The organism is Synechococcus sp. Minos11 (assembly GCF_014279855.1).
Classification (GTDB): Bacteria; Cyanobacteriota; Cyanobacteriia; order PCC-6307; family Cyanobiaceae; genus RCC307.
Genome location: NZ_CP047953.1, coordinates 1,458,534 through 1,567,423, shown reverse-complemented (window position 1 = coordinate 1,567,423; position 108,890 = coordinate 1,458,534). Strand labels below are relative to the sequence as shown.

The window sequence follows — 108,890 nt, the reverse complement described above, 5'->3', positions numbered from 1 at the left end:
CATCACCGCCCAGCACGATCGCCACATCCATGGCGGAGGTGAAGCCGGGCGGCACGCAGGCCGCATAGCCGAGCAGCCGCAAGCTCTGATCGGGGTTGGCAAAACCCACCATTCCGCCCGAGCTGCTGGCGCGCACCACATCCCAACCCGCCTCGCTGAGGCGTGCTTCGATCCGGTCGGCCGTTTCAATGGCCAGATCCTTGCCGTCGTTAACGATCAGTCCGGCACAGGGCACCGGTCACGAGCAAGTGGGTGCCTGAGTTTAGGCGGGCTTTCCCTGTTACTAGGACTTCGTTAAGTGCGTCCGCTGCGGCCGGAGCGCAGCAGCGAAACGATCAGCCACAGGCCAAACAGGGTGGCGCTGATGAAGAGGCCTTCACTGACGGTGCGCAGCAGCTCCTGCTGGGCCAAGGAAGCCATCAAGGTGGCGCTGAGCAGCAGTGAGGCCACCAGGATCGCCAGCGACACCCTTTGCGAGAGCCGCTCAAGGCTGGTGCGCAGGGCTTCCAGGCCTTCGAGTTGCAGCGAGAACACCAGCTCATCGCTGCTGAAGCGCCGCAGCAGCTGGCTGAGTTGGCGCGGGGCATCGATGCTGAAGCTGCGCAGATCCAGCCCGAACTGCATCATCCGCTCTTTGGGCAGCAGCATCGAATCGCTGAGCAGCTGTCCCACCAGCGGCTGCATTTCGGCGGTGAAGCTGAAGTTGGGATTCAGCGATCCCCCCACGCCTTCAAGGTTGGTGACCGACTTCACAAACAGGCCGATGGTGCCCGGCACCCTGAGCCCCACCTTGTTGGCCAGCTGCAGCAGCTCGGCCAGAAAGATGGCGAAATTGAGCTCCTGCAGCGGTTTGGAAAAGCTGCTGGCGATCAGTTGTTGCAGCTGACTTTGCAGCTGCCGCCGGTCCACCTTCACCCCCGCTGGCGGCGGGGCCAATTGCACCAATAGGTCGGTGGCGCGGGCTCCGTCTTGGTTGATCAGCGCCAGCACCAGATCCAACAGCGTGGTGCGGCTGCGGGGATCAAACATCCCCACCATCCCCTCATCGAGCAGGGTGATGACGCCATCGCCATCCACCTTGAGGTTGCCTGGGTGGGGATCGGCGTGGAAGAAGCCTTCCACAAAGTACTGCTCCACAAACGCCCCCAGCAGCGCCTTGGTGGCCGCATCGATGGTGGAGCCGTGCTGGGTGAGGGCTGCTTTGGCCTCCTCGCCAAGGATGTTGTGCCCATCAATCCACTCGAGCACCAGCACCCGCTGGCTGGAGAGGGCCGGCACCACATTGGGCACCTTGAGGCTGCCGTTGGGCACAAACTTCGAGCGCCCCAAGATCCCCTGCAACTTCAAGGTGTTGCCGGCCTCGACGCGGAAATCCAGCTCGCGGCCAATGGCCTGCAGCACCTGATCAGCCAGGCCTTCGAGGTCGTAGCTGGCGCCAAGAGCAGTTGCTGAGGCCAAGCTGGCGATCTTGCGCAGCAAGCGGCCGTCTTCTTGAACCAGCTGCTCGATGCCGGGCCGCAGCACCTTCACCGCCACCGGGGTGTTGTCGTGAAGGCTGGCCCGATACACCTGGCCGATGCTGCCGGCGGCGATCGGCTCGCGTTCGAACTGGCCAAAAGCTTGATCCACCTCTTGGCCCAGTGCCTCGCGCATCAACGGCTCGATCTGCGCCCAGGGCTCCACCGGCACATCGGCCTGCAGGTTGCTGAGGGCATCGATGTAGTCCTTCGCCAGCAGATCTGGGCGGGTGCTCAGCAGCTGGCCAAGCTTCACGTAGACCGGGCCCAGCTCGATCAGGATCTGGCAGAGCACCTGCGGCTGGGGCAGGCGCGTTTCAGCGGCATCGCCGCGGTTGAGGAGCTGTGAAAGGAACGACCACTCATAGCGGGTGACAACCCGCGCGATCTCCAGCGCGCGCGCGGAGCCATCGAACACCGAGAGCACGGACATGGCCGGCTGCCAAAGGCCTCTAGCCGGAAATTAAGCAGCCTCAGCTCGCTTGACTCAGAACTGTTCGAGAAAACGCAGATCGCTGGTGAATAGGCGGCGGATGTCGTCGATGCCGTGGCGCACCATGCAGAAGCGCTCAACGCCAAGGCCCGCGGCAAAGCCGCTCCAGCGTTCGGGGTCGAGCCCCATGCCCTCCAGCACGGCGGGGTCGACCATGCCGCAGCCCATCACCTCCAGCCAGCGGCCACGCCACTGCACATCCACCTCGGCGCTGGGTTCGGTGAAGGGGAAGTAGCTGGCGCGGAAGCGCACCGGCAGATCACCAAAGAAGGCTTTGAGGAAGTGGCTCACCGTGCCGCGCAGGTGGCTGAAGTCGAGCCCTTCATCAATGGCCAACACCTCCACCTGGTGGAACACCGGTGAGTGGGTGGCATCAACGGCATCACGGCGGTAGACGCGGCCCGGGGCGATCACGCGCACCGGCGGGGGGTTGGATTCGAGATGGCGAATCTGCACCGGTGAGGTGTGGGTGCGCAGCAGGCGATCACCCGGCAAGTAGAAGGTGTCCTGCATGTCCCGGGCGGGATGCTCCTCGGGGATGTTGAGGGCCGAGAAGTTGTAGTAGTCGCTCTCGATGTCGGGGCCTTCCACCACCCGATAGCCGAGGCCGCAGAAGATGTCGACGATCGCGTCGGTGGTGCTCAGCAGCGGATGGCGATGGCCCGCGGGTGTGTACACCGGCGGCAGGGTGACATCAATCGTTTCGCTGGCGATGCGGGCTTCTAGCGCCGCTGCTTTGAGGGCGCTTTGGCGCTCCTGCAGCAGCGATTGCACCTGAGTTTTCAGCACATTGGCCCGCTGGCCCACCACCGGGCGCTGATCGCCGGGCAGCTTGCCCATGGCGCCCAGCACGCCGGAAAGCTTGCCTTTTTTGCCTAAAAGATCGATCCGCAGCTGCTCGAGGGCTGCGGCATCGGGGGCTTCAGCGATCGCGGCAGCGGCCTCCGCCTCCAGGGCCTCCAACGCGCTGGTGATCTCCTCCAGGGTGGGAGCGCTGCTCAAGGGAGTCGGCCTAACGTGCGTGGGGCAGTATCGCCTTTCGATGGCTTCCCCCCTCAAGATCCTGATCAGCAATGACGACGGGGTCTTCGCCGAAGGCATCAAAGCGCTGGCCCATGAGGCCGCCCGCCGGGGCCACAGCGTCACGGTGGTGTGCCCCGATCAAGAGCGCTCCGCCACGGGCCACGGGCTGACCCTGCAAAGCCCCATTCGCGCTGAACAGGCCGATGGCCTGTTTGCTGATGGCATCCGCGCTTGGGCCTGCACCGGCACCCCATCGGACTGCGTCAAGTTGGCCCTGGGCAAGCTGCTGGAGGCCCCGCCGGATCTGGTGCTCAGCGGCATCAACCATGGCCCGAATCTGGGCTCCGATGTGATCTATTCCGGCACCGTGGCGGCCGCCATGGAGGGCACCTTGGAGGGGCTGCCGGCTCTGGCGGTGAGCAGCGCTTGTTTTGACTGGCGCCAGTTCGATGGGGCCGCGGTTCAGGCCATGGATGTGGCCGAAAGCGCCCTCGCTGGCGGCTGGCCGGAGGGGCTGCTGCTCAACCTCAACGTGCCGGCGGTGCCGCCTGATCGCATTGGCCCGGTGCGCTGGTGCCGCCCAGGAGTGCGCCGCTACGTGGATCAATTTGATGAGCGCTTTGACCCGCGCGGGCGCAGCTACTACTGGCTGGCCGGAGAGGTGGTGAACGATTTTGAGGCCGCGGGCACAGGGCCCAAGGACTGGCCCACCGATGTGGCCCAGGTGCAAGGCGGCGGGGTGGCGCTGACGCCGCTGCAGCCCGAACTGTTTTGGCGTGGGGCGCTGCCGCCTTTGCCGATTGCTGGGGTTAGCGCCGCGCCAGACGCTGCAGCAGCCAGAGGCTGACCCACAGGCCAATCAAATGGCCGGTGAGCGCTTGGGTGTTGGCCATCACCGAGAACATTTCCAGCGACGTGATGGCGTTGTTGCCAACGCTGGTGCCGGTGAGGCCAGGCTGCTGAATCGAGGCCTGGAAGGTGAGGCTGCCTGAGAGGGCTTGATAGCCAATGGCAGCAAAGGTGATGCCCACCAGGCTGGCCAGCAGATGGCGCTTCACCTGGGCGCGGGTTTCGGCTTTTGAGGGGATCGAGCTGCTGCCGCTGGATAGGGAACGGCTGATGCGCACCAGGCCCCAGTCCTGCCAGACGCCCCAGGCCAGGATCAATAGCGCCAGGGTGGTGAGCGAGAGGCCTGGGCCTAGGCCGATGGCCTTGTCGCGGTTGCTGACCAGTTCACTGCCAATGCTGTTGAAGGCCAGCACGCCAGCGCTTACCAGCGCCAGGGTGAGCTGACTCCAAAACGCTCCCCAGCCGACTACGCGGAAGGCTGAAGCGATGCGTTGCAGCTCAAGACGGTCGGCCATGGCCTTGTGTCACCGCCTCCAAGGTGCCATGGGAGCATGGCTCTGGCACGGCCTTGGGCCTTGATTGCGCTCCTTTCTCCTGAGCAAGCCTGCAGGCCAACCGCGTTAGCGCTCGGCAGTTTTGATGGCGTCCATGCCGGGCACCGCCATGTGATCGCGCGCGCCGTGGCCATGGCGGCCGGTCCGCCGGCTCTGGTGCCCACGGTGCTGTCTTTCTGGCCCCACCCGCGTGAGGTGCTGGCGGGCGAGCCGCGCCTGCGGCTGGATCTGCCCAACGAAAAGCTCAGCGTGCTGGGGCCTTTGGGCATCGAGCAGCTGGTGCTGGTGCCCTTTGATTTGCAGCTAGCAGCCCTCACGCCAGAGCAGTTTGTGCAGCAGGTGCTGCGCGATCAGCTGCAGGCCGGGGCGGTGGTGATCGGTGAAAACTTCCGCTTTGGCAACCGCCGCAGCGGCGGCCCGGAGGATCTGCAGCGGCTTGGCGGCTCCTGCGGCATGGCAGTGGACGTGCTGCCGTTGCTTGATGAAGGCGGCAGTCGCTACAGCAGCAGCCGCATCCGCCAGGCCTTAGCCGAGGCTGATCTGGTGGAGGCTGAGCGCTTGCTGCAGCGGCCCTATCGCTTCAGCGGCCAGGTGGTGCGCGGCCGCGGCTTGGGGCGCGGCTTGGGCTGGCCCACCGCCAATTTGCAAGTGGATGGCCGCAAATGCCTGCCCAAAGAAGGTGTTTATGCCGCCTGGGCCTGGCGCGGCGAGAGCCAGCAGGCGATGCCTGCGGTGATGAACCTGGGCCGCCAGCCCACCATCGATCCGGAGGCCCCCTCGGCGGTGGAGGTGCACCTGCTCGATGCCGAGGTGGATCTGGCCGGCGACAGCCTGCGGGTGCAGCCGCTGCAGTGGTTGCGCGGCCAGCAGGCCTTTGGCTCGCTTGATGAGCTCACCGGCCAAATCAGCCGTGATGCCGATCAGGCCAGGGCCCTACTGGCGGCCGCTCAGCTGCCGGGATAGGCGTGGGTGAGGCCCCAAGCAATGAAGGCTCCGATTCCGCCCAGCAAGGCGGCACCCCAGATCAGGGTCAGCATCGGGCTGTCGGTGTTGCTGACCGGGGGCGCCGGCTTGGTTTCGTTGGCCACTGGGGTTGCCATAAGCCCGCTCAGGCTAAATAGAAGACAGCACTGGCCCCAGTGGCTTGACCATTTCTTCTGAAGGCGTTGATCCGGCGGTGCTGCGGCTGCTGGACGCCAACCTTGATCGTGCCCGCGAGGGCCTGCGGGTCGCCGAAGACTGGGCCCGTTTTGGCCTGGATCGCCGCGATCTGGTGGAGGGCCTCAAGGATCTGCGTCAGCAGTTGGGCCGCTGCCATTTGCCCCGCTACCGCCAGGCCCGCCACACCGCCACCGATAGCGCCGCCGGCTTGGCGCATCCGGCCCAGCAGCAGCGCAGCGACGCCACCGTGGTGGCCGCCAATTGCGCCCGCGCCCAGGAGGCGCTGCGGGTGCTGGAGGAATTTGGCCGCAGCTGTGATCCGGAGCTGGCGCGGGTGGCCGAGCACTGCCGCTACCGGCTCTACGACTTGGAAACCCGCTTGCTGGCGGATCAAAGCCGGCGCCAGCGGCTTGCCGCCGAGCGGCTGTATCTGATCACCAGCCCGGTGCCCCAGTTGCTCGCTGTGGTGGAGCAGGCCCTGCAGGCGGGCGTGAAGTTGGTGCAGCACCGCAGCAAGCTCACAGACGACTTGCCCCGATACCAAGAAGCGGTGGCGCTGCGGGATCTCTGCGCGGCTCACGGCGCCCTGTTCATCGTGAATGACCGGGTGGATTTGGCCTTGGCGGTGGAGGCTGATGGGGTGCATTTAGGCCAGGGGGATCTGCCGCCGGCTCAAGCGCGGCGTTTGCTGGGCCCTGATCGCTTGATCGGCCGCAGCACCCATGCCCCAGCGCAGTTGCAGCAGGCCATGGCCGATGGCTGCGATTACGCCGGCGTTGGCCCCCTGCAGGCCACACCCACCAAGCCGGGCCGTGAGCCGGTGGGGCTCGACTACCTGCGCCAAGCAGCCCAGATCGCCACCATCCCCCACTACGCCATTGGCGGGGTGGATGTGCAGCTGCTGCCGGCCTTGCTGGAGGCAGGAGGCCCCCACTGCCGGGTGGCGGTGGTGCGGGCTGTGATGGAAGCGGCGGATCCGGCCGCGGCAGCGCGGCAGTTGTTGGAGCTGTTGGCTGATGGCTGAGCCGATTGCGCTGCAGGTGAATGGCGAAAGCCGCCAGGCCACCGCTGGGCTGAGCCTCCAGCAGCTGCTGGTGGAGCTGGGCTATGAGCCGCGGCTGGTGGTGGTGGAGTTCAACGGCGCGATCGTGCCGCGGGCGCAATGGCCCGATCAGCCGGTGGCGGCGGGTGATCGGCTGGAAGTGGTGACGATCGTGGGCGGGGGCTAAGGCGCCAGGGCGGTGCTCCGCACTTCACTGCCTAGACGGGCTTTCTAGAGTTCACCCAACTCCGGCCTGTCATGCGTCGTTTGAAGCGCCTGCTTTCGTTCTGCCTGTTGCCGCTGCTGGCAGCGGGGCTGTTCAGCTTTGGCTGGGCTCAGCCCGCTGATGCAGCCCGCGGCGGCCGCATTGGTGGAGGCAGCTTCCGCTCAGCGCCGATCCGCTCAGCGCCGATGCGCGGGGGCTATGGCGGCGGCTACCGGGGCGGCTATGGCGGCGGGATTGGCTTTCCCTTCCTGATTCCGTTCTTCGGTTTTGGCGGCGGCGGCCTATTTGGATTTTTGATCCTGATGGCCCTGATCGGTGTGGTGGTCAATGGCCTGCGTGGTGCCACCGGCGGTGGCGGCATGGCGGCCCCCTCGCTGCCCACCCAGCGCGCTGATGGCCCAGTCACCCTGGCCCAGTTGCAACTGGGCCTGCTGGCCAGCGCCCGCAGCCTGCAGGACGACCTGCGCCGCTATGCCCGCACGGCCGACACCAGCAACAGCACCGGTCTGCAGCAGGTGCTGCAAGACGCCACCTTGGCGCTGCTGCGCCACCCCGATCAGTGGGTGTACGCCAACTGCGAATTGGGCCAAGTGCCCTTCAACACTGCTGAGGCCACCTTCAACCGCCTCTCGATGCAGGAGCGCAGCAAGCTCAGCAGCGAACTCACCAGCAACGTCGATGGCCGCCGCCTGGCGGAAGAGGTCACGGCGATCGCCCAGAGCGGTGATGCCGATGCCACCAGCGAATACATCGCGGTGACCCTGCTGGTGGCCAGCCGCAACAAGATCGCCATGAAGGGCGTGGATTCAGCTGATCAGCTGCGCACGGCCCTCAGTGCCCTGGGAGCCGTGCCAGCCAGTGAGCTGTTGGCCTTGGAGGTGATCTGGCAGCCCGATGGCGCCGGCGATGTGCTCAGCGCTGATGAGCTGATCACCGCCTACCCCCAGCTCAAGCACCTCTAGGGCTAGTTGCCGCCGCCAGCGGCTTCCATCTTCTTCTTGGCGTCGCCCAAGCCATCTTTGGTGGCGTCTTTGACCTTCTCGACGCTCTCTTTGAGCACTTTCTCGGCCTCTTTTTTGGGGCTCTGCTGCTGGTTGTTGATGCCGATGGCGGCAATGATCACGCCCACCACGATCACCACCACGACCACAGCGCCGACGTTGACGCCGGACTTGCCTCCGCCGCTTTCGCTCATGAGTTGATTGCAGGAATCCTCGGCTTAGCTACGGCCCCGCAGAACCCGCAACGCGGCCATCGCTGCGCCGTAGCCGTTGTCGATGTTGACCACCGTGAGCCCAGGCGCGCAGCTGGCGAGCATGCCGCTGAGGGCTGCTTGGCCGCCGGCGCTGACGCCATAACCCACGCTCACCGGCACGCCGATGATCGGCTGCGGTACCAGGCCGGCCAGCACCGTGGGCAGGGCGCCTTCCATGCCGGCAAAGGCGATCAGTAGCTGCAGCTCATTGAGCTCAGGGATCACCTTGAGCAGCCGGTGCAGCCCGGCCACGCCCACATCGGCAAAGCGCTGGCTGGCGATGCCATGGCAGCGCAATGCCAGCTCGGCTTCAGCGAGCACAGGCAGATCACTGCTGCCGCCACATAGCAAGCCCACCGCTGGCTGGGAGGGGTTGGGCAGCTCGCCCAGGGTGAGGCAGCGCGCTTGGCTGTGGTGCACCAGCTCCGGGATTGAGTTCTGGATGGCGGCGGCTTTGGCCTCATCAACGCGGGTGACCAGGGCCAGTTCACCGGCGCTTTGGAAGTCGCGGGCGATGGCGATGATCTGCGCGGCGCTTTTGTGCTCACCCCAAATCGCTTCCACCAGCCCGAGGCGCTGGCGCCGCTCAAGATCCAGGCGGTGCTCACTCATGGCCGTTCCCAGATCTGCTCCACCAGCGTTGGCGTCATCCACAGCATGGCGCTGGCTTGCTCGGCCTCCAGCCGCTGCTGCTGCTGGTCGCTCCACAGGCCAAGTTGTTGCAGCTGCTGCGGATAGCTGGAGAGAAAGTCCTGCAGCCACAGGGCTTTGGCTTCGCTGCTGGTGGAGCAATCCAGCAGGCTGCGGCAGCTCACCAGCCGCCAGCCGCGCTGACTGAGCAGCTCCGGCAGCCGGCTGGCCACATCGGGATCGCCGCCTTGATTGCGCCAGTGGCGGATGCAAGTGGCAACGAACTCCGCCAGGGCGCTGCCGCCAGGGCGCAGCGAAAAGCTGTCCCAGCGGATGTATTCCTGCAGCACCAGCCGCCCGCCGGGGCGCAGCGCTGAGCCGAGGCCATCGAGCAGGGGCTCCAGCCTTGGCAAAAACATCCAGAGCCAGCGGCACCAGGCCCCATCCCAGTGGCCAGCCTCCGGCAGCTGTTGTGGCTGGGCCAGATCGGTGGCGATGCCGCGCAGTTGGCTCAAGTTCTGCTGATGGGCCAGCTGCTGGAGATGCTCGATGTAGTTCGGCGAAAGATCCAGGCCCAGCACCTGGCCGCTTGGGCCCACCAGCTCAGCGAGTTCAAGGCTGCAAAATCCCGGCCCGCAGCCGAGATCCAAGAGCCGATCGCCAGGGCCAAAGCCAGCGCGCTGCAACCCGCTGCGGCATTCCTGGCGCCAAAAGCGGTGCTGGCGGCCGAGCCGCTGGAGCTCAGCGCTATGGGTGCCGAGCACATAGGTCATGGCTGCAGCGGCTTGAGCGCTCCAGTTCGCTGCAGCGGCAGAGGTGCCTCGGCGTTGACGCCGAGGCAATCGCGCAGTTGGGCGTTGAACGCCTCCTCGGTGGAGCCAATGCTGCTCGCGGGGATGGCATCCCATTGCTGTTGCGACTGCCAGCCCACCAGCACCACCGCCTGTTGGCGCTCCGGATCCCAGAGCAGCTCGCGGCCGCGGTAGCCATCTTGCTGCTCCAGCCAGGGTTCCCAGTGGGCCTCCTCGGCCTGGCGCCAGCATTGGCGCTGCCCAGCGCTCACTGGCATCTGCAGCACCTCCACCACACCAGCGGCTGGATCGAGGGGGCGCACCGCCCAGGCTGGGGCGGCCCACAGCAGCAGGCTCAGCAGCAGCGCGGGCAGCCAGCTCATGGCTTGGAGAGCAGGGCCACGGCCTGGCAGGAGATGCCTTCTTCCCTGCCTTCAGCTCCCAGCTTTTCGTTGGTGGTGGCCTTCACGCCCACCTGCTCAGGATCCAGGCCCATGCGCTCTGCAATCGCTGCGCGCATTGCCTCGATGTGGGGCTTGAGCTTGGGCCGCTCGGCGATCACCACCGAATCCACATTCACCACGCTCCAGCCGCGCTCACGCACCAGGCCCATCACCTGCTCCAGCAGCACCAGGCTGTCGGCCCCTTTCCATTTGGGATCGGTGGGCGGGAAGTATTTGCCGATATCGCCTAGCGAGAGGGCGCCGAGCAAGGCATCCATGATCGCGTGCACCAGCACATCAGCATCGCTGTGGCCATCGAGGCCCAGGCCACCTGGGTGCTCGAGGGTTTGGCCGCCCAGGATCAGTGGGCGGCCCGGCACCAGCCGGTGGATGTCGTAGCCGTTGCCAACGCGGATGTTCATGGCTCGACCTTAGAAGCCAGCACCTGCAGCCTGGTGCCCTCGCGCCCCATCACCACCACCACAGCGCCTGGGGCCAGCAGCTGCTCCGGTTCGAGATTGTCGGCCGCCCAGCTCTGGCCCTGCCAGCGCACCCGGCCGCTGCTCGCTTGATCAAAACCGCCGATCACCGTGGCCCGCTCTGCTGCTGGGCTTTGGGCAATGGTGCGCTCTTTTTGACTCTTTGACCAGCGCCGGATCGCCAGCAACAGGCCGCCGGTGAGCACACCAAACAGCAGCAGCTGCGGCCAAAGCGCCAGAGGCAGCACGGCCGTGAGTACTGAGATCAGCAGGGCCGCCACCGCTGCTGGCAGCAGCCCATCGAAGCTGGCGCCAAGCCATTCACTGGCCAGCAGGGCCAAACCAATCAACAACCAGGTGATGGCCTCCATCGGCGATGCCCACTGCAGCCTGTTGCTTTCATGCTGCCTAGCGTTGGGCGGTCTGCACCAGCTGCTGTGGAAGCATTTTTTGGGATCCCGGCGCTCGTGGTGATCGCCTGGCTGGGGGGCAGCAGCGTCAAGATCACCAGCGGCGGCCAGTCGCGTTTGGTGGAGCGGCTCGGCAAGTACGACCGCCAGCTCACTCCGGGGATGTCGTTTGTGATGCCGGTGGTGGAGCGGGTGGTGAGCCTGGAATCGCTGAAAGAGCGGGTGCTCGATATTCCGCCGCAGCAGTGCTTCACCCGCGACAACGTCTCGATTGAGGTGGATGCAGTGGTCTATTGGCAGCTGTTGGAGCATCCGCGCGCCCATTACGCCGTCGACAACCTGCAGGCGGCGATGGTGAATTTGGTGCTCACGCAAATTCGCGCCGAGATGGGCAAGCTCGATCTCGATCAAACCTTCACCACCCGCCAGGAGGTGAATGAGGTGTTGCTGCGCGATCTCGATCAGGCCACCGACCCCTGGGGCGTGAAGGTGACCCGCGTTGAACTGCGCGACATCCATCCCTCCAAAGGGGTGCAGCAGGCGATGGAGCAGCAGATGACGGCTGAGCGCGAAAAGCGGGCGGCGATTTTGCGTTCAGAAGGGGAGCGGGAGGCCCAGGTGAATGAAGCCCGCGGGCGGGCTGAATCACTGGTGCTCGATGCCAAGGCCCGCAAGGAAGCTTTGGTTTTAGAAGCCGAGGCCGAAGCGCAGCAACAGCAGCTCATTGCCCAGGCCAAAGCTCTGGCTGCTGGCGAATTGGCCCAGGCACTGCAGACCAATCCCCAAGCCGCGGAAGCCATGCGCCTGCTGCTGGCCAGTGAGTGGATGGGCATGGGCGAGCAGATGGCCCAGGCCAAAGGCGGCAGCGTGTTGATGGTGGATCCCCAGAGCCCTGCGGCCCTGCTCACGGCACTCAAGAACCTGCAGCAGCAGGGCTGATCAGCCCTCGTCGCCGGGGTGTTCGGCCTGCCATTGGGCCCAAAGATCAGGGCGGCGCAGTTGGGTGCGTGCCTTTTGCTGCTCGGCGCGCCAGCGGGCGATGGCGCCATGGTCGCCGCTGCGCAGCACTGCCGGCACCTCCATCTCGCGGAAGGTGGCGGGGCGCGTGTAGTGGGGGTGCTCCAGCAGCCCTGCGCTGTGGCTTTCCTCCACCAAGGAATCGGCGGTGCCCACGGTGCCGGGCCGCAGCCGCACGGTGCCATTGATGATCGTCATCGCCGGCAGCTCGCCTCCGGTGAGCACGAAATCACCGAGCGACACCTCTTCATCCGCCAGGCTGCGGATGCGCTCATCGAAGCCTTCGTAGTGGCCGCAGAGCAGCACCAGTTGCTCGTAATCACTGGCCCAGCGGCGTAGGTCGGCCTGCTGTAGCGGCTTGCCCTGGGGTGTCATCAGCAGCACCCGCCGGCGCGGCTGCAGCGGGATCGCTTCAAAGGCGGCAAACACCGGTTCGGGCTTGAGCACCATGCCCGCACCGCCGCCATAGGGCTCATCGTCAACCTTGCGGTAGCGATCGGTGGCGTAATCGCGAGGGTTGTGGGTGTGCAGCTCGGCGATGCCGGCACTAAAGGCGCGGCCGATCACCCCCAGGCCGCGGAGGCTATCGAACACCTCCGGCACCAGGCTCACCACATCCAGCCGGAAGCTGCTCACGACGCGGGCTTGCTGACGCGGCGGATTTCCGAGCAGAACTGGGAACCCTGCAGCTGCTCGCCTTTCCAGATCAAGAGGTTGCGCAGGCGCAGGTTGGGCTTGGTGAAGCTGATCGATTCCTCGATGCGCAGCTCGCCATCGCGATGGATCAACACCAGACGACTGCCCACCTGCAACTCCCAGCGGCCCTTTTGGCCGCCGCTGCCTTCCAGGCGCCCATCAGCCCAAAACGTCAAAACTGTGGATTGCCCCGATGGCGGGGTGGCCGCCAAGCGGCCCAGTTCATCGGTGTTCTCTGAGGCGGTCCAGCTCAGCTTGAGCTCGCCTTTTTCGCTGGTGTGCCAGCCCTCATCGGTATCGGCCGGTTGCAGCTGAGACCGCAGGCTCATCCAGGCGCCATCGCAGAGAGCGAGCACCTCAGCAGCACTGGTGGGGGGGAAGGCGTCAGTCACAACAGCAGCAGGCCAACAACCATCCTGCCGCGGGAGGGTTCAGAACCTGCGGGGAATCGCCCCTCGTTGGCTAATCAGCTGCTGCCTGAGCTGCTGTTCGGCTTGATCGGTGGGCTCCTCAATGGGCAAGAGCAGGCGACTGATGCCCTGGCAGGGCAGCCCTTGCTGAACCATTTCATCCCAGCTGATCACCCAGGTGAGGCCATCGATGGCGCGGTTTTTACTGCTTACTCGCCCCGGTAACCCAGTTCCGCCAAGCGGCCTGGTTTCTGGCGCCAATGGGGCACCACCTTCACAAACAGCTCCAAATACACCGGCCCATCAATCAGCTTTTGCATCTGCAGCCGCGCGCCTGATCCGATCTCTTTGAGCATCGAGCCTTTGCGGCCGATCAAGATCCCTTTCTGGCTGCTGCGCTCCACCATCACCGTGGCCAGAATCGCCGTGCGCGGGCCGTCTTCCACCACCCGCTCGATCTGCACCGCCACCGAGTGGGGTACTTCTTCTCTGGTGTGGTGCAGCACCTGCTCGCGGATGAGTTCACCCAGCAGCAGGTTTTCCGGTTGATCGCTCACCGTGTCTTTCGGGTACAGCATCGGCCCTTCCGGTAGCCGTTCGCCCAGGGCTTCTACTAAGGCGCTGCAGCCATCACCGGTGAGTGCGCTAAACGGCAGGAGCGGTGCCTCGGGCAATGCCTCGCTGTAGGAGGCGATCAGCTCCTCACGTTGTTCTTCGGCGATCATGTCTTGCTTGTTGAGGCCAATCACCACCGGCTGGCGGATCGATTGCAGCAGATCCAGCACGAATTGATCACCGCGGCCCATCGGTTCGCTGCCATCCATCAGCGCCAGCACCACATCCACTTCGCCGATGCTGTTGCGCGCGGTTTTCACCAGCCGCTCGCCGAGCAGGTGATGGGGTTTGTGGATGCCGGGGGTGTCCACCAGCACCAGCTGGGAGCACTCAGTGGTGAGGATGGCCCGCAAACGGTTGCGGGTCGTTTGCGCCACCGGCGAGGTGATCGCCACCTTCTCCCCCACCAGCTGATTGAGCAGCGTGGATTTGCCCACGTTGGGGCGCCCCACCAGGGCCACAAACCCCGAGCGAAAGCCCGCCGGGGTGGGGCTCAGTATTGAGTCCAGGGGGATTTCAACCATCGCTTCAGTCTGCGCTGCCGTGGCCTCCGTCTTTGGGCTTGCTTTCAGCGGTGTGCAGCGCGGCGGCGATGTCGCCGCTGAGGTCAGCTTCGAGGAATTCCTTGGTTTGCGGCAGGGCCAGCCGCAGGTTGGATTGCAGATCCAGCTCCACCTGCAGCTCAGCGGCTTGAACGTCCAACACATGGCCGCCACTGCTGTGGTCATCAGCCAGGAAATGGAAGTGGTAGCCGGGGATATTGAGGCTGGTGGTGTGCTCTGGGCTCCAAAAGCCCGCCAGGGTGCCGCGGATGTTGTTGCGGCGCACCATCGTTTGATCCTGGGAGGCTTCCAGCAAGCCCACGCCCTTGGGCACCTTGGAGACGGAGCGCATCAGCACCTCGTCGAATAGGCCTCTGATGCGGATCGCCACAAACAAATTGGCGCCGGGGCGTTTGGGATCGAGCTGGGCGCCAAGGGCTTCGATGCTGTTGATGGCGCTGAGGCTGAAGTTTTGCTGGGCCTCGAAGTGGGTGGCCACCCAAAAGGGAATGCCCTCATCAGCAGGCGCGCGGCAGACGCTGCCATCGGCGCGCGCTTGCCAGCAGATCCCATCGAGCAGGATCCCTTCGCCATCGAGCTGCTCAAAGGTGCCGATGCCGAAGTCGCCGTGGTCAGCGAGATCCTTCACCTGCAGGCTGCCGCCAAACACGCCCTCCACCACAGCCGTTGAGGTGGAGAGTTGCCACAGGGTGTGGTGTTCGAGATCGAGGTAATCGGCCAAGGCTTTGCGCAGCACCGCGCTATGGCTCTCTCCGCTTTGAAGGCAATGGCGCTCGAGCGCTTGCCAGTGGCCTTGCGGTAGCCGCAGGTGCAGGTCGTGTCCGGCTTGGCGTTCCACAGAAGCGTTGTGGTGGCCCTTTGATCTTGGCGTGGACGCCTGGCGATTTCTCTCTAGCGTTTTTTTATCGCTCAGCGTTTGCAGATGCTGGATCCCTCCCTGCTGGCCTCCCCGATCGTGCAGGCCTTTGGCGGCCTCGGCTTGGTGCTCTGGATTGCCCAGCTGCTGTTCACCACCTCCATTGCTCAAGCCAAAGGCCTGAACTGGTTTTTCTGGGGCCTGGGCGCGCTGCTGTTCCCGCTGCTGGCCTTTTTGGCGGTGCTCGGCATGCCCGATCGCAAGCAGCGCCTGCTGATGCGCCAGCTCGGTGAGCAGCTGATGAGCATCAAGGAAACCGGCGTGCGCCTGCACGACCGCAGCTCCCATCCCAAGTTTGCGCGCACCCCAGCAGCGGACTCGGCTGCTGAGCCCGCAGGTGCTAGCTGACATCCAGCGCCTGATGTCACCAAGGGTGTTGTCGAGTGCCTGCACAAACCCCAATGGTCTGCTTGGCTTAGCTCCCGAGTTTGTTGACTCTCCAAAGCCTCCCGAAAATGGCTTGCCATCGTTCTTTTAAGCACATGCGCGCGTTCGTTCTCAGCTGTGCCGTTGTGTGCGGCGGTGTTCAGGGCGTTGCCGTTCCAGCTGCAGTCGCCCACTCCGGCCATGGTGATGAGTTCGTCCAGAACGGTGAGGTTGATCAGCTGAAGGCATCGCCTGATCAGGATCAGCTCCTTGGAATCACCACGGCTGCTCCCCAGAGCGGGCCTGATGGTCAATAGACGGTGCCGAGCGTTGCCGTTGTCGATGCTGCAGGGAAACCTCTGCTGTTTGTCCGCACCGGCACCACATACGACCCAGTCTTTGTGCGACTTGGGGCGGTAGCAAACGACCGCACGGTCGTTCTAGAGGGCTTGAGTGCCGATGAACAGGTGGTTGTTTCAGGAGCTCTTTCGCTTTATGCCGAGTCTCAGAAAAAGGAGCGTGCTCTGGCTGAAACCAGCCCAACAAGCACGGCAATGGCTGACTCAGGCCGGGTTGAAGTTGATCCTGCACAAACCAGCACCCCCGCATGGCTACTGCCCGGAGGCATCACGGTTGCTGTGTTTGTCATTCTCGGTGGGGTGATGGCAGTTCGCCGCCGTGGTCCTGGATCAAAGCAAGGTTGATATGTCGCATCGATGTTGACCAGGCTGCTGAACGCCATCCTGCGTGGTTCGATTGCACGCCGTTGGTTTGTCGTTGTCTGCTCGATTCTGATCAGTGTTTGGGGCGTTCTGAACGTTGTTCAGATGCCTCTAGATGTATTCCCCCCCTTTGCGCCACCACAGGTGGAGATTCAAACGGCTGCTCCTGGTCTTGCGCCGGAGCAGGTTGAGCGCCAGATCAGTGCGCCCATTGAGGCGGCTGTGAATGGTTTGCCGGGTGTTGAGGTGGTGCGTTCGGCGTCCAAGCCTGGCCTCTCGATGGTGCAGGTGGTGTTCCGCAATGCATCGCAGTTGCAGAACGCTCGCCAGTTGGTGTCGGAACGTTTGCAGCAGCTCCGCACCCAGTTGCCAGCGTCGGCCGATTCGCCGGAAATTTCCCCACCCCTTTCGCCCCTCGGCACCGTTCTCCAATACGCCTTCACGCTGCCTGATTCGGCGACGGCAGATGAGCAATTGCGATTGCGCTCGTTGGTTCAAACCACCTATGAAAATGCGCTGCTCGCCATCCCTGGCGTCGCCCAGGTGACGATCTACGGCGGTGACCTGCCGCAGACACAAGTGCAGCTGAATCTTCAGGCTCTGCAGCAGCGCAATCTTGCTCTCTCTGATGTCGTTGAGGCAGCTCGCGCATCACAGTTCAACGGCCGCGGTGGTGTTCAGATTGCTGGCGGGCAAGAACGTTTAATCCTTCCTCCCGCCTTCAGCACGGCCAGTGCTGATCTGGAACGGGTGCCGTTGCGTTCAGCGACCGATCAGATCATTGCTTTGGGCGATGTCGCTGAGATCCGCCCCAGTGCTGCCTTGCGGCGTGGCGAAGCCACATTCAATGCCAAGCCAGCGGTGGTGTTGATGATCAACAAGCAACCCGATGTGGACACCCCACAGCTGACGAAAGCTGTGGAACAACGGGTTGAACAGCTGAATGCCTCCCTGCCGAAGGATGTGGTGGTGAGCCAGACGTTCCGTCAGGCCCAGTTCATCGACACTGCGATCCGCAATGTGAGCGAATCACTGCTGCTGGGCGTTGTGATTGTGGCGGCTGTGCTTGTGCTGTTTCTGATGAACTGGCGCACCGCTGTGATCACCCTCAGTGCCATCCCGTTGTCGTTGTTGGTTGGTTTGTTGTTGATGCGGGGGCTTGGGCTTCAGCTCAACACCATGACCCTTGGTGGTTTGGTGGTGGCCATCGGATCGGTGGTCGACGACGCCATCGTTGACATGGAGAACTGCTACCGGGGGCTGCGCCGCAATCGGCAGTTGCCGTCGCCCCAAGATCCCTTGGAGGTGGTGTTTCGCACCTCGGTGGAGGTGCGTCAGCCGGTGCTGTTTTCCACCTTGATCATCGTTGTGGTGTTCGCTCCAATCTTCACGCTCACAGGCGTGGAAGGGCGCATTTTTATGCCGATGGGCATCGCCTACGTGATGTCGATCCTGGCATCGACGCTTGTAGCACTCACCCTTTCACCGGCCCTCTGCGCTCTATTGCTGAGTCGGGCGCCACTGCCGGCTGAAAGCTCCTGGGTTGAGCGGACTGCCGTGCGGCTCTACAGCCCCATTTTGAATCTTGCTTTGATCACTCCGCGCCGCGTCTTGGCGCTTGCCCTGGCAACGGTTGTGGCGGCTGTGTTGATTCTTCCAGGGCTGGGACGGGTGTTCTTGCCGGAGTTTCGCGAGCAGTCGCTGGTGAATTCGATGGTTCTCTACCCCGGTGTGTCTCTTGAGATGACGAGCCGCGCAGGCACAGTTCTCTCGGAACGTCTCCAGTCCAGCGATGACGTGGATTGGATTCAGGTGCGCGCCGGGCGTGCCCCAGGGGATGCCGATGGCGCGGGAGTGAATATCGCTCACGTCGATCTGGAATTAAGTGATCAGGCCATGGCTGATCGCCCCGCTGCCATCGCTCGTATCCGTGAGGCCTTTCTCGCCCTGCCTGGTGTGGCCCCCAACATCGGTGGGTTCATCTCCCATCGGATGGATGAAGTGCTCTCTGGCGTACGCAGTGCCATCGCCATCAAGATTTCTGGCCCTGATCTCAATGAACTGCGCCGTCTTGGTGAGCAGGTTCGTGATGCGGTGGGTGAGGTGCCCGGTGTGGTGGATCTTCAGCTTGAGCCTTTGCTGCCAGTGCCCCAGATCCAACTGACGATTGATCATGACCGGGCGCTTCAGGACGGGGTGGGGGTTGGAACGCTGGCAGAAGCTATCGATGTCGCCCTGCATGGTGCACTCATTAGCCCAGCTGAGCCCGCCAGTGGCCGTGATCCCTTGATCGTGACGCTGCAACCGGAACAGCGCAGTGACTTAGATGCGTTGCGTCGCGTGCCGGTTCGAACCGCTTCTGGAGTGCTCAAACCGTTGGGCGACTTTGTGTTGCTCACCTCGACCCGTGGCCCGAACGAGATCAACCGTGAGGATGTGGCTCGCCGGATTGTGGTGTCAGCCAATGTTTCCGGTCGCCCTTTGGGCCCGGTGGTGAATGACATTCGCAGCCAGGTGGAGACGTTGGTCCGTCTGCCTGTTGGCTACAGCATCCGCTACGGAGGCCAATTCGAATCAGAGCAACGGGCAACCCGTTCCTTGGTTCTCTACAGCCTCTTGGCCGCTGTGGTGATCGCTGGTTTGATGCTGGTGGCGCTGCGCTCCTGGCCAGCCACAGTGGCGATCCTGATCAATTTGCCCCTGGCCCTGGTGGGCGGTCTGGTGGCTGTTCTGATCAGTGGTGGGGTGCTGTCGGTGGCGTCATTGATCGGTTTTATCACCTTGTTTGGAGTCGCCATTCGCAATGGCCTGTTGCTGGTGGACAACTTCAACCGGCGCAATCAAAGCGGTGAGCCGCTGATGGAGTTGATCCGAAACGGCAGCCTGGAGAGGCTCAACGCGATCTTGATGACGGCGCTGACGTCGTCGCTTGGCATGTTGCCGTTGGCTCTTGCTTTTGGCGCCGGTAATGAAATCCTTCAACCCCTGGCCATTGTCGTGCTCGGAGGGCTCATCACCTCCACCCTGCTCACACTGGTGGTGATTCCCGCCTTGTATGCCCGCTATGGGCGTTGGCTTCTCCCTGCCGCTGCTGGCTGAAGCATCAGGTCAGCTCTGCCTCGATTGTGGTGGCTCGAGCTGCCGTGAATCCTGTTGTTCAAGGTTCGATGTCCTGGCCTTTGGTGCCAACTGATTCCTAGCCTGCAGGCAGCTTTGAACCTGCGTCGCCATGAGTGAGGCCGCTGCTCCGAATTTCCAGCAGGCCATGGAGATCACGGCCCAGTGGTTGAACCTCTGGGAAGCCGGTGAACTCAGTGATGAGGTCTTGGCCGATCGCGTGGCCGAACTGGTGGCCAGTCGTGATGGCGCCCGCGGCTTTTTCGTGATCAGCCTGGCTGGCGATAGCCCGCTGATGGACCGCCTGCCCGATCCTCTGCAGCTGCAGCTGCGCGCCGCCGGTGATGGCGTGGTGGATCTCACCGTGCGCAACCTGGCGATGAGCACCGCCATGGCTGTGCACCACCAGCGCACAGGTGATCACGAGCAGCAGGGCAAATCGGAGCGGGTCACCCAGCGCTGCAACGACCTGCTGCAGATGCTGGAACCAGAAGATGTGAAAAAGCGCCTGGAAACGCTGCTGGCCGCCACCAAAGGCGAAGGCGACGACGTCGAGTTCCTGGCGCGCTGGGGTTATGACGAGCAGCAAAAAGCCGCCATTGCGGCGGCTGTGTTGGCTGTTGCCCAGTGAGCTGAAAACTCAGTCGCGGCTTTGGATCGCGATGATGAAGCGCAGGATGAAGATGAACAGGTTGATGTAGGTCAGATACATCCCCAGGGCACCGGCCAGGTACTGCTCGTCCTGGTAGACGCGGGGCATTGTGTAGAAGTCGAGGAAGGCGGCGCCGATGAACAGCACGGTGCCGAAGCCCGCGATCATCAGCTCAAAGCCGCCGCCCAGGAACATCTGCGGGGCAAAGATGCCGCCGATCAGCTGCACCACCATGGCGATCACCAGGCCGATGATGCCCAGGGTCACCACGCCGCCAAGCGCTTGACCAACGCTGTCGCTCATGCGGCGGCCCATGATCGAGGCGATCACAAAGGTGATGCCTGTGGCGATCGCTGCGGTGCCCACCGAACCGATGCCGGCTACGCCGATGGCCATGGCCACCAAGCCGCTCAAGGTGAAGCCGGTGATCAGGCTGTAGATCGCCAGCAGCGGCAGGGCTGTGGCGTTGTTGCCCTTAAGGGCAATGTTTTGCGCCACAAAGAAGAGCACCAGGTTGCCGATCAAGGCCACCCAGAACAGGGGCATGAAGGCTGGGCTGGCGATCATCGACAGGCCGCCGAGGGTGCCGGCGGCGGTCAGCACCATGCCGCCACCCACGTAGGGCAGCGCCTTATTGACAACATTGGGTCCCACCAGCGCGCTGCTTTGCGCGTCGCGGATGACCTCGCGGAAATTACTGCTGGCCGGCATGGCGCATCAGAGTTTCAAACTTCACTAATCCTGCCAGTGATTCCAAGGGATCGCTGCCTGCAGGCGTGCGGATCACCTCACCGGCGCCCTTGGTTTTGCGCGTCGCGGCGCGCATAGGCCTGCACCAAGCGCTGCACCAAGGGGTGACGCACCACATCGGCGGCCGTGAGACGGCAGATGGCAATGCCTTCAACGCCATCGAGCACCTGGGCGGCTTCCACCAGGCCGCTGAGCTGGCTGCCTGGGAGATCGACCTGGCTGGGGTCGCCAGTGACCACCATGCGGGAGTTTTCGCCCAGGCGCGTTAACACCATGCGCATTTGCGCGGGGGTGGTGTTTTGGGCCTCATCGAGGATCACAAACGCCTCGGCCAGGGTGCGGCCGCGCATGTAGGCCAAAGGCGCCACTTCGATGATGTTTTTCTCGATCAAGGCCGCTGTGCGCTCCGGGCTCAGCAGGCTGTGCAGCGCGTCGTATAGCGGCCGCAAATAGGGGTCGACCTTTTGCTGCAGATCACCGGGCAGAAAGCCCAAACGCTCACCGGCCTCCACCGCCGGTCTGGTGAGGATGATCCGCTCCACCTTGCGCTCTTGCAGGCAGCGCACCGCCTGCACCACAGCCAAAAAGGTTTTGCCGGTGCCCGCTGGGCCCAGCGCCAAGGTGAGGTCGTGGCGCTCCATCGCCTCGACGTATTGCTTTTGCCGCAGGGTGCGCGGCCGCAGCAGCTTGCCGTTCTGGCTGCGGGCCAGCACCTGCTGGCTGAGGTCGCGATGTTCGTCGCTGCGGCCGGTATCGAGGGCCTGCAGGCTGGTTTGGATGTCCACCTGGGTGACGGCCTGGCCCTCACTCCAAAAGGGGCGCAACAGCTCCACCAATCCGGCAGCGCGCTCCATTTGGCTGGGGCGGCCTTCGATGAACAGCTGCAGTCCCCGCAGCACGAGGTTGGCGCCGGTCAGATCACTGAGCCGCCGCAACATGATTTCGCCCTGACCCGCGAGGGCCAGGGCGGCTTCCTGATCGGGAAGGTCAATGGTGAAGCGCTGGCGTTCGCGGCCCTCGCTGCTGGTCACGGTGAGGCTCAGGCCTCAGCGGGAGCCTCCTCAGCCGGAGCCTCCTCAGCAGCAGCAGCAGCAGCTTCGCTGGCTTTGGCTTCTGCTTCGGCCTTGGCAGCAGCCTTGGCGTCGGCAGCTTCTTTCTTACGGGCCTCTTCCTGCTTGAGCTTGCCGATCACCTCAGCGGGGCGCACGGATTTGGTCAGCAGACCGCCGCGCTCCAGCAGGGTGCGCACGGTGTCGGAGGGCTGAGCGCCTTGCTCGAGGCGAGCGCGCAGGGCGTCGGTGTCGAGGCGGGTTTCCTTGGTGCGGGGGTTGTAGAAGCCCAGCTCCTGCAGCGGGCGGCCATCGCGGCGGCTGGTGCTGTTGCAAGCCACGATCCGGAAGCTCGTTTCCCGCTTCTTACCGAAGCGCTTCAGGCGGAGCTTGATCATCGGGATCTCGAACGGTCGTGGACAGGAATCCACCACCATACCGCTTGACCCTTACAGCTCTCCGAAGCCCTTGCGCTTCTTGGCGGGCTTCATCTTTTTGCCGGGGCGGCCACCACCGCCGCCGCCCATGCCAGGCATCCCCGGCATACCGCCCATTCCAGGCATGCCGCCCATGCCGGGCATCCCGGGCATTCCCGGCATGCCGCCGCCGCGGCTCATCTGCTGCATGAAGCTCCGCATCTTCTGGAAGTCGGCCAGCATCTTGTCCACCTCAGCTGGTTGGTGGCCGCTGCCTTTGGCGATGCGGCGCCGCCGGGAGGGCTGGCTGGCGAGCAGGTCGGGGTTTTCCCGCTCTTGAACGGTCATTGAGCCGATCATCGCTTCGATGCGCTTGAGCTGGGCTTCGCCCTGCTTGAGCATCCCGTCGTCGATCTTGTTCATCCCCGGGATCATTTTCATCAGGCCCCCCAGCGAGCCCATGCGCTTGATCAGGCGCATCTGCTTGACGAAATCGGAGAAGTCGAAGCTGGCTTCCTGCAGCTTGCGCTGCATCTTCTCGACATCGGCGATCTCAACTTCCTTCTGGGCCTTCTCCACCAGGGTGAGCACATCACCCATGCCGAGAATGCGGCTGGCCATCCGCTCGGGGTGGAAGGGCTGCAGCGCCTCCACCTTCTCGCCGGTGCCGATGAATTTGATCGGTGCGCCGCTGACCTTGCGGATCGAAAGAGCCGCGCCACCCCTGGAGTCACCGTCCATCTTGGTGAGCACGGCCCCGGTGATGCCCACCTGCTCATGGAACGAGCGGGTGAGGTCAGCGGCCTCCTGGCCAATCATCGAATCCACCACCAGCAGCACCTCATCGGGTGCCACGGCGCTGCGGATCCGCACCATCTCCTCCATCATCGAGGTGTCGATCTGCAGGCGGCCGGCGGTGTCGACGATCACCGTGTCGAAGCCTTCTTCGCGGCCCTTGGCTAGGCCTGCTTCGGCAATGGCTTCGGGCTTGGCATCAGCGCCAAGGCTGAACACCTCCACATCAATCTGTTGGCCGAGCGTTTGCAGCTGATCGATGGCTGCTGGCCGGTAGGTGTCGGCGGCCACCAGCAGCGCTCTACGCCCCTGCTCTTTGAGGTGCAGTCCGAGCTTGGCGGTGGCGGTGGTTTTACCGGCGCCCTGCAGGCCGGCCATCAGCACCACGGTGGGGGATTGCTCGGCCTTGGCCAGGGGCGCATTGGCCCCGCCCATCACCTCAACAAGCTCCTCGTGGACAAGCTTGATGAATTGCTGATCGGGGCTGACGCCACGCACCACATCGGCGCCGAGGGCTTTCTCGCGCACCTCAGCGATGAAGCTTTTGACCACCGGCAGGCTGACGTCGGCGTCCAGCAGGGCGCGGCGCACGTCTTTTAGGGCGCTATCGACGTTGCCCTCGCTGATCGAGGCTTCGCCCTTGAGGCCGCGGACGGCATCCTCAAACCGTTGGGAGAGCTCTTCAAACATCAGCGCCGCCAATTCAGGGCTACAAGCCCTCCATCGTAGGAATCAGCTCAGCGCTAGATGCTGGGGCGGAAGTCGGTCAGCTGCCAGCTGTCGCCTTTTTTCTCGTACACATAGGTGTTTTTGATCTGCTTGGGCTCCACTTGGCCCAGCAGCTCACCGTCGTCGCTGAGCACCTTCTCCTCGTATTGGATCGTGGCTTTGGCCACACGCCGCTCTGGGGTTTCGCTGCTGAGCTCCAGCTCCTGAACCCGGGCATTCACCTTGCGGCGCTTGCCGCTGGAGGCATCGAGGGCCCGGCCGGCCTTGGCGTATTGCACCAGTTCGGCGCTTGCCAATGCCTGGAGCTGATCGGCTGAGGCGGTGCCATCAAGCAGCGTGGCTTTGGTGTCGAGCCACAGCTGCAGCAGCACTTCGGTTTCCTCCGCTGGTGTGGCGCTGTTGAGCTTTGCCAAGGGGCTATCGAGCTCCAGTGGAGCTTCTGGCAGCAGCAGGGCTTCGCGGGCCGGAATGCTGGGGCGCTGGCTGATGGCCACCCCAGCAATCAATGCAGCGGTGAGGCCGGCGGCTGAGGCCGCTGCAATCGAGCGCTGTTTGCCCGTGGTGGCTTGCAGGCGCTCTTGGAGTTCGCTCTGCCACTGCTGCAGTTGGGCTGCGGCCTGTTGGGCCTGCTCTTGCCACAGGCGCCAGACGGGTGTGGCGTCTTCTTCGCTGCTGCTCAGCGGCTCAAGGATCTCTTCGATCTCGCTGGGATCAGGGGTGGGCAGCACTTCAAAGCTGGTGATCGGCGCGCTGGGGCTGACGCCGGCGCGCTGACGGTTGCGGTCGCTGCTTTCGATGAACGCCTGCACATCGCGATCGGCGAAATAGGCCTCAAGATCGGGGTCGGCCTCTAGGTCGCGGTAGCAAGGCAGAACTTGGCGCTTGAGCCAGTCGCTGCAATACACGCACAGGCCGGCCAAGGGATCGCTGCCCTGTTCTTTGGCCCAGGCCTTGAGGGCCGCATCGCTGCCGCGCTCAAAGCAGACCGCTGCTTCATCGGTTTGGCCGAGAAGCAGATGCAGGCAGGCCATTTCGGCATCGACGCCCACATCGCGCATGGCTTGCAGCCGCTCGAGGGCCGAGCTGATCCGCTCGGGTTTGCGCTGGGCAAAGCCGGAGGCTGTCAGGGCATAGGCGCTGAGGAATTCAGCGGTCACCGAGCCGTTTTCACCCCACTGCAGGAACAGATCGATCTGCTCTTGCACGGTGAGGAAACCGCGGATCTGCTGGAAGAACGACTGGAACGATTCCTGCGGGAACTCGGGATCTTGATCGCCATCGAGACCGCCGCGTCGCTGCACCAATTGATCGAGCAGATCGCGGCCAAATTCGCGGCTACCGCTTTCAGCCAGATCGCGGCTGATCAGATCCAGGATCCGGTAGGGCAGCAGGGCATTGAGGTCGCTCTCGAGGCGCACCCGTTGCTCGTGCTGCTGGCCCATGCGCTGCAGCAGTTGGATGCCGTTGTGCAGGATCTGCGCGGCGCTTTCAAAGCGGCGATCGCGGCAGCGCTCTTGCCCGGCCTTTTGAGCCGAGATGGCCGCCAGCAGCGAGAGATCGGCTTCGCGGTTGCTGCCCAGGGCTGGGGCCTGGGGTGGTTGCAGCGCTTGGCGGGCGCCTTCAAAGGCTTCGGCGGCTTGGCCGGCTTCCATCAGGAGGATGAGGCCGCCCACTTCCTGGCTCGAGGGCACCTCCAACGCTGGCAGCGTGTCGGGGCCCTCGGCGTTGAGCTGGGTGAGGAGGCACTCGTATTCCTCACGGCGCTCGCTGTCGCAGAGCAGATCAGCGCTGCCCCGCAGTAGCTCAGCGCGGCACTCCAGGGCGTCTGTGGTGAAGCCGCCTTCAGGCGGCCGGTCCAGTCGCTGACTCAAGGTGCGCAGCACCAACTCCTCGGTGGCAACCGGGCTCACCCCCAACAGTCGGAAATGGTCGAGGGGGAGTTCCACCGCTACCTACTTAAAACAGGTGCGGAGTTTAAGGGGCTTCAGCGGTAAAGTCCGTTCCTGCAACGGGTCAAGTTTGATGACCACGGAGACCGCCGCCGCCGCCAGCTTTGCCACTGCGCAGGCGTGCCCCGATCTGACCCGAGAGGAGGCCCTCACCATCTACCGGGACATGGTCCTGGGGCGAAGGTTTGAGGACAAGTGCGCGGAGATGTACTACCGCGGCAAGATGTTTGGCTTCGTGCACCTCTACAACGGGCAGGAAGCGGTCTCCAGTGGCGTGATCAAGGCCATGAAGACCCAGCACGACTGGTTCTGCAGCACGTACCGCGACCACGTGCATGCCCTCAGCGCTGGCGTGCCCGCCCGCGAGGTGATGAGTGAGCTGTTCGGTAAAGAAACCGGTTGCTCCAAGGGCCGTGGTGGCTCGATGCACCTGTTCTCCAAAGAGCACCATCTGCTCGGTGGCTATGCCTTCATCGGGGAAGGCATTCCTGTGGCGTTGGGTGCAGCCTTCACCAGCCGCTACAAGCGCGATGCCCTCGGCGATAGCTCAAGCAATGCCGTGACCGCCGCGTTCTTTGGCGATGGCACCTGCAACATCGGCCAGTTCTACGAATGCTTGAACATGGCGCAGCTGTGGAAGCTGCCCATCCTTTTTGTGGTGGAGAACAACAAGTGGGCCATCGGCATGGCCCACGAGCGCGCCACCAGTGACACCGAGATCTGGCGCAAAGCAGCTGGCTTCGGCATGCACGGCGAAGAAGTTGATGGCATGGATGTGTTGGCGGTGCGTGATGCCGCCCAGCGCGCTGTGGCACGCGCCCGCGCCGGTGAAGGTCCCACCCTGTTGGAGTGCATGACCTACCGCTTCCGCGGTCATTCCCTGGCGGACCCCGATGAGTTGCGCGATCCCGAGGAGAAAGCCTTCTGGGCCGAGCGCGATCCGATCAAGGGCTTCCAGGCCACCATGCATGCCCGCGGTTTGCTGAGCGCTGAAGAGATGGAGGCGATCGATAAAGAGATCGATGCCGAAGTGCGCGAAGCCGTTGAGTTCGCCCTGGCGGCTCCCGAGCCCGATGCCAGTGAGCTCACCCGCTACATCTGGGCGGAAGACTGACCCTTAAAGCCCGTGCAAACGGGCTTGATCCGCGGCGGCCCGGAACACCAAGGCATGGCGCTCCACCAGCGCATCCATCGTGTCGTAACCGCCGCCAATCACGCTGGCCACAGGGATGTTGCGCCTGAGGCAGGCATCAAAGACCAAGTGATCGCGCTGCAACAGGCCCTGATCGCTGAGGGCCAACTTGCCGAGGCGATCGTCTCGGTGTGGATCGACGCCGGCGTTGTAGAGCACCAAATCCGGTTGCTGCTGATCGAGCAGCGCCGGCAGTACATCCCCAACGCTTTGTAGATAGGCCTGATCTTCGAGGCCATCGGCCAACGGCAGATCAAGATCGCTGCTTTGTTTGCGCGAGGGGAAGTTGCTGGCGGCGTGGGCCGAGAAGGTGAACACCCTCGGCTCGCCGGTAAAGATCGCTGCGGTGGCATCGCCTTGATGCACATCAAGATCCACCACCATGAGCTTGTTTACCAGGCCTTGCTGCAGCAAGACGCTGGCGGTTACGGCGATGTCATTGAAGATGCAAAAGCCGCTGCCGTAATCGGGAAAGGCGTGGTGGGTGCCGCCCGCCAGGTGGCAGGCCATGCCGTGTTCAAGAGCCAGTTGCGCCGTTCGCAGCGTCCCCCCCACCGAGAGCCAGGTGCGCTGCACCAGGGGTTGGGTGGCTGGCAAACCAATGCGCCGCTGGGCCTGACGATCTAACTCGCCGCGGGCAAAGGCCTGGTGATAGCGGCGCGGGTGCACCAGCTCAAGCCAGCGCCGCGGGCAGGACAGCGGCTGATGAACTTGCTGTTCTTGCGCGAGCCCCTTATCGGCCAGGCACTGGCGCAACTGCCGGAACTTCGCCATCGGGAAGCGATGGCTCGAGGGCAGTGGAGCGCTGTAGAGCGGGTGGTAAACGAGGGGAACCCGGATGCTCAGAGCTGGGTTGGAACGCGCCGGGGGAGGTTACGGAGTTTGCGCAGGGCTTTGAGTTCCACCTGACGCACCCGCTCGCGGGAGACCTCCATCAAGCGGCCGATCTCAGCGAGGGTGTGGCGCTGCTCGCCCCCCAGACCAAAGCGCATTTCCAGCACCTGCTTTTCTTGAGCGGTGAGGTAGCTGAGCCAGCGGCCCAGCTGCTCGTGGTGCATGCGCCGCTCCACCGCATCGAGGGGCTCCTCATTGCGGGGATCAGCGATCAGCTCACCCAGGAAGCTGCGGCCTTCCTCGCCGCTGATGGGGGCATCGAGGCTGGAGGTGGTCAGCGCTTGACGCAGCAGGCCATCGAGCTCTTCAAGGCCCATGCCCAGCTCGGTGGCGATCTCCCGGCGGCTGGGCATGGCGCCCAATTTGTGAGCCAAGTCCATCGTCGCTTTGCGCACCGTGGCCAAGCGCTCGCTGAGGTGAACCGGCAGGCGGATCGTGCGGGACTGGCAGGCGATCGCCCGGGTCATGCTCTGGCGGATCCACCAGAAGGCATAAGTCGAGAATTTGTAGCCACGGGTGGGGTCGAACTTCTCAACGGCCCGTTCCAGGCCCAAGGAACCCTCCTGGATCAGATCCAATAGCTCCAAACCTTTGCCTTGATATTTCTTGGCAACGCTCACCACCAGGCGCAGGTTGGCTTTCATCATGCGCTCCTTGGAGCGGCGGCCAACACGAATCAGTTTCTTTTCGCGGGCGGTGTAGGTGGCTTCCTCGCCTTGCTCCACCAGAGTCATCATGGTTTGAACCTGGTTCCCCAGCTCGATCTCCTCCGCAGGAGTCAGCAATGGAACCCGGCCGATACTCGAAAGGTACCAACTGACGGGGTCATTGCCCCGCTTGCGGCTGTTTTCAGCTGCTGTGAGAGGGCTTGCGGTCATGGGGAGGGATGGCTCCGGAAGTAGAGCCTCCTATGGGCTTTCTTGATTCAGTTGTGATTTCAGTAACCTTTTAGATTTAGGGGAGGAAATCAACACAATTGGCGAAAACCCTCTTAAGAGTTGATGCCGAATTGTGATCTCTGTTGATGGTCAACTCCTGATAAAAAACGGCCCTGGCTGTGGAAGCTGTGGAAAACTTTTGTGCTCGATGTAACTCAGTCGCACATCAGGTTGCTTTCAGCTTGTTCAAAACTCCCTGAATCTTGCACTTTTTGAAGCATTTGAGCGATGGCCAAAGGACTGGCGGCGCCCTCTCCAGCTTGGCTTTGCCGGATTCCAGCGCTGGCGTGGGCCAGCGCGGCTAGGGCTAACAGCCCATCGAAGCGATCGCCCATTGGATCCAGCCCTGCGGCCAATCCCATGGCTCCAAGGCCTGCGGCGTAACCGCTCAACACATCTCCCAGGCCGGCCCGTGCAGCGCGCGCCTCGCTCTGCAGCACTTGCCGCACTATTCCATCGGGTGAGGCGATCACGGTGCGGGCACCTTTGCGCAGCACCCAGCACTGGCTCTGCTGCGCGGCCTGGCTGGCGGCTTGATCGGGCGGCAAGTTGGCCAGCTCCGGGAACAACCGCTCGAATTCCGCCGCGTGGGGCGTCAGCCAGGTGGGGCCAGTGCGCTGCTGCAACCACAGCTGCACATGGCCTTGGGCGGCCAAGCGGTTGAGCCCATCGGCATCCAGCAGCAGCAAGCCAGGAAAATCCTGCAGCTCAGCTTTGAGCGCGCCGCCGCCCAGCCCCGGGCCATAGGCCACCGCATCAAGGCGCTCCAAGGGGGCCTCCGGGTTGGGCAACAGCACATGGGGCAGCACCTGCCACAGCTGCTCGGCCAAGGGCTGCGGCACCACCCCTTCCAGCCAACCAATGCCGCTGCTGCTGGCCGCTTCGAGGGCTAGCCGCGCGGCGCCGAGGTAGTCGCCGCAGCCCGCAAACACCCGCAGCCGGCCCCGACCATGCTTGGTGGCGGCCAAAGGCGGCTGCGGCCAAGGGGCACTGCTGCTGACCAGATCAGAGCTCCACAGCCCCAAGCTCGCCTCTTCTCCAAGGCTGGGTAATACAGAAGAGGGAAGGCTCAAGGGGATGCGCTGCTGCTGGCCCACCCAGGCCATGGCGCTGTCTTGCCAGAAGCCCCGCTTCCACAGCCCAACGATCAAGCTGCGCTGGCAGCAGGCGGTGCCATGGCCGGTGGGTTGGCCGCTGTCGCTATCGAGGCCGCTGGGGCCATCGATGCTCCAGATCAAGCCACCGCTGCGCTGGCGCTCTTGCAGCAACTGGCTGAGTTCAGGGCCAAGGGGCCGCCGCTGGCCCAGGCCAAAGAGGGCATCGAGCCAGAGGGCCGGATCGCGGGGATCCGGAGCTGTTTCCAATTGAGGGATGCCCAGCCACCGGGCGTAGCGAAGGTGCTCGGCTGTGAGTGGTTTATGGGCGTTAAACGGGCTCCAGATCCGCACGTCAATCCCGCGCAGATGCAGTTCACGGGCCACCACCAGGCCATCACCGCCGTTGTGGCCGGGCCCCACCAGCACCAGCAGCCCATGGCGCTTGAGATCTCGGTGCTGCAATACGGCTTGGGCTAATCCCAGGCCGGCCTGCTCCATCAACGCCGCCACCGGCAGCCCTTGGGCAAAAAGGGCCTCCTCCAGCTGCTGCATGGCGCGGCTGCTGAGCAGTAGATGCTGCGAGTCGGGGGCGGGCCAGGTCATGCCTTCAGGATGGAAGGCAGGATGAGGGAATGACCACGCTGTCTTCTCAAGCGGCTCCGGCGGTGACCGCCGTGATTGAGCGCCTGCAGGCCTGGCCTGGGGAGCATCGCGTTGCCGTGGGTCTCTCTGGCGGTGTGGATAGCTCGCTCACCGCGGCGTTGCTGCGCGATGCCAACTGGGAAGTGGAAGGGCTGACGCTCTGGTTGATGAGCGGCAAAGGGGCTTGCTGCGCGGAGGGGCTGGTGGATGCGGCCGGGCTTTGTGAGGAGCTTGAGATTCCGCACCATGTGGTGGATTCGCGCGACACCTTTCAGCAGGAGATCGTGCAGTTTTTGGTGCAGGGCTATGGCGATGGCATCACGCCGTTGCCTTGCTCGCGCTGCAACCGGGCGGTCAAATTTGGCCCGATGCTCGATTGGGCTGAGAAAGAACGGGGCATCACCCGAGTGGCCACCGGCCACTACGCCCGTTTGCGCCCTGATGCGGCAGGCGGCCGCACGCAGCTGCTGCGGGGCCTTGATGCGCGCAAAGACCAGAGCTATTTCCTCTACGACCTGCCCCAGGCGGTGCTGCAGCGGTTGATCTTTCCTTTAGGGGAGCTCACCAAGCCCGACACTCGCGCTGAAGCAGCGCGGCTGGGTTTGCGCACCGCCGAAAAACCAGAAAGCCAAGACCTTTGCCTGGCTGATCATCACGGCTCGATGAAGGCGTTCTTGGATGCCTACCTGCCGGAGCGGCCCGGTGAAATTGTGCTGGCTGATGGCCGCGTGGTGGGTCAACACGACGGCATTGAGCACTTCACCATCGGCCAGCGCAAAGGCTTGGGTGTGGCTTGGAGTGAGCCATTGCATGTGGTTCGCCTCGATGGGGCGATGAACCGGGTGGTGGTGGCTCCCCGCGCGGAAGCAGCCCGCGGTGATGCGGTGGTGGGCGCTGTGAATTGGGTGTCGATCGATCCACCAGCTGAACCAATGGATGTGGAGGTGCAGGTGCGTTACCGCAGCGCACCCGAGCGTGCTCGTTTAACCCCCTTGCCGCCGACCGACAGCGACCATCAGGCCGAACGCCCCCATCGCTGCCGCTTGGACTTTGCTGAAGAGCAGTTCTCGATCACCCCCGGTCAAGCGGCCGTCTTTTATGACGGCGAGGTGTGCCTCGGTGGCGGCTTGATTCAGCCCTGAGTCACCAATAGGGATCGCTGGCCAGTTCCACCTGCAGCAGCTCAGTGCTCTTCGGCACGTTGCTGATGCAGGCGCGCAACAGCTCGCCATTGACTTCGATTTCACATGCGCCGCAACTGCCGCCGAGGCAGCCGGTGGGGATGCTCACCCCGGCTGCTTGGGCCGCCTCCAGCCAGCTGCAGCCAGCGGCAGCGCCGCTGCTGCGTCCATCGGGCCATCGCAAGCGAACCGTGCTCATGTATGCAGTTGAATCAGCGGGCGCATTTGCAAAATCATGGCCAAGGGCTATTGGGTCTGCACCGGCACCATCCATACCCCCTTGGGCATGGTTTCGTACATCAGTGCCTTCAACAGTTGGCTGGAGGCCGTCGGCGCGCGGCTGCTGGTGCGCGATTTGTTCAGTGATGTGCGTGAGGGTGAACCGGGCACGGTCAACGTGATCGTGGAATTTGAATCTCGTGAGGCGGCTGTGGCGGCCTACGACTCAGCGGAGTACCAGAAGTTGATTGAACTGCGCACCCCCCATTCCGATCTGAGCGTCACCATCACCGAAGAGCTCACGGATCACTAAGCAGCGGCGTTAGATCAACGTTGGCTTCAAAGGCATCAGCAAGCCGATCGAGCAGAGCTTCCCGTTGCAGGGAGTGATGCCCTTGGTCTTCGGCGAGTTCGGGGAGCTGTTTGCGGCGCCTGAGTTGGTTGAGCCATTGACGCCGCCAGCGGCCGTTTTCCAGCAGGCCATGCAGGTAGCTGCCGGCCACTTGGCCTTGCACCCAGCCCAGCCCCTCTTCTTGGCACAGCGCTTGCAGGGGCTCAAGGGCGATGGTGCTGCCGCGATGCAGCTCGAAACCTTCGATTGGGCAGGGCTCAGCGGTTGGCCATTGGGCCACAGCGGTGCGTTGGCGCAGGGCTTTGCTGCCGCCAAAGCGGGTTTGCAGCGGCAGCAGATTCAGCCCCGCTGCACTAGCGCCTGCCGCTCCCTCCAGCCCATCAGGATCCAGCAGTTCCCTGCCGAGCATCTGCAGGCCGCCGCAAATGCCGAGCACAGCGCCGCCACCAGCGCTGAAGCGCTGCAGTTCACGAGCCAGGCCGCTGGCCTGCAGCGCCTTGAGATCCCGCAGGGTTTGTTTGCTGCCCGGCAGCACCACCGCATCGGGTTGGCCGAGGGCTTCGCCGGGTTGCACCCAGCGCAGTTGCACGCTGGGCTCGGCCTCTAGTGGATCGAGATCCGAGAAGTTGCTGAGGGAGGGCAGCCGCAACACGGCGATCTCCAGCTCAGCATTGGCTTTACGGCCGCGGCGCTCCAGCAGATCCAGGGAGTCTTCTGGCGGAAAGAGTTCATCAAGCCAGGGCATCACCCCAAGCACCGGCACGCCGGTGTTGTCTGAAAGCCAGCTGACGCCTGGATCAAACAGTTCCTGGCGGCCGCGGAAGCGATTGATCAATAGGCCCTTCACCAGGGGCCGCTCCACTGGCCGCAGCAATTGCAAGGTGCCCACCAGTTGGGCAAAGACGCCGCCCCGTTCGATATCAGCCACCAACAGGCAGCGGGCCCGCAGGTATTGGGCCAAGCGCAGATTGGTGAGGTCGCGGTGCTGCAGGTTCACCTCCACTGGGCTGCCGGCTCCTTCCAGCACCAGCCGGCCGTGGGGGTGTTGCTGTCGCAATTGCTCCAGTCCTTGGCGAATCGCGAGCCATCCCGACTTGAACCACTCCTGGTAGTAGGTCTCGGCCCGCGCCATGCCAACTGATTCACCGCCATGGATCACTTCACTGGTGCTGTTGCCCTGGGGTTTGAGCAGCACTGGGTTCATGGCGCAGTTCGGCTCCAGCCCAGCGGCCCAAGCCTGCAGCGCTTGGGAATAGGCCATCTCGCCGCCGCTTTGATCCACCCAGGCGTTGTTGCTCATGTTCTGCCCCTTAAAGGGCAGGGGCTGCTCGCCGCGGCGTTTGAGCACGCGGCATAGCGCCGCTGTCATCAGGGATTTGCCGGCACCACTGCTGGTGCCCAGCACCATCAAGGGGGTGGGCGGCGTCACAGCCGTGGCCAGCGCCGGCGGATGCCATGGCGCAGCCGCTGCCAGGGGCTGGCGGGGGGCCAGCCTTGCGGCCAGCGCTTGAGCAGTTGGTTGCCCATGGGGGTGAGCCTCACCCGCGAAGTCAGCCCTTGGCCATCCACTTCACGCCGCAGCACCCCCAAGCGAATCAGCCAGATGAAGCAGTTTTCGGTGGCATTGGCACTGAGCGGCCGGCAGCACCAAGCCTCGTTCCGGCTCACCTCCTCGCTGCTGAGGGGTTGCTGCAACACCGCGGCGTAGAAACTCGGCTGCAGCGGCAAGCAGGGCAGGGCCTCCGCTGCGCGTGCCAAGGAATGGGGATCGCAAGTCAGCATGGGGGAACCCTAGGAACCAGAGGCCATGACGTTGCTGTTGGCTTCAGCCTCACCGGCCCGTCGCCGCCTGTTAGAGCTGGCTGGGATTCCACACCGCGTGCAGGTGAGCGGCGTGGATGAAGAGGCCATCACTGATCCCAGTCCTGCCCAATTGGTGCAAAAGCTTGCGCAGGCCAAGGCCCAGGCTGTGGCTGAGCGGCTCAGCGCTGCAGAGAAGCCTGCTTGGGGCGTGTTGGGTTGTGATTCGGTGCTGGAGTTTGATGGCGAAATCTTTGGCAAGCCGGCTGATGCAGCAGAAGCCATTCGGCGTTGGCAGCGCATGGCTGGGCAGCACGGTGCCTTGCATACAGGCCACTGCCTACTGGCGGATCAACAGCATTTGGCGACTGTCACCACAACGGTGCATTTCGCCCCCCTGAGCCAAACGGAGATTGAGGCTTATGTGGCCTCAGGCGAACCGCTTCAGTGTGCTGGCGGCTTTGCCTTGGAGGGCCGCGGCGGTCTTGTGGTTGAGAGATTGGAGGGGTGTTACAGCAATGTGATTGGTTTGAGCCTTCCATTGCTCCGTAGCTGGCAAAATCAGTCGATAATCCAATTACTCGCATCCAAGTGATGGCTAAGAAAGCGGCTTCTTCGGGAATTGAGATCAACACTGCTGCTGACTCAACCTGGGCGAATCTGGCTGAATCTTTGCCTGATAATCTCACGATCAATGGTAAGGAATACAACACAGCTGATCTGAGTGCCAACACCAAGAAACTGCTGGCGATTTACTTATCAGATTTGCGGATTGTTGGGGAGCAAAAGGAAATGCTTGCACTTGCTGAGCTGGGACTGAAAGCCTTGGCTGCAGAAATTGCCAGCACTCTTCCCGATGGTTGAGGTGGTTTAAGGATGAAGTATTGGTCTTATTGAGGACGCTGAAGCTTTTGGAGCTCGCTCTTCAGAGTTAGCACCATGGCCTTGAGCTCAGAGATTTCTTTTTGCTGTGATTCGATGGTCTGAAGCACTTCTTGATTGATTGTTTCTGTTGTGCCTTTGCTCTTGTCTATTCGCCCTAACGGGAAAGAGAAGCCGAGGCGTCCTGCTACTGATGGTGTTGAACCAAAGTTGTAGTCAATGCTTGGGGCATAACTCACGGCACCGTTAAGGAAGAAGGATTCTGAAATTTTCACTGCACATCCCCCGGCGATGGCGTACTGACTGCCAAACCCACCAGTACCAAAGCCGCAACGTGCGGGTTCTCCGTTCAGCTGGGTCATGCTGGGAACAGCTGAGAATGCGGCAGCAATCGCAGCAGAGGTTTGTGTGGCTCGAGCGATATCACTGACGGACTGCTCCATCAGCTTTGGATTGAACGATGTTCCAAGGTTCCCCGAGCCATCCGTTGTCACAACGCGCGTCTGCCCTTGCTGAGATGAGCGACCAGCAAATTTGCCCGAAGCCCCAAGGCTTGGCACAACCAAGCTGCTTGAGGTTGTACCAAGAACCACTTGTCCAGGGGCCGTTGTGCGTGCACCAGCTCCGATTGCTGTTGAGCCGGTATGACTTGCCTGTGCTCCAGCACCGACCGCCGTGGCTCGTATGCCTGTAGCGGAAGAACCAGCACCCAAGGCTGTGACATCGGTGCCACTTGCGGTGGCTTGAGTTCCAATCGCTAAGCCATTGGTATTAGAACCCAAAGCTTTCGCTCCTGATCCAATGGCGACAACGCCAACGCCATTGGCTTCGGCGTTGTCGCCAATAGCAAGAGCTTGGCTACCGGATGCAATGGAGCCAGCCCCAAGTGCCGTTACATCATTGCCTTGAGTATTGGAATCGCTTCCCAGGCTGATGGCCCGTTTCCCAATGGCAGAGGAACTAGCTCCTAGAGCGATGACATCATCGCCTTCACTGGTGGATCCACTGCCCACACTGATGACACGATTGCCGATAGCTCGTGATGAAGCTCCAAAAGCCAATGCATTGACACCGTTTGATTCACTATCGGCTCCAAAGGCAACTCCATTTGTCCCATCACTTTCCGCGCTTGTTCCAAATGCAATGTTGTTGGAGTGGGCGCCATGCGCTTGTGAGCTGTGGCCATAGGCAATGTTGTTCGCTCCAGAGGCGCTGGATGATGCGCCGTAGGCCATCGATGAGCCGTTAAACCTGGACAGCAAATCATTCAAAGAGGCTTTGCCGGCAGCGACTAAGTCTGAATCTGGATCCCTCCAGCCTCCGACTGAAACTGAGCTGCTTGAACTGCTGTTGGAAGAAACACTCGTTGAATTTGAGGGTGCTTGAGGGTTGCAAGTAGCACTTGTGCTGCCGTTACAAACGACTGAGTTGGAGGATGCAGTAGAACTGTTGTAGATGGTGGTGGTAGTAGCAATTGAGCCGTTGGTTATGTATTTGGTTGTGGATTTGTTCGGTACCGGAGTGAAATAAAGTTTGCCAGTGCTGTCAACAAGTAGTTGCGAAAAGGTGCCTGTTGCATTCGCCCAATCGCCGGTTAATACAGCATTATGCTTAGTTGTTACTGTATTTACAAAATTTGTACTAGTGTTGTAAGCCTCCACAACATAGGAAGTGCCAGAACTGTTGACTGTGCCATAAGCAACTCCAACCGGTTGAGAGTTGACTGTGGTGATCGAGCTGATGCTGCTGTAGGAGTTATTGCTGTAATTGGTGTAGGTAATAGTGCTGCCCGAAGTTGTTTTGTTGACACATGAGAGCGTGGCGTTGCAGCCAGATCCAGTTACTGTTGGTGCGCTGGTCGCTTGGTTGTATGTAGTGGCTGTCATATTCTTTGTGCTAGACAACACAGTCTGCGTTATTACTTTATAAATATTCTGTGAGCTCACGTCTGGACCGCCGATCTCGGAGGAAGTTGGAGTGCCAGATGAACTGTTATACCAAGATTTGGATGTACTTGAATATGTTCCGTCGGAATAGGTTTTGTTGACAATACTCCAGACATAGCCGCTGGTATTGCTTGTTGTGTTGTACGTCGCGGGTACGTTGTTGAAATAATTGGTTGGTGTTGCAAGGCTACTAAATTGAAAGATTGAGTTTGCAACACCCATCACAAACGTGTTTGAGCTGCCATCTGGAACGACTGCACCTGGTCCAAAAGCAACGCTGTTTGGAGAGCTAGTTCCAACCATTGAGCCAGCTCCAAGAGCCATCGAGCGAACCGAACTGGCATTGACTTGAGCGCCTGTACCAAGCGCAATACTGTTGGTGCTGAGAGCAAAGCTTTGCGAGCCCATTGCGATGGCACTTGAGCTTGTTGCATTAGCTTGCAGGCCAATGGCAATACTCTGAAGCTGGCTGATGGCTTCAAAGCCAATGGCAATGGAGTTTTTGCCTTTGGCTTGGCTAGAGCGACCAATAGCAGTTGAGTTTTGAGCAGACGCATTGGCTCCAAATCCAACTGCCATCGAGTCATCACTATCTGCTAGTGCATTGGCGCCAATGGCCAAAGACTGTGCGCCGTTGGAGAGGCTATTAAAACCGAGAGCAACACCTTGATTTCCATTGGCGATCGCACCACTACCGATGGCAGTTGAATTGGAGCCATTGGCTTGAGCAGCTTGGCCAAAAGCAGAGGCATCATTGCCAGCGGCAGAAGCTGTCGAACCTACCGCTAGGGAGTTGGTTTTGGTGGCCGAGCTGTTGTAGCCCAGGGCAACACTTCGAGCTGCGTTGGCGACCGAGCCGCTACCAATCGCAACGGAATTAGAGCCATTGGCAGTAGCACCTTGGCCAAAGGCTGCTGAATTTGTGCTGTCGGCAGTTGCACCAGTGCCGATCGCAATGGCATTGGCGTCATTGGCGATCGAACTTTGTCCGATGGCTGACGCATTAGCAGCATTGGCTAAGGCTCCAGTTCCAAGAGCCAATGCATTGACATCATTTGCTTTTGAGCTTTGTCCCACTGCCAAAGCATTGGCTGAGCTTGATGCAGATGCATTGCCGATGGCGATGGCCATGGTGCCTACGGCGTTGCTGGCATTGCCTAACGCAACTGAGCCATCACCAACAGAATTAGCGCTAGCGCCAACGGCAGTGGAGTAATTGCCAGAAGCAGACGCTGTTGAGCCGAGGGCTAGTGAGTTGCTATTGGCGGCTGAGCTGTTGTATCCGAGGGCAACTCCTCGGTTCCCATTGGCAATTGCTCCACTACCAATGGCGGTTGAATTAGATCCATTGGCTTGAGCCGCTTGACCAAAAGCAGAACTTTGATTCGCCGCTCTGGATTGAGTTCCTATCGCAACGGACTGTGCACCTGCTCCGGCCGCTCCTGAACCAATAGACACTGCGCAGGCATTTGATGCTGAAGCTTGTTGGCCAAGAGCAATGGCTTGTGCTGCGGTTGCATTGGCGCTGGTGCCGATACCGATGGAGCCAAGGCTATTGGCAAGGCTTTGCGCGCCGATGGCCAGAGACTGAATGCCTTCTGCTGATGCCAGTGTCCCGATGGCAAAGGCTGATTCATTAACAGCACTTGCATTTTGGCCAAGGGCTCCTGAGTTGGTCCCTGTGGTTGTTTGCTTTAGACCAGAGGATCCGGAAGAAACGCCTTGGACGTAATCAGCAGCTGATCTCAGCGGGGCATTAATTGCTACTGAGACGAATACAAAACAACCCAGCGCTCCCCACAAGCCTCGATATGGATAAGGGGTAGCCACAACCAGGTCCTCTTATTTTGAAAAAATATTAGAAATGGGTGAGTGAGCAATGTCTTAAGGGAAAATAAATATCTTTGTCTTTGTAGACCAAGAATGAGACTGCTGAATTCCTGGTTGCTTTCTTTGTTTTTGCTCTTAGTATTTCCTCATTAATTAATTGGCATAAGGCCGTGTCAGCTAGGGGGCACCTGTTTAGGGGGGCCATCTTTTCTTTGGCCATTCTCTCTGGAGAGGCCGTTGCACAGGTTTATGGCCTTTGCGGTACCGGGGCGGGATATTTTTCTGGTGATTTAGAAGTTATTGAGGCTGATATAGCCGGTGCCATTGCGATGGATGGCAGCATTGATTGTGGTGGATTTTGTGGGGGAGGAGGCACCGCTACCGGCGGGCTTGATGGCTTCTTGACCATGAATGGTCAGGCATTCGTCTCTCTTGGGGCGGTGACCATGTCGGAATGTGGAACTGGCGTCGGTTTTGCAAGTTTGCTGGGTTCAGCTGTTGGAGAAGCGCTTGCAATTGGCCCGTCGACTGCTGGAGGCGTTGGGTCAATTGCAATTGGTCTAGGCGCTGCTTCTTATGGCCTTGATACGGTTGCTATTGGCAATGACATTGCAAATATTGCAGGTGCTTCCAACGTAATGATTGGAAGTAATATTGCTGGAGTTGGTACAGCTGATAATGTCATTATTGGTAAGGGAATTGGAACTATCGGGGCAGCTGGAAATATTATTATTGGTTCAGCTTCTGGCGATCTGGGTGAAGAAGCAAGCATCGTCTTAGGCAATGGCACTACAAGTCAAGACACAGCGGGCAGCATTGTTATGGGCAATGGTGTTGATGCTTCTGGGAACGTTGGGGGTGTTGTTATAGGTAACGGCGCGGCAGGTACAGGAGGCAGTAATCAAATTGCTATTGGAAACAGCGTTACGACGAATGCTAGTCAAACAGTCGTTATTGGTGATCATGCTTACGCAAACTCATCTGCAACAGGTGCAATTAGCATAGGTTCTTACACCAACGCTTCAGCCGAAGATGCATTGGCGTTGGTGAGTGGTATCGCCAGAGGAGACGCTTCGGTTTCTATTGGTAGCAAGTCCAATGCCACTGAAGATGGTTCCATTGCCATTGGTAATCAGTCGATGAGTAAAGGTATTGGCTCCGTTGCCTATGGAGCTGGTTCCAATGCTGATGCAGAAAACTCTAGTGCAATTGGTGCTAGTTCTTCTGCTTTAGGTACAGCTTCTATCGCCGTTGGCCATTCGGCCACTGTCTCATCGACTGGTGTTAATTCCATTGCAATTGGTTCGTCAGCGAATTCAGCTCGAGCTTGCTCAATTGCCATTGGAACCCAGTCAGCTGCTGGGGGTATAGCTTCTATCGGTATTGGTTATGGCTCTTCTGCCTCTGATACCAATGCCATGGCTTTTGGTGTCTCGTCCATCGCCAATGCTTCCAACGCAACTGCTATTGGGGCTGGCTCTAAGGCAACTGCAGCTTCAGCTTTGGCGATTGGCTTGTCAGCAAACGCGGCGAATGCTCAATCGATTGCACTAGGGGTTAGTTCAACATCTTCTGGTAACCAATCCATCGCTGTTGGCTATGGCTCTACTGCTGACGCTGTCAATGCAACTGCGTTGGGCCCTTCCTCCTTTGCTAACGCCTCTAATGCCATGGCCATCGGTGGTAGCTCCAAGGCTACGGCTGACTCTGCTGTAGCGATTGGTGTTTCCGCGAATGCTTCTTACGCCCAGTCCATTGCGATTGGTACCGATACAACATCAGCTGGTTTCCATTCCATTGCTGTTGGTTATGGCTCAGCAGCTTCTGCTGCTAATGCGGCTGCTTTTGGTCGTTCGACAATTGCTAACACTGCTAACGCAACGGCTCTTGGTGTGAATGCATGGGCCACCGCAGATGCAGCCTTGGCGGTTGGCTCATTCGCAAATGCTTCAACAATTCAATCGATTGCACTTGGCGCCAATACAACAGCTGGAGGAGCCCAATCAATTGCTTTTGGCTTCAATTCAACGGCCAAAGGAATCTGTTCAGTCTCTTTTGGTTCTGCATCCTTCACCAATGCAACTGGGGCAGTTGCTATTGGGCCTAATGCAAGTTCCACTGGTTCCAATGCAATTGCCATTGGTACTAATACAACTGCAACGTGTGCGAATTCCTTTGTCCTTGGGGCCGGCGCTGTAGCTGATGGTGTGGGTGCTGGTGCTATTGGCTATTTGGCGAATACCCAAGGCGTCGATGCCATGGCTGTCGGCGTTAAGGCTTGCGCGCTTGGAAATAATTCCATGGCCTTGGGGACTACTGCTTGTTCAACAGGTGTCGATTCAATCGCGATTGGTTTTAGTGCTTGTTCCTCCAATACCAATTCAGCCTCCATAGGCACCAATGCCACGGCGAATGGCATCAACTCGATGGCTTTCGGTGCTAACTCGCGCGCATCGGGTACCAACTCGACAGCCATTGGCGCTCAATCATTTGCTGATCAGACCAATTCATTCGTCATAGGTCCCAATACCAGCGCTTGTGGTGCTAACGCTGGTGCTATCGGTGCCAGTGCTAATGCGACGGGTGTGTCTTCCTTGGCCATCGGCGTTCAGTCGTATGCGAAGGAAGAGAGCTCTCTTGCTGTTGGAACGAACGCCCAGTCGATTGGTACCAATTCAACGGCTGTTGCTGTTAATGCCTCTGCTAGTGGTGCTAACTCGATGGCCCTTGGCAAAACAGCCAATGCAACAGGCACCAATTCCACAGCGATAGCGGTAGCTGCCAAAGCCAATGGCTTTGACAGTGTTGCCATGGGTGTTCAGTCCAATGCCCAGGGCAATAAGTCGATGGCTCTTGGTACCAATACGTTCGCTAGTGGCATCAACGCCACCGCGATTTCTTCCAATGCCACGGCTGTAGGAAATAACTCGGTAGCTCTGGGGGTTTTTGCTAACGCTCGCGCTGAAAGCGCGCTTGCTTTTGGTACCAATGCCCTGGCCAACAAAACAAATGCAACGGCCATTTCCTCGAATGCCACGGCTGATGGTGCTAACGCCATCTCCATTGGTGTTTTATCCAAGGCCTTAACAGCCAATGCCCAGGCCTTTGGCGTAAAGGCCTATGCCGATGGCATCAACGCTGTTGCGATTGCAGCTAATTCCAATGCCACAGGAGCCAATTCCATGGCCTTTGGTGTTGATTCCATCGCGAACAAGATCAACACGGTTGCTTTAGGCACCAAGGCCATTGCTAGCGGTGACGGTGCGTTGTCTTTTGGTGCCAATGCACAAGCCACAGCTTTGGACACCATGGCTTTTGGTGTTAACGCCTTAGCAAGTCAAGGCAATGCCACCGCCATAGGCCGTGATGCTCAAGCCACAAGCACCAATGCTATTGCTGTTGGCTTGTTCTCAAAAGCAAGTGGCAATGTTGCTGTCGCTATTGGCATGAATTCCACTGCCTTGGCCAATGAATCCATGGCCATTGGCGCATTTGCGAATTCTTCGGAAAACAATGGCTTGGCGCTTGGCACTAATGCGCAAGCCATTGCGGTCAATGCCATGGCGTTGGGTACTGAGTCCTATGCCAATACGTTGGATGCCTTTGCTGCTGGTTTGCGCTCTCGTGCCACTGGTGTCAATTCGATGGCACTGGGCATGCTTTCTAATGCCAGTAACACCAATGCCTTCTCTGCTGGTTCTTGTGCTAACGCGCTTGGTATTAATTCATTGGCCTATGGAACTCAGGCCTATGCCAATGCCGGTAATTCCATGGCTACGGGTACACGAGCTAATGCAACTGGAACCGATGCGATTGCAGCAGGCGTCTGCGCTTTAGCTGATCAACTTGGTGCCATGGCTTTTGGTGGTTATGCCCAAGCAACTGGTAATAATTCCACGGCTGTTGGTGCCTCAGCCAATGCCACTGCCAATAGTGCTACGGCCATTGGTACCTCGGCAATTGCTACTGGTGTGAATGCACTGGCTCTTGGTGAGAGCTCCCAGGCCACCCAACGCGACGCGTTTGCCGCTGGTGCAGGTGCATGCGCTCTCGCCAATGGCTCCACGGCATTAGGCGAGTTGGCCATTGCCTCTGCAAACAATGCATCAGCGCTGGGCACTAAAGCCAATGCGTCTGGAATTAACGCGATTGCCATTGGTACTCAAACGGTTGCTAATTCCACAGATGCATTCGCAGGTGGTTTTAAAGCCAGTGCCTTAGCGAAAAGCGCCATGGCACTGGGGAGCAGCTCCAATGCCAGTGCAGCGGATTCCTTTGCTGGAGGCTTTCAAGCCAATGCATCGGGAGCGAGCTCCCTTGCTTTGGGCGTGAATACCTCTGCAACCAAATCACGTGCTTATGCCGCTGGTTTCAAAGCTTCTGCAACAGGCATCCAGGCCATGGCTTTGGGTGCAGAGGCCTCAGCAAGCAATCTTTCAGCTTATTCCGCAGGTTCATTGGCGAACGCCTCTGGCTCTAATGCCATGGCGCTTGGAACTCAAGCCAATGCCAATGCTGAAAGTTCCTACGCGGCTGGTCACTATTCCAGAGCTAGCGGGGTTAACTCAACGGCAATGGGCACCCATGCCAAAGCATCTGCTAATGATGCTTACGCCATTGGCTTCTTCGCGAACGCTTCGGCCGTTAATGCATTGGCTTTTGGCCCAGAAGCCAATGCCAGCGGGATTAACAGCATGGCGTTAGGTAGTGATGCGACTGCCAATGCATCCAATGCTTTCGCTGCTGGTGTGGACAGCATTGCCCAAGGTGCCAATGCCATGGCAATAGGAACCAAATCCCATGCTGTAGACGATGGTGCAATTGCCTTCGGCGTTGATAGCCAAGCACTCGGGAATAACACCGCATCGTTTGGCTCGAACTCCACGGCAAATGGCAACGATGCGATTGCCTTTGGCCACAACGCCAATGCCAACGCCGCCGAAGCCATTGCCTTTGGTGCGAATGCCAATGCGCAAGCCGATTCAGCGATTGCAATGGGTTTTAACAGCCTGGCAACGCAGAACAGCGCCACAGCGGTTGGACGCTTTGCGAAAGCAACAGCGAACCAAACGATTGCTATTGGCTTTAACGCCAATGCGGATGCCAACCAAGGCATTGCTATCGGTGATCAGGCGTTGGCTAATGACACTTACACCATTGCCATCGGCTCTAACTCTGATGCATCTGGAGACCGGAGCATTGCGATTGGTTTTAACGCTAAAGCCACAGGAATTAATGCCGCTGCCGTGATGGTTGGTTCCCAGGCCTGTGGAGTCAATTCCCTCGCCTTTGGTCAATTCTCTTATGCCTGTGGTGTGAACAGCCTGGCGATGGGAGTGGATGCACGGGCCACGGCAACCGATTCCTACGCCATTGGGGTCAATGCCAATGCCACTCACACCAACGGTTTTGCCTTTGGTACTTACGCCAATGCCCAGGGTGTTAATGCATTTGCTGTTGGGCCGAATGCGTTTGCCAGCGGCACCAATTCCTTTGCCATGGGTCCCAATGCCTACGCAAAAGGCAATGATTCCTTTGCGATGGGCCCTGGCGCTGTTGCCAATGGAGATGGTTCTTTTGCTCTAGGTGATTTTGCTACTGACGCTTCTGGCGCGAATGATTCTTTGGTAACTGGTGATGGCGCCAACGTCAGCGCCAGCAATGCCTCTGCTTTTGGCACAGAATCAACCATTTGGAGTGGGGCTACTTACTCCTATGCCTATGGCTACGACTCACTGGTTTATATCGGAGCAGAAAATGCGATTGCATCAGGAACTCAAGCCAATGCCTTGGCCAACAATTCCATGGCCATGGGGATGCAAGCTCAAACTGGCGGCGCTAACTCCATCGCCATTGGCTTCAATGCTCGAACTTACGGGACCTCAGATCACCAGCAGTCCGTCAACTCCATTGCCGTAGGTATTTCGTCACGGGCCAATGGCGCCAATTCAATGGCCTACGGATCAATGGCCAATGCGAATGGAGCTAATGCCATAGCCTTTGGCGCTAACGCCTCTTCCAACGGTCCGAATCCCAGTGCCTCAGGTACAAACGCTAGAGCCATTGGCTTCAACGCGATTGCTGACGGAACTGACGCCCTCGCCGAGGGTCGCAACGTGATCGCCATTGGTGTTGGCGCCAAAGCACTGGATACAACACCAATGTCGTGTCGATTGGTACCGACGGCTATGCCGAGGGCACGAACGTAGTTGCTCTTGGCGCATCATCTCGGGCTATTGGCGTCAATGGCATGGCCTATGGCAGTGATGCGAGAGCAGAGGGCACCAATGTCTCAGCATTTGGCACTGGTGCTTGGGCCACAGGAGTGGGTTCAACAGCGATTGGTCCCCGTGCCTATGCCTTTGGAGTTCAGACCCTCAGTGTTGGTGCTTATTCGAGTGCAGAAGTGGCCTACGCCTCAGCCTTTGGCCCTGGTGCCACAGCGCGCGCGTTTGGCTCCACCGCAATCGGCATGAATGCGGTCACAACACGGCCATTTGAGGTGTCGATTGGTAGTGCGTATTCCCCGTACAGCCTGCCTGGCTTGCACCCCAATGGTTTCGTGGGTGATCGCTACCAAAAGCCAGGTGAGAAGCGCTTTGTCACCACAGACCAAAACGGCACCCTAGGCACCACGAGCTACAGCCCCGATCAGGTGGTGGCATCGATTGGAGCGGTTGGAGCATTGAGTGCTGCGATGGGCTCGGTTCCAGTGACAACGCTGCTGCCCGACGAATCAGTGCGTTGTGGTGTGGGCACGGGAACCTACGGCGGTCAATACGCGGGTTCGTTGGGTTGCGCCGCGAAAGTTGCCAATCGCTTGTTCTTTAACGGCGGTGTTGCGATGACAGCAACCGACACGGTGAATAACGGAGCGATGGGCCGTTTGGGTTTCTCCATCGGCTTTGGTGGTGCGCCCAAGAAAGCTAAGCAAGCGGAACTGGCTGCAATTCCGACGATGAATATGGGGGGCAACAGCTTGTTTGAGCTGGGTAATGGTCAGGGGGTCACGGCAGAAGTGGCTGATTCAGACGTCCTGATGGCAAAACGCAGTGAGCCTGATTTAATTCCAGCGATACAACCTCAGAATTCTCACGATCGCAATGAAAGGGACCAGTCGACTCAGCATCGTTTCGAGCAGTTGGAATCTGAAATCGCACGTTTAAGGAAAGAAGTTGAAAAGAATTCAAGTACTCAGGATAGGGACGATGAGTATTTCATTGCGCTTGAACAACTTGAGAAACTTAAGAAGGAAAAAGAACAGCTCAGTAAAATGCTTGGTTCTTTGCGGAACCAGTTGAATCAACAGCAAAAGACTATTCAATTATTGCTCGAGAAAGTTGAACTCAATGCTCAACGTTGATTGCGTCATTGCATTTGTGATTGTTTGGTAGTATCCAATTTTTTCTCTTCTCTCCGCCTCTTTCAGTTGTTTAATCCTGGGGATTTTCCTTGATTTCTCTTTGAAAAGATTGGCTTTTTAGATCTGCACGCCAATTGCCCTTTAAGTTGCTCTAAGTCCGCTGGTCTTTCAGCATGTTCATCCTCTGGCGATTTTATTTGTATTATCAGCAGCTGCTAGCAGATCATGCATCAGCAAGGTGAATGGTCGAACAAAGCAATGCATGCATAAACAGCGATCTGATTTCCAGCTGTTGCGAATACGGTGCTGAACCGTGAGAGGCAATAAAGTTAAGTTGTGGTTTGCGGTTGATTAACAGTTTATCCATCAACCCCTGGGCAGCTTTTTAGTTTTTATCGCTTGAGTCTCATTTTGAGTTTGCTTGACCTTGGCGGACTGGTGCGTAATATTTTTTTGTATCAAGCACTGACTGCAGTGTCTTACAAAGGCCACCTTATTAGAGGCATTGTTTTTGGGTTAGCAATGTCTTCTGGGCATGCTCTTGCCCAGGTCTACGGTATGTGTGGTGTCGGGGCGGGCAATATCACTGGAAATATGGAAGTGCCCTCGGCAGAGATTGCGGGCGCAATTGCTCTTGATGGCACAATTGATTGTTTCCTTCTATGCGGGGGCGGAGGTTCTGCCTCTGGTTTATTAAACGGCGAGATTATCATGAATGCTCAGGCATTCAGTGCGATAACTACTTTTGATCTCGCACTCGCAGAATGCGGATTTGGAGTTGGATTTGCCAGTTTGACTGGCACTTCAGTTGGCGGTTCATTAGCTATTGGACCTTCAGAAGCTGGTGGTGCTGGCACCGTTGCAGTTGGCATTGGCACCACAGCCAATGGCGTAGCAGCTGTTGCCATTGGTAATGGCGTTGAGGTTGCTGGAGCTAACGTTGTAGCCATTGGTAATGCCATCGGAGATGGCGGAACAGAGTCGGTTGTTATTGGCGATGAAGCCGCTGGTGGTGGAGCCGCAGCGGTGGCGATTGGTAATGGCGTAGCCGGTGCAGGAGCTGGAGTTGTAGCGATTGGCAATGGCGCCGGAGCTGCGGGTGATCAAACCATTTCAATTGGCAATGCGGTTGTTGTTGGTGGCAGCCAAACGGTCGCTATTGGTAACAACATCGCAGATGGTGGAACAGAGGCGGTTGTTATTGGCGATGAGGCCGCTGGTGGTGGAGTCGCAGCAGTGGCGATTGGTAATGGCGTAGCCGGTGGAGGAGCTGGAGTTGTAGCGATTGGCAATGGCGCCGGAGCCGCGGGTGATCAAACCATTTCGCTTGGCAATGCGGTTGTTGTTGCTGGTAGTCAAACGGTTGCGATCGGCAACAACATCGCAGATGGTGGAACAGAGGCGGTTGTTATTGGCGATGAAGCCGCTGGTGGTGGAGCCGCAGCGGTGGCGATTGGTAATGGCGTAGCCGGTGGAGGAGCTGGAGTTGTAGCGATTGGTAATGCTGCTGGAGCCGAAGGTGCAGGCGCGGTTGCGATCGGTAATGGTGTTGCTATTCAGGGTATTCGGGCTATCGCGATTGGTAATGCAATTGACGCAGCTGGTCTTGAGTCGATTGCGATCGGTGATGTAGCTGCAGGTGCAGGCGAAGGTGCTATCGCGATTGGCAATGAAGCGGCAGCTGTAGGGAAGCAACAAATTTCAATCGGCAATAAAGTTGCTTCAATTGATTGGTTGTCCAGCAAGTATTTTAGCACTGGTGGAGCTATTGGTATTGGCAATGAAGCCCTTGTGGCTGGTGATAGCAGCATCGCAATAGGCAAGAACACCATCGCTGTTGGTGACAGCCTCAGTCAATACACCGGTAGTAATTTGGTGAGTTCCAATAGTGGTGAAATTGCGATTGGCAAGGGAATGGCTGCTGGAATGACGAATATCTCTTTGGGTAGTTATAACGTTGTCGGCCAAAATAATACAGCCATTGGTTTTGGTATTAACTTGTCGAAGGTTCCCTCTTGGATGGCAGATAATGCATTCTTAAAGGCTCTCCAAAAGTATACTCAGAAAATCCCGAATATTGCCGGCTTTAACACTACTGCTGTTGGTTCATCCAATCTTGTTTATTCAGGCACTTCAGCCACTACTCTCGGCTACGGCAATGCCATCATTGGTGACCACGCAGTCGCAGTAGGTACAGGGGTCAACGGTGGATTTTGCAAATTCTGGCAGGTCTTTTCCTCAAGTACAATTATCAAACTTGCTGAGGGTGGAACGCTCGAGGATACCCTTACAGGTATTGAAGAATGCATTGAGAGTTTAGGTACCGGGAACATTAATCCTGCTGGCTATATTACTGCTGTTGGAGACAAGTCCAATGCTTTGGCAAATGCGTCTGTTGCACTTGGATATAAAGCGAATGCATCGAGCTATGGTGCGATGGCACTTGGTACAAATTCTTCAGCTTCCTCGGATACCAGTGTTGCTATTGGGTACCAATCCAAAGTAAGCGGTACGAATGCCATTGCGATTGGATCTAATACATCTGCTACTTGTGCCAATTCCTTTGTTTTAGGTGCTGGAGCGATTGCAAACGGTACGGGTGCTGGAGCCATTGGTTACCTCGCCAATACCCAAGGCATTGATGCCATGGCGATCGGCGTTCAGGCGTGTGCCTTGGGCAACAATTCCATGGCCATTGGTACAACGGCCTGTTCCACAGGAACTGATTCCATCGCCATTGGCTACAGCGCCTCGTCAACGAATACGAATAGCTCTTCCATTGGCACCAACGCCACTGCCAGTGGCATTAATTCAATGGCCTTTGGTGCCAATTCTCGCGCTTATGGCACCAATTCAACCGCTATTGGCGCTCAATCCTTTGCTGATCAAACCAACTCGTTTGTGATTGGCCCAAATACCACGGCCTGTGGTGTGAATGCCGGTGCGATTGGTGCGAGTGCTAATGCCAATGGCGAATCATCCCTGGCGATTGGTGTTCAGTCGTTTGCAAAAGAGAAGAGCTCTCTGGCTTTAGGTACCAACGCCAAGTCAATTGGTACGAACTCCACCGCCATTGCGGTCAATGCCTCGGCAACGGGAGCCAACTCAATGGCCGTTGGCTACTTCTCAAGCTCAGAAGGCGTGAATTCAGCTGCATTGTCGGTGAAAGCCAATGCATCGGGTGATAACTCCGTTGCTCTGGGTGTGTTGGCCAATGCGCAAGGTGGCAATGCACTGTCATTTGGCACGTTTTCAAAAGCAACGGGCACCAACGCCACGGCAATCAGCTCGAGTGCATCGGCAACGGGTGATAACTCAATTGCGATTGGCGTTGATTCGCTCGCGAATCAGCAGAATGCTCAATCGTTTGGTGTGAGTGCTACCGCAGCGGGTGTGAATGCGGTGGCGATAGCAGCAGGTTCCTTTGCTAATGGCGCCAATTCAATGGCGATGGGTGTGCTGGCCAATGCCACCGCTTTGAACGCGGCTGCGATTGGTACCTATGCCCATGCCACGCAAAACGGAGCGTTGGCTTTTGGTGCGAACTCCTCTGCCATTGCCAACTACACAATGGCTTTTGGCGTGAACGCCTTGGCGAGCAGCAATAACGCGATTGCGATTGGCCGATACGCCAATGCCACCGGCAATGTCTCCATTGCTTTGGGCATGTTCGCTAGTGCGATCAGCAATGACACCTTTGCTGCTGGTGCCTATGCCCAGGCCTTGAACAACAACGCCTTGGCCATTGGCACCAATGCCACAGCTACGGGTGAAAACACCATGGCCATTGGCACATGCAGTAATGCTTACTTGGCTGATGCCTTTGCTGCTGGTTTGCAAGCAGAAGCGATTGGTGCCAACTCGATGTCGTTGGGCTTCCAGTCCAAGGCGCTCAAGACCAACAGCCTCGCCTACGGAACACGGGCCAATGCCTCAGCTGATAATGCGATGGCAACGGGCACCGGCGCCATCGCCTCTGGTAACGAGTCGATTGCTTCTGGCACAAGCGCCAGGGCAATGACAAAGGGAGCGATTGCGATTGGCCCACAAGCGAATGCAACGGCAAATGAAACCATTGCGATGGGCGCTAGCGCAGATGCACTTGGTACCTATGCGATTGCAATTGGCTATGAGTCATTAGCTAATAAAGAGCGAGCTTTTGCCGCTGGCGCACAAGCACAAGCGACGGCTAATGGGGCGATGGCACTGGCCGCCTTTGCCAATGCCTCAGGTATGGACTCCATCTCTGCAGGATTCAACTCACTTGCCCAAGGTAACAACTCGATTTCGCTAGGTACTAGTACCAGGGCGTTGGCGGATGACGCCTTTGCAACGGGCTTTCAAGCCAACGCTAGTAATACCTCGGCCTATGCAATTGGTACCCAGTCCAATGCTTTGGGGAGTAATTCAATAGCGATTGGTACTCAAACTATTGCTAACGCGAATGATTCTTTTGCAGGTGGGTTTAAAGCAACTGCACTCGCTGATAGTGCCATGGCTCTTGGTACTTATGCGAATGCCAGTGCAGCGGATTCCTTTGCTGGAGGCTTTCAAGCCAATGCATCGGGAGCGAGCTCCCTTGCTTTGGGCGTGAATACCTCTGCAACCAAATCACGTGCTTATGCCGCTGGTTTCAAAGCTTCTGCAACAGGCATCCAGGCCATGGCTTTGGGTGCAGAGGCCTCAGCAAGCAATCATTCAGCTTATTCCGCAGGTTCATTGGCGAACGCCTCTGGCTCTAATGCCATGGCGCTTGGAACTCAAGCCAATGCCAATGCTGAAAGTTCCTACGCGGCTGGTCACTATTCCAGAGCTAGCGGGGATAACTCAACGGCAATGGGCACCCATGCCAAAGCATCTGCTAATGATGCTTACGCCATTGGCTTCTTCGCGAACGCTTCGGCCGTTAATGCATTGGCTTTTGGCCCAGAAGCCAATGCCAGCGGGATTAACAGCATGGCGTTAGGTAGTGATGCGACTGCCAATGCATCCAATGCTTTCGCTGCTGGTGTGGACAGCATTGCCCAAGGTGCCAATGCCATGGCAATAGGAACCAAATCCCATGCTGTAGACGATGGTGCAATTGCCTTCGGCGTTGATAGCCAAGCACTCGGGAATAACACCGCATCGTTTGGCTCGAACTCCACGGCAAATGGCAACGATGCGATTGCCTTTGGCCACAACGCCAATGCCAACGCCGCCGAAGCCATTGCCTTTGGTGCGAATGCCAATGCGCAAGCCGATTCAGCGATTGCAATGGGTTTTAACAGCCTGGCAACGCAGAACAGCGCCACAGCGGTTGGACGCTTTGCGAAAGCAACAGCGAACCAAACGATTGCTATTGGCTTTAACGCCAATGCGGATGCCAACCAAGGCATTGCTATCGGTGATCAGGCGTTGGCTAATGACACTTACACCATTGCCATCGGCTCTAACTCTGATGCATCTGGAGACCGGAGCATTGCGATTGGTTTTAACGCTAAAGCCACAGGAATTAATGCCGCTGCCGTGATGGTTGGTTCCCAGGCCTGTGGAGTCAATTCCCTCGCCTTTGGTCAATTCTCTTATGCCTGTGGTGTGAACAGCCTGGCGATGGGAGTGGATGCACGGGCCACGGCAACCGATTCCTACGCCATTGGGGTCAATGCCAATGCCACTCACACCAACGGTTTTGCCTTTGGTACTTACGCCAATGCCCAGGGTGTTAATGCATTTGCTGTTGGGCCGAATGCGTTTGCCAGCGGCACCAATTCCTTTGCCATGGGTCCCAATGCCTACGCAAAAGGCAATGATTCCTTTGCGATGGGCCCTGGCGCTGTTGCCAATGGAGATGGTTCTTTTGCTCTAGGTGATTTTGCTACTGACGCTTCTGGCGCGAATGATTCTTTGGTAACTGGTGATGGCGCCAACGTCAGCGCCAGCAATGCCTCTGCTTTTGGCACAGAATCAACCATTTGGAGTGGGGCTACTTACTCCTATGCCTATGGCTACGACTCACTGGTTTATATCGGAGCAGAAAATGCCATTGCATCAGGAACACAAGCCAATGCCTTGGCCAACAATTCCATGGCCATGGGGATGCAAGCTCAAACTGGCGGCGCTAACTCCATCGCCATTGGCTTCAATGCTCGAACTTACGGGACCTCAGATCACCAGCAGTCCGTCAACTCCATTGCCGTAGGTATTTCGTCACGGGCCAATGGCGCCAATTCAATGGCCTACGGATCAATGGCCAATGCGAATGGAGCTAATGCCATAGCCTTTGGCGCTAACTCCTCTTCCAACGGTCCAAATACCAGTGCCTCAGGTACAAACGCTAGAGCCATTGGCTTCAACGCGATTGCTGACGGAACTGATGCCCTCGCCGAGGGTCGCAATGTGATCGCCATTGGTGTTGGCGCCAAAGCGATCGGATACAACACCAACGTGATGGCGATGGGTACCGATGGCTACGCGGAAGGTACCAATGCGATGGCCCTGGGAACCAACTCCTACGCTGTTGGAATCAATGTCACGGCAATTGGCCCTTGTGCACGTGCTTGTGGCCTAGATACCACAGCTTTTGGCACTAAGGCGATTGCCTATGGCGATCAGGCTTTAGCAGTTGGTGCGTTTTCCAGTGCCTATGGCGACTACACCTCGGCCTTTGGACCTGGTGCGACGTCGAGGGCCTTTGGTTCCACCGCTATTGGCATGAATGCGGTGACGACACGGCCGTTTGAAGTGTCGCTCGGTAGTGCTGCCTCTCCCTACAGCCTGCCTGGTTTGCACCCCGGTGGATTCATTGGTTCTCGCTACCAGAAGCCAGGTGAGAAGAGGTTTGTGACGACGGATCAGACTGGGACGTTGGGAACAACGAGCTATAGCCCCGATGAAGTGGTGGCATCGATCGGAGCGGTTGGAGCATTGAGTGCAGCGATGGGCTCGATTCCAGTGACAACGCTGCTGCCCGACGAATCAGTGCGTTGTGGTGTGGGCACGGGAACCTACGGCGGTCAATACGCGGGTTCATTGGGTTGTGCGGCCAAGGTGGCCAACAGGCTGTTTTTTAACGGCGGTGTTGCGATGACAGCAACCGACACGGTGAATAACGGAGCGATGGGCCGATTGGGTTTCTCCATTGGCTTTGGTGGTGCGCCCAAGAAAGCCAAGCAAGCGGAACTGGCTGCGATCCCCACCATGAACATGGGAGGGAACAGCTTGTTTGAGCTTGGTAATGGTCAGGGGGTCACGGCAGAAGCGGCTGATTCAGACGTCCTGATGGCAAAACGCAGTGCACCAGCCGTTTTGGCTCCAAAACCTGACAACTCCTCATCTGAACTTGAGCAATTGCGCAGTCGTCTCGCTGAGCTTGAGCGGGAGATTGTGGAGTTACGTGCAGGGTCCTCTGATGACTCTGCTGAAGACCAGATTGAGAAGCTTCAGGCCTTGCTTGAGGAAAAAGAACAGCGTGAGCAAGAACTCAATAAAGTCTTGGCTTCTCTTCAACAGCAGCTCAATCAACAGCAGAAGACGATTCAATTGCTGCTCGAGAAAGTTGAACTCAATGCTCAGCGTTGATAGTGTTGCCTCATCGGCTTTTGTTTCGGTTGAAACGCTTTATTTATCCTCTTGCGGCCGTAGTTTTGTTGGTCGCTTCTGCTCCTGCTAATGCCTCTGAGCTGGCTGATAAGTTCAAGGCTGAACTAAAGCGTGCATGCCTCAAGGTCGATACGCCTGAGGTCTGTCAATGTTTTGCTCGTAAAGTCACTGCACGTTATGACGACGGACAGTTACTGGCTCTGTTGAAGTTGCTCAAGCCAAGAAATAAAGAGGTTAACCAGATGTTTATGGTGACCCATTCCGTTGAAGGTCGCTCCTGCAAATCGACTGATTGAGGTTTTTGCTGTTTGGCTTTCTGGACCCCCTACGCCGATTGGATCTATGTGGGCGTTAGCTCGACCGTGATGCTGTTGATTATCTTTTTGGTGCTGCGTCCTAAACCATAAAAAAGCCCCCGCCGAAGCGGAGGCTGATGCGATTGCTTGAAGCTGATTGAAATCAGTCTAGGTCGGGCATGGCCAGCACAGGCTCGGCTTTGCGGTCGATGCCTTTCTCGAAGCCAGCAGCAGCAGCACGGGCGCGGCCCGCATGCCAGAGGTGACCAACGAGGAAGAAGAAGGCCAGGAAGAACTGGGCTGCACCCAGCCACTGACGCAGGTTCACATAGTTCACCGAGTTGGGCTCGGTGATGATGCCGCCCACAGAGTTGATCGACGCGTTAGGAGCGTGGGTCATGTACTCAGCAGCGCGGCGAACTTGCCAGGGCTGAATGTCGTTCTGGAGCTTGTCGAGGCTCAGGCCGTTGGGGCCACGTAGGGGCTCCAGCCAAGGACCACGGAAGTCCCAGAAACGCATGGTTTCACCACCAAAGATGATCTCGCCGGTGGGGGAGCGCATCAGGTACTTACCCAGACCGGTCGGGCCCATGGCCGAACCGATGTTGGCACCCATGCGCTGGTCACGGACCAGGAAGGTGAAGCTCTGTGCTTGGGAGGCCTCAGCGTTGGTGGGGCCCCAGAACTCAGAGGGGTAAGCGGTGTTGTTGAACCAGATGAAGGCCGAGCAGATGAAGCTCATGAAGCTCAGGGCTCCAAGGCTGTAGCTCAGGTAGGCCTCACCGTTCCAGATGAAGGCACGACGCACCCAGCCGAAAGGCTTGGTGATGGTGTGCCAGATGCCACCGAAGATGCAGATCAGGCCGAGCCAGATGTGGCCGCCAATGATGTCTTCCATGGAGTTCACTCCGATGATCCAGCCTTCGCCGCCAAAGGGGGCGCGGGTCAGATAACCGAAGATCACACCAGGGCTGAGGGTGGGGTTCGTGATCAGACGAACGTCACCGCCACCGGGTGCCCAGGTGTCGTACACACCGCCGAAGAACATGGCCTTGAAGACCAGCAGCAGGGCGCCGACGCCAAGAAGAATCAGGTGATAACCAATGATGTTGGTCATCTGGTTCTTATCGCGCCAGTCCTGAGAGAAGAACGCGGAGTAGTTCTCCAGGATTTCAGGACCACGCAGGGCGTGGTACAAGCCGCCGAGGCCGAGCACGGCAGAACTGATCAGGTGCAGCACACCCACCACAAAGAAGGGGTAGAGGCTGGTGACTTCACCGCCGGGGCCAACGCCGTAGCCAAGGGTGGCCACGTGAGGCATGCAGATGAAGCCCTGTTCGTACATGGGCTTGTCGAAGGTGAAGTGACTCACCTCAAACAGCATCATGGCGCCGGCCCAGAAGACCATCAGTCCGGCGTGAGCAACGTGGGCGCCAAGGAGGCGCCCTGAGAGGTTGATCAGACGGGCGTTACCAGACCACCAGGCATAGCCAGTGGAGGGCTGATCCTTACCGCCGATAACGAGGGAGGAATTAAAGGGCGTTTCCACGGGGCAGGACCTCTTCGGGGAAGATGAAGTTTTCGTGGGGTTGGTCGGCCGGAGCCATCCAGGCGCGCAGGCCTTCGTTCAGAAGAATGTTCTTCGTGTAGAAGGTCTCAAATTCAGGGTCTTCAGCAGCCCGGAGTTCCTGGCTGACGAAGTCATAGGCGCGCAGGTTCAGTGCCAAGCCGATGATGCCGATGGAGCTGGTCCACAGGCCCATCACAGGCACGAACAGCATGAAGAAGTGCAGCCAGCGCTTGTTGGAGAAGGCGATACCAAAGATCTGACTCCAGAAGCGGTTGGCGGTGACCATTGAATAGGTCTCCTCTTCTTGGGTGGGCTCAAACGCCTTGAAGGTGTTGGCGCCGTCACCGTCTTCAAACAGGGTGTTTTCCACCGTGGCGCCGTGGATGGCGCACAGCAGTGCGCCGCCGAGGATGCCGGCCACGCCCATCATGTGGAAGGGGTTCAGGGTCCAGTTGTGGAAGCCCTGCAGGAACAGCAGGAAGCGGAAGATCGCTGCCACTCCAAAAGAAGGAGCAAAGAACCAGCTGCTCTGGCCGAGGGGGTACATCAGGAAAACGCTGACGAACACCGCAATCGGGCCGGAGAAGGCGATGGCGTTGTAAGGACGAATGCCCACCAGGCGGGCAATTTCGAACTGACGCAGCATGAAACCGATCAGGCCGAATGCACCGTGCAGTGCAACGAAGGCCCAGAGGCCGCCGAGTTGGCACCAACGCACGAAGTCGCCTTGGGCTTCAGGGCCCCACAGCAGCAGAAGGCTGTGGCCCATGGAGTCCGCTGGGGTGGAAACCGCAGCGGTGAGGAAGTTGCAGCCCTCGAGGTAGCTGCTGGCAATTCCGTGGGTGTACCAGGAAGTGACAAAGGTGGTGCCGGTGAGCCAGCCACCCAGCGCCATGTAGGCACAAGGGAACAGCAGCAGGCCGGACCAGCCCACAAAAACGAAACGGTCGCGCTTCAGCCAGTCATCGAGGACGTCGAACCATCCCCTCCCAGCTGGCGCCCGCCCTACAGCAATCGTCATCGATGTTGTTGCGGAGAATTCCCCGCGATGAGGTCGGATACCCGGCGATCGTAACAATGAAACCCAAGCCGCTGCGGGATTTGTCATTCCTCTGACATGCTTTGTGGCACAGGGGTTTTGCTGATTTTCACAGCCGCCGTAGGTATTTATTCAGTCGAAGGGTTGGGCTCATCGGTCAGGATGCCTCCACTTCTTTGCGCTCCCCCATGGACGCCCCGATTGATCAGCCGGTGCTCGGTTCGCGTCGTCTTTCCAACTATTTAGTAGCGCTGTTGGTCTCGATCGGTGGTGTCGGTTTTCTGCTCACCAGTGCGTCGAGCTATTTCGGCCGTGATTTCCTGCCCATTGGTCACCCGGCGGAATTGATCTGGGTTCCCCAGGGGTTGGTGATGGGGGCCTATGGGGTAGGAGCGGTACTGCTGAGCAGCTACCTCTGGGCCGTGATTGCCATCGATGTGGGTGGCGGCCGGAACCTGTTTGACCGTGGAGCCGACACGATCACGATTGAGCGCCGGGGCTTTCGCCGCCTGATCAGCTTCACGCTGCCCTGCGGTGATGTGCAGGCGGTCAAGGTTGAGGTGCGCGATGGTCTCAATCCCCGCCGCCGTTTGGCGCTGCGCTTGCGCGGCCGCCGCGATGTGCCGCTCACCAGGGTTGGCGAACCGATCGCCTTGGCGGAGCTCGAGCGCAGTGGCGCTGAACTCGCCCGTTATCTCAATGTTCCCCTGGAGGGCGTGTAAGCCAATGTTGATGACTTGGACGCGCCGAGGCGGTTTCGCCCTGCTGCTGGCCTTGCTGCTGGTGTTGCCGGCTTGCGCCAGCACCCCAGTGGCCTCTGGCTATGGCTGTGAGCAAAGCCCGGTGAGCTGCCTGCAGGGCAGTGCCCAGGTGGCGCTCACCACCGAGAAAGGTCGGGTGCTGCTGGAACTGCAAGGCCAACAAGCGCCGCTCACCGCTGGCAACTTCTTGGATTTGGTGCAGCGCGGCGCCTACGCCAACACGGTGTTTCACCGGGTGGTGCGTGAACCCAGCCCCTTTGTGGTGCAGGGCGGTGATCCCCGCAGCAGCGATCCCAAAGTGCCGCCCGGCCAATACGGAACCGGCAATTTCACCGATCCCGCCACAGGCTCACCACGCTTCATTCCCTTGGAGGTGAAGCTGCAGGGTGAATCCGAGCCCCGCTATGGCAACCCTGTGCTGGGTGCGGGCATCAGCGATCGCTTGGCCCTGCCTCACCAGCGCGGAGCACTGGCCATGGCTCGTTCGCAAGATCCCAATTCAGCCAGCGCGCAGTTCTATATCGCCCTTAATGATCTTCCTGAACTCGATGGCCGCTATGCCGTCTTCGGCCGGGTGATTGAAGGGATGGAGGTGGTGGATCAGATCCGCCAGGGCGACAAGCTGATCAAGGCCGAGATCATCCAGCCCTAGGCCGGCACGTAGGTCTGCGCTTGCTGCAGTTTGAGGGTTTCAGTGTTCACCCCTGAAGCCCGCTGCAGCGCCACTTTTCCGGTGCGCGCAATTTCCAAAATCCCAAAAGGCCGCAGCAGCTGCTCGAGGGCCACCAACTTGCCGGGATCACCCACCACTTCCAGGGTGAGGGCTTCATCGGCCACATCCACCACCTTGGCCCGGAACACCTGAACCAGGTCAAACACCGAGCCGCGGCTGTTGCTGTCGGCTTTGACCTTCACCAGCATCAGCTCACGCTCAACGGCGGCGATGCCGGAGAGATCGATCACCTGCAGCACGTTCACCAGCTTGAGCAGCTGCTTGGTCATCTGCTCAAGGGCGTTGTCATCGCCCGCCACCACCATGGTGAGTCGGGAGACGCCGTCTTGTTCGGTGGGGCCCACCGCCAGGCTTTCAATGTTGAATCCGCGCCGCGCAAACAGGCCGGAGATCCGGCTAAGGGCGCCGGATTCGTCTTCAACTAACACCGAAAGGGTGTGCTTCATCACCGCCTGAGGGCTTCGCCCAAACCTATCTCGTTGGCGACTGCTGTTTCAGCCAAGCAATCAGAGCGTTGTTGAAGATCTCCGGTGCCTCGTCATGGGGGCAGTGGCCAAGCTCCTCAAACCAGTGCAGGTGCACGAGCCCTGCTGGCGCCTGCTGAACTACTCGCTGGGCAATCACGGGGGGCACCAGACGGTCGCGGCGGCCCCAGAGCAACAGCATCGGCTGCTGCAAGCGCGTCAGCAGCTGCGGGGCCGTGGCCCGTGCGGGCCGCAGCGCCATGCCGCGCACCATCGCCCCGAGGGCACGGCCAGCGCTGCTGCGGCTAGCGGGCCAACGAATCAGTTGCACCAGTTCGCCATCGATCCGCTCGCCGTTGGCGTAAGCGCTGGCTAGGCCCATGCGCAGCAAGGGCTTCTGGCGCAGCACAGCGACCAGGAGCCCCAGCGGCAGGCAGCGGCTCACCAGTAGCACCAGCCAGCGCTGCCAGCGGCGGCTCCAGGGGCTGCGCCGCAGCGGCACCGGCGTGAGCAAGGTGGGATCAGGCAGCGGAGCTGCCGCTACAGCAACCACCAGCTCAGGGCGAAACACAGCCGTGGTGAGCCCCACCAGCGAGCCCAGGGAGTTGCCCACCACCACCGCTGGCTGCCCCACGACCTGCTCGAGGAAGCACTGCAGTTGCCGGCTCCAGAGGCGGTTGTCGAGCCTGCCGCCGGGTTGATCGCTCTGGCCAAAGCCCAGCAGATCCATGGCGTAGACGCGGTAGCCCGCCGCCGCTAGGGCCTCAGCGTTATCGCGCCAATGGCCGCTGCTGGCGCCAAAGCCGTGCAGCAGCACCAGGGCAGGCCGGTCACTGGCGCCGGTGCAGCGCCAGTGGCAGCGCCAAGACTCAAACTGAAACCAGCTCTGGTGGCCCCAGTCGCTGCCGGCCATGGCGGATGCAGGCGAAACCCACTCACTATTGCGAAGGTCAGGCGCGGCTGGATCCCGGGCCTGGCTTCTTTCGGCCTGATTCCAGGCCAGCACGCGATTGCGGCGTGCTGCTGCTGCGCTGGCTGGCGCAGCAAAAAGGAGCCGCTAAGCCCTTAGTGGTGCTGGATGGTTTGGCTGGCTGCGGCATTCGCTCCCTGCGCTACGGGCTTGAAGCCCATGCCACCGAGATCTGGGCCAATGACGCTGATCCCGATCGCTTGCCGTTGCTGCAAGGCAATCTCAGCGCGTTAGGCGGGGCGCACTGCAGCGCCATCACGATCCAAAAACTGCTGGCCCAGTGCGCAGCGATTGAGCAGCGGTTTGATTTTGTGGATCTCGATGCCTTTGGCGCGCCGATGGCCCTGGTGCCCTGGGCCCTTGAGGCGGTGCGCTTTGGCGGCGTCCTTTATTTAGCGAGCACCGATGGCCGCTCCTTCACGGGCCACGACCGCACAGCGGCGCTACGGCGCTTGGGGGCTGCCGCGCGGGCGCAGCCCTGCAGCTGGGAGCTGGCTCTGCGTTTGCAGTTGGGCGCGATCGCCCGTAGCGCTTGGAGTTTGGGGCGCGGTATTCGGCCGCTGCTGAGCTTCAGCGATGGGCGCACCTTCCGCACAGCGGTGCAGGTGTTGCGCTCGCCTGCCCCGGCAGAAGAGCAGCTGTTGGGGCTGCAGGGCTATTGCCACAGCTGCGGCTCCCACCGCGGCGTGTCATTGCTGCGCTGGCGCGAGTTGGGTGCTTGCTCCTGCGGCGCTGAGCCTGTGATGAGTGGCCCCCTGTGGCGCGGGCCGCTGCAAGAGGTTGCTGTTTTGGCGCAACTTCTGGAGATGGAGGAGCCGGGCTCGCCGCTGCTGGCTCCAGCCTCCAGGCGCTTGCTGCAGCGGCTGCAGGCCGATAACGGGCTGCCAGCGGAAGCCAGCGACTTGGCCGATCTGGCGCGCCAGCTGCAAGGCGGACCGCCAAAGCTCAAGGATTTGCTGTGCCGTTTGCAGCAGGGTGGCTGGTGCGCCCAGACCAGTGGCATCGCTCCTGAGCAATTCCGCACCGACGCGCCATGGGCTGAGGTGCTCGCCGCTGCCAAGGCTGGATAAGCTGGCGCACACTTGTTGCTCGTCAATGGCCTCAGAGATCTTTGGCACTGCTGCCCTGTTTTGGGTGCTGATTCCTCTGGGCTTGGCTGGCGGCGCCCTGCTGCTCAAGCTCCAGGGCGACTGAACCCACTCGCGCAGTTCTGTCCCTAAGCTCGCCGTCGCTGTAGTGCGCTGATGCGGGTTCTGGTACTTGGTGGAACGGGGACCCTGGGCCGCCAAATTGCCAAGCAGGCACTGGATGCCGGTCACACGGTGCGCTGCATGGTGCGCGCTCCGCGTAAAGCCTCTTTCCTCCAGGAATGGGGCTGTGAGCTCACCCGCGGCAACCTGCTCGATCCCGACTCACTGGCCTACGCCCTTGAGGATCAAGAGGCCGTCATCGATGCGGCAACCGCCCGCGCCACCGATAGCGAGAGCGTTTATCGCATCGACTGGGACGGCAAGCTGAATCTCTACAACCAGTGCCGCGCCAAAGGTGTGCGCCGGATTGTGTTCACCTCGCTGCTGGAGGCCGAGCGCTTTCGCTCGGTGCCTCTGATGGACATCAAGCACTGCACTGAGCAGATGCTGTTGGAGGGTGATTTCGACGTCACGATCCTGCGCACCTGCGCCTTCATGCAGGGCGTGATCGGGCAATTTGCCATTCCGGTTCTGGAGTCACAAACCGTTTGGGTGAGCGGCAGCAGCACGCCGATCGCCTACATGAACACCCAAGATGTGGCCCGCTTTGCTGTGGCTGCCTTAGGCCGTGAGCAAACCATTGGTGGCAGCTATCCGGTGGTGGGCCCCAAGGCCTGGAACACCGGCGAAGTGGTGCAGCTGTGTGAGCGCCTGGCCCGCAAGGAGGCCCGCGTGATCCGCGTTCCGCCCGCCTTGATGCAATCGATGCAGGGTCTGGTGTCGTTCTTTGAGCCCGGCGTCAACATTGCCGAGCGTTTGGCCTTTGCCGAGGTCACCGGCGGCGGCGTCAGCCTCAACGCGCCGATGGAGGAGAGCTACGAAGCCTTTGGCCTGGATCCAGCGGAGACCACTTCCCTTGAGGGGTATCTGGAGGAATACTTCAGCAGCATCCTCAAGCGCTTGCGCGAGATGGAAGCCGACCTCGATAAGGACGCCAAGAAGAAATTGCCTTTCTGAGCCCATGGCCATTGCCCAGATCAAAAACTTGCAACGGCGCCTGGCCAACATGGAGTCTGAAGCCACGGCTGCCTTGGATCGCGCTTGCGGCAACAGCCTGTGGGCTTCGATCGGCCCTGATGCCATCGATGGCTTGGAGGATCCAGCTGCCCGCGCCCAGGCGAACTACTACTACGGCCAATTGATGACCGTGCGTGAGCTGCAAGACGTGCTGGGCTAACGGCCCAGTTGCTTGAGCCGTTTCTCTTCGGCGGCTGACACCCAGCGCCACTGGCCTGGTTCCAGCCCATCAAGGTTCAGCGGCGGCTGGCCGTCCATCAGATCCAGGCTCCAGCGAATCAGCCGCAGCGTGGGAAAGCCAATGGCTGCGGTCATCCGCCGCACCTGACGGTTGCGGCCCTCGGTGAGCTCCAGTTCCAACCAACGGGTGGGCACGCTGAGCCGGTGGCGGATGGGGGGATTGCGCTCAGCGATGCCCGCAGCGACTGATGGATCCAGCAATTGGGCCCGTGCCGGGCGGCTGGGACCGTCTTTGAGCTGGATGCCCCGTCTGAGCGGTTCGAGATCAGCTTCTGTGGGCGCCCCTTCCACTTGGGCCCGGTATTGACGCCAGTGGCCAAAGCGTGGATTGGTGAGTTGATGCTGCAACGCGCCGTCGCTGGTGAGCAGCAGCAGCCCCTCGCTATCGGCATCCAAACGCCCAGCGGCATAGACGCCTTTGATCGGCACAAAAGAGGCCAGGCAGTCCCACCGGCTGCCTACTTCAGGCGTGAATTGGCTCAACACCCCGTAGGGCTTGTGAAGCAGCAGGCAAGTTGAAGCCACCAGACCTTATAAAGTGAATATTCCTTGGACGAGCGAACCCAGCAGCTGCATGATTGAAACCTCCGGAGTTATTGAGAAGGAACAGGGGAACGGTTTTTACCTGGTCACTCTCGAGCAGCCGGCTGGTCACCAGTGCCTCTGCCGCGCCGCAGGCAAGCTCACCAAGTTCCGCATCAAATTGTTGGCTGGAGACAAGGTGCTGGTGGAGATCAGCCCCTATGACCTCAGCCGTGGCCGCATCACCTACCGCGAACGCAACGCCGGTGGCCCGCCGCGCCGCCGTTAAAGCAGCGCTTCAATCGCCTGCTTGACCTCGCTGCGCTGCTGAACCCCGCGCCATTGCTTTTTGAGCTCTTTCCCGTAGAAGAGTTGCACCGTCGGCGTGCCGGTCACTCCGGCCTGCGCGGCGATCTCGGGTTCGTCTTCCAGGTTGATTTCCACCCCCTGGGCGGCGCCCTCGAGTTCATTGAGCACCCGCTTCAGCTGCGGCTTGAACACATGGCATGGCCCGCAACTCGGTGAGGTGTAAGTCACCAGAAGCGGTTTGGGGCTCTCGTGATACAGCCGCCTCAGGGCATAGCTGCCGCCTTGCCAGAGAGCGTCTGCGCTGAAATCGGCTTCGGTGGCCGTGGTGGTGGGCTGAGGCAGTTCCGCGGCTTTGGGCTCCACCTCCTCGCGGCTGACTGTGACCGCCAGATCGTGGTGGCTGAGCCAGCGCTCGGCAGCCAGGGCCGCTTGGCAGCCACTGGCGGCGGCGGTGATCGCTTGGCGCCACTGGGCATCGGCTACATCACCAGCGGCAAACACGCCCTCTTTGCTGGTATTGGGGGAGCCGCCTTCGATCACCAGATAACCCTTGGCATCGAGCTCGAGTTGCCCTTTCACCAGGCGGGTGTTGGGGGTGTGGCCAATGGCATAAAAGAGGCCCTTCACCGCCAGGGTTTCGCAGGCGCTGCCTTCGCTGTCTTGCAGCTGCAGTTGCTCGAGCCATTGATCACCACCAAAGCCGCCCACCTGGCGGTTCCAATGCACGGTGATCTGGGGATTGGCCAAGACGCGATCGGCCATGGCCCGGCTGGCCCGCAGGCTGTCTTTGCGCACGATTAGGTGCACATGGGAGCCGTACTTGGTGAGGTAGACCGCTTCTTCGCAAGCGGAATCGCCGCCGCCAACAACGGCCAATTCGGCTTTGCGGAATTGCGGTGTGGCGCCATCACAAATGGCGCAGGCGCTGATGCCGCGGCTCCAGTAGGTGTCTTCCCCGTCGATGTGCAGCCGATTGGCACTGGCCCCGGTGGCCAGGATCACGCTGTGGGCCACAACGGTTTGGCCATCCACCTGGATTGTGTAGGGCCGCTGGGAGAGATCGAGGGCTTCGGCATCGGCCTCGATCAGCCGGGTGCCCCAGCGCACGGCTTGGGACTTCATCCGGTCCATCAGCTCAGGACCAAGGATCCCGTCGGGGAAGCCGGGGAAATTTTCAACGTGGGTGGTGGTCATTAGCTGACCACCAGGGATGCCACCGTCTTGGTAGCCGGTGATGAGCAAGGGGCTCAGGTTGGCCCGTGCGGCGTAGAGAGCTGCGGTGTAGCCGGCAGGGCCGGAACCAATCACCACCAGGTTTTCCACCGCTGCAGCAGCGCTGCCCATCGACGCTTGACCGAACTCGATGGGCAAAAGGCTAACGGCCTTTATACGGAATCGCTACGGATTAAGGCTGGCGATGGTGGGCGGCACCAGCAGGGGCTCATGCATGGCTTCGGGCGAGCGCATTAACCAGTCAGCCATTTCGCTGGTCAGGGCAAAGCTGGCTTCGTAGTCACCCTTGGCCTCGAGTTCGGCCAGACGGGCTTCGAGCCACACCAGGGTTGGACCCAGGCTGCGGTGCGGAGACGATCCAATGGTCATGGCAACCTCCGATTGCGGACCACGCTGCTCGGGAAAAGCCCCGAATCAGCTGTGAGTTCGCGAAACGTCGCACTTTTCTGACGACCGGAGTGTTACGAGCATCACCGGATCAGCGACTGCTCACCGATCAATGGGCTCAATGCTGTCGATGTGTAGGGACCGGGGCAGGCCTGGGCGCACTGTGGGTTTCTTGAACCGGCGTTTGTTGAAGGCCGGTGGCGGGGTTAGCGGCGGGGCTTGGAGCTCCGAGGCCCTCTCCTCGGGCTCGTCACTCGGTACGCGCAGCCAGTCGTTGTCGACGCTGTCGTTCTCGGCTTCAGGGCGCGGCTCTTCCGCGCTGCTCTCCTCCTCGCTGCCGCCGCGGTAAGGCTGCACCTGCAAGGGCACCTGGCTGACCAGGCTTCCGCCCAGTAGGGCTGCGATCAGTGGAAGGGTGAACGCCATGGACGGGAGCGTACTGGGTCTTTCCTGGGCTTGGCCAAAAAAAAACTCCACTGCCCGGCAGCGGAGTTCGAAGTGACGTGTTCGCGGCTGGCTCCGGGGGCCTGTTTCGTTCCGCACTTTCATTAAGACCCATGCGAATCACAGAACTGTGACTGGTCCAGCCCCTGGCCTGACCAAATGTGACTGAGCCCTTTTGAGTACTTCTGCGCAGGCTGAACGCTTCTGGCGTCACTAGTTTCCGGCCATCGAGGCGCGTGAGATGAGATGCCCCAGTTCCCAACACCCAACCCTTCCTCTTCCTCGGTTCCACCGGGGTTGCGGCGGCGCTTCGAGCGCTGCTGGCACAAGGAGTGCGACATTGATCCTTTAATCCTGCGGCTTCGGCGTTTACGCCGGCGCCGAGGTGCACGGGCCCAAGCGGCAGCCCGCAGCGTCGAGCAGGAGATGTTGCCGATCCTTTGAAGCGTTGAGCCAATCCGGGTGGAGTGAGATCGCAGCAGCCGGCTTCCGGGCTCGCTTGCCCTGGCTGGGCGGGGACCTGCAAACCCTGCGCGACACCTTGAAGCCACCGCGGCTGCCCGTTGACCTCGGTGAGCACGTGCGGGTACCCATGGCTTGCGGCGGCCAGTTGCTGGCGGTTCACGACCATTGCCCCGATGCCCAGGCCCTGGTGTTGCTGCTGCATGGCCTCGGCGGCCATAGCGATCGCGAAGGCCTTAGGCGCATGGGCTTGGCGCTGCAGGCCGCGGGCTTTTCTGTGCTGCGCCTCAACCTGCGTGGGGCCGGGAAGGGGCGGGCTTTGGCCTCAGGCACCTACGCGGCCCTCTGCAACCGTGATCTCTGGCCTGTGCTCGAGCGTGCCCGGCAGCTGGCCGGTGGTAAGCCGCTGCTGGGGGCAGGCATTTCCCTGGGGGGCACGATCCTGCTCAACGCCTGCCTGGAGCAGGCCGATGCCCTCGATGGCTTGGTCTGCACCAGCAGCCCCTTGGATTTGGCGGCGTGTTCGGCCTCGATTGAGCGGCCCCGCAATCGCATTTATCAGCGCTGGTTGATGCGCCGTTTGGTGGCGCAAACCCTGGAGGACGACAGCTCAGTGACGCCCGCTGAACGCGAGGGCCTGCAGCAGGTGCACAGCATCCGTGACTTTGATGATCTGATCACCGCGCCGCGCTGGGGCTATGGCGATGTGGAGCGCTACTACCAGCAGGCCAGCCCAGCGCCTCGCTTGGGCCAACTGCGCACCCCAACGCTCCTGCTGCAGGCCGACGATGACCCATGGGTGCCCGTCGCTGAAGCCCAGAGGCAGCAGGGCCGCCACCGCGCCTTTGAGGTGGTGATCAGCCGGGGCGGCGGCCACAACGGCTTCCACGGCTGGGGTGATGCCCCCGTCGCCTGTTGGGGCGACCGGCTTACGGCAGCCTGGCTACAAGATCGCTGCAGGGCGCTTCCAGGGGCTCCAGGCAGAGATGCAGCTCCTCAATCGCGCTGAGCAGCTCCATGAGTTGCTGGGTTTGTTGCTCCTCACCCGCCCCTGGCACCTTGGCCAGGCTGCTCATGACCTGCTGAAACTGATCGCAGGTGCGCTCCAGCTGGGCGCGACGGCCGCTGGGCAGCTGCAAGCGCTTCTCCATCAAGCAATCCAGCAGGGTCTGGATTGAGCGCAGCTCTTGAACGATGTCTTGCATCAGTCGTCGTAGTGGCGTGTGCCCACCCAGCCGTCGCTGCTGGGCTGTTGATCGATGCGCCAATACCGCTCACCACCGCGGTACCAGGAGTCGACCATCACCGCTTGGATCTGTTCAGCGCTGTAGTGCTCAACGTCAGGACTCTCCAGAAGTTGGATCTCCTTGTTGGGGTCCGTCATGGGCCACAAAAAGACGTCGCCTTCAGTGTGGAAATTCCCTGGCGCGAGGGTGATGGGGTTCAGCAAGATTTCCCAATCGCTGCGATGCCAAAGGGCCGATTTAGGCTGCGGATGTGCCTTCTGGTGGCTGCGCAGCAATGTTTGAGAACGACCGGCGCCCCCCTTGGTTGAACTGGTTGTTCCTCGCCATTTTCCTGTGGTCCTCATGGACCTTGGCCGGCTACTGGTTCAACCAGATGCATCAATAGGGCTCCTTGATGGGCTGGCTTAGCGAATCGCCTCGCTGTGGTTGACGAGCAGGTGATGCACATCGTCGAGGCCATCTTTGGCCTGCTGGCGAGCCAGGTCAAAGTCGCCATGGGCTTCGCCCATCAGGGCCTCGCCAACCCGGTCGAGCAACTCCTCGTTGTGCTCGCTCAAGAAGGCCAACAGTTCCGTCTCGATCACCTGGCGCACGGCTTTGGAGCGCAGGTTGTTGTGGTCGGCCTCGGCGTAGGTGCCGCCCACCAGTTCTTGCACAAACAGGCGCTGCACCTCGCTGCTGCGGAAGAAGCTTTCCACGGCATTGATGGTGCCGTCAGCCAGGGTGCGCTCCACCTCCATTGGTTCTTCCGAGAGCTTGAACTCCCAGTCCAGGTGTCGCCGCTGCCAGCCCTGTTGCTGCAGCATCGGCAGCACCATCTGGGAGAAGGTGTCGACAGACATCTCGTAGATACGCTCGGCTAGGCGCTCGCACCAGTCGTGGCCATGGCCTTCCAGGTTCTGCTGGAGTTCAGTGCGCTCCACTTCATGGCCGCCGTGATGGCTGTGGCACACATCTCCGGGGCACTCAACTGCTTTTAGGGACATGGCCTAGCTCAGACTCTCTCATTGCCTTGCTAATGACGCTGCCTGGCCAGTCCTGACGGTTGCAGAATCTCTTCGGCTGGTTGTTACGCCGCCAGCGGCACGCTGCTGGTGTCTCGTACGAAGCGGCGTGCCCATTGATCCATAGCAAGCACATCATCGAGGCTGGGCTGGGCTTTGAGATCGTTGCGGTGGCGATCGCAGGCGGCCTCAATCAGCTTGGGGATATCGAGGAAATGGATGCGCTCCTCGAGGAAGAGGGCCACCGCCTGCTCGTTGGCGGCATTGAGCACAGCCGGCATCGTGCCGCCGGCGCGTCCGGCGGAATAGGCCAGATCCATGCAGGGGTATTTGGCTGGATCCGGGGCTCGGAAGGTGAGCTGCCCCAGTTCCGTGAGATCGAGCCTGCGCCACGGGGTTTCCAGTCGCTCCGGCCAGCTGAGGCAATAGAGGATCGGCAGCTTCATGTCGGGCCAGCCCAGCTGCGCCAGCACCGAGGAATCGGCCAGCTCCACCATCGAATGGATGATCGATTGCGGGTGGATCACGATTTCGATGTGGTCGTAATCCACGCCATAGAGGTAGTGGGCTTCGATCACTTCCAGCCCCTTGTTCATCAATGAGGCGGAATCCACCGTGATCTTGCGCCCCATGCTCCAGTTGGGGTGGCTGGTGGCATCGGCCACCGTGGCCTTGGCTAGATCGGCGGCAGCCCAGTCGCGGAAGGCACCGCCAGAGGCGGTGAGTTGGATGCGGCGCAGCCCCGGTGTGGGCACACCCGTGGAGAGCCGGGCGGTATCAGCCCAGGGGGTGCCCTGAAGGCACTGGAAGATCGCCGAGTGCTCGGAATCAGCCGGCAGCAGGCGGCTGCCGCTGCGCTCCAGCGCCGGCAGCACCACCGGCCCAGCGGCAATCAGGGTTTCTTTGTTGGCCAGGGCCAGATCTTTGCCGGCTTCAATCGCCGCCAGGGTGGGCAGGAGGCCTGCGCAGCCCACGATTCCAGTGACCACCAGATCGGCGCTGCTCCAGGCGGCGGCCTGGCAGAGCCCCTCGTTGCCGGCCACCAGTTCGGGACAGCGCGGCAGGTTCAGAGCCTGGAGTCGCTCGCGCAGCTCACTCAGCAGGGCGGGATCGGCCAGGGCCACCACTTCGGGCTGATGGCGCTGCACCTGCTTGCACAGCAACGCCAAGTTGCGGCCGGCGGTGAGGGCCACCACGCGGAAGCGCTCGGGAAACTCCTCAACGATTTCGAGGGTTTGCGTTCCGATGGAGCCGGTGGAGCCCAGCACGCTGAGAGCTTTCACGGCCACTGCCTTAGAGGGCACCCAGTCTCCCATCGAATTGGCCAATCACTGGCAAGCTGGCGCGGCATTGGGCTGGTGGGAGAAGGGATGGCAGCGCGGGAGAAGTGGCGCTCAGGCCTTGGTTTTGTGCTGGCCGCGGCTGGCAGTGCCGTTGGTCTGGGGAACCTTTGGGGCTTTGCCTATCGCGCCTCCCAAGGGGGCGGTGGGGCGTTTTTGTTCCTGTATGTGCTGATCGTGCTGGTGGTGTGTCTGCCGGTGTTGGTGGCGGAAATGGTTTTGGGCCGCAGCACCGGCCAAAGCCCCCTGCTGGCGCCGGTGGCGGCCGCTGGCCGTCGCTGGCAACCGATGGGCTGGCTGTTTGTTCTGGCGGCTTGCGGAATCTTGGCGTTCTACGCCGTGTTGATGGGCTGGACCGGCGTCACCCTGCTGCAGTCCGCCTTGGCTGGCTTGCCCCAAGACATGGGGGCCGCCGAGGAGTTCTTCGCTGGCCTCAGTGGCGGCCGCACGGCGCTGTTGGGTCAGCTGATCAGCCTTCTGCTGACCGCCCTGGTGGTGGCTGGCGGGGTGCAAAAAGGGATTGAACGTCTGTCGCGCTGGGGTTTGCCGCTGCTGTTTGTGGTGTTGATCGCCCTGGCGATTTGGGCCTCGGGTCTGGAGGGTGCCGCCAGCGGCTATCGCACCTTTTTGCTGCGTTGGGACGGCGCTCAGCTGCTGGATCCCACCACCATTCGCAATGCCTTCACCCAGGCCTTCTTCTCGATCGGCACCGGCATCGGCTGCATCCTTGCCTACGCGGCCTATCTCGATCGCCGGGCCCATCTTCCCCGCGAAGCCCTGGCGGTTGTGGGCATGGACACCGCCGTTGGCTTGTTGGCGGGCATGGTCACCTTCCCGGTGGTGATGAGCTTTGGTCTGAGCGATGTGATCAGCAGCTCCACCTTGGGCACGATTTTCATTGCTCTGCCCACGGGCTTGTCGTCGTTGGGTGGGAGCGGCCAGGTGGTGGCCGTGGTGTTTTTTGCTCTGGCCTATTTGGCGGCGATCACCTCAGCGGTGTCGCTGCTGGAGGTGCCCGTGGCCTGTTTGATCGATCGTCTCGGTTGGAGCCGGTCCAAGGCGGTGTGGGTGAGTGCGGCGGTGATCTTTGTGCTGGGCTTGCCGGCAGCCACCTCGCTTGGGGTTCTCGGCTGGATGGATTCGGTCTTTGGCGGGGTGCTGTTGATCCTGGGCGGGTTGCTGCTGGCTGTGCTGTTGGGTTGGGTGCTGCCCAGTCGCTTCGAAGACGACCTCAGCAGCAGCGGGGCCCCCAAGGTCGTGCGCCAGGGGCTGATGCTGCTGTTGCGCTGGGTGGCGCCACCGGTGATTGCCTTTGGATTGTTGGTCTCGGTGTGGGATCTTCTGCGCAGTTGGTTCGGTTAAATCGATGCCATTGATGGACTGGATCAAGCGTTGGAATTTCATTGAGCGCGCTCGCTACGAGCGACAGCTGATTGATGCCTTTGGCCGCGGCGAAGACATCGATGCCTTGGCAGCCAATTGCGAGCCGGGCTTTCAAAAGGAGGTGTGGGAGGCGATGGTGCCGCGCATTCGCAAGATGGAGCGGATGATGCGCGATCAGCAGCCACCGCAAAGCTGACGCCGCTCGTTGCGCGTCTTGCGCGACGCGGGTCAGGAAATGAGTACAACTGCTTACGGCGAGCCCTTGGAGCTGTTCAATGGTTCAGAGGCGCTAGCGCCTTTCTGTTCTCTGAACGGGGAATGTCATGAACCTTCATCAGGGAGTTCGCCTGCAGTTGCCAGGTGACAGCCGTTGTTTTCAGGTGCTCAGCGTGGATGCCCCGCGCGGCCGCTGTTTTGTGCGCCAGCTGCCCCTCACCCGCCATGGCTCACGGGTGATTGAAATTTCGCTCGACACCATTGAGGCTGCCCAGCAGGCTTAGGCCCGAATCCAGTCGGTGATGCCGCCGGGTTTGTCGATTAGCTCGATGCCTTCGGCTTTGAGTTCGGCGCGGATGCGGTCGGCTTCGCCGTAGTCCTTGTTGGCTTTGGCGCTCTTGCGGGCCTCGATTAAATCGTTGATCCGTGCGCCATCATCACCATCGCTGCTCGGTGCTGTGATTTCAGTGGCTAGCCCAAGCGCGCCGGCCAGATCTTGCAGCAGTTTCCACTGGCCCGCGAGTCCCTGGTCATCGGCGGTGATCGCATCACCGCGCTCCAGGCGGTTGGCCAGGGCCCGCAAGGGACGCGCCAGCTCAAACAGCACCGCCAGGCCGCCGGAGCTGTTGAGGTCGTCATCCATGGCCTCGATGAAGCGCTGCCGCTGCTCCTCCAGCTCGCTGCTCAGTTCGCCTGCGCCGCTGCTCCAGCCCAAGGCTTCTCCATGGCGCTCGCCCAGTAGCAGCGCGCTGTTGAGACCCTTCCAGCCGTTGGCTGCCGCATCGAGGGCTTCTGCTGTGAAGTCGAGTGGCTTGCGGTAATGGGCCTGCAGCACAAACAGACGCAGGGTCATCGGCGAGACGCCGCTGTCGAGCAGCGCCCGGATCGTGGTGAAGTTGCCGAGCGATTTCGACATCTTGGTGCCGCCGACATTGACCATGCCGTTGTGCATCCACAACTTCGCCAGGGTCGTGCCGTTAGCGGTTTCTGATTGGGCGATTTCGTTTTCGTGGTGCGGGAACACCAAATCGCCGCCGCCCAGATGGATGTCGATCGTTAGGCCCAGCTCCTGGCGCACCATCGCTGAGCATTCGATGTGCCATCCCGGCCGCCCTGGTCCCCAGGGTGAATCCCAGCTGGGTTCGCCTTCCTTGGCTCCTTTCCAGAGGGCGAAATCAAAGGGGTGGCGCTTGCGGCTCTCTTCGCCATCAGCTGTGCGGCCACTGGCGCCTTGCTGCTGTTCGTTGGGATCGCGGCCGCTGAGCTTGCCGTAATCCTTGGCTTTGGAGATGTCGAAATAGACATCGCCATCGGAGCTGTAGGCGGCGCCTTTGGCTTCGAGTTCGCTGATCAGTTTTTGAATGCCATCAATGCAGCCTGTGGCCCTGGGCATGCGATCGGCCGGCAGGATGTTGAGCCGACCCATATCGATTTCAAAGGCCTCGATATTGCGTTCACTCACTGCCTGCATCGAGCTTCCTTCTTCGGCAGCCCGTTTGAGGATCTTGTCGTCGATGTCGGTGTAGTTCTGGACGTAGGTGACGTCGTAGCCGCGCCAGATCAGGTAGCGGCGCAGCACATCCCAGTTGATGTAGCTGCGGGCATGGCCCAAGTGGCAGAGGTCATAGACCGTGACGCCGCAGCAGTAGATCGTGGCTTTGCCGGCCTCAAGAGGCTCGAACGCTTCAGTGCGGCTGGTGAGGCTGTTGGTGAAGCGCAGGGACACGGCAAGAACAGGCGCAGAACCGGAGGTTACGTTCCAGCCGGGATCTCTGTTATTTCGCCTCCATCCAGTTGGGGCCACTACCGATCTCAACCACCAATGGCACGCTCAGACTCACGGCCTGCTCCATCGTGCGTTGCACGCTGCTCTGCACCGTGGCGAGCGCATCGGGAGCGCACTCGAGCACCAGTTCGTCGTGCACCTGCAGCAGCAGCCGGGCCGGCAGTTGCTGGTCGAGCAGCAGCTGCTGCAGATCCACCATCGCTTTTTTGATGATGTCGGCGCTGGAGCCCTGGATCGGGGCATTGGCGGCGGCCCGCAGTTGCTGGGCTTCCATGCCGCCGCGCCTGGCCACATCGAGATCGATTTCAGCGGGATCGGTGCCCTTGAGCCGCCCAAGGCCTTGGGGATCGAAATGGAAGGGCCGCCGGCGCCCCATCAGCGTTTCCACGTAGCCGCGGCTGAGGGCCAGGCGCTCCTGCCATTCCAGGAACGCAAACACCTTGGGGTAGCGCTGCTTGTAGCGGCTGAGGAACTCCTTGGCTTCGGCTTGGCTGACCCCAGTGGCGCGGGCAAAGCGTTGGGCGCCCATGCCGTAGATCACCCCGAAGTTGATGGTTTTGCCCAGGCGCCGCTCCTCATCGCTCACCTCGCTCTTATCCAGTAGCAGGCGGGCTGTGAGCGCATGCACGTCATCGCCGCTGTTGTAGGCCTCCACCAAGGCCTCTTCGCCGCAGAGGTGGGTGAGGATGCGCAGCTCGATCTGGCTGTAGTCGGCGCTGAGCAGGGTCCAGTCCTGCTGGGGCAGGAAGGCTTTGCGGATCTGGCGGCTGTAGGCCGTGCGCACCGGAATGTTCTGCAGGTTGGGGTTGCTGCTGGAGAGCCGTCCGGTGGCCGTCACCGCCTGGTTGAAATCGGTGTGCACCCGCCCGGTCTCGCTTTCCACCAGCTGGGGCAGGGCATCGACATAGGTGCTCTTGAGCTTGCTCAAGGTGCGGTGCTCCAGCACCAGGGGCACCACCGGATGGGCGTCTTCGAGTTTTTCCAGCACCGCGGCATCGGTGCTCCAGCCGGTTTTGGTCTTTCTTGATTTCTTGCGGTCCAGCCCCAGGGTGTTGAACAGCAGCTCGCCCAGCTGTTTGGGGGAGGCCAGGTTGAACTCCTCGCCGGCCGCAGCGATGGCTTGCTGCTCGAGTTGCTGCAGCTTGTCGCCCATCGATTGGCCCAGCTCCTGTAGGTAGGGCACATCGATGCGGATGCCGGTGGCTTCCATTTGTGCCAGCACCGGCTCCAGCGGCAGTTCCAGTTCCGAGAGCAACTGCGGCAAGGCTTCTCCGAGTTGCTCGAGTTGTTGCACCAGATCAATCGCTAAGCGGTAGGTGAGGTGCACGTCCATGCCGCAGTACTGGGCTGCGGCTTCGATGGGCACATCGGCAAAGGTCTGCCCTTTGCCCACGAGATCGCTGAAGCTGGTGGGGCGGAAGCCGTAATGGCGCTGCGCCAATTCCTCGAGGTTGTGGCGAGCTGAGGCGTCGCGCAGATAGTCGGCCAGCAGGGTGTCGACGGCCACGCCATTGAGCTCCAGCCCATGGCGCAGCAGCACCAGCCGGTCGTATTTGGCGTTCTGCAGGCATTTCCGCTGCGTTGGACTGGCCAGCCAAGGGGCCAGGGCCTCGAGCACCTCGGCAAGGGGTAATTGCCCTTCGGCGCCGCTGTGGCCGATCGGGATGTAGGCCAGATCGTTGTCGGCTTCACCCCAGCAGAAACCCAAGCCCACCAGCTGCGCGCGGAAGGGGTTGAGGTCGGTGGTCTCGGTGTCGATGGCCACGGCCGGGGCATCGGCGCTGCGTTGCTGCAGCTGGCTCACCAGGGCTTGGAGTTGAGCGGAGCTGGTGATCAGCTGCGGTTTGAGCGGCGGAGTTGTGGGCGTTTCGCTCTCCGGTTCGCTCAGCGCTTCGCTGGGATCGGCAGAGCTACCGGTGTCCAAGCTCAGTTGGCCAGCGGCTGAAAAGAGCTCGGCAAATTTTTCGCTCTGCCGCTGCAGGCTGTTGAGCTCTAGCTCCTCCAACCGCTGACGCAGGGCCCCCAGCTCCACCAGGCCCAGACCCAACCGCGGATCTTCGGGCAGGGGAATGTCGATCAGGATTTCCGCCAGCATCCGCGAGCGGTAGGCGTTTTCCTTGTCGTTGCTGAGCTTGCCCTTGAGCGCCCCTTTGAGAGCTCCGCTGCTGGCTTTGGGGTCGCTCAGGGCTTCAAGCGCTTTGTAGACCCCATCGAGATCACCGTTTTCGCTCAGCAGGTTGATGGCTGTTTTGGGGCCAACGCCGCGCACCCCCGGGATGTTGTCGCTGCTGTCACCGGTAAGGGCCTTGAGGTCCACCACCTTGTTGGGCATCACGCCGAGTTTGCTCACAACGCCCTCTTCACGGATCTCCGTGGGGCCGCTGCTTTTGGCGTAGGGGCCGCCACCCATATAAAGGACAGCGATGTCGCGCTGGTCATCCACCAGCTGGAATAGGTCGCGGTCGCCCGAGAGGATTCGCACCCGCCATCCCTCGTTGGCGCCGCGGTTGGCCAGGGTGCCAAGCACGTCGTCGGCTTCGTAGCCCGGGGCTAGGCAGAGGGGGATATCCAGGCAGCCTTTGAGGATCTCTTGCAGGTTGTCGACGTCCTGGAAAAAGTGATCGGGGGCTACATCGCGGTTGGCTTTGTAGGTCTCATCGGCTTTGTGCCGGAAGGTGGGCTCAGCGGTGTCAAAGGCGATCACCACCCCTTGAGGTTTGAGGCTTTTGCAGTTGTCCAGCAGCGCTTTGAGGAAGCCATAGGTCACGCTGGTGGGGATGCCGTCTTGGGTGCTTAAGCCCCCCTCGCCCCCCTTGGAGAAGGCGTAGAAGCTGCGGAAGGCCAGGGAATGCCCATCCACCAGCAGCAACAGAGGCTTGGTTGTGCTGCCCATCAGACGCTGGAATTGGCCCACAGCCTGCCATCCGGCATCCTTGGGTGAGACCTGCACAGCTCATGAGCCGTCGCCCGAGCCGCTATGCCGTGCATCTCTTGCTCGAAGGCGGCCATCGCCACCAGATTCAGTTTCCTGATCTCGAGAGCTTTCAGAGCTGGTATGCCGAGAGCCTCAACAAGCCAGATGCCCAGGCTTTTGTGAATGTGCCCATCACCGAGCTGGAGGGTGAATACTTTGTGGTTCGTCCGCGGGCTGTGCTGGCTGTGCATGTCGAACCCCAGTTCACGGGTCTTGAATGAGCGCTGAGCGGCTCAATCTGCTCTGGGGCATCACCATGGCCTCCGGGGCCACAGCCCAGCTGGTGGCCAAGCTCACGAGCCTGCAGGCGGTGGTGCTGCTGCTCGTCAGTGGTCTGGTGGTGGGCCGCGCCGGTTTCCATTGGGTTGAGCCGCTTGATTTGGGCTCCAGCCTCGGCACCGTGGTCGGCCTGCTGGTGAGCCTGGTGCTGTTTGAAGGCGGCCTCAAGCTGCGGCTCCCCGGCGGTGAGCTGCGCACGGCTGTGCTGCGCATCGTGGCGGTGCGCTTGTTGGTGGCCTTTGGCGGAGCCTTTCTGGCGGCCCACTGGCTGGCTGGTTTGAACTGGTCATTGGCCGCGGTGTTCAGTGCCATCGTCTTGGCCACCGGCCCCACCGTGGTGAATCCCCTGGTGCAGCAGATGCGCCTGCAAGAGCCCCTAGGTGAGGTGCTGGAGGGAGAGGGCCTGGTGCTTGAACCGATTGGCGCTGTGCTGGCGGTGATGCTGCTGGAGCTGGTGCTGGGAGATCGCACCGGCTGGCAGGGCGTGGCCGCTGGACTATTGCTGCGCTTGGGATTTGGCGTGGCCATGGGCTTGCTCAGCGGCCTGTTGCTCTCTGAGCTGCTGAGGCGTTTGCCTGCCGATTCCGGGGTTTTGGGTCTGCGGGTTCAGCTCACGCTGGGCATTTTGTTTTTGATGTATGGCGGTTGTGACGCCCAGCTGTCGGAATCGGGATTCCCAGCGGCGGTCGCCGCTGGGGTGGTGGTGGGGCGCCGGCCGTCCTCGGAGCCGCAGCAGCTTGATGACTTCATTCGCCAGCTGGCCCAATTGGCGATCACGGTGCTGTTTCCGCTGCTGGCTGCTGATGTTTCGTGGCGGGAACTCAGCCCCTTGGGGCTGGGCGGGGTTGGTTGTGTGTTGGTGCTGATGGTGGTGGTGCGCCCGCTGGCGATCTCATTGGCCAGCACAGGCTTGCCCCTGCAGTGGAAGCAGAAGTTGATGCTCAGTTGGATGGCCCCCCGCGGCATCGTCACGGCCGCGGTGGCCAGTTTGTTTGCGATTCGCTTGGAAGCCGCTGGCTTTTCAGGCGCTGGACGCCTGCAGGGTTTGGTGTTCCTCACGATCCTGATGACCGTGGGCCTCCAAGGCCTCACGGCGCCTTGGTTGGCGCGCCGCTTGGGCTTGGTTCAGCCTGATCTTGAGGCTGAAGCCGGCTCAGCCGAGGGCGCTGCTGATGCGCCCGCGGTCTTGCCCGGCCGCGTTCAGTAGCAGCCAGCTCTCCATCAGATCAGGCCCCTGCAGTTGCCCCATCAAGGCACCGCGGAGCGATTTCATCAGCACGCCTTTTTTCACATCAGCGGCCTTGCAGGCATCACTGAGTAGGGCTTTGGCCTGTTCGGCCTGCAGCGGCTCGTCGCTCAGTGATGTGAGCAGGGCCTTGAGGGCCTCTTGGGCTCCGGGTTGTTGCAGTTGCTGCTGAGCGTCCTCTTTGAGGGAGGGCGTTTCAAAAAACGGTCGAGCTTGCTCGACGCCATCGGCCAGGAGCGTCAGGGAGGGGCCCAGCAGCTCGCAGAGTTGCTCCAGCCAAGCTTGGCTGCGGCCGCTGGTCTCAAAGCCTGCCTCCTGCCAAAGCGGGGTGAGCTTGCGGTTGAGTTCTGCGGCACCAAGCTCATGCAGCACCTGGCCATTGAGCCAGTTGAGCTTGTCCCAATCAAAGCGGGCACCAGCTTTGTTGACGCGCTGGAAGTCGAACACCTTGGCGGCCTCCGCCAAGGAGAAGCGCTCGCCCATGCCCTCCGGCGGCGACCAGCCCAGCAGGGTCATGTAGTTGGCCAGGGCGCTGGCGGTGTAGCCCATGCCGCGGAAGTCGCTCACCGAGGTGACGCCATCGCGCTTGGAGAGCTTGCGGCCCTCTTGGTTGAGGATCAGCGGGGTGTGGGCGAACTCAGGCAGCGGCAGCCGCAGGGCTTCGTAGAGCAGCAGTTGCTTGGCGGTGTTGGCGATGTGGTCTTCACCGCGGATCACATGGGTGATGGCCATGGCGGCGTCATCGACCACCACCACGAGGTTGTAAAGCGGATCGCCGATTTGATCGGCTGGAGCGCGCCGGGCGATCACCATGTCGCCGCCCAGGTCGGCTCCGCTCCAGCTCATGGCGCCGCGCACCAGGTCGTTCCACTGGATGTTGCGGCTGTCATCGATGCGAAAGCGCACCGTGGCTTGGCGTCCCTCGGCTTGATAGCCGGCTTCCTGCTCGGGGCTGAGGTTGCGGTGGCGGTTGTCGTAACGCGGCGCTTTCTTGTTGGCCATTTGGGCCTCGCGCATGGCGTTGAGCTCCTCTTCTGAGGCGTAACAGCGGTAGGCCAGCCCGGCATCCAGCAGTTGTTGGATTGCTTGGCGGTGCTGCTCCACCCGCTCGCTCTGGATGACGGGCTCGGCATCCCAGTCGATACCCAGCCACTTCAGGCCATCGAGGATGTTGCTGGTGTATTCGCTTTTGCTGCGCTCTTTGTCGGTGTCTTCAATGCGCAGCACAAACTCGCCGCCATGGCGCCGCGCGTACAGCCAGTTGAAGACCGCCGTGCGTGCGGTGCCGATATGAAGCGTTCCCGTTGGGCTGGGGGCCAGACGAACACGCACCATTGAGGCTGTTGAGGTGAAAACGGGACCGACGGGATTCGAACCCGCAACTTCCGCCGTGACAGGGCGGTGCTCTAACCGGTTGAACTACGGTCCCATGACCGAACTTCGGGCTGCTGGTTAGTAACCAATCACGGTGAAAGTGATGGGTTTACAGCGCTCGAAACACGTCCATGTCCTCGCTTGGAGGAAAGACCAGTATTGGGTCTGGAGGGTCCCTCCGTCAACCAATTGTTGCCGGGGAGCGTGTGATTTTTTGGGCATAAAAAAACCGGCAACTGCCAAGTGACTGGGCCGGTTGAATGAGGTGATGAAGCGCCCAGAGCGCTTGTGAGGCAGTTGCTTTGATCTAGTTGTGGAAACCAGCGGGTTCGATCAGGCGCACCTGGTTGCCCCGGGCTGTGAATTCACGACCCTGGTCGCTTTGAACCACAACGCGACCTCCGGATTTGACGCGGATCACCCTGGCCCGCACCCAACCGAGGGCTGCGGATTCGAGCACCTTCACAACATCACCAGGTTGAAGATCCAATTCCATGCTTTAGGCCTCGATTCAAACCTCAAAAAGTGGACAAAAGGTGCATCGCACGCGCCGTGGAGGACTCGAACCCCCGACATCAGGTTTTGGAGACCTGCGTTCTACCAACTGAACTAACGGCGCAGGAGGCAATGCACCAATGCCGGTGCTGACTCTAGGCACCGGAAGCGGCCCTGGGCGGGCTGCTGTGTCAGCGATCGAAGCGCTGCTTGACCCGGGTGGCTTTGCCCATCCGCTCGCGCAGATAGAAAAGTTTGGCGCGACGCACCTTGCCGCGGCGCTCCACCTTGATGGAGGCCACCTGGGGGCTGTGGACCATGAACACCCGCTCCACGCCGATGCCTTGGAAGATTCGGCGCACGGTGATGGTTTCGTGCATGCCGCCGTGGCGCTTGGCGATCACCACACCCTCATAGGGCTGAACGCGCTCTTTGTTGCCCTCACGGATGCGGACGCCCACCTTGACGGTGTCGCCCACATAAACGTCAGGAAGATCGGACTTGATCTGACCTTCTTCAAACGAACGCATCAGCTCTTCGGCGCTCAGCTTGCGCGTGCTGACCTTGGCCGCGGCTGCCTTCTTGGCAGGGGCTTCCTCGGTGGCGCTGGCTACAGCGGTCTCCTCGGTCTTGGTTGCTGTTTCCTCTGCGGTCATTGCGAATCGATGCAACTCAACTGGTGAGTTGCCGTAGCGGGCCAAGGGTCCAGCTTACCCCTTCACCTCAACCATTTCCCCAGAAGCATCAGCAGTCCGGTGCTGAGCATCCAGATCAATCCCAGCCCATTGAGCAGTACGTAAATCGTTTCGCCATGGGCGCCCAGCCATTCCCCCTCATGCAGTTGCATCAACCAGTGGGCTTGGTCTCGGCCCCAGCCGCCCCAATCCCGCATCAGGCGGTAGCCCAGCCCTGTGCTGACCGTGATCAGCAGCGGCAGCAGGACGACTGGAGCCAGCCGTCCATGCCAGCGGCGGATCCGCAGCAACCAGGTGCTCATGGGTGCAGCTCCGCGACAAGACGGACAGCATTGATAGCTTGAAAGTACCGACGCCTGCTTTTGCTGAGATGAACTTGTTCGCAGAGCTGCTGGCGTCCTCGAAGCCTCAGACCGGTCCGCGCATCAGCAACAACCGCCGCGGCATCGAGATCAAGTCCGAGCGCGAGATCGGCATCATGCGCCAATCGGGCCGCATCGTCGCCACCGTGCTCAAGGAAATCATGGGGCTGGTGAAGCCCGGCATGACCACCGGTGAGCTCGATGCCTATGCCGAAGAGCGCATCCGCTCCATGGGCGCTGTGCCCAGCTTCAAGGGCTATCACGGCTTCACTGGAACGATTTGCGCCAGCATCAATAACGAGGTGGTGCATGGCATCCCCAGCAAAAAGCGGGTGATCCGTGATGGCGACCTGCTCAAGGTCGACACTGGCGCTTTCTATGAGGGTTATCACGGCGATAGCTGCGTCACGATCGGCGTCGGCTCCATCTCAGAAGAGGCTGAGCGTCTCTCCCGCGTGGCCCAGGAATCATTGATGCAGGGCCTGTCCCAGATCAAAGCCGGCCGCACCCTGCTGGACATCGCTGGCGCGGTGCAGGATCACGTTGAGGCCAATGGCTATGCCGTTGTGGAGGACTACACCGGCCACGGCGTTGGCCGCAATCTGCACGAGGAGCCCTCGGTCTTCAACTACCGCACCCGCGATCTGCCCAATGTGCAGCTGCGCTCAGGCATGACCTTGGCTGTGGAGCCGATTCTCAATGCCGGCGCCAAAAACTGCCGCACCCTCAAAGACCATTGGACCGTGGTGACCCAGGACGGCAGCCTCTCGGCCCAGTGGGAGCACACCGTATTGGTGACCGATAGCGGCTACGAAATCCTCACTGACCGGGACGCTGTGTGAACCAGCGGTAGTAGCGCTCGCGCCCCCAGCAGGTCAGCGGCATCAGGAGCCAGGTGAGCGGATTGGGGCTGACGATGATCAATTCACGTCCAGCAGCGGCTTGGCGCAGCACGGCAGCCGCCACCCCGCTGGCCCGCATGAATCCATAGGGGTTCAGCGCCGAACGGAAGGGTCCCAACACCAGCCGGCGCACGGTGCACACCGCATCAATACGCCTGAGGCTGACCAGTTGGCCCAGGGCCCGTTTGCTGATCTCATAGAGCGGACTGAACGCCGGGTTGACCTCAGCTTCAGAGGTGTTCACCCACAGTTCGCGGCCATCGCCGGGCTGGGCTGACTGCAAAAACAGCTCCATCAGCCGCAGCGCGCTGCTGAGGTTCACCTCGAGGCTGTCGGCGGTGGATTGGGCATCACGGGCGCCCATGCGGTTGATGCCGTGGTTGATCACCAGCAGTTGCAGCGACTCCAGCTGCGGACGCAGCGCCTCTTCCTCGCCCACCTTCCAGGCGATGGTTTCGATCTCCAGCTCCTGATCACCGTCCTGCAGTCGAATGGGCCCAGGGCTGGAGCTCAAGGCCACCGGGATGGCCCCTTGGCGATGCAGGGCGTGCAGCAGGGCCCGCCCCAAGCTGCCGCTGGCTCCAGTCACGGCGCAGCGTTGGCCTTGAAACAACGGCATCAAGGCTGATCTGTTGCCTACTCGTTAGATTTTCCCATCACTCCAGCCACTGCCATGGGCCACTCCGGTGCCACTCTTTTGGTGGGTTCCTGCGAACCATTCAGTGGCAAATCGGCCCTGGTGATGGGCTTGGTGCAGCAGCTGCGCGATAAGGGGCAGAGCCTTCGCTATGGCAAGCCGCTGGCCACCAGCATTGAGCAGCAAACCAGTGGCGAGACCCTCATCGACGACGACGTGCGCTTCGTTGGGGAAATCTTTGATCTACCGCCCAGCGCCTTGCTGCCCTCGCTCACCTCGAGCACGCCAGAGCCCACCAAAAAGCAGTTGGCCACAGGCAGCTTGGTGGCGCCTGAGCAAGCACTCGAGCAACTGCGCGGAGTGCTGGGGGTTGGCGAAGGAATCACCCTGCTGGAAGCGGCTGGCTCCCTGAACGAGGGTCTGCTGTTTGGCCTCAGCCTGCCCCAGTTGGCCCACGGCCTTCAGGCGCCGGTGTTGTTGGCCCATGCCTGGGAGGATGCCGGCAGCGTTGAGCCCTTGCTGCAGGCCAAAGCACTGCTGGGCGATCAACTGCTCGGTGTGGTGCTGAACAACGTTGAGCCCGATCAGATCACGGCCTTGCGCGCCGAGCTCAGCCCCGCCTTGCAGGCCTTGGGTTTGCCCCTGTATGGGCTGTTGCCCCGCAGCCCGCTGCTGCGCAGTGTCACCGTTGGCGAGCTGGTGCAGCGCTTGCGCGCTGAGATGTTGTGCTGCCGCGAGCGCAAAGACCTGCTGGTGGAAACCCTCAGCATCGGCGCCATGAACGTGAACTCCGCCATGGAGGTGTTCCGTCAGCAGCGCAATATGGCCGTGGTCACTGGCGCGGATCGCACCGATATCCAGTTGGCTGCCCTAGAGGCATCCACCCAGTGCCTGATCCTCACTGGAGCCGGTGATCCCCTGCCGCAGCTGGTGAGTCGCGCCCAAGAACTCGATGTTCCCCTGCTCAAGGTGGAGCACGACACCCTGGCCACGGTGGCGGTGATTGAGAAGGCCTTTGGCCATGTCCGCCTGCATGAAGCGGTGAAGGCCACCTATGCGGCCCGGATGGTGGCAGAGCACTGCGACTTCGCTGCGCTGTTTTCCCGTCTAGGTCTGGCCTAAAGCGCCAGCGTTGCTACGGTCGACAGGCCTTCTGTCCTGGCGTCCCCTGTGACCCGGTCCCTTGATCTGCCGGCTCTCGATCGGGTCGACACGTTGGCTCAAGAGCTCGCCCTCCTGCAGAACACCGGCCAGCGACGGATCGCCATCCTTGGCACGCGCCATGTGCCCGTGGTGTCCATCCATTTGGTGGAATTATTGGCTCGCTCCCTGGTGCAGGAGGGCCACTCCATGCTCACCTCAGGCGCGCAAGGGATCAATGCCGCAGCGATTCGTGGTGCCCTGGCGGTGGATCCCGCCAAGCTCACCGTGATCCTTCCGCAAAGCTTGGAGCAGCAGGCCCCGGAATCCCAGGAGTTGCTGGAGCAGGTGCTGCACCTGGTCAGCAAGCCAGAAAACGACGATCTTCCGCTCACCGAGGCCAGCACCCTTTGCAATCAAGAGATTGTGAGCCGCTGCGACCAATTGATTTGTTTCGCCTTCCACGACAGCGAAACGTTGATCCAGGCCTGCCAAGACGCGGAAGATCTCGGCAAGGTCGTCACGCTGTTGTTTTTTGATTGAGGCTCTGCCTCATTGCTGAAGCAGGGCTTTGAGGCCCTCGAGATAGAGGATGCCGCTGCAGAGCAGGGCCGAGGCCCAGCAGAGTCCTCGCAGGGGCGGCACATTGCCCACATAGGCCCCGATGTAGAGCAGCCGCAGCAGCGGGTGTAGCCAGGCAGCGGCCATGGCAATCGGTGCTGACACCCCAGCCACTAAGGCCAGCAGGCAGGCCGGGGCATGCAGGGTGAAGGCTTCAAAACAGTTTTGATGGGCCCAGCTGGCCCGGCGTCCCCAGGCCGGCAGGCGCTCGAACATGGCCCTAGGGGCGGCCAGATCAGCCATGCTGAAATCCGCCTGCGAACGGGCTGCCCCCAGCGGCACCAGGCTCAGCATCACCACCAAACCGGAGAGCAGCAGGGATGCAGCCAGTGGCGCGCTGCCGTGTTGGAGGGCGTTGAAAAGCTCCGCCATGGGTCCTCACAAGGGGCCCCTTTCTAGGCTGATGGGATTCCCTGCCGTTGCCGCCCTTCATGGCCGACACCTACAGCTTTGATGTTGTCAGCGATTTCGACCGCCAAGAGCTGGTGAACACCATCGACCAGCTGCGCCGTGATGTGTCCCAGCGCTACGACCTCAAGGACTCCAACACCGAGATCGAGCTGGAGGAAACCGCCATCGTGATCACCACCGCCAGTGACATGACCTTGACGGCTGTGGTGGACGTGTTGCGGCAGAAGGCCACCAAGCGCAATCTCTCGCTGAAAATCTTTGATGAGCAGACCCCTGAAACCGTTGGGGGCAATCGCATCAAGCAGGAGATCAAGCTGCGCAAAGGCTTGAGCCAGGAGATTGCCAAAAAGCTCAGCAAGACGGTGCGCGATGAGCTCAAGAAGGTGACCGTCTCGATCCAAGGAGAAAGCCTGCGCGTCACCGGCAAGAACAAAGACGACCTGCAGAGCGCGATCCAATTGCTGAAAGAGCAGGACATCGAAGTGCCGCTGCAATTTCAGAATTACCGCTGAGCCAATCGATTCCGTGCCTAGCTTGGGCTGTCGGGATCAGGCATGGACCAGGCTCTGCTGGCGCTCATGAAACAGCTCTCCGCCGAGGAGAAGCTGATGTTCCAAAGCGATTACGAAGATCAGAAGAAAAGCACCGTTCTGGCTGTGGTGCTGGCGCTGCTCTTGGGTGGCTTTGGTGCCCATTGGTTTTATTTGGGACGAACCGGCCGGGCGCTCACCTATCTGCTGCTCAACATCCTCGGCGGAGTGCTCACGGTGCTGCTGATTGGTTATGTGGTGCTGGCGGCGGTTTGGATCGCCTGCTTGATCGATGCGGTGTTCATGGGGGGCACCATCAGCGCCATCAATCGCCGCATCGGCCAACGGATCTTCGAAGCGATTGTTGGCCTGCGCGGTGGTCAGTTGCCGGGGCAAGCCCCATGAACGGCAAAACCTTTGTGATCGCCTTGGTGGTGTTTTTGGCCGCCTACATGGTCGTGGAATTTTGGGTGTTAAGGCAGCTGCTGCCTCACGCGGCGTGATCTTCCCGCTCATACCAAGCCAACACTTGCGTTAGTGCGGTGTCGGTCAAGGTTTCGAGGTAGACGCCAAAGCGGGGGTCGTAATCGATGCGGCCTTTGGAGTCGATGTCGTAGTGCTCAACGATGACGTTGATCGTTGCAGTGCGGTCCATGGTCCTGGCTGGGGCTGATGGATACCGGGTAATTCCTTATGGATTCATGCCTTCCAGATCGACCGTAAACCAAGTTGCTGGCGGCAAGACCTAACGACACAGGGCGTTGCAAGCTCAATCAAAAATTCATGAACTTTCCTGGCGGCGGCGATCAATAATTCGCGCCAGTTCAAGGAAATAACCGGCCGTGCACCAGCGGCCATAACTGCGGGAGCGGTTCTCAACATCCGAGCGAATCTCTGCTGTTTCGGCCATCAACAAATCGAGGTCGAGTTGTTCGAGCTCGTAGAGGTCCTGTAGCTCAATCTCGTCATTGAGCAGATGGCTTTTGAACCACTTCTTGGTTTTTTGCTCCTGGGCGGGAATCTCCATAGCCTCAGCCTGCAGCGGCCTCCTCATCGGGAAGGCTCAGCTTCAAGCGGCATTCGTATTTCTTGAGCGCGTGGGCCTTGATTGACTCCGCTTTCACCACTTGGTTGAGGTGCTGCGCCTCGAGCTGGAAATCTGAAGGAGTGGGGTTTTCTTCTTCCCAGCTCGCTTGGGCCCGCTCCAAGCGGATTTGCATCAGCCGGGTGATTTCATCGTTGCAGCGCTGCGGCCCTTTCTCAGCCAGCGCCGCTGGGGCGAGGAGCGGCAGGGCCAGCAGCAATGGCAGCCTGAAGCGGTGGTGGCCCATGGAATGGCGTGAGCGGACTCCTACTTTGCCTGGCTCTGATCGGCGCCAATCCGCTGCAGGAGCCTGGCCAGCGGGTGCGGCCGGTGCCGTCAGAGGCTGGAATCGTCTCCAGTCAGGAGTCTTTGGCCAGCGCCGCTGGTGCCTCGATCCTCGCCAAGGGCGGCAATGCCATCGATGCTGCTGTGGCCACGGCCTATGCCTTGGCGGTGACGCTGCCGCAAGCCGGCAACTTGGGCGGCGGCGGTTTTCTGGTGTTTTGGAATCAGCCGGAGCGCCGCGGCTATGCGCTCAATTTCCGTGAGATGGCGCCGCGCCGCGCTCACAAAGATCTCTTTCTTGGTGCTGATGGCCGCGTCGATCGGCAGTTGGCCACCCGCAGCCTGCTGAGCACCGGTGTACCCGGCACGGTGGCGGGCCTGCTGAAAGCCCAGGAGCGTTTTGGCGCCCTCAGCCGCTCTGAGGTGATGGCTCCAGCGATCCGTTTGGCTGAGCAAGGCTTTGCGGTGTATCCGGTGTTGGCGGATTCGCTCAAACGGGCGGCTCCCCTGCTGCAGGCCGATCCCAGCGCCAAAGCGATCTATTACAAGGCGAATGGGGAGCCCTATCGGGCCGGAGAGATCCTGCGGCAGCCGCTGCTGGCGGCCACCTTGCGGCGCATCGCTGAGCAGGGTCGCCCAGGGTTTTATCAAGGGCCTGTGGCTGAGAAGTTGGAAGCGCTGATGCAGCAGCGCGGCGGCTTGATCGATCGCCAGGACCTGGCGGCCTACCGCGCTCCTTGGGTTGAGCCGGTGCAGGGACGCTTCCGCGGCCTGACGGTGCTGTCGATGCCGCCCCCCAGTAGCGGCGGCGTCACCTTGATTCAGATGCTCAATCTGCTGGAGCCGATGGATTTAGAGGCCATGGGCCTCAACAGCGCCGAGTCGATCCACACGTTGGTGGAGGCCATGAACCTGGCTTACCGCGACCGCAACAGTGAGCTGGGCGACCCTGATCAGGTGGCAGTGCCAGTGCAGCGGCTCACTAACAAGGGCTATGCCGACGCGCTGCGCCCGCTCATTCGCCCCAAACAGCACACCCCCAGCGCTGCTTTGGGCGGCACGGCTCCACTACCGGCCAACAGCACCAACACCACCCATCTCTCGGTGGCGGATCAGCAGGGTTCGCTGGTGGCCCTCACCACCACCTTGAACTTCGCCTATGGCAATGGCGTGGCGATTCCAGGCACCGGTGTGTTGCTCAACAACGAGATGGATGACTTCACCGCCAAGCCAGGGGTGCCCAATGCCTATGGCCTTGTGCAAGGCGAAAAGAACGCCATCGCCCCAGGCCGCCGGCCGCTGAGTTCGATGACGCCAACGGTGGTGCTCAAACGTGATGGCAGCCCCTGGCTCGCCACCGGTACGCCGGGGGGCAGCCGCATCATCACCACGGTGTTGCAGGTGCTGCTCAACCGCATGGTGCACGGCCTCAATTTGGCCACCTCGGTGTTGAGTCCGCGCATCCATAGCCAGCTCTGGCCTGATCGGGTGCAGATCGAGCAGGGCATCAGCCCCGACACTATCGATCTGCTGGAGCAGTGGGGGCACGCGATCCAGCGCAGCCGGGCGATGGGTTCGGCCAACAGCGTGGAAGTGCTGCCTGAAGGCGGCAGCTTGGGGGTGGCTGATCCGCGCAGGCCTGAGGGAGCAGCGATTCCCCAGCAGCCTTAGCTGGCCTGGGAGAGGGCCGGCAGGGTGTTCACCAGTGCTGGGAACAGGATGATCAGCACCAGCACAGCCACCTGCACGGCGATGAACGGCCACACGCCGCGGTAGATCGCGGCGGTGCTCACCTCTTTGGGGGCCACGCCGCGCAAATAAAACAGGGCAAAGCCAAATGGTGGGGTGAGAAAGGAGGTTTGCAGGTTGGCGCCGATCAACACACCAAACCAGAGCAGGCTTTCGGGCCCCAGCAATTCGCGGGCGCTGGGCAGCAGCAGCGGCACCACGATGAAGGCGATTTCAAAGAAATCGATGAAGAAGCCCAGGGCAAAAATTACCGCCATGCTCACCACCAGGAAGCCCAGCTGACCCCCCGGCAGATTCACCAGCACCTCGCGGATCATGGCGTCACCGCCGAGGCTGCGGAACACCAGGGCAAAGGCCGTGGAACCCAGCAGGATCGCCATCACCATGGCGGTGACCCGCAGGGTTTCATCACACACCTTGGCCAGGTTGCTGCGGCTGAAGCCGCCTTCGATGGCGGCGAGCACCATGGCGCCCACAGCACCGAGCGCGCCGGCTTCGGTTGGGGTGGCAACGCCAAAAAAGATGCTGCCCAACACCAAGAAGATCAGCACCAAAGGCGGAATCAGCACACGCAGCAGCTGAGCCGGTGCCACGTTGGCGGCAGTTCGCGCAAGGCGCTCTGGGGCCAGTTGTGGGTTGAGCTGGCTGGCCACCAGCACATAGAGCGCAAAGGCCCCTGCCATCAACAGCCCCGGGATCAGCGAACCCAAAAACAGATCACCCACCGAAACGCCTAGCTGATCGCCGAGCACCACCAGCACGATCGAGGGAGGAATGAGCTGGCCGAGCGTGCCGGAGGCCACGATCACCCCTGAGGCAAAGGATTTGTCGTAGCCCGAGCGCAGCATCGCGGGCAGGGAGATCAGCCCCATCGTGGTGACCGTGGCGGCGGTGACGCCGGTGGTGGCTGCCATCAAGCTGCCCACCAACACCACTGCCAGCGCCAGGCCGCCGCGCAGCTGGCCCAGCAGTTGGCCCATGGCCTCCAGCAGCCGTTCAGCGATGCCAGAGATCTGCAGCATTGCGCCCATGAACACGAAGGTGGGAATCGCTAGCAACGTGAAGTTGCTCATGATTCCGAAGATCCGCGGCTGCAGCGCGCTGAAAAAGCGCGGATCGATCACGCCGCTGACGATGCCCAACAGGCCAAAAATCACGGCCACACCGCCCAGGCCAAAGGCGACGGGGTAGCCGCTGAGCAGCGCCGCAATCAGCGCCAAAAACATCAATGGCGCGAGCACCTCACCGGGGAAAAAGGCAATGCCCCAGCCCCCAACTTCCAGCTCAAATCCCATCAGCTCTGACCTCCGCCGCGGCGTAGCTGCTGCCTCAGGGCCACGGCTTCACGGATGCCTTGCAGGGCCAATAGCAAAAAGCCAAGGGGTACCAGGGTTTTGGCCAGATAGCGCGGCAAGCCACCGGGATCGGGTGAGGCTTCGAGCAACAGCCACGACTGCAGCGTGGGCTCCAGCGACACCACCAGCACCGTGAGCGCAAAGGGGAGAAGCAGCACCAAGGTGCCGAGCAGTTCGAGTTGCAGTTGGCGACGCGTGCTCTGGCGGTTCAACAGGATGTCGATGCGCACGTGGCCGCGCTGCTTGAGCGTGTAGGCCAGCCCCAGCAGGAAGGCCACATCAAAGAGAAACCATTGCGCCTCAATCAGGGCGTTGGAGCTCAAGCTCAGCCCTAGGGCCAGGCCCAGGTAGCGGCCCACCACGTTCCAGGCGCCAATGGCGATCATCAGCAGCAGGGCCCAGCGTCCGAGCCAGCCCGCTGCGCGGATCAGGCGATCAAGCACCATCGCTAATGCGGGAGAAGGACAGCTCGGTGACCTGGTTCCAGCCGCGGGCCACCTGGCGGAAATCTTTCCAAGCGCTGTACAGGCTGTTGAAGCCCACATCGCCGCGGGCGCTATCGGCCAACAGATCAGCTGTGGCGCTTTGGGCCTCTTTGAGAATGGCGTCGCCGTAGAACTCCACCTGGGTGTTGCCTTGCCTGAGCCGTTCGAGCGCCACGGCATTGAGCCGGTCGTAGCGGCTCAACATCAGCAAGTTGGCGCTTTGGCAGGCCGAGCGGAACATCTCTTGGTAGGCCTTGGGCAACTTGGCCCAAGCCTGCTGATTCACCAGCGCGGTGAGCGTGGGGCCTGGCTCCCACCAACCCGGGTAGTAATAGAAGCGCGCTGCCTTTGGTAGGCCGAGCTTTTCATCGTCGTAGGGGCCGGTGAATTCGGCCGCATCGATGGCGCCGCGCTCCAGCGCCAGATAGATCTCACCGCCGGGCAGCACCTGCACATTCACGCCCATGGCGGCCATCACCTTGCCCCCCAGGCCAGGGATGCGCATCTTCAGGCCCTTGAGGGAGGCGGGGCCATCGAGCTCGCGCTTGAACCAGCCCCCCATCTGGGGGCCGGTGTTGCCAGCAGGGAAGCTGCGCACACCGAAATCGCTGTAGATGCGATCGAGGGCTTCGTTGCCGCCCCCCTCATAGAGCCAGGTGTTCTGCTGCTGAGGCGTGAGCCCGAAAGGCACGGCGGTGCCGAAGGCCAGGGCTGGGTTTTTGCCCACGTAGTAGTAGCTGGCCGTGTGGCCGCACTCGACAGCACCGTTTTGAACGGCATCGAGCACCTGCAGCCCAGGCACGATTTCACCGGCGGCATAGGGCTCAATCGTGAAGCGCCCGCCGCTCATCACCCCCACCTGTTCGGCGATGGTTTGGGCGCCGCCATAGAGCGTGTCGAGGGCGTGGGGCCAACTGGTGGCCATGCGCCAGCGCACCGATGGCAGCTCAGCGCTGCTGGCCCCATCGATGCGGCGAATGCGGCAGGCACTCAGCAGGCCTGCCCCGCCAGCGAGGCTGGCGGCTTGGATCAGTTGGCGCCTCTGCATCAGCGCCTCAAGCGATCAGCTGGAAGCTTTCGCGGAAGGCCTCGAGGGTGGCATCAATGTCGGCATCGCTGTGGGCCAGCGAGGTGAAGCCAGCTTCAAAGGAGCTGGGGGCGAGGTACACGCCGCGCTCGAGCATGGCCCGGTGCAGCTTGGCGAAGCGCTCGCTGTCGTTGGCTTTGGCCTCCTCGAAGTTGCGCACGGGGCCATCGCAGAGGAAGAAGCCGAACATGGCACTGATGCTGTTGCCGCACACCGGCAGGCCAGCGGCTTTGGCCGCTTCCTGGATGCCTTCGGCCAAACGCTTGGTGGTGGCTTCGAGCTTTTCGTAAGTGCCAGGGCGCTTGAGCAGCTCGAGGGTCTTGATGCCCGCTGTCATGGCCAAGGGGTTTCCGCTGAGGGTGCCCGCTTGATACATCGGGCCTGCGGGAGCCACCATTTCCATGATGTCCTTGCGGCCGCCGTAGGCGCCCACAGGCAGACCGCCGCCAATCACCTTGCCCATGGTGGTGAGGTCGGGGGTGATTCCAAAGCGGGCTTGGGCCCCGCCATAGGAGATGCGGAAGCCGGTCATCACTTCGTCGAACACCAGCAGGGCGCCGTATTCACGGGTGATTTCCCGCAGACCTTCGAGGAAGCCGAAATCGGGGGGGATAAAGCCGGCATTGCCCACCACCGGCTCAAGGATCACACCGGAGATGGAGTCGGGGTTTTCGGCAAACAGGGCCTTGACCGCCTCAAGGTCGTTGTAGGGGGCGGTGAGGGTGTTGGCGGTGGTGCTGCTCGGTACGCCTGGGGAGTCCGGCAGGCCCAAGGTGGCCACACCAGAGCCGGCCTTCACCAGGAACATGTCGGCGTGGCCGTGATAGCAGCCTTCGAACTTGATCACCTTTTCGCGGCCTGTGTAGGCGCGCATCAAGCGCAGCACGGCCATGCAGGCCTCGGTTCCGCTGTTGACGAAGCGAACCATCTCCACGCTGGGGACGGCGTCGATCACCATCTCGGCGAGGGTGTTTTCCAGGGCGCAGGGGGCGCCAAAGCTGGTGCCCTTGGTGAGGGCCTGCTGCAGGGCCTCGATCACCTCGGGATTGGCGTGTCCGCAGATGGCGGGTCCCCAGCTGCCGATGTAATCGATGTAGCGGTTGCCATCCACATCCCAGGCGTAGGCGCCTTCGACGCGATCGAACACGATCGGCTGGCCGCCCACGGAGCGGAAGGCTCGTACCGGGGAATTCACACCGCCGGGCATCAGTTGTTGCGCTGCCGTAAAGAGGGCGTCGGAACGGCTGGTGTTCAGGGCTGCAGCAGTCACCAAAGCGTTATGAACAGAGACAGAGCCTCCCACTCTGCCCTGGCGCCGCTTTGTTCTGCGATCGATAGGCTCAATTGAACGAGTTGTTCATCTCCGTGGCCACCGCTTCCGCCATCGACTGGCCGGCCCTGGAGAAGGCCCTGCGGCAGGTGCTGCCGCCGCGGGCTGTGGTGAGCAAGGCCCAAGAGCTGCTCAGTTACGACTGCGATGGCCTCACCATGGACCGCCATCAGCCGCCCCTGGCGGTGCTGCCGGATTCCACTGAGCAGGTGGCGGCTGTGTTGAAGCTCTGCCATGAGCAGGGCGTGCCCTTTGTGGCCCGCGGCAGTGGCACCGGGCTCTCGGGTGGTGCCTTGGTGGAGCAGGAGGCGCTGCTGGTGATCACCAGCCGGATGCGGCAGGTGCTTTCGATTGATCTGAACAACCAAACGATCCGGGTGCAACCGGGGGTGATCAACAGCTGGGTGACCCGCGCTGTGAGCGGCGATGGCTTCTATTACGCGCCGGATCCCTCCAGCCAGATCGCCTGCAGTGTGGGCGGCAACGTGGCGGAAAACTCAGGCGGCGTGCACTGCCTCAAATACGGCGTCACCAGCAACCACGTCTTGGAGTTGGAGGTGGTGCTGCCCGATGGAACGGTGACCACCCTCGGTGGGCCGCTGGCCGAGATGCCTGCTTTGGACCTGCGCGGGGTGTTCATTGGCAGTGAGGGCACCTTGGGCATCGCCACGGCGATCACCTTGCGGTTGCTCAGGCAGCCCGAAGCGGTGGCTGTGCTGCTGGCTGATTTCACCAGCATGGAAGCCGCCGGTGAAGCCGTGCGGCTGGTGACGGCTTCTGGGATCTTGCCGGCGGGGATGGAAATCATGGACAACTTCACGATCCGCGCTGTGGATCAGATGCTCGAGCAGGAGCTCTATCCGGCTGATGCGGCCGCGGCGTTGTTGATCGAGCTCGATGGCAGCAGCGCTGAAGTGGAGTTGGCGGCAGCCACAACCGCTGAGCTCTGCCGCCAGGCCGGTGCCCGTGATGTGCAGGTGGCCACCACCAGCGATGACCGCGCCCGCCTTTGGCAGGGGCGCAAAAGCGCGATTTCAGCCCTGGGCCGGCTCTATCCCAGCTACTACCTGCAAGACGGTGTGGTGCCTCGAAGCGCCCTGCCCAAGGTGCTGGCCCGGATCGATGAACTCAGCCGAGAGCATGAGCTTCCGGTGGCTAACGTGTTCCACGCCGGAGACGGCAACCTGCATCCGCTGATCCTTTACGACGGCCGCGAAGAGGGCGTGCATCAGCGGGTGAAAGATCTCGGTGCCGCGATCTTGCGGCTTTGCGTGGATTCCGGCGGCAGCATCAGCGGTGAGCACGGGGTGGGGGCTGACAAGCGCTGTTTCCTCGATTGGATGTTCAGCCCGGCGGATTTGGAAACCATGCAGCTGGTGCGCAAGGCCTTTGATCCCTTGCAGCGCGCCAATCCCGGCAAGCTCTTCCCCACCCCGGTGAGCTGCGGTGAATCCAGCCGACGCGCTCAGCAGATTCAGTTGCCAAAGGGTGTTGAGGTGGTGTGACTCACCAGAGGTCTTCGTCTTCTTCCTCTGCGGTTTCATCAGCGAGATCCACACTCACCGGGGCGTGATCGCTTGGCTTCTCAAGGCCCCGTTCGCTTTTGTGGATCTCACAGGCCAAGGCCCGCTGCTGCAGCTCCTCATCGAGATAGAGGTGATCGATGCGCCAGCCGCGATCGCCGTTCCAAGCGCCTGAGCGGTAGTCCCACCAGCTCCAGTGGCCGCTGCCTTGCTCAAACATGCGGAAGGCATCGCGCAGGTCATCCCCGAGGCAGGCCTTGAGCGCCTCTCGCTCGGCATCACTGGCCATGATTCCGCCTGTGGAGCGCTCCGGGTTGTGCAAGTCGCGGGCTTCTGGGCCGATGTTGAAATCCCCCAGCATGCAAAAGGGTTCCCCTTGCTCGCGTTGCACGTGGAGGTAACGGCGCAGGCAATCGAGCCAGGCCAGTTTGTAGGCGTATTTCTCTGAGCCCACCTCCGATCCGTTGGGCACATAGAGGTTGAGCACCCGCACGCCATCCACCCAGGCGCTGATCACCCGCTTCTGCTGGCTCAGCTCGATGGCGGCCTCATCTCCCGGCAGCAGGGCGTCAAAACCGATGCGCACCTCTTCGAGCGGCTCGCGGCTCAGCAGTGCCACGCCGTTGTAACTCTTCTGGCCGCTGATCACGGTGCGGTAGCCGGCTTCTTCCATGACTGCCGCAGGAAATTGCGCGTCTTCCACCTTGGTTTCCTGCAGCCCCAGCACATCGGGCTTGGCCTGCTCCAGCCAGCGCAGCAGATGGCTTTGCCGGCTGCGGATCGAATTGACATTCCAGGTGGCGATCCGCACGCTGATCCCCTCTTAAAATCTGCCCATTAAACGATTGAAGCCATGACACGCACTTTGTTGGCCTGCGCCATGGCCCTGCTGCTGGCACCAGCGGCGATCGCTGGTCCCCAGGAAACCAACCGGGATAAAGACCTTTACAACTACGGGCCTAGCAGTCCCTCTGGTCTTGATATCACGAACCCGATGGGGGTCATGAACATGCTCCAGAACATGAGCACGGCTGGAGACTCAACCCCTCCTGGCGATGCGATCGATGCAGCCCTGAGTGATTTCGACTGGGATTCAGGCTCCGCTACCCCCAGCAAGACCGTCCCCTCCGGCCTCTAAATCACCGCTTGGGTCTGGGGCAGGAGCCACAGGTGCCTTGAGATCGGCTGCATTGGCTGAAGGCGCTTGCTGGCGAATACGGCCAACGGCCCAACCAGCAGCCACCTGATCGAGCACACCTGAAGCGACAGGAGTTGAGTTCAACTTGGCTTGCTGCAGCGAGACCCGCGCAGCTTCCAGTTGGCCCTGGGAATGTTGCAACAACGCCAGAGCCAGTAGTGGCCTGGGATCGGTGGGGTGGCTCGCCGCTAAGCCCTTGTAGGTGGCGATGGCTTCAGCGCTCAGGCCATTGCTTTGCTGCACGTCGCCGAGTAGCAGGCCAATGGGCAGCGCTTCGGGTGTGCCCTTGGCGGCTTCGGCAGATGCTTGCAGCTGCTGCATCACCTCTTGCTGACGGCCGAGCTTGATTTGCAAGCGGGCGTAGTCCTGCAACGCCTGGGGATGCAGGGGCTGCACATTCAGCACCTGACGGATGTCCCGTTCCGCTCCAGCGTCGTCGTCGTTTTGACTCTTGAGATCAGCCAACAGCAGCCGCAATGACGGCTGATCAGGGTTTTGATCGCTGAGGGGCTCGAGCAGCTTGATAGCGCCCGGCTGATCGCCCATGGCCAGGCGCAATCTCAGCAGTTGGCGCTGTTCCTCATCACTGGCCGTGCCCGCCGCCAGCTTGGTTTCCAGCTTTTCGCTGCTGCGCTCCAGGGTTTTCTGCTGGGCGTTGGCCGCTGCAGTGCTGGGCTGCCTTTGGCCCCACCACCAGCCGGCGCCAAGCGCTGCAGCGATGGCCAAGCCAAACAGGCCCAATTGGCGTAGCCGTTTGGGGCGCGGATCAGGGGTTGGGTTGAGCGAACCCAGGGGCACAAGACTGCTGCCGGTTGCCTTAGTAAAACGCCTGGGTTTGTGCCTGTCAGCAAGATCGCTAAATTCAGCATCACCCCAGCCTGAGGAGATGCGTCAGCACCCGATCCCCCCGGTCACTGAACCGATGCAATACCGGGCGATCGGTCTTGTGAATGCTGTTTACGTTCCCCAGGACGAAAAAACCCTGACCCGCGGCGTGTTGCGCTGCGAAGACGGCACCGAAATCGAAGCTGTGTTGCTGGGCCGCGTGCTCAGCGTGGTGAAGCGCCATCTGGATTTGGCCGCCTCCCACCAGTGGATTGTGTATCCCCGCAATCGCGAAGGTGAGGATCTGCACCTGCAAGTGGTGGGGGTTTGGGAACCCGCCACCCTGGCCACCGATGAGCCTGATCTGCCGGAAACCCTTCCTGAGGGAGACGGCTACTTCTCCGTGCGTGGGGAGTTGATTTTCACCAAGCCGGAAGAAGACCAGCTGGTGGTCAAGATTCGCCAGCAGCCCCGCAGTGATGGCACCCGGCCGCAGCCCTTCAAATTGCAATTGCAAGGGCAAATCCCCTTGGAGCACCTGCGCCATTTCGTCTCGCTTGATTTGCGCCGCAGCGGCCAAAGCCTGAGCGTTGAGTCCAGTGAGGTGATCGGCCCGGTGCCGCAGCGCAGCGATCGCCGCGGCGGTGGCAATAAGCGCTCCTCCCGCCGGCCAGTTGCGCGCCGCTGAGGCGATGAACCCCAATCGCATTGCCCTGGTGGTTGCCGTGTTCAGCGGCACGGCCGTTTTTGGCCCGATGGTGGGGGTCTCTCCGGCCTGGATCACCGTTGCTGTGATCAGCGCCCTGGTGATGGTGTCTGTGGATGCGGCGGCATGGAATGGCCGCGGCGGCCATCTCTTGGCTGAGGCCCTGCCGGGCGGGCAAGAACGCTTGCGCCGAATTGCTTTGCACGAAGCCGGCCATCGCCTTTTGGCCAGCCATGAAGGCATGGAATTGGGCGACACCCTGGTGGGCAGCCTGGCGTGTTTGCGCGCAGGCCATGACGCCTGCGGGCGCACCACCCTGCCCTTGCCCGCTTCCTCCAAATTGCCGCTCGAGGAGTTGCGCCGCTGGAGCCGGGTGCTGCTGGCCGGTATGGCCGCTGAGCAGGTGGTGCATGGCGGCAGCGATGGCGGCATGGATGATCGCCAGCTTCTGGGCCGCATCTGGGGGCTCTCGGGTCAAAGCGCTCAGATCGCCCAGCTGGAGCAACGCCGTGCCCGTCGTGAAGTGGAGCAGTGGCTCGAGCAGAACCGATCGGCCTTGGATCAGGAGTGTGAAAGCCTGTTGAGCCAAGCCCCTTCGCTGCTGCGCCCTGGCCATGGCCGCTAACTGGGCCTATCTGGATCTGCCAACGGGGGTCGCCGGCGACATGTTGCTCGCCGCACTCCTGGATCTGGGTGTTCCTGAGCGGGTCATTGATGAGCCGCTCGCAGCACTTGGCTTGCAGAGCAGCTACCGCCTCAACTGCAGCAGCGGCAGCTCAGCTGGTTTGCGCGGCCAGCAGCTTGTTGTTGAGCTGCTTGAGGCGTCGCCGCCGCATCGCCACTGGGCGGACCTGAAGCCCCAGTTGCAAGGGGCCGCCTGGCCGCAACCGCTGAAAACCAAGGTGCTGGAGGTGTTCCAGCTGTTGGCTGATGCCGAAGCCCATGTGCATGGGGTGGCGGCTGAGCAGGTGCATTTCCATGAGGTGGGCGCGATCGATTCGCTCGTTGATGTGATCGGCGTTTGCGCGGGCTTATTGCATCTCGGCGTGCAGAGCCTTTGGGCCACGCCGCCGCCGGCGGGTCATGGTCAGGTGCGCACGGCCCATGGCGTGTTGCCAGTGCCGGCGCCTGCGGTGCTGGAGATCGCCCGGCGCTGCCAGTTGCCTTTGGCCAGCAGCACTGGCTTTCTCCCCGGTGAATTAACAACGCCAACCGGTTTGGCCTTGTTGGCGGTGTGGGTGGATCACTGGGAGTCACCACCGGCCCACACCCCTGATCGGGTGGGCGTGGGTCTGGGCCAGCGCCAGCTGGATCGCCCCAACCTGCTGCGGCTTTGTCTTCCAGCAGCGGCTGCAAGTGATGAGCCGGCGGAACGTCAAACGGTGCTGGTGCAGCAATGCCAGATCGATGACATGGATGCCGAGGCCCTGGCGTTTTTGCAAGAGCAACTGCGAGCCGCTGGTGCCTTGGACGTGTTCGCGCAGCCTGCGGGTATGAAAAAAGGCCGCAGCGGTTTGCTGCTCACCGCCCTGGCGTTGCCTGAGCAGGCCGCAGCCTTGCGGGCCATTTGGTGGCAGCACTCCAGCAGCCTTGGCTTGCGTGAAAACTTTGAGCAGCGCTGGGTGTTGCCGCGGCGCGCCGTTGTGATGGATAGCCCCTGGGGGCCGGTCGCGGCCAAAGCGGCTTGGACGGGCAGCTGTTGGCGCTGCAAGCCTGAAGCCGATGCCCTGGCCCAGTTGGCGGCTGAGCAGGGCTTGAGCTGGGCGGAATTGCGGGCTGCTTTGCAGCCACCGGAGCTGAAGCCATGGGGCTGAAGCTGCCGAGCTGGCGGCCGCCTGGAGGGCTGCGGCCTTGGGTGGCGGGGATCTCACTGCTGCTGGTGCTGCTGGCCTTGTGGAGCCATGGCCAGGAGGTGTTGGCGTTGGCTCCCGATCAACGGGGCTGGGCGCTGCTCATCCTGGGTTTAGCGCTCACGGTGGTGGCCCAATGGGCCAATGGCCTGGCCTGGTGGGCTCTGTTGCGCTGGCTGCAGCTGGCGTTGCCGCTGCTGGAAATGGTTCAGCTGTTTGTGCGCACCAACCTGCTCAAGTACTTGCCCGGTGGTATTTGGCACCAGGTGGACCGGGTGCGCTTGCTGCGCCAGCGGGGGGCTTCCGGGCGCCGCGCGCTGCTGGCGGTGCTGCTTGAGGCGCTGCTGATGGTGATCGCAGCCTTCTGTTTGATCCCCTTTGGGGGCGTGCAAGGGGGGTTGGGTGTGGTGGCTCCCTTTGCCTTGCTGCTGCTCAGGCCCCGCTGGCTCAATCCGCTCTTGGAGCGCCTGCTGCGCAGCAAGCGCAAGCTGCTGCAGAACAGTGATGAACCGCTGGATTTTGAACCGTTGCAAGGGGCGCCATGGCAGCCCTTGCTCTTGGAATTCCCCTTCCTGCTGCTGCGGTTCTCGGGCTTTGCCTGCTGCGTGATCTGCTTCAGCGCTGGTCATCCGGTGGGCTGGGGCAGCTGGCTGGCGGGGTTTGCGATGGCCTGGAGCGTGGGGCTGGTGGTGCCTGGGGCTCCTGGCGGTTTGGGCGTGTTTGAGCTGGTGCTGCTGGCGCGCTTGGCAGGTGCAGTCCCAGAAGCTGAGGTGCTGGCGGTGTTGGTCAGCTACCGGCTGATCAGCGTGGCCGCTGAACTATTAGCGGCTGGTGGCGTTGAGCTGGATCGGCGGGCTTCTTTAGGCGCCAGATGATTCGGCAATTGAGAAGCACTTGCAAAAACGCGGGTGTTGCCTCTAAGTTGCGAGGCATTCTCATTTGCGGTGCCTTCCGGCGTGTCGTTTCATTTTCTGCCCGATGAGCCGGCGGCGGCGTTCAAGCTCAAGTCCGGTCAAACCGTGATGGTGGATCCCTCGGCTCGCCAGGGCGGCAGTTGCCTGGAGGTGCTCGATGGCGTGGCCCGCGTGTATTGCCCCTGCGAGGAAACCGAAGGGATGACCCTGGCCTTTTTGCAGCAGGGGGACCAGCTGCGCACCGATCGGTTGTGCAGTGAGGGGATTTGCGTGGAAGCCCTTACCCCTCTGTCATTTCGCAGCGATGCCGAGCCGCTGCAAGGTCAGGGGTTTGATGCGGTGAATGAGTGGACCCTGCAGTTGCTGCGCATTCGCCACCTCGGCAATGCGGAGCTGCGGCTGCATGCGCTGTTGGCGCTGTTGGTGAATCGCTTGGGTCGCCGCTGCGGTGACTGGTGTGATCTGCCCTTCCGTATCACTCATGAGCGAATTGGCGAATTGATTGGCTCCACGCGGGTCACCTCCACGCGGCTGATCTCGAAATTGCGCCGGCAGGCCCAATTGGCCACACCAGCTGGTCAGCCCAGCTTGCGTTTGGCGGCTGCTTTGATTGAAGCGGCCCCGGTGATGGGTTGATGGCCGTGTCCCAAGTTCATCTTCAGGCTCCATCGCAAAGCCTGATCGGCACCTTGTGCGCTGAGGTTGGTCAGCTACAAGGTCAGGCGCGAGCGCTGCAGGCCTCAATGGCGCAGTGTGGTGATTCGGTTTTGTTGGCTCGTTTGCAGGCCGATTGGCGTTGTCTGCGCCAGCGGATGAAGCAGCTCAAGGCCATGGCGGCCTCGGCAGCGATGGATCAACTCAGCGACCAGATGAGCGTTGCGTTTCTGCGTGAGCTCACCGGCCGCGCCTCTAAGCAACTCAGCCGTTGTTGAAGCGCTCACCCAAGTAGTTGGGGTTGCGCTGGCCGGCCGCCAGCTCTCCATCAATGATCAACAGGGCGGCTGCTTGGCCGCCAGCAAAGCGAACACGGCCGAGCAGGTGCGCGAACTGGTGTTCCGATTCGATCTGCCCTTCCACGATGGGATCGAGAAACACCGATGTGCGGGTGTCGGCGACCCGCTCAGCCTGGGAATACAGCTGCTGCAGCGAGGCGGTCACATCGGCTTCCAGTAAGAACGATGCGGCCATCACGTCTTCCACGCTGTCCCACTGCTGCCGAGGGGCGCTGATCTCTTCGAGCTGAACGCTTTGGCCGCGCGCCACAAGGTAGTCGGCGAAGCCGGCGGCGTGGCTGGCTTCTGATTTGCACTCGTCGTGGAAGAACTGGCTGAAGCCACGCAGTTCGCGTTCGCCAAACCAAATGGCATTGGCCAGATAAAACGCGCTGGCCTGGCGCTCCATGGTCAGGTGCTGCTGCAGCCCCTGCAGCAGGCAGGGGTCCATGGGTTGAGCAACCGCCCGGCCCGATGGGCCGGTGCTCACCTCAGGGCGCGTGGATGTGCCTTGGCTTTGCAGGCTGGCCATTGCTGCTTGGTTGCATCGGACGGCGTGGCAGCGAGCTACCACGACTCTTTAACAGCCATTTCGCGCCAGCGCGCAAAAAAAATGCCCGTATCAAATGACTATTGACCGGGGGCCTGGCATCCACATAGGCTCACCGTCTTGCAACTGGTTCTCAATTGCCTCCCCAGTTTGATTGCGCGCTTGATCTCCCGGCTGAGGCGCAGCAGCTGCAGAGCAAGAAAAAGGGCTGCAAAAAGCAGAAGTGCTCCAAGTGGAAAGGCGGCAAGTGCCGCTGTGGCCGCGATTCCTGAGCTCAGTGGCTCACAGCTTCCAAAGCCGAGGGGCTGAGCTCCATCAGGCGGCTTGAGACCACAAAGCCACCGCTTGAGGGGCTTGAAAACACATCATTTTGTTCCCTGAGTGCTTGGAGTTGGCGCGTCACCGTGCTGCGGCTTGAAGCAATCATTTCGGCCATTCGCGCATGGCTGAGCCAAAAGGGCAGGCTGTAGCTATCGCGGTGGCGAAAGCCAAACTCTTCGATCAAAAGTTGCAGCAAGGCAATCAAGCGCGATTCCGATCGAACCAGTTGGCGCACCAGGTGCAAATGGATCAGCCAATGGTTGATGGATTCGGTGCTGTCTGTGGACTCGCCAGCTTGAAAACTCAATTGGCAAGCGGTGATTGCCTCGAGCAGTAATGCACTGCAGCCTCTTGGCTTGCTGAGCTGCAGGCTGTTCCCCGCGCTCACGATGGCCAAGGTCACTTCGCTATTGGCTGCTGGGAAATGGCCGGCAACGCGCAGGATGCCTGAATGAATCAGCAGGCCGCCTAATGGTTGACCTTCATGCTCAAATATCTGGCGCTCTTTCAGGTCAATCTGGCGCGCATCTAGCACAGACAACAGTCGACTTTGTAAGGCTTTTGATGCTATTTCGTTGTTGGAATCTCTGCTGAGTTCAGCTACATCGGCGTGTAACCAATGATGCGTCGCACTGTGTTTTTTGATCTCAAGGCGGCAGCGTGCCCCTTGCTGACTCTCAATAAGGCCTGTTATTAAGAACAGGTGAGTGCTTTGTGGCTGTGGCCGTCTCAGGCAACCTTCGCCAAGACCTGCATGGCCGCGGTCAGCGGCTGACGCCGCAGCGCCAGCGCGTGTTGGACCTGTTTGAGCGCACGGGGGCTGGTCACCACCTCAGCGCGGAAGACGTGCATCAGCAACTGCTGCGGGGGGATTCGCGGGTTTCGCTGGCCACCGTGTACCGCACCTTGCGGCTGCTCACGACGATGGATCTGCTGCGGGAGCTGGAGCTGCCGGAAGGGGGCAAGCGCTTTGAGTTGGCCACAGAAAATGATGATGATCACCATCACTTGATCTGTGTGGCCTGCGGCCGCACAGAAGAGTTTGAGAGTCCAGAGGTGCTGCAAGCCGGGGCTTCAGCGGCTGATCAATTCGGCTTCAAACTCCTCAGCCCAAGACTTACGGTGAGGGGGCTGTGCCCTTCTTGCGCGGTTCTCCAAGGCGGCGAGGCGAACTGACGTTGACTCCATTTCTTGAAGTCAGGCGGCTGTGGCATCGCTACGCCAGTTCGAACTGGACGCTGCAGAACATTGATTTTTCTCTGGAGGCAGGCCAGCTACTGGGCCTGCTGGGTCCCTCGGGCTGCGGCAAAACCACGTTGTTGCGCTTGATCGCTGGTTTTGAGCGCCCTAGCCAAGGGGTGATCGCGCTGGCTGGCCGGGAGCTGTCATCGCCCTCGCGCTGGTTGGCTCCTGAACGTCGCCACGTGGGCATGTTGTTTCAGGACTATGCCCTTTTCCCCCATTTGGATGCCTGGCAAAACGCTTGCTTTGGCCTAAGCCCTGGCGCTGATCGCAACCGGGTGCATTGGCTGCTGGAGCTGTTGGGGTTGCAGGGGCTCGACAAGCGCTTCCCCCACGAGCTCTCTGGCGGGCAACGGCAGCGGTTGGCGCTGGTGCGGGCCTTGGCACCGCAACCCCAGGTGCTGCTGCTCGATGAGCCTTTTTCCAACCTGGATGTGGATGTGCGCCTGCGGCTACGCGCCGAATTGCCCAGGGTTTTAAAGCATTGCGGCGTGACCGCTTTGATGGTCACCCATGCCCCGGAAGAGGCCTTGGCCATCTGTGATCAGGTGGCGGTGCTCTCTGGCGGGTACTGGCATCAGTGCGCGCCTCCGCAGCAGTTGGTAGCCAAGCCCGCCACAGCGTTTGTGGCCACCTTTGTGCTGCAAGCCAATGTCTTGAGCCGTGATGCTCTGCGCGGGCTCACCACCGTGGGCCAGCAGCGGGCCTGCGATCAGATGCAAGCCGGCTCCACGAGCAGCTGGTTGGTGCGCCAGGAGGATCTCCAGCTCAGTGCCGATGCCTCCGGCCCTGCCAAGGTGCTTAGCCGTGAGTTTTTGGGCTACGAGTGGCTCTATGTGATCGACGTTGATGGCCAACGGCTCCGCCTACGCGTTGGCTTGGAGCACGACCTCTCTCCGGGATCGCCATGCCGGCTCAATTTGCGGGAGGGCTGGCAACCCCAGTTGATCCCCGACTCAGTTTTGGGATCAGGAGCAGCGTCGCCGCCAGTCCCAACAGCATGATCAACAGCGCCGGTGCAATGGCGGCACCGAGCCGTTCATCGCCGGCGTATTGAAAAACGCGCACCGCAAGGGTGTCGAAATCAAAGGGGCGCAAAGCAAAGGTGAGCGGCAGCTCTTTAACCGTGTCGACAAACACCAGTAGTGCCCCGAGCAGCAGCGGACTGCGCAGCAGGGGCAGGTGAACCCGCCGCAGCACGCCTCTCCAGCTTTCGCCAAGGCTGGTTGCGGCTTCATCAACGCTGGGGGCAAGGCGCTCCAGGCCTGCATCAAGCCCGCCTTTGGCCACGGCAATGAAGCGGTTGCCATAGCCAAAGATCAGTAAGAGCAGCGGCGGAAAGCCCAAGGGAGCCAACAGCAGCAGTAGGGCGATCGCCAGCACGGTGCCGGGTACGGCATAGCCGAGGCTGGCGGTGAACATGGCTTGCCTCAGCGGGCCGGGGCTGATCCAGCGCTTGCCGATGGCCAGGATCAATGCCATCGCTGTGGCCAACCCAGCGCCCACCACGGCGAGCACAAGGCTGTGGCTGCCGAGAATGAGTAAGTCAGCCAACGAGTCTTGGCGCAGTTGATCCAGGCTTCTGAGCAGCCAGACCAGCGGTAAGCCAACGCTGATTAGTGGTGGCAGGGCGCACAGGAGTTGGGCGCCACGCGCCCGCCAGCCCTGCAAACGCCAGCCTTCGCTGGCATCGGTGGGGCCGCCCATGTCCCAGCGCCGGCTCTTGCGGCGTTGCCATTGCTCTGCTGCCACCAACACCGCCACAACCGCGAGTGCCGTGAGGGCCAGAGCAACGGCTGCGGGGGGGTCGTCTTGCCCTTGCCAGCGCTCCAGTAATCCCGTTGAAAGCGTGGGCAAGGCCAGCAGTTCAACGGCGCCGTATTCGTTCACCACTTCCATGCCGGCCAAGGCAACGCCGGCGGTGATGGCTGGAATGGCGAGCGGCAGGTTGACCCGGAAAAAGCTCCTCCAGGCACCGAGGCCGAGGCTGCGGGAGGCCTCCAGTTGACGCCTGCCGCTGAGGCGGAAGTTGTCGCGGGATAGCAGCACTACATAGGGCACGTTCGCCAGGGTCAATACCGCTATGCACCAGCTGAGACCATTGATTTGTACACCTGCGCGGGCCCCTAAATCCGTCAACACAGCGGCCTGTAGATAGGCCGGCGTTGCCAACGGCAGGAGCTGAGCCAAGGTCAGCCAGCGTTTGCCTGCGAAGTTGCAGCAGGCGGTCAGCCAGCCGATCGCCGTGCCCAAGCAAGCGACGCCAAGGCCCACAAGCAGCACCAGCAACACCGTGTTGCTGAGCTGGGTGAGGCCATCGTTGCCAATGTCTAAAACGCCATTGCTGCCTTGCAGGCTGAAGGCCAGCAGGGCAGCAAAAGGAAGCAGATTGAGGCCGGCGGTGATCGTCAGCAGCAGGCTGAGGCCAGGGCGAGCCGGAGCCCAGGGCCGCTCCATCGTTATTTCCAGCCGTTTGCCTCCATTAGCTCTTGGGCCTGTTGGTTCATGGCGCCGAGTTGTTCAACGGAGACGTCATCGGGGGTGAATGCTCCAAATTTTTCGAGCACAGCGTTATCGCCGAGGCCTTTGACGGGGTATTCGTAGTTGGCTTGGGCATAGCCCTTGCCAGCAGCAGGAGAGGCGAGGAACTCAATCAGCTGCAGCGCTTCTTTGGGGTGTTTGGACGCTGCTGTGACCCCGGCGCCGCTGATGTTGACGTGGGTGGGATCTGGGAACACCACCGTGACCTTTTCGGCTAAGGCCTTGTTGGCCTCGCCCTTTTGGCCGCCGAGCATGCGGCCGACGTAATAGGTGTTGACCAGCGCGACGCCGCAGGTTCCGGTGCCCACCGCCTGGATTTGAGGGGTGTCGCTTGAGAAGAACTCTTGGCTGACGTTGCTGGTCATCCCCTGGATCCATTCGGCGGTGGCGGCCTCGCCGCGCTGGATGATTTGATCAGCAACCAATGATTGGTTGTAGGGGCTCTTGCGGTTGCGCAGGCAGAGCTTGCCTTTGAGGGCTGGATTGGCGAGGTCGTCGTAGCTCGTGATGGTGGCCGGATCGACGATCTCTGGGTTGACGATTGGCACGCGAGCTCGGCGCGTCAGGGCATACCAATGGCCTTGGGGGTCGCGCAGATTGCTTGGCACATCGGCTTTGAGCTGGCTGGAGCTGGTGGTTTGATAAAGCCCCATGCCAGAAGCCTTCACCAGGCGAGCCGCATCGGCGAGCACCAACACATCAGCTGGGCTGTTGCTGCCCTCGGCTTCGAGGCGCTGTAGCAGCACTTTGTCCTTGGCCTCCAGCAGGTTGATGCCGATGCCCGTTTGATCGGTGAACTGCTTGTAGAGCTGCTTGTCGGTGTTGTAGTGACGGCCCGAATACACCCCCAGGGTGACGGTGGGCTCTTGCGGGCTGCAGGCCGCTGCCATCACCAGCAGCGGCGCCAAAAGGCTGATGCGGCCGAGCGTGGGGAGACGGAGCAAACTGCTATTGCGAATCCGTTGCAACGTACACAACAGCCTGGTGATTTTGCAAGTCATTCTCAATAGCTTCGCAATAAGGCTGTCGTTTCTCTGTGAAATTCCGCTTTGGCTGCCGGTAAGCCATCAAAAAAGCCCAGGACCAAATCGACCCCAGGCTTTGAGCTATTCAGTTGGAACGGGTTTAGCGGCGGTACTGACTGCGCACGGGGACTGGCACAAACACGGGCTGCCTTAGGCCGCCGCTGCGGTCGTCGTCATCGGAGTCAGCGACCATCCACAGGGCAAGGCCAATGAGTAGAAAAACAGAGCCGAGTAGAGAAAGCTCCAGCATGGCCAGCTGCGGAATTGCCCCCGACTCTAGTCGCGTTTTTTGGCATTTGTGATCTGGCGCACCCCGAGCCCCATCACGCTGCCGATCAGGGCCCCCGCAAGGGCATGGCCCTTCAGCACAGCAGCCGTGATCAGGAGCGGCAGGAGGGCTTGGCCCAGTACGGCACTTTGAATGGCGGCTGTGAGGCTGCTGACAGCGACTTGCCCTGGCACCACTTGCGGCCAGAGCTCACCGAGGCCCATGCCGATCGCGCTGGCTCCAAAAATCAGTGGAAAAAATTGACCGCCAATCCAGCCGCTGCTGAGGCAAAGGGCGCAGAGCCCCAGCTTTAGGAGTCCCAGCAGCATCAGGGTGTGTCCATTCGTGACCAGAGCCCCTTGCAGCATTGGGGTGATTTGGAGTTCACCTGACATCAGAGCCAGGGGCTGGAGTTGGCTCATCGCTGCGAGTACTCCTCCTGTGAGCAAGGCTTGGCTCAACGGATTCCAGCGCTTGAGAGTTCGGCTCAAGTGGCGTCGTAGTCCCAGAAACAGGAGCCCAAGCACGCCTCCGATCAGGCCCAGGAGGAGTGCCCAGACAAGGTTTTGGCTGATTTCCTCAAGGCTGTGGGGCCAGACGTAGCGAACGGTTTGCTCGCCATCGCCAAAGCGGCTGAAGCCTTGAAACACCGCAAAGCCTGCGATGCCGCTCACCACACCGGGCAGCCAGCGCCAGAGGCCAGCGGGTAAGGGGCGATCAGGACGCTCGGCTAGGGCAACACCACCCACCAAGGGCAAGCCAAAGAGCCCCAAAGAGCCACTGATAGCTGAAGCGCCACGCCAGGGAATCGCTTTGAACCAGCCCCAGCGCGACAGCCCAATGCTCCATTCAGCCAGGCAGCGGCTGAGCAGGGCTTCTGGCCCCAAGCTGCCGCCACCCACCAGGGCCAGAAGTCCGAGGAGCCAATGGCTGCTGCGGGGTTGCAGCTTGTGTTCGCCGTGTTCATGCAGTTCTTCGATGGTGCTGTGCAGCTCGGGTAGGGGGTCAGCGCCGCGTTGGCGCAATAGGCCAATGGCAAGCCCAGCTCCCAGTGGCAGCAGCAGCTGCAGCACTTGAGGACCATTGGCTGGCTGCCCCAGCAGCACGGCATCACCCCATCCCAGGGCGGTCAGCCAGCTGATCAAAGCCATCAGCAGGGCGCCCATGGCGCCAGCGACCGCTCCGATCAGGGCGCTGGTGATGCTGGTGCTGAACGCCTCAGAGAGCATTAGCTCTCGTCAACAACACAGGCTTGAAGTTGTTGCTTGATCGTTTCGTGATCGAGATCCCTGCCGATGATCACCAGTTGATTTTTGCGGGTGCCTTCCCAATCCGTGTCGTCAATGGAGAAGCGTTTGCCCGCCAGGTGGAACACATGACGCCGCTCGCTTTCTTGGAACCAAAGAATCCCCTTCGAGCGAAAGACTGTCGCTGGTAATTGGTTGTCAAGGAAGTTCTGAAAAGCCCTCAGACCGAGGGGTTTGTCCGTTTGGAATGACAGCGACGTAAAGCCTTCAATCGAGCCTTCATGGCTGTGGTCATGCCCATGGTCATGGTCGTGGTGATGCGCGTGGCCGTGATCGTGTCCCTCGTGGTCATGGTGCGCATGCCCATGGTCGTGATGGTCGTGATGCGAGTGCTTGTGTTCCTCTTGGGCCTGTTCCTCAACGACCTTGTCGGACTCGAACAGGCCAACGCTCAGCAGCAGAGGCAGAGGGACATCGCCTTTGACCGAATGCAAGAAGCGAGCATCGGTCTTGATCTCACCGAGCATTCCTTCCAACTCTTTAAGGCGCTCTGGAGGAACCAGATCACTTTTGTTGAGCATCAAGATGTCGCCGTAGAGCACCTGAGCCCGGCCCACCTCGGTGTCGAGAATCTCTTCGCCAAAGTTCTCGGCATCAATCACGGTGATGATCGAATCCAGGCGCGTTTCATTGCGCAGATCACTGCCTAGAAATGTCATTGCCACCGGCAGTGGATCGGCAAGCCCAGTGGTTTCAACAACGAGATAGTCCGGTGGCTCAGGGCGTTCCAGCACCTTGTAGACGGTGTTGAGCAGCTCGTCGTTGATGCTGCAGCAGATGCAGCCATTGGTGAGCTCCACCATCTCGTCGTTGGTCTTGACGATCAGTTCATGGTCGATACCGATCTCGCCAAATTCATTGACGAGTACTGCTGTTCTGAGTCCCTCCTGATTGGTCAGGATGTGGTTCAGCAGGGTGGTTTTCCCTGCCCCCAAAAACCCGGTCAGGATCGTGACAGGAACAGGGCTATGGCTGTGAGTCGAAGTCAAGTTCACCGAGAACGGTTCTCACATCAGTTTGGCGTCTAAGCGGCCGCCGCAGTTCACCCAGCCCTCCATTGTTTCGCTGAGTTCTTGCTGAAGGTTCTGCAGAACAGCAATTTTTTGATGAATGGCTTGTTTCTGTTCACGCATGGATTGCTTCAGCTGCTCGCAGTGGCAAGCCCCCTCGCGTTTCGCAGCGAGATAACTGCGAATGGTGCCTAGCGGAAGCCCGAGGCCTCTCAGATTTTGGATGAGCTGGAGCTCCTCAACCACGTGCTGGTGATAAAGCCTGTATCCCCCTTGGGTTCGGCCAGCTACGGGAACAAGGCCCTCGTCGCTGTAGAAGCGAATCGTTTTAATGCTCATTCCAGCCTGCTGCGCTACTGCGCCAATGCGGATCCATTCGCTGGAGTCATCCACGGCTTGACTCTCCACTTACTGGAGACCTGATCATATAAATATTCTCAGCAAAAAAGATGCCGAAGCTGCTGTTGGCATTGCTTGTGTTGGCCTCTGTGGTGCCGGCATCGGCGCAACACCAAGGGCATGAGCATCACGCCATGCCTGAGAACGCACCGATGCACGAGGGGCATGGTGACCACCACCAGCACCATCAGCATCAGCATCACGATCATCACCAAAGCGAGCCCACAGGCCATGAGGGGCACGGTGATCACAGCAGCCACAACCATTCCGTTGGACCTGCCGGCGCCACCTATGACTTGCGTTGGCTTGATGCCATGAATCAGCACCACACCGGTGCATTGCGGATGAGCGAATACGTTTTTGGAATCGGAGCACCTGGGCCTGCGCATTTAGCCCACAGCATCTGGCGCGATCAGGCCACTGAAATCAAGGCCATGATCCGTTGGCGGAAGGCTTGGTATCCCCAGGCTCCTGTGTATCCGGTCAGCCTGAAGCCTGGTGGTGATCCTGATGCGATGACCGGTCTCCAGCGCATGAGCGATGAGCAGATCGCGATGATGCAAATGGTGGGAACACCACCTGCCTCTGGGGAGCAGGTGGATTGGTTTTTAGAGGGTATGTTGTATCACCATGGTGGTGCCTTAGAGATGGCCCACGAGGCGTTAGATCGCTCCAGCAATACAACGATCAGGCGATTGTCTCGGGACATCATTTTGGCTCAACGTCAGGAGATAATTTTGCTGAGAAGAATGTTGGCCTCCAGAGGCCTTTCGAAGCCCTCTTATTACAACTATGACCACTTGTTCCGCCTCTCATGATGATTCGTCTTGCCCCTCCTCTGAGTTGCGGCATCCTCATCTTTGCTGTCGCCCCAGCTGTTTTGCCTATGGGTGCCCAAGCCCATAGCACAGGGATTTATAAATCTGAGGCTGAAGCGAAGCAGCGTGCCACTG

118 protein-coding genes and 2 tRNA genes (2 of these 120 cut by a window edge) are annotated in these 108,890 nt (G+C 60.9%); 52 read left to right on the top strand and 68 right to left on the bottom strand.

Going from position 1 to position 108,890, the window contains the following annotated elements; genetic code table 11:
- The 3 genes in view from SynMINOS11_RS08810 to pheS are tightly spaced (at most 59 nt apart) and all read right to left on the bottom strand, a layout consistent with a single transcriptional unit that may run on beyond the window.
- Positions 1–235, bottom strand: partial view of an NAD(+) kinase gene (locus tag SynMINOS11_RS08810; protein WP_186547995.1) — the 5' portion only. 686 nt of this gene lie to the left of the window's left edge; only the first 235 of its 921 coding nucleotides appear in the window; its start codon is at positions 233–235; its stop codon lies off the left edge, out of view.
- 59 nt (positions 236–294) lie between these two features.
- Complete coding sequence (locus SynMINOS11_RS08805; RefSeq protein ID WP_186547993.1) at positions 295–1,950, bottom strand: ABC1 kinase family protein; 1,656 nt, start codon at positions 1,948–1,950, stop codon at positions 295–297.
- Between the two features lie 54 nt (positions 1,951–2,004).
- Positions 2,005–3,012, bottom strand: coding sequence for a phenylalanine--tRNA ligase subunit alpha (gene pheS / locus SynMINOS11_RS08800; protein WP_186547991.1), 1,008 nt, complete (start codon positions 3,010–3,012; stop codon positions 2,005–2,007).
- Between the two features lie 40 nt (positions 3,013–3,052).
- Here pheS and surE point away from each other — a divergent pair, with 40 nt between their 5' ends.
- Positions 3,053–3,880, top strand: a complete 828-nt coding sequence (gene surE / locus SynMINOS11_RS08795) for a 5'/3'-nucleotidase SurE (RefSeq protein ID WP_011936156.1) — start codon at positions 3,053–3,055, stop codon at positions 3,878–3,880.
- Here surE and SynMINOS11_RS08790 read toward each other — a convergent pair.
- On the bottom strand, positions 3,843–4,397 hold the full coding sequence (locus tag SynMINOS11_RS08790) for a DUF3611 family protein (RefSeq protein WP_011936155.1): 555 nt from the start codon (positions 4,395–4,397) through the stop codon (positions 3,843–3,845). The two genes, surE and SynMINOS11_RS08790, sit on opposite strands and share 38 nt — an antisense overlap.
- Before the next feature lie 36 nt (positions 4,398–4,433).
- Here SynMINOS11_RS08790 and SynMINOS11_RS08785 point away from each other — a divergent pair, with 36 nt between their 5' ends.
- Positions 4,434–5,399, top strand: a complete 966-nt coding sequence (locus SynMINOS11_RS08785; RefSeq protein WP_186547989.1) for a bifunctional riboflavin kinase/FAD synthetase — start codon at positions 4,434–4,436, stop codon at positions 5,397–5,399.
- Here the strand turns inward: SynMINOS11_RS08785 and SynMINOS11_RS08780 are convergent.
- The gene (locus SynMINOS11_RS08780; RefSeq protein ID WP_186550901.1) at positions 5,384–5,524 is read right to left on the bottom strand and encodes a hypothetical protein; all 141 of its coding nucleotides are present in this window, start codon (positions 5,522–5,524) and stop codon (positions 5,384–5,386) included. The two genes, SynMINOS11_RS08785 and SynMINOS11_RS08780, sit on opposite strands and share 16 nt — an antisense overlap.
- 56 nt (positions 5,525–5,580) lie before the next feature.
- Here SynMINOS11_RS08780 and SynMINOS11_RS08775 point away from each other — a divergent pair, with 56 nt between their 5' ends.
- The 3 genes from SynMINOS11_RS08775 to SynMINOS11_RS08765 all read left to right on the top strand — a co-directional run bounded on the left by SynMINOS11_RS08775 (position 5,581) and on the right by SynMINOS11_RS08765 (position 7,827).
- The gene (locus tag SynMINOS11_RS08775; RefSeq protein WP_186547988.1) at positions 5,581–6,621 is read left to right on the top strand and encodes a thiamine phosphate synthase; all 1,041 of its coding nucleotides are present in this window, start codon (positions 5,581–5,583) and stop codon (positions 6,619–6,621) included.
- Entirely contained in the window at positions 6,614–6,826 is a 213-nt protein-coding gene (gene thiS / locus SynMINOS11_RS08770) for a sulfur carrier protein ThiS (RefSeq protein WP_011936152.1), read from the top strand. The genes SynMINOS11_RS08775 and thiS overlap by 8 nt, the downstream gene beginning before the upstream one ends.
- A 71-nt stretch (positions 6,827–6,897) precedes the next feature.
- Positions 6,898–7,827 (top strand): DUF1517 domain-containing protein, encoded by a 930-nt coding sequence (locus SynMINOS11_RS08765; RefSeq protein ID WP_011936151.1) that lies wholly within the window; start codon positions 6,898–6,900, stop codon positions 7,825–7,827.
- 2 nt (positions 7,828–7,829) lie between these two features.
- On the opposite strand, the gene SynMINOS11_RS08760 is transcribed toward SynMINOS11_RS08765, so the two are convergent.
- Genes SynMINOS11_RS08760 through SynMINOS11_RS08735 form a run of 6 tightly spaced genes read right to left on the bottom strand, consistent with a single transcriptional unit; the run spans position 7,830 to position 10,834 of the window.
- Positions 7,830–8,060, bottom strand: a complete 231-nt coding sequence (locus tag SynMINOS11_RS08760) for a hypothetical protein (RefSeq protein ID WP_011936150.1) — start codon at positions 8,058–8,060, stop codon at positions 7,830–7,832.
- 24 nt (positions 8,061–8,084) lie between these two features.
- A complete protein-coding gene (larB, locus tag SynMINOS11_RS08755; protein WP_186547986.1) occupies positions 8,085–8,732 on the bottom strand; it encodes a nickel pincer cofactor biosynthesis protein LarB in 648 nt (215 codons plus the stop codon).
- The gene (locus SynMINOS11_RS08750; RefSeq protein ID WP_255445368.1) at positions 8,729–9,592 is read right to left on the bottom strand and encodes a class I SAM-dependent methyltransferase; all 864 of its coding nucleotides are present in this window, start codon (positions 9,590–9,592) and stop codon (positions 8,729–8,731) included. Before SynMINOS11_RS08750 ends, larB begins: the two co-directional genes overlap by 4 nt.
- Positions 9,520–9,924, bottom strand: a complete 405-nt coding sequence (locus SynMINOS11_RS08745; RefSeq protein WP_011936147.1) for a TIGR03792 family protein — start codon at positions 9,922–9,924, stop codon at positions 9,520–9,522. The genes SynMINOS11_RS08750 and SynMINOS11_RS08745 overlap by 73 nt, the downstream gene beginning before the upstream one ends.
- Positions 9,921–10,406, bottom strand: coding sequence for a 2-C-methyl-D-erythritol 2,4-cyclodiphosphate synthase (gene ispF, locus SynMINOS11_RS08740; RefSeq protein WP_186547984.1), 486 nt, complete (start codon positions 10,404–10,406; stop codon positions 9,921–9,923). The genes SynMINOS11_RS08745 and ispF overlap by 4 nt, the downstream gene beginning before the upstream one ends.
- Positions 10,403–10,834 (bottom strand): NfeD family protein, encoded by a 432-nt coding sequence (locus SynMINOS11_RS08735; protein WP_186547982.1) that lies wholly within the window; start codon positions 10,832–10,834, stop codon positions 10,403–10,405. Before SynMINOS11_RS08735 ends, ispF begins: the two co-directional genes overlap by 4 nt.
- Positions 10,835–10,900: 66 nt before the next feature.
- Here SynMINOS11_RS08735 and SynMINOS11_RS08730 point away from each other — a divergent pair, with 66 nt between their 5' ends.
- On the top strand, positions 10,901–11,812 hold the full coding sequence (locus SynMINOS11_RS08730; RefSeq protein ID WP_043737128.1) for an SPFH domain-containing protein: 912 nt from the start codon (positions 10,901–10,903) through the stop codon (positions 11,810–11,812).
- Here the strand turns inward: SynMINOS11_RS08730 and trmD are convergent, their stop codons facing one another.
- From trmD to budA, 5 genes are read right to left on the bottom strand one after another with little or no spacing between them, the layout of a single operon-like run.
- Positions 11,813–12,526, bottom strand: coding sequence for a tRNA (guanosine(37)-N1)-methyltransferase TrmD (trmD, locus tag SynMINOS11_RS08725; protein ID WP_186547980.1), 714 nt, complete (start codon positions 12,524–12,526; stop codon positions 11,813–11,815). It abuts the gene before it with no gap.
- Positions 12,523–12,978, bottom strand: coding sequence for a phycobiliprotein lyase (locus SynMINOS11_RS08720; protein ID WP_186547979.1), 456 nt, complete (start codon positions 12,976–12,978; stop codon positions 12,523–12,525). The genes trmD and SynMINOS11_RS08720 overlap by 4 nt, the downstream gene beginning before the upstream one ends.
- 39 nt (positions 12,979–13,017) lie before the next feature.
- Positions 13,018–13,152, bottom strand: a complete 135-nt coding sequence (locus SynMINOS11_RS12980; RefSeq protein WP_255445367.1) for a hypothetical protein — start codon at positions 13,150–13,152, stop codon at positions 13,018–13,020.
- Between the two features lie 53 nt (positions 13,153–13,205).
- Entirely contained in the window at positions 13,206–14,135 is a 930-nt protein-coding gene (gene era / locus SynMINOS11_RS08715) for a GTPase Era (protein ID WP_186547977.1), read from the bottom strand.
- 4 nt (positions 14,136–14,139) lie between these two features.
- On the bottom strand, positions 14,140–15,012 hold the full coding sequence (gene budA, locus SynMINOS11_RS08710) for an acetolactate decarboxylase (RefSeq protein ID WP_186547975.1): 873 nt from the start codon (positions 15,010–15,012) through the stop codon (positions 14,140–14,142).
- A gap of 84 nt (positions 15,013–15,096) precedes the next feature.
- On the opposite strand from budA, the gene SynMINOS11_RS08705 reads away from it, so the two are divergent.
- The 5 genes from SynMINOS11_RS08705 to SynMINOS11_RS08690 all read left to right on the top strand — a co-directional run bounded on the left by SynMINOS11_RS08705 (position 15,097) and on the right by SynMINOS11_RS08690 (position 19,926).
- On the top strand, positions 15,097–15,438 hold the full coding sequence (locus tag SynMINOS11_RS08705) for a hypothetical protein (protein ID WP_043737114.1): 342 nt from the start codon (positions 15,097–15,099) through the stop codon (positions 15,436–15,438).
- Positions 15,439–15,572: 134 nt separating this feature from the next.
- Positions 15,573–15,773: a hypothetical protein gene (locus SynMINOS11_RS12975; protein WP_255445366.1), complete on the top strand. Its 201-nt coding sequence runs from the start codon at positions 15,573–15,575 to the stop codon at positions 15,771–15,773.
- A 3-nt stretch (positions 15,774–15,776) separates the two neighbouring features.
- The gene (locus SynMINOS11_RS08700) at positions 15,777–16,160 is read left to right on the top strand and encodes a hypothetical protein (protein ID WP_255445365.1); all 384 of its coding nucleotides are present in this window, start codon (positions 15,777–15,779) and stop codon (positions 16,158–16,160) included.
- A gap of 12 nt (positions 16,161–16,172) precedes the next feature.
- Complete coding sequence (locus tag SynMINOS11_RS08695; protein ID WP_186547973.1) at positions 16,173–19,277, top strand: efflux RND transporter permease subunit; 3,105 nt, start codon at positions 16,173–16,175, stop codon at positions 19,275–19,277.
- Between the two features lie 130 nt (positions 19,278–19,407).
- Entirely contained in the window at positions 19,408–19,926 is a 519-nt protein-coding gene (locus SynMINOS11_RS08690; protein ID WP_186547971.1) for a hypothetical protein, read from the top strand.
- Positions 19,927–19,935: 9 nt separating this feature from the next.
- Here the strand turns inward: SynMINOS11_RS08690 and SynMINOS11_RS08685 are convergent, their stop codons facing one another.
- The 5 genes from SynMINOS11_RS08685 to SynMINOS11_RS08665 all read right to left on the bottom strand — a co-directional run bounded on the left by SynMINOS11_RS08685 (position 19,936) and on the right by SynMINOS11_RS08665 (position 25,596).
- Complete coding sequence (locus SynMINOS11_RS08685) at positions 19,936–20,658, bottom strand: Bax inhibitor-1/YccA family protein (protein ID WP_011936127.1); 723 nt, start codon at positions 20,656–20,658, stop codon at positions 19,936–19,938.
- Positions 20,659–20,735: 77 nt separating this feature from the next.
- Positions 20,736–21,728, bottom strand: a complete 993-nt coding sequence (locus SynMINOS11_RS08680) for a PhoH family protein (RefSeq protein ID WP_011936126.1) — start codon at positions 21,726–21,728, stop codon at positions 20,736–20,738.
- A gap of 8 nt (positions 21,729–21,736) precedes the next feature.
- Entirely contained in the window at positions 21,737–22,144 is a 408-nt protein-coding gene (gene rpsP, locus SynMINOS11_RS08675; RefSeq protein ID WP_186547969.1) for a 30S ribosomal protein S16, read from the bottom strand.
- 51 nt (positions 22,145–22,195) lie between these two features.
- Positions 22,196–23,647 carry a signal recognition particle protein gene (gene ffh / locus SynMINOS11_RS08670; RefSeq protein WP_186547967.1) on the bottom strand — a complete coding sequence of 484 codons (1,452 nt, stop codon included), beginning with the start codon at positions 23,645–23,647 and terminating at the stop codon, positions 22,196–22,198.
- A gap of 53 nt (positions 23,648–23,700) precedes the next feature.
- The gene (locus SynMINOS11_RS08665; RefSeq protein ID WP_186547965.1) at positions 23,701–25,596 is read right to left on the bottom strand and encodes an IMS domain-containing protein; all 1,896 of its coding nucleotides are present in this window, start codon (positions 25,594–25,596) and stop codon (positions 23,701–23,703) included.
- Between the two features lie 112 nt (positions 25,597–25,708).
- Between SynMINOS11_RS08665 and pdhA the strand changes: the two genes are divergently transcribed.
- Positions 25,709–26,749, top strand: a complete 1,041-nt coding sequence (gene pdhA, locus SynMINOS11_RS08660) for a pyruvate dehydrogenase (acetyl-transferring) E1 component subunit alpha (protein WP_011936122.1) — start codon at positions 25,709–25,711, stop codon at positions 26,747–26,749.
- A gap of 3 nt (positions 26,750–26,752) precedes the next feature.
- Here the strand turns inward: pdhA and SynMINOS11_RS08655 are convergent, their stop codons facing one another.
- From SynMINOS11_RS08655 to SynMINOS11_RS08645, 3 genes are all read right to left on the bottom strand, one after another.
- Positions 26,753–27,667 carry a histone deacetylase family protein gene (locus SynMINOS11_RS08655; protein ID WP_186550799.1) on the bottom strand — a complete coding sequence of 305 codons (915 nt, stop codon included), beginning with the start codon at positions 27,665–27,667 and terminating at the stop codon, positions 26,753–26,755.
- Positions 27,668–27,669: 2 nt separating this feature from the next.
- Entirely contained in the window at positions 27,670–28,599 is a 930-nt protein-coding gene (locus SynMINOS11_RS08650; RefSeq protein WP_186547963.1) for a sigma-70 family RNA polymerase sigma factor, read from the bottom strand.
- 215 nt (positions 28,600–28,814) lie between these two features.
- A complete protein-coding gene (locus SynMINOS11_RS08645) occupies positions 28,815–30,359 on the bottom strand; it encodes an NAD(P)H-hydrate epimerase (RefSeq protein ID WP_186547961.1) in 1,545 nt (514 codons plus the stop codon).
- Between the two features lie 29 nt (positions 30,360–30,388).
- Between SynMINOS11_RS08645 and mnmA the strand changes: the two genes are divergently transcribed.
- Complete coding sequence (gene mnmA / locus SynMINOS11_RS08640) at positions 30,389–31,540, top strand: tRNA 2-thiouridine(34) synthase MnmA (RefSeq protein WP_186547960.1); 1,152 nt, start codon at positions 30,389–30,391, stop codon at positions 31,538–31,540.
- A gap of 1 nt (position 31,541) precedes the next feature.
- Here the strand turns inward: mnmA and SynMINOS11_RS08635 are convergent, their stop codons facing one another.
- The gene (locus tag SynMINOS11_RS08635) at positions 31,542–31,778 is read right to left on the bottom strand and encodes a 2Fe-2S iron-sulfur cluster-binding protein (RefSeq protein ID WP_186547958.1); all 237 of its coding nucleotides are present in this window, start codon (positions 31,776–31,778) and stop codon (positions 31,542–31,544) included.
- Positions 31,779–31,814: 36 nt separating this feature from the next.
- Here SynMINOS11_RS08635 and SynMINOS11_RS08630 point away from each other — a divergent pair, with 36 nt between their 5' ends.
- Positions 31,815–32,111, top strand: a complete 297-nt coding sequence (locus tag SynMINOS11_RS08630) for a DUF1330 domain-containing protein (RefSeq protein ID WP_186547956.1) — start codon at positions 31,815–31,817, stop codon at positions 32,109–32,111.
- On the opposite strand, the gene SynMINOS11_RS08625 is transcribed toward SynMINOS11_RS08630, so the two are convergent.
- Both SynMINOS11_RS08625 and SynMINOS11_RS08620 read right to left on the bottom strand, forming a co-directional pair.
- On the bottom strand, positions 32,098–33,558 hold the full coding sequence (locus SynMINOS11_RS08625; RefSeq protein ID WP_186550797.1) for a cobyric acid synthase: 1,461 nt from the start codon (positions 33,556–33,558) through the stop codon (positions 32,098–32,100). The two genes, SynMINOS11_RS08630 and SynMINOS11_RS08625, sit on opposite strands and share 14 nt — an antisense overlap.
- 17 nt (positions 33,559–33,575) lie before the next feature.
- Positions 33,576–33,932, bottom strand: a complete 357-nt coding sequence (locus tag SynMINOS11_RS08620; protein WP_011936114.1) for an Npun_F0494 family protein — start codon at positions 33,930–33,932, stop codon at positions 33,576–33,578.
- Between the two features lie 25 nt (positions 33,933–33,957).
- Here SynMINOS11_RS08620 and SynMINOS11_RS08615 point away from each other — a divergent pair, with 25 nt between their 5' ends.
- On the top strand, positions 33,958–34,545 hold the full coding sequence (locus SynMINOS11_RS08615; protein WP_186547954.1) for a Maf family protein: 588 nt from the start codon (positions 33,958–33,960) through the stop codon (positions 34,543–34,545).
- The gene (locus SynMINOS11_RS08610) at positions 34,545–34,814 is read left to right on the top strand and encodes a hypothetical protein (RefSeq protein ID WP_186547952.1); all 270 of its coding nucleotides are present in this window, start codon (positions 34,545–34,547) and stop codon (positions 34,812–34,814) included. Before SynMINOS11_RS08615 ends, SynMINOS11_RS08610 begins: the two co-directional genes overlap by 1 nt.
- A gap of 26 nt (positions 34,815–34,840) precedes the next feature.
- On the opposite strand, the gene SynMINOS11_RS08605 is transcribed toward SynMINOS11_RS08610, so the two are convergent.
- Complete coding sequence (locus SynMINOS11_RS08605) at positions 34,841–38,608, bottom strand: YadA-like family protein (protein WP_186547950.1); 3,768 nt, start codon at positions 38,606–38,608, stop codon at positions 34,841–34,843.
- 212 nt (positions 38,609–38,820) lie between these two features.
- On the opposite strand from SynMINOS11_RS08605, the gene SynMINOS11_RS08600 reads away from it, so the two are divergent.
- Positions 38,821–44,817 carry a hypothetical protein gene (locus SynMINOS11_RS08600; RefSeq protein WP_186547948.1) on the top strand — a complete coding sequence of 1,999 codons (5,997 nt, stop codon included), beginning with the start codon at positions 38,821–38,823 and terminating at the stop codon, positions 44,815–44,817.
- A complete protein-coding gene (locus SynMINOS11_RS08595) occupies positions 44,775–45,971 on the top strand; it encodes a YadA-like family protein (protein WP_186547946.1) in 1,197 nt (398 codons plus the stop codon). Before SynMINOS11_RS08600 ends, SynMINOS11_RS08595 begins: the two co-directional genes overlap by 43 nt.
- A gap of 223 nt (positions 45,972–46,194) precedes the next feature.
- Here SynMINOS11_RS08595 and SynMINOS11_RS08590 read toward each other — a convergent pair whose 3' ends face one another.
- The gene (locus SynMINOS11_RS08590; RefSeq protein WP_186547944.1) at positions 46,195–46,338 is read right to left on the bottom strand and encodes a hypothetical protein; all 144 of its coding nucleotides are present in this window, start codon (positions 46,336–46,338) and stop codon (positions 46,195–46,197) included.
- A gap of 32 nt (positions 46,339–46,370) precedes the next feature.
- On the opposite strand from SynMINOS11_RS08590, the gene SynMINOS11_RS08585 reads away from it, so the two are divergent.
- Both SynMINOS11_RS08585 and SynMINOS11_RS08580 read left to right on the top strand, forming a co-directional pair.
- On the top strand, positions 46,371–53,531 hold the full coding sequence (locus SynMINOS11_RS08585; protein ID WP_186547942.1) for a YadA-like family protein: 7,161 nt from the start codon (positions 46,371–46,373) through the stop codon (positions 53,529–53,531).
- A gap of 29 nt (positions 53,532–53,560) precedes the next feature.
- Positions 53,561–53,848 carry a hypothetical protein gene (locus SynMINOS11_RS08580; RefSeq protein ID WP_186547940.1) on the top strand — a complete coding sequence of 96 codons (288 nt, stop codon included), beginning with the start codon at positions 53,561–53,563 and terminating at the stop codon, positions 53,846–53,848.
- Between the two features lie 163 nt (positions 53,849–54,011).
- Here SynMINOS11_RS08580 and psbC read toward each other — a convergent pair whose 3' ends face one another.
- Positions 54,012–55,397, bottom strand: coding sequence for a photosystem II reaction center protein CP43 (gene psbC, locus SynMINOS11_RS08575; protein WP_011936112.1), 1,386 nt, complete (start codon positions 55,395–55,397; stop codon positions 54,012–54,014).
- Positions 55,381–56,439, bottom strand: a complete 1,059-nt coding sequence (psbD, locus tag SynMINOS11_RS08570) for a photosystem II D2 protein (photosystem q(a) protein) (protein ID WP_011934677.1) — start codon at positions 56,437–56,439, stop codon at positions 55,381–55,383. The genes psbC and psbD overlap by 17 nt, the downstream gene beginning before the upstream one ends.
- 206 nt (positions 56,440–56,645) lie before the next feature.
- Between psbD and SynMINOS11_RS08565 the strand changes: the two genes are divergently transcribed.
- Together SynMINOS11_RS08565 and SynMINOS11_RS08560 are read left to right on the top strand one after the other, a co-directional pair.
- Entirely contained in the window at positions 56,646–57,179 is a 534-nt protein-coding gene (locus SynMINOS11_RS08565) for a photosystem I assembly protein Ycf4 (protein WP_043737098.1), read from the top strand.
- Between the two features lie 4 nt (positions 57,180–57,183).
- Entirely contained in the window at positions 57,184–57,870 is a 687-nt protein-coding gene (locus tag SynMINOS11_RS08560) for a peptidylprolyl isomerase (protein WP_186547938.1), read from the top strand.
- Here SynMINOS11_RS08560 and ilvN read toward each other — a convergent pair.
- Entirely contained in the window at positions 57,867–58,397 is a 531-nt protein-coding gene (gene ilvN, locus SynMINOS11_RS08555) for an acetolactate synthase small subunit (RefSeq protein WP_011936109.1), read from the bottom strand. The two genes, SynMINOS11_RS08560 and ilvN, sit on opposite strands and share 4 nt — an antisense overlap.
- Before the next feature lie 25 nt (positions 58,398–58,422).
- On the bottom strand, positions 58,423–59,328 hold the full coding sequence (locus SynMINOS11_RS08550) for an alpha/beta fold hydrolase (protein WP_186547936.1): 906 nt from the start codon (positions 59,326–59,328) through the stop codon (positions 58,423–58,425).
- Positions 59,329–59,333: 5 nt separating this feature from the next.
- Between SynMINOS11_RS08550 and SynMINOS11_RS08545 the strand changes: the two genes are divergently transcribed.
- Genes SynMINOS11_RS08545 through SynMINOS11_RS08530 form a run of 4 tightly spaced genes read left to right on the top strand, consistent with a single transcriptional unit; the run spans position 59,334 to position 61,812 of the window.
- The gene (locus SynMINOS11_RS08545) at positions 59,334–60,455 is read left to right on the top strand and encodes a N2,N2-dimethylguanosine tRNA methyltransferase (protein ID WP_186547934.1); all 1,122 of its coding nucleotides are present in this window, start codon (positions 59,334–59,336) and stop codon (positions 60,453–60,455) included.
- Between the two features lie 25 nt (positions 60,456–60,480).
- On the top strand, positions 60,481–60,579 hold the full coding sequence (petM, locus tag SynMINOS11_RS08540) for a cytochrome b6-f complex subunit PetM (protein ID WP_011936106.1): 99 nt from the start codon (positions 60,481–60,483) through the stop codon (positions 60,577–60,579).
- A gap of 50 nt (positions 60,580–60,629) precedes the next feature.
- The gene (locus SynMINOS11_RS08535; protein ID WP_186547932.1) at positions 60,630–61,592 is read left to right on the top strand and encodes an NAD(P)H-binding protein; all 963 of its coding nucleotides are present in this window, start codon (positions 60,630–60,632) and stop codon (positions 61,590–61,592) included.
- 4 nt (positions 61,593–61,596) lie between these two features.
- Positions 61,597–61,812 (top strand): hypothetical protein, encoded by a 216-nt coding sequence (locus SynMINOS11_RS08530; RefSeq protein WP_011936104.1) that lies wholly within the window; start codon positions 61,597–61,599, stop codon positions 61,810–61,812.
- Here the strand turns inward: SynMINOS11_RS08530 and SynMINOS11_RS08525 are convergent.
- Complete coding sequence (locus SynMINOS11_RS08525) at positions 61,809–62,417, bottom strand: pseudouridine synthase (protein WP_255445364.1); 609 nt, start codon at positions 62,415–62,417, stop codon at positions 61,809–61,811. The two genes, SynMINOS11_RS08530 and SynMINOS11_RS08525, sit on opposite strands and share 4 nt — an antisense overlap.
- Positions 62,418–62,466: 49 nt before the next feature.
- On the opposite strand from SynMINOS11_RS08525, the gene infA reads away from it, so the two are divergent.
- Complete coding sequence (gene infA / locus SynMINOS11_RS08520) at positions 62,467–62,703, top strand: translation initiation factor IF-1 (RefSeq protein WP_011936101.1); 237 nt, start codon at positions 62,467–62,469, stop codon at positions 62,701–62,703.
- On the opposite strand, the gene trxB is transcribed toward infA, so the two are convergent.
- From trxB to SynMINOS11_RS08505, 3 genes are all read right to left on the bottom strand, one after another.
- Positions 62,700–64,067 carry a thioredoxin-disulfide reductase gene (gene trxB / locus SynMINOS11_RS08515; RefSeq protein ID WP_186547930.1) on the bottom strand — a complete coding sequence of 456 codons (1,368 nt, stop codon included), beginning with the start codon at positions 64,065–64,067 and terminating at the stop codon, positions 62,700–62,702. The two genes, infA and trxB, sit on opposite strands and share 4 nt — an antisense overlap.
- A gap of 54 nt (positions 64,068–64,121) precedes the next feature.
- Complete coding sequence (locus SynMINOS11_RS08510; RefSeq protein ID WP_011936099.1) at positions 64,122–64,325, bottom strand: hypothetical protein; 204 nt, start codon at positions 64,323–64,325, stop codon at positions 64,122–64,124.
- Positions 64,326–64,445: 120 nt separating this feature from the next.
- Complete coding sequence (locus SynMINOS11_RS08505) at positions 64,446–64,769, bottom strand: hypothetical protein (protein WP_043737091.1); 324 nt, start codon at positions 64,767–64,769, stop codon at positions 64,446–64,448.
- 264 nt (positions 64,770–65,033) lie between these two features.
- On the opposite strand from SynMINOS11_RS08505, the gene SynMINOS11_RS08500 reads away from it, so the two are divergent.
- Positions 65,034–65,231: a hypothetical protein gene (locus tag SynMINOS11_RS08500; protein ID WP_186547928.1), complete on the top strand. Its 198-nt coding sequence runs from the start codon at positions 65,034–65,036 to the stop codon at positions 65,229–65,231.
- A gap of 4 nt (positions 65,232–65,235) precedes the next feature.
- Positions 65,236–66,258: a YheT family hydrolase gene (locus SynMINOS11_RS08495; protein ID WP_186547927.1), complete on the top strand. Its 1,023-nt coding sequence runs from the start codon at positions 65,236–65,238 to the stop codon at positions 66,256–66,258.
- On the opposite strand, the gene SynMINOS11_RS08490 is transcribed toward SynMINOS11_RS08495, so the two are convergent.
- The 4 genes from SynMINOS11_RS08490 to SynMINOS11_RS08475 all read right to left on the bottom strand — a co-directional run bounded on the left by SynMINOS11_RS08490 (position 66,179) and on the right by SynMINOS11_RS08475 (position 68,783).
- On the bottom strand, positions 66,179–66,454 hold the full coding sequence (locus tag SynMINOS11_RS08490) for a hypothetical protein (protein WP_186547925.1): 276 nt from the start codon (positions 66,452–66,454) through the stop codon (positions 66,179–66,181). The two genes, SynMINOS11_RS08495 and SynMINOS11_RS08490, sit on opposite strands and share 80 nt — an antisense overlap.
- Entirely contained in the window at positions 66,454–66,633 is a 180-nt protein-coding gene (locus SynMINOS11_RS08485) for a hypothetical protein (protein ID WP_186547923.1), read from the bottom strand. Before SynMINOS11_RS08485 ends, SynMINOS11_RS08490 begins: the two co-directional genes overlap by 1 nt.
- A 267-nt stretch (positions 66,634–66,900) precedes the next feature.
- Positions 66,901–67,482 carry a hypothetical protein gene (locus tag SynMINOS11_RS08480; RefSeq protein ID WP_011936092.1) on the bottom strand — a complete coding sequence of 194 codons (582 nt, stop codon included), beginning with the start codon at positions 67,480–67,482 and terminating at the stop codon, positions 66,901–66,903.
- A gap of 83 nt (positions 67,483–67,565) precedes the next feature.
- Entirely contained in the window at positions 67,566–68,783 is a 1,218-nt protein-coding gene (locus SynMINOS11_RS08475; RefSeq protein WP_186547920.1) for a 1-deoxy-D-xylulose-5-phosphate reductoisomerase, read from the bottom strand.
- Between the two features lie 87 nt (positions 68,784–68,870).
- Between SynMINOS11_RS08475 and SynMINOS11_RS08470 the strand changes: the two genes are divergently transcribed.
- The 3 genes from SynMINOS11_RS08470 (at position 68,871) to SynMINOS11_RS08460 (ending at position 70,723) form a co-directional block, all read left to right on the top strand.
- On the top strand, positions 68,871–70,202 hold the full coding sequence (locus SynMINOS11_RS08470) for a sodium-dependent transporter (RefSeq protein WP_186550793.1): 1,332 nt from the start codon (positions 68,871–68,873) through the stop codon (positions 70,200–70,202).
- Between the two features lie 13 nt (positions 70,203–70,215).
- A complete protein-coding gene (locus tag SynMINOS11_RS08465) occupies positions 70,216–70,419 on the top strand; it encodes a hypothetical protein (protein ID WP_043738210.1) in 204 nt (67 codons plus the stop codon).
- 127 nt (positions 70,420–70,546) lie between these two features.
- Positions 70,547–70,723: a hypothetical protein gene (locus tag SynMINOS11_RS08460; protein WP_186547919.1), complete on the top strand. Its 177-nt coding sequence runs from the start codon at positions 70,547–70,549 to the stop codon at positions 70,721–70,723.
- On the opposite strand, the gene cysS is transcribed toward SynMINOS11_RS08460, so the two are convergent.
- Both cysS and polA read right to left on the bottom strand, forming a co-directional pair.
- Positions 70,720–72,165, bottom strand: a complete 1,446-nt coding sequence (cysS, locus tag SynMINOS11_RS08455; protein ID WP_186547917.1) for a cysteine--tRNA ligase — start codon at positions 72,163–72,165, stop codon at positions 70,720–70,722. The two genes, SynMINOS11_RS08460 and cysS, sit on opposite strands and share 4 nt — an antisense overlap.
- Before the next feature lie 49 nt (positions 72,166–72,214).
- Positions 72,215–75,118: a DNA polymerase I gene (gene polA / locus SynMINOS11_RS08450; RefSeq protein ID WP_255445363.1), complete on the bottom strand. Its 2,904-nt coding sequence runs from the start codon at positions 75,116–75,118 to the stop codon at positions 72,215–72,217.
- A gap of 62 nt (positions 75,119–75,180) precedes the next feature.
- Here polA and SynMINOS11_RS08445 point away from each other — a divergent pair, with 62 nt between their 5' ends.
- On the top strand, positions 75,181–75,420 hold the full coding sequence (locus tag SynMINOS11_RS08445) for a hypothetical protein (RefSeq protein ID WP_186547915.1): 240 nt from the start codon (positions 75,181–75,183) through the stop codon (positions 75,418–75,420).
- A complete protein-coding gene (locus tag SynMINOS11_RS08440) occupies positions 75,417–76,685 on the top strand; it encodes a cation:proton antiporter (RefSeq protein WP_011936084.1) in 1,269 nt (422 codons plus the stop codon). The genes SynMINOS11_RS08445 and SynMINOS11_RS08440 overlap by 4 nt, the downstream gene beginning before the upstream one ends.
- Here SynMINOS11_RS08440 and gltX read toward each other — a convergent pair.
- The 6 genes from gltX to SynMINOS11_RS08410 form a co-directional block, all read right to left on the bottom strand.
- Complete coding sequence (gltX, locus tag SynMINOS11_RS08435; protein WP_186547913.1) at positions 76,632–78,059, bottom strand: glutamate--tRNA ligase; 1,428 nt, start codon at positions 78,057–78,059, stop codon at positions 76,632–76,634. The two genes, SynMINOS11_RS08440 and gltX, sit on opposite strands and share 54 nt — an antisense overlap.
- Positions 78,060–78,079: 20 nt before the next feature.
- Positions 78,080–78,153, bottom strand: a tRNA-Asp gene (locus SynMINOS11_RS08430).
- A 252-nt stretch (positions 78,154–78,405) separates the two neighbouring features.
- Positions 78,406–78,594 carry a hypothetical protein gene (locus SynMINOS11_RS08425; RefSeq protein WP_011936082.1) on the bottom strand — a complete coding sequence of 63 codons (189 nt, stop codon included), beginning with the start codon at positions 78,592–78,594 and terminating at the stop codon, positions 78,406–78,408.
- Between the two features lie 50 nt (positions 78,595–78,644).
- A tRNA-Trp gene (locus SynMINOS11_RS08420) sits at positions 78,645–78,717 on the bottom strand.
- Positions 78,718–78,784: 67 nt separating this feature from the next.
- Positions 78,785–79,249: a 50S ribosomal protein L19 gene (gene rplS, locus SynMINOS11_RS08415; protein ID WP_186550789.1), complete on the bottom strand. Its 465-nt coding sequence runs from the start codon at positions 79,247–79,249 to the stop codon at positions 78,785–78,787.
- 62 nt (positions 79,250–79,311) lie between these two features.
- Complete coding sequence (locus SynMINOS11_RS08410; RefSeq protein ID WP_011936080.1) at positions 79,312–79,590, bottom strand: hypothetical protein; 279 nt, start codon at positions 79,588–79,590, stop codon at positions 79,312–79,314.
- Positions 79,591–79,658: 68 nt separating this feature from the next.
- Between SynMINOS11_RS08410 and map the strand changes: the two genes are divergently transcribed.
- Positions 79,659–80,492: a type I methionyl aminopeptidase gene (gene map / locus SynMINOS11_RS08405; RefSeq protein ID WP_011936079.1), complete on the top strand. Its 834-nt coding sequence runs from the start codon at positions 79,659–79,661 to the stop codon at positions 80,490–80,492.
- Here the strand turns inward: map and SynMINOS11_RS08400 are convergent.
- On the bottom strand, positions 80,470–81,171 hold the full coding sequence (locus tag SynMINOS11_RS08400; RefSeq protein ID WP_186547911.1) for an SDR family NAD(P)-dependent oxidoreductase: 702 nt from the start codon (positions 81,169–81,171) through the stop codon (positions 80,470–80,472). The two genes, map and SynMINOS11_RS08400, sit on opposite strands and share 23 nt — an antisense overlap.
- 54 nt (positions 81,172–81,225) lie before the next feature.
- Between SynMINOS11_RS08400 and SynMINOS11_RS08395 the strand changes: the two genes are divergently transcribed.
- Both SynMINOS11_RS08395 and SynMINOS11_RS08390 read left to right on the top strand, forming a co-directional pair.
- On the top strand, positions 81,226–82,311 hold the full coding sequence (locus SynMINOS11_RS08395; protein ID WP_186547909.1) for a phosphotransacetylase family protein: 1,086 nt from the start codon (positions 81,226–81,228) through the stop codon (positions 82,309–82,311).
- A 48-nt stretch (positions 82,312–82,359) separates the two neighbouring features.
- The gene (locus SynMINOS11_RS08390) at positions 82,360–82,872 is read left to right on the top strand and encodes a DNA-processing protein DprA (protein WP_011936076.1); all 513 of its coding nucleotides are present in this window, start codon (positions 82,360–82,362) and stop codon (positions 82,870–82,872) included.
- A gap of 9 nt (positions 82,873–82,881) precedes the next feature.
- On the opposite strand, the gene SynMINOS11_RS08385 is transcribed toward SynMINOS11_RS08390, so the two are convergent.
- Positions 82,882–83,322: an MAPEG family protein gene (locus SynMINOS11_RS08385; protein WP_186547907.1), complete on the bottom strand. Its 441-nt coding sequence runs from the start codon at positions 83,320–83,322 to the stop codon at positions 82,882–82,884.
- A 59-nt stretch (positions 83,323–83,381) separates the two neighbouring features.
- On the opposite strand from SynMINOS11_RS08385, the gene SynMINOS11_RS08380 reads away from it, so the two are divergent.
- Both SynMINOS11_RS08380 and SynMINOS11_RS08375 read left to right on the top strand, forming a co-directional pair.
- On the top strand, positions 83,382–83,873 hold the full coding sequence (locus SynMINOS11_RS08380; RefSeq protein ID WP_043737077.1) for a YajQ family cyclic di-GMP-binding protein: 492 nt from the start codon (positions 83,382–83,384) through the stop codon (positions 83,871–83,873).
- Positions 83,874–83,915: 42 nt separating this feature from the next.
- On the top strand, positions 83,916–84,296 hold the full coding sequence (locus tag SynMINOS11_RS08375) for an NINE protein (protein WP_186547905.1): 381 nt from the start codon (positions 83,916–83,918) through the stop codon (positions 84,294–84,296).
- Between the two features lie 85 nt (positions 84,297–84,381).
- On the opposite strand, the gene SynMINOS11_RS08370 is transcribed toward SynMINOS11_RS08375, so the two are convergent.
- From SynMINOS11_RS08370 to SynMINOS11_RS08360, 3 genes are all read right to left on the bottom strand, one after another.
- Positions 84,382–84,546 carry a hypothetical protein gene (locus tag SynMINOS11_RS08370; RefSeq protein WP_011936072.1) on the bottom strand — a complete coding sequence of 55 codons (165 nt, stop codon included), beginning with the start codon at positions 84,544–84,546 and terminating at the stop codon, positions 84,382–84,384.
- Positions 84,547–84,672: 126 nt separating this feature from the next.
- On the bottom strand, positions 84,673–84,918 hold the full coding sequence (locus SynMINOS11_RS08365; protein WP_186547903.1) for a hypothetical protein: 246 nt from the start codon (positions 84,916–84,918) through the stop codon (positions 84,673–84,675).
- 4 nt (positions 84,919–84,922) lie between these two features.
- Positions 84,923–85,222, bottom strand: coding sequence for a hypothetical protein (locus tag SynMINOS11_RS08360; protein ID WP_186547902.1), 300 nt, complete (start codon positions 85,220–85,222; stop codon positions 84,923–84,925).
- Positions 85,223–85,230: 8 nt separating this feature from the next.
- Between SynMINOS11_RS08360 and ggt the strand changes: the two genes are divergently transcribed.
- Positions 85,231–86,931, top strand: coding sequence for a gamma-glutamyltransferase (gene ggt, locus SynMINOS11_RS08355; protein ID WP_186547900.1), 1,701 nt, complete (start codon positions 85,231–85,233; stop codon positions 86,929–86,931).
- On the opposite strand, the gene SynMINOS11_RS08350 is transcribed toward ggt, so the two are convergent.
- The 4 genes from SynMINOS11_RS08350 to hemL are packed head-to-tail and all read right to left on the bottom strand — an operon-like array spanning position 86,928 to position 91,206.
- The gene (locus SynMINOS11_RS08350; protein WP_186547898.1) at positions 86,928–88,304 is read right to left on the bottom strand and encodes a TRAP transporter large permease; all 1,377 of its coding nucleotides are present in this window, start codon (positions 88,302–88,304) and stop codon (positions 86,928–86,930) included. The two genes, ggt and SynMINOS11_RS08350, sit on opposite strands and share 4 nt — an antisense overlap.
- Positions 88,304–88,810: a TRAP transporter small permease subunit gene (locus SynMINOS11_RS08345; protein ID WP_011936067.1), complete on the bottom strand. Its 507-nt coding sequence runs from the start codon at positions 88,808–88,810 to the stop codon at positions 88,304–88,306. The genes SynMINOS11_RS08350 and SynMINOS11_RS08345 overlap by 1 nt, the downstream gene beginning before the upstream one ends.
- The gene (locus SynMINOS11_RS08340) at positions 88,800–89,897 is read right to left on the bottom strand and encodes a TRAP transporter substrate-binding protein (protein WP_186547896.1); all 1,098 of its coding nucleotides are present in this window, start codon (positions 89,895–89,897) and stop codon (positions 88,800–88,802) included. Before SynMINOS11_RS08340 ends, SynMINOS11_RS08345 begins: the two co-directional genes overlap by 11 nt.
- 7 nt (positions 89,898–89,904) lie before the next feature.
- Positions 89,905–91,206 carry a glutamate-1-semialdehyde 2,1-aminomutase gene (gene hemL, locus SynMINOS11_RS08335; RefSeq protein ID WP_255445362.1) on the bottom strand — a complete coding sequence of 434 codons (1,302 nt, stop codon included), beginning with the start codon at positions 91,204–91,206 and terminating at the stop codon, positions 89,905–89,907.
- 95 nt (positions 91,207–91,301) lie between these two features.
- Here hemL and SynMINOS11_RS08330 point away from each other — a divergent pair, with 95 nt between their 5' ends.
- Positions 91,302–92,771, top strand: a complete 1,470-nt coding sequence (locus SynMINOS11_RS08330; RefSeq protein WP_255445361.1) for an FAD-linked oxidase C-terminal domain-containing protein — start codon at positions 91,302–91,304, stop codon at positions 92,769–92,771.
- A gap of 1 nt (position 92,772) precedes the next feature.
- Here SynMINOS11_RS08330 and xth read toward each other — a convergent pair whose 3' ends face one another.
- Positions 92,773–93,600 (bottom strand): exodeoxyribonuclease III, encoded by an 828-nt coding sequence (gene xth, locus SynMINOS11_RS08325; RefSeq protein WP_186547892.1) that lies wholly within the window; start codon positions 93,598–93,600, stop codon positions 92,773–92,775.
- A 42-nt stretch (positions 93,601–93,642) separates the two neighbouring features.
- On the opposite strand from xth, the gene SynMINOS11_RS08320 reads away from it, so the two are divergent.
- Positions 93,643–93,927 carry a hypothetical protein gene (locus SynMINOS11_RS08320; protein ID WP_186547890.1) on the top strand — a complete coding sequence of 95 codons (285 nt, stop codon included), beginning with the start codon at positions 93,643–93,645 and terminating at the stop codon, positions 93,925–93,927.
- Here the strand turns inward: SynMINOS11_RS08320 and SynMINOS11_RS08315 are convergent.
- Positions 93,883–94,785, bottom strand: a complete 903-nt coding sequence (locus tag SynMINOS11_RS08315) for a hypothetical protein (RefSeq protein ID WP_186547888.1) — start codon at positions 94,783–94,785, stop codon at positions 93,883–93,885. The two genes, SynMINOS11_RS08320 and SynMINOS11_RS08315, sit on opposite strands and share 45 nt — an antisense overlap.
- Positions 94,786–94,873: 88 nt before the next feature.
- On the opposite strand from SynMINOS11_RS08315, the gene SynMINOS11_RS08310 reads away from it, so the two are divergent.
- The 6 genes from SynMINOS11_RS08310 to SynMINOS11_RS08285 all read left to right on the top strand — a co-directional run bounded on the left by SynMINOS11_RS08310 (position 94,874) and on the right by SynMINOS11_RS08285 (position 99,214).
- Positions 94,874–95,500, top strand: a complete 627-nt coding sequence (locus SynMINOS11_RS08310; protein ID WP_186547886.1) for a hypothetical protein — start codon at positions 94,874–94,876, stop codon at positions 95,498–95,500.
- Positions 95,457–96,143, top strand: a complete 687-nt coding sequence (locus tag SynMINOS11_RS08305; RefSeq protein ID WP_255445360.1) for a hypothetical protein — start codon at positions 95,457–95,459, stop codon at positions 96,141–96,143. The genes SynMINOS11_RS08310 and SynMINOS11_RS08305 overlap by 44 nt, the downstream gene beginning before the upstream one ends.
- Positions 96,133–97,332: a nickel pincer cofactor biosynthesis protein LarC gene (gene larC / locus SynMINOS11_RS08300; RefSeq protein WP_186547884.1), complete on the top strand. Its 1,200-nt coding sequence runs from the start codon at positions 96,133–96,135 to the stop codon at positions 97,330–97,332. Before SynMINOS11_RS08305 ends, larC begins: the two co-directional genes overlap by 11 nt.
- Positions 97,323–98,243, top strand: a complete 921-nt coding sequence (locus tag SynMINOS11_RS08295; protein WP_186547882.1) for a lysylphosphatidylglycerol synthase domain-containing protein — start codon at positions 97,323–97,325, stop codon at positions 98,241–98,243. The genes larC and SynMINOS11_RS08295 overlap by 10 nt, the downstream gene beginning before the upstream one ends.
- Before the next feature lie 81 nt (positions 98,244–98,324).
- Positions 98,325–98,918: a helix-turn-helix domain-containing protein gene (locus tag SynMINOS11_RS08290; RefSeq protein WP_186547880.1), complete on the top strand. Its 594-nt coding sequence runs from the start codon at positions 98,325–98,327 to the stop codon at positions 98,916–98,918.
- Positions 98,918–99,214 (top strand): hypothetical protein, encoded by a 297-nt coding sequence (locus SynMINOS11_RS08285; protein WP_186547878.1) that lies wholly within the window; start codon positions 98,918–98,920, stop codon positions 99,212–99,214. The genes SynMINOS11_RS08290 and SynMINOS11_RS08285 overlap by 1 nt, the downstream gene beginning before the upstream one ends.
- On the opposite strand, the gene SynMINOS11_RS08280 is transcribed toward SynMINOS11_RS08285, so the two are convergent.
- A complete protein-coding gene (locus SynMINOS11_RS08280) occupies positions 99,201–99,806 on the bottom strand; it encodes a ferritin (RefSeq protein ID WP_186547876.1) in 606 nt (201 codons plus the stop codon). The two genes, SynMINOS11_RS08285 and SynMINOS11_RS08280, sit on opposite strands and share 14 nt — an antisense overlap.
- A gap of 292 nt (positions 99,807–100,098) precedes the next feature.
- Positions 100,099–100,680, bottom strand: coding sequence for a Crp/Fnr family transcriptional regulator (locus SynMINOS11_RS08275; protein ID WP_255445546.1), 582 nt, complete (start codon positions 100,678–100,680; stop codon positions 100,099–100,101).
- A 179-nt stretch (positions 100,681–100,859) separates the two neighbouring features.
- On the opposite strand from SynMINOS11_RS08275, the gene SynMINOS11_RS08270 reads away from it, so the two are divergent.
- Together SynMINOS11_RS08270 and SynMINOS11_RS08265 are read left to right on the top strand one after the other, a co-directional pair.
- The gene (locus SynMINOS11_RS08270; RefSeq protein WP_186547871.1) at positions 100,860–101,321 is read left to right on the top strand and encodes a Fur family transcriptional regulator; all 462 of its coding nucleotides are present in this window, start codon (positions 100,860–100,862) and stop codon (positions 101,319–101,321) included.
- A 2-nt stretch (positions 101,322–101,323) separates the two neighbouring features.
- Entirely contained in the window at positions 101,324–102,391 is a 1,068-nt protein-coding gene (locus SynMINOS11_RS08265) for an ABC transporter ATP-binding protein (protein ID WP_370586163.1), read from the top strand.
- Here the strand turns inward: SynMINOS11_RS08265 and SynMINOS11_RS08260 are convergent.
- The 6 genes from SynMINOS11_RS08260 to SynMINOS11_RS08235 all read right to left on the bottom strand — a co-directional run bounded on the left by SynMINOS11_RS08260 (position 102,303) and on the right by SynMINOS11_RS08235 (position 107,946).
- On the bottom strand, positions 102,303–103,844 hold the full coding sequence (locus SynMINOS11_RS08260; RefSeq protein WP_186547867.1) for an ABC transporter permease: 1,542 nt from the start codon (positions 103,842–103,844) through the stop codon (positions 102,303–102,305). The genes SynMINOS11_RS08265 and SynMINOS11_RS08260 overlap by 89 nt on opposite strands.
- 2 nt (positions 103,845–103,846) lie before the next feature.
- On the bottom strand, positions 103,847–104,872 hold the full coding sequence (locus SynMINOS11_RS08255; protein ID WP_370586162.1) for an extracellular solute-binding protein: 1,026 nt from the start codon (positions 104,870–104,872) through the stop codon (positions 103,847–103,849).
- 181 nt (positions 104,873–105,053) lie between these two features.
- Entirely contained in the window at positions 105,054–105,203 is a 150-nt protein-coding gene (locus tag SynMINOS11_RS08250; RefSeq protein ID WP_186547863.1) for a hypothetical protein, read from the bottom strand.
- 26 nt (positions 105,204–105,229) lie between these two features.
- Positions 105,230–106,450, bottom strand: coding sequence for a chloride channel protein (locus SynMINOS11_RS08245; protein WP_186547861.1), 1,221 nt, complete (start codon positions 106,448–106,450; stop codon positions 105,230–105,232).
- Positions 106,450–107,517 carry a CobW family GTP-binding protein gene (locus SynMINOS11_RS08240; protein ID WP_186547859.1) on the bottom strand — a complete coding sequence of 356 codons (1,068 nt, stop codon included), beginning with the start codon at positions 107,515–107,517 and terminating at the stop codon, positions 106,450–106,452. The genes SynMINOS11_RS08245 and SynMINOS11_RS08240 overlap by 1 nt, the downstream gene beginning before the upstream one ends.
- An 18-nt stretch (positions 107,518–107,535) precedes the next feature.
- On the bottom strand, positions 107,536–107,946 hold the full coding sequence (locus tag SynMINOS11_RS08235; protein ID WP_186547857.1) for a MerR family transcriptional regulator: 411 nt from the start codon (positions 107,944–107,946) through the stop codon (positions 107,536–107,538).
- A 41-nt stretch (positions 107,947–107,987) separates the two neighbouring features.
- Between SynMINOS11_RS08235 and SynMINOS11_RS08230 the strand changes: the two genes are divergently transcribed.
- Positions 107,988–108,755, top strand: coding sequence for a DUF305 domain-containing protein (locus tag SynMINOS11_RS08230; protein ID WP_186547855.1), 768 nt, complete (start codon positions 107,988–107,990; stop codon positions 108,753–108,755).
- Positions 108,752–108,890, top strand: partial view of a DUF3721 domain-containing protein gene (locus tag SynMINOS11_RS08225; RefSeq protein WP_370586161.1) — the 5' portion only. The gene runs 92 nt beyond the window's last position; the window shows 139 of its 231 coding nt (coding positions 1–139); its start codon is at positions 108,752–108,754; its stop codon lies beyond the right edge, outside the window. Before SynMINOS11_RS08230 ends, SynMINOS11_RS08225 begins: the two co-directional genes overlap by 4 nt.

Coding starts and splice junctions, on each gene's coding strand:
- SynMINOS11_RS08805 (WP_186547993.1), bottom strand. CDS start 1,950: ATGTCCGTGCTCTCGGTGTTCGATGGCTCCGCGCGCGCGCTGGAGATC.
- surE (WP_011936156.1), top strand. CDS start 3,053: ATGGCTTCCCCCCTCAAGATCCTGATCAGCAATGACGACGGGGTCTTC.
- SynMINOS11_RS08790 (WP_011936155.1), bottom strand. CDS start 4,397: ATGGCCGACCGTCTTGAGCTGCAACGCATCGCTTCAGCCTTCCGCGTA.
- SynMINOS11_RS08785 (WP_186547989.1), top strand. CDS start 4,434: ATGGCTCTGGCACGGCCTTGGGCCTTGATTGCGCTCCTTTCTCCTGAG.
- thiS (WP_011936152.1), top strand. CDS start 6,614: ATGGCTGAGCCGATTGCGCTGCAGGTGAATGGCGAAAGCCGCCAGGCC.
- SynMINOS11_RS08765 (WP_011936151.1), top strand. CDS start 6,898: ATGCGTCGTTTGAAGCGCCTGCTTTCGTTCTGCCTGTTGCCGCTGCTG.
- SynMINOS11_RS08760 (WP_011936150.1), bottom strand. CDS start 8,060: ATGAGCGAAAGCGGCGGAGGCAAGTCCGGCGTCAACGTCGGCGCTGTG.
- larB (WP_186547986.1), bottom strand. CDS start 8,732: ATGAGTGAGCACCGCCTGGATCTTGAGCGGCGCCAGCGCCTCGGGCTG.
- SynMINOS11_RS08745 (WP_011936147.1), bottom strand. CDS start 9,924: ATGAGCTGGCTGCCCGCGCTGCTGCTGAGCCTGCTGCTGTGGGCCGCC.
- ispF (WP_186547984.1), bottom strand. CDS start 10,406: ATGAACATCCGCGTTGGCAACGGCTACGACATCCACCGGCTGGTGCCG.
- SynMINOS11_RS08735 (WP_186547982.1), bottom strand. CDS start 10,834: ATGGAGGCCATCACCTGGTTGTTGATTGGTTTGGCCCTGCTGGCCAGT.
- SynMINOS11_RS12980 (WP_255445367.1), bottom strand. CDS start 13,152: ATGGTTCAGCAAGGGCTGCCCTGCCAGGGCATCAGTCGCCTGCTCTTG.
- era (WP_186547977.1), bottom strand. CDS start 14,135: ATGGTTGAAATCCCCCTGGACTCAATACTGAGCCCCACCCCGGCGGGC.
- SynMINOS11_RS08705 (WP_043737114.1), top strand. CDS start 15,097: ATGCTGGATCCCTCCCTGCTGGCCTCCCCGATCGTGCAGGCCTTTGGC.
- SynMINOS11_RS12975 (WP_255445366.1), top strand. CDS start 15,573: ATGCGCGCGTTCGTTCTCAGCTGTGCCGTTGTGTGCGGCGGTGTTCAG.
- SynMINOS11_RS08695 (WP_186547973.1), top strand. CDS start 16,173: ATGTTGACCAGGCTGCTGAACGCCATCCTGCGTGGTTCGATTGCACGC.
- SynMINOS11_RS08690 (WP_186547971.1), top strand. CDS start 19,408: ATGAGTGAGGCCGCTGCTCCGAATTTCCAGCAGGCCATGGAGATCACG.
- SynMINOS11_RS08685 (WP_011936127.1), bottom strand. CDS start 20,658: ATGCCGGCCAGCAGTAATTTCCGCGAGGTCATCCGCGACGCGCAAAGC.
- rpsP (WP_186547969.1), bottom strand. CDS start 22,144: ATGATCAAGCTCCGCCTGAAGCGCTTCGGTAAGAAGCGGGAAACGAGC.
- ffh (WP_186547967.1), bottom strand. CDS start 23,647: ATGTTTGAAGAGCTCTCCCAACGGTTTGAGGATGCCGTCCGCGGCCTC.
- pdhA (WP_011936122.1), top strand. CDS start 25,709: ATGACCACGGAGACCGCCGCCGCCGCCAGCTTTGCCACTGCGCAGGCG.
- SynMINOS11_RS08650 (WP_186547963.1), bottom strand. CDS start 28,599: ATGACCGCAAGCCCTCTCACAGCAGCTGAAAACAGCCGCAAGCGGGGC.
- SynMINOS11_RS08645 (WP_186547961.1), bottom strand. CDS start 30,359: ATGACCTGGCCCGCCCCCGACTCGCAGCATCTACTGCTCAGCAGCCGC.
- mnmA (WP_186547960.1), top strand. CDS start 30,389: ATGACCACGCTGTCTTCTCAAGCGGCTCCGGCGGTGACCGCCGTGATT.
- SynMINOS11_RS08635 (WP_186547958.1), bottom strand. CDS start 31,778: ATGAGCACGGTTCGCTTGCGATGGCCCGATGGACGCAGCAGCGGCGCT.
- SynMINOS11_RS08630 (WP_186547956.1), top strand. CDS start 31,815: ATGGCCAAGGGCTATTGGGTCTGCACCGGCACCATCCATACCCCCTTG.
- SynMINOS11_RS08625 (WP_186550797.1), bottom strand. CDS start 33,558: ATGGTGCTGGGCACCAGCAGTGGTGCCGGCAAATCCCTGATGACAGCG.
- SynMINOS11_RS08620 (WP_011936114.1), bottom strand. CDS start 33,932: ATGCTGACTTGCGATCCCCATTCCTTGGCACGCGCAGCGGAGGCCCTG.
- SynMINOS11_RS08615 (WP_186547954.1), top strand. CDS start 33,958: ATGACGTTGCTGTTGGCTTCAGCCTCACCGGCCCGTCGCCGCCTGTTA.
- SynMINOS11_RS08610 (WP_186547952.1), top strand. CDS start 34,545: ATGGCTAAGAAAGCGGCTTCTTCGGGAATTGAGATCAACACTGCTGCT.
- SynMINOS11_RS08590 (WP_186547944.1), bottom strand. CDS start 46,338: ATGGATAAACTGTTAATCAACCGCAAACCACAACTTAACTTTATTGCC.
- psbD (WP_011934677.1), bottom strand. CDS start 56,439: ATGACGATTGCTGTAGGGCGGGCGCCAGCTGGGAGGGGATGGTTCGAC.
- SynMINOS11_RS08565 (WP_043737098.1), top strand. CDS start 56,646: ATGGACGCCCCGATTGATCAGCCGGTGCTCGGTTCGCGTCGTCTTTCC.
- SynMINOS11_RS08560 (WP_186547938.1), top strand. CDS start 57,184: ATGTTGATGACTTGGACGCGCCGAGGCGGTTTCGCCCTGCTGCTGGCC.
- ilvN (WP_011936109.1), bottom strand. CDS start 58,397: ATGAAGCACACCCTTTCGGTGTTAGTTGAAGACGAATCCGGCGCCCTT.
- SynMINOS11_RS08550 (WP_186547936.1), bottom strand. CDS start 59,328: ATGGCCGGCAGCGACTGGGGCCACCAGAGCTGGTTTCAGTTTGAGTCT.
- SynMINOS11_RS08545 (WP_186547934.1), top strand. CDS start 59,334: ATGCAGGCGAAACCCACTCACTATTGCGAAGGTCAGGCGCGGCTGGAT.
- petM (WP_011936106.1), top strand. CDS start 60,481: ATGGCCTCAGAGATCTTTGGCACTGCTGCCCTGTTTTGGGTGCTGATT.
- SynMINOS11_RS08535 (WP_186547932.1), top strand. CDS start 60,630: ATGCGGGTTCTGGTACTTGGTGGAACGGGGACCCTGGGCCGCCAAATT.
- SynMINOS11_RS08530 (WP_011936104.1), top strand. CDS start 61,597: ATGGCCATTGCCCAGATCAAAAACTTGCAACGGCGCCTGGCCAACATG.
- infA (WP_011936101.1), top strand. CDS start 62,467: ATGATTGAAACCTCCGGAGTTATTGAGAAGGAACAGGGGAACGGTTTT.
- trxB (WP_186547930.1), bottom strand. CDS start 64,067: ATGGGCAGCGCTGCTGCAGCGGTGGAAAACCTGGTGGTGATTGGTTCC.
- SynMINOS11_RS08510 (WP_011936099.1), bottom strand. CDS start 64,325: ATGACCATTGGATCGTCTCCGCACCGCAGCCTGGGTCCAACCCTGGTG.
- SynMINOS11_RS08505 (WP_043737091.1), bottom strand. CDS start 64,769: ATGGCGTTCACCCTTCCACTGATCGCAGCCCTACTGGGCGGAAGCCTG.
- SynMINOS11_RS08500 (WP_186547928.1), top strand. CDS start 65,034: ATGCCCCAGTTCCCAACACCCAACCCTTCCTCTTCCTCGGTTCCACCG.
- SynMINOS11_RS08490 (WP_186547925.1), bottom strand. CDS start 66,454: ATGCAAGACATCGTTCAAGAGCTGCGCTCAATCCAGACCCTGCTGGAT.
- SynMINOS11_RS08485 (WP_186547923.1), bottom strand. CDS start 66,633: ATGACGGACCCCAACAAGGAGATCCAACTTCTGGAGAGTCCTGACGTT.
- SynMINOS11_RS08480 (WP_011936092.1), bottom strand. CDS start 67,482: ATGTCCCTAAAAGCAGTTGAGTGCCCCGGAGATGTGTGCCACAGCCAT.
- SynMINOS11_RS08470 (WP_186550793.1), top strand. CDS start 68,871: ATGGCAGCGCGGGAGAAGTGGCGCTCAGGCCTTGGTTTTGTGCTGGCC.
- SynMINOS11_RS08465 (WP_043738210.1), top strand. CDS start 70,216: ATGGACTGGATCAAGCGTTGGAATTTCATTGAGCGCGCTCGCTACGAG.
- SynMINOS11_RS08460 (WP_186547919.1), top strand. CDS start 70,547: ATGAACCTTCATCAGGGAGTTCGCCTGCAGTTGCCAGGTGACAGCCGT.
- polA (WP_255445363.1), bottom strand. CDS start 75,118: ATGGGCAGCACAACCAAGCCTCTGTTGCTGCTGGTGGATGGGCATTCC.
- SynMINOS11_RS08445 (WP_186547915.1), top strand. CDS start 75,181: ATGAGCCGTCGCCCGAGCCGCTATGCCGTGCATCTCTTGCTCGAAGGC.
- SynMINOS11_RS08440 (WP_011936084.1), top strand. CDS start 75,417: ATGAGCGCTGAGCGGCTCAATCTGCTCTGGGGCATCACCATGGCCTCC.
- gltX (WP_186547913.1), bottom strand. CDS start 78,059: ATGGTGCGTGTTCGTCTGGCCCCCAGCCCAACGGGAACGCTTCATATC.
- SynMINOS11_RS08425 (WP_011936082.1), bottom strand. CDS start 78,594: ATGGAATTGGATCTTCAACCTGGTGATGTTGTGAAGGTGCTCGAATCC.
- rplS (WP_186550789.1), bottom strand. CDS start 79,249: ATGACCGCAGAGGAAACAGCAACCAAGACCGAGGAGACCGCTGTAGCC.
- SynMINOS11_RS08410 (WP_011936080.1), bottom strand. CDS start 79,590: ATGAGCACCTGGTTGCTGCGGATCCGCCGCTGGCATGGACGGCTGGCT.
- map (WP_011936079.1), top strand. CDS start 79,659: ATGAACTTGTTCGCAGAGCTGCTGGCGTCCTCGAAGCCTCAGACCGGT.
- SynMINOS11_RS08400 (WP_186547911.1), bottom strand. CDS start 81,171: ATGCCGTTGTTTCAAGGCCAACGCTGCGCCGTGACTGGAGCCAGCGGC.
- SynMINOS11_RS08395 (WP_186547909.1), top strand. CDS start 81,226: ATGGGCCACTCCGGTGCCACTCTTTTGGTGGGTTCCTGCGAACCATTC.
- SynMINOS11_RS08385 (WP_186547907.1), bottom strand. CDS start 83,322: ATGGCGGAGCTTTTCAACGCCCTCCAACACGGCAGCGCGCCACTGGCT.
- SynMINOS11_RS08380 (WP_043737077.1), top strand. CDS start 83,382: ATGGCCGACACCTACAGCTTTGATGTTGTCAGCGATTTCGACCGCCAA.
- SynMINOS11_RS08375 (WP_186547905.1), top strand. CDS start 83,916: ATGGACCAGGCTCTGCTGGCGCTCATGAAACAGCTCTCCGCCGAGGAG.
- SynMINOS11_RS08370 (WP_011936072.1), bottom strand. CDS start 84,546: ATGGACCGCACTGCAACGATCAACGTCATCGTTGAGCACTACGACATC.
- SynMINOS11_RS08365 (WP_186547903.1), bottom strand. CDS start 84,918: ATGGAGATTCCCGCCCAGGAGCAAAAAACCAAGAAGTGGTTCAAAAGC.
- SynMINOS11_RS08360 (WP_186547902.1), bottom strand. CDS start 85,222: ATGGGCCACCACCGCTTCAGGCTGCCATTGCTGCTGGCCCTGCCGCTC.
- SynMINOS11_RS08350 (WP_186547898.1), bottom strand. CDS start 88,304: ATGGGATTTGAGCTGGAAGTTGGGGGCTGGGGCATTGCCTTTTTCCCC.
- SynMINOS11_RS08345 (WP_011936067.1), bottom strand. CDS start 88,810: ATGGTGCTTGATCGCCTGATCCGCGCAGCGGGCTGGCTCGGACGCTGG.
- SynMINOS11_RS08340 (WP_186547896.1), bottom strand. CDS start 89,897: ATGCAGAGGCGCCAACTGATCCAAGCCGCCAGCCTCGCTGGCGGGGCA.
- SynMINOS11_RS08320 (WP_186547890.1), top strand. CDS start 93,643: ATGACACGCACTTTGTTGGCCTGCGCCATGGCCCTGCTGCTGGCACCA.
- SynMINOS11_RS08310 (WP_186547886.1), top strand. CDS start 94,874: ATGCGTCAGCACCCGATCCCCCCGGTCACTGAACCGATGCAATACCGG.
- larC (WP_186547884.1), top strand. CDS start 96,133: ATGGCCGCTAACTGGGCCTATCTGGATCTGCCAACGGGGGTCGCCGGC.
- SynMINOS11_RS08295 (WP_186547882.1), top strand. CDS start 97,323: ATGGGGCTGAAGCTGCCGAGCTGGCGGCCGCCTGGAGGGCTGCGGCCT.
- SynMINOS11_RS08285 (WP_186547878.1), top strand. CDS start 98,918: ATGGCCGTGTCCCAAGTTCATCTTCAGGCTCCATCGCAAAGCCTGATC.
- SynMINOS11_RS08280 (WP_186547876.1), bottom strand. CDS start 99,806: ATGGCCAGCCTGCAAAGCCAAGGCACATCCACGCGCCCTGAGGTGAGC.
- SynMINOS11_RS08260 (WP_186547867.1), bottom strand. CDS start 103,844: ATGGAGCGGCCCTGGGCTCCGGCTCGCCCTGGCCTCAGCCTGCTGCTG.
- SynMINOS11_RS08250 (WP_186547863.1), bottom strand. CDS start 105,203: ATGCTGGAGCTTTCTCTACTCGGCTCTGTTTTTCTACTCATTGGCCTT.
- SynMINOS11_RS08245 (WP_186547861.1), bottom strand. CDS start 106,450: ATGCTCTCTGAGGCGTTCAGCACCAGCATCACCAGCGCCCTGATCGGA.
- SynMINOS11_RS08230 (WP_186547855.1), top strand. CDS start 107,988: ATGCCGAAGCTGCTGTTGGCATTGCTTGTGTTGGCCTCTGTGGTGCCG.